Genomic DNA, 110994 nt, shown 5'->3' with positions numbered 1-110994 from the left:
GCACAAGACCCTGGCCGAGCGCCGCGTGCGCCTAGGCCTGCTTCTGGCCGAACTGGGTCAGAAGGCCGAAGTTGAGGTCACCGATGCCGAGATGACGCAGGCGGTCATGACGCAGGCGCGGCAGTACCCGGGCCAGGAGCGCGAGTTCTTCGAGTTTGTGCAAAACAACCCGCAGATGCGCCAACAGCTCCGCGCGCCGATCTTCGAGGAAAAGGTCGTGGATTACGTGGTCGAGCTGGCGAAGGTGACCGAGAAGGAAATCACCAAGGCCAAGCTGGAAAAAGAGATCGAGGCGCTGGAAGACGCCTGAACCGGCACCAGCGACGGAAACAAGTGAAGGGCCGCGCGGGAGAGCGGCCCTTCGTTCATTCTAGCGCGGGATCTGTGTTGAATACTGCAATCACCCCGCCTGCGTCCGCCCCTGGGGGTTTAGGCGTTGCAGGCGCGCGTCGAATGAAACTTGTCAAAGAGGACCCGTTGCAGGGCAAGCGCCGCGCCGCGTTCCGATTCGGTTTGGGCGGCGTTGATCTGCTCCTGGCAGTAGCCGTTGAGGTCGATCAACTGGGTTGAACTGTCGGCGGGCTGCACTTCGGATTGGTAGTTGGCGGCGGCAAGGATCTCATCCTCGGCGACGAAGACGTCATGCTTGATATTCGCGAAGGCCCGGATCCGGCTGATCCGCTCTTCGGTGCAGTCGAGCAGGGCCGCAAGTGCGGGGACCTTGCCCATATCCGTCTGTTTGCCGACATATCCGTAGGGTGTGTTGCCCGACCGTTTCAGGATGCGGTCCATCAGCGGGTCGATCACTGTCACGATGTCGGTGACCCCGGCGTTCCGTGCGGCCTCCAGCGAGGCAATCATCAACTCGCAGGTGGCGTAGGACACGGAGTTCTGCCCCTTGCCGCGCCCAAGCCGCTTGGTGTCGACGCAAAACCGGGTGGATTCCCACAAGGTCGGGCTGCGCAGCGGCGGCTCCCCGCCGAGGATGGCCGAAAACACGTCGGACAACATATGTGGGCCGGTCGTCTGTAGTGCCCGGACACAGGACACGACCCGCCCTTCATGGTCCAAACCCACCGCGTACGAGGGGTCCATGTCATCGAAACTGTCACGCTCCATCCCATCCTTGATCGTGACGTCCCATCCCATACGATCCCCAAAGACGCGTGCGCGAAGTTCGAACATCTCCTTCATAATATTGGGAAATTTGTGCCGATTGAGTGCATCTATAACCAGGATCATCGTGTTACCTCGTGAGTGGTGGTTTAGTCACTTACGAGGTTAAAAATGTATGAACAGCTAATCTATTGGGGAAATCCCGTAGCCCGGTGTCAGGTGACGTCAGGTAATGATGAGCTTAGCCCGGATAGACGATGCCAAGGGCGATGGCCCGACCCACGGCTTGTGTCGTTGTCAGGGCCTGCAGCTTTTGCCGGGACGACCGCAGGTGAACCTCGACCGTGCGATGCGAAATCGACAGGATATCGCCAATGTCCTGCTGCGACTTTCCTGCCGCCGTCCATTGCAGGATTTCAACCTCTCGGGTCGACAGTTGCGGTGCCGACAGGGCACGCATCAACGGATGCGACTGCATGACCAAGTCGTGCACGTTGGCGGCGACCTGTTGCAGATCGGAAATCACGTGCTGCCTGAGCTTGCGCCATTCGACTGGTTTCAGATCGCTGGTAACGCTGAGCCCACCAATGTCGCCGAATGGGCCACGCACCGGGATGGTCAGGCCCGTATCGGTGATGCCGAAATCGTGGGCGTCGCGAAACACGGCCCGGAAGTTCTCGTTATGCTCAAGTCGGGACCAATCGACCGGCGCCACACTGCGACGGGCTTCGTTCAATGTCGGGTCGATCCGATAGAGGCCCTGCTGCGCGTAGTGCTGCGTCCAGTCCTCATCATAGGTGACATGGCCGTGCAACGTACCGCTCATCGGGTTGAAACCGGCATAGGCCACGTGGTCCAACCCGAATTTTTCGCGCATTTTTAGCAAGAGGTCTTTGAAAGGGTCCTCGCGCTCCGGGACAAAACTGAGGTCGAAATGATCCATCAGGTCCGTGTTTACCACTTGGGCCGTGCTCCCCTCAGTTGCCCTCGGGGCCACCGGCCGTGTCGAGAGATTGCAGGAATGAACTCATCGCCATTTTTTGCGCGGGTGGTAACCGGTTGAAAATCTTTATCATTTCCGAGGTTTCGGGTAATGATGGATCGTCATGGTTGGCCTGCACCTTGTCTTCTTCGAAACCTGGCAGCTCCAGGTCTTCGAAAAAATAGGTGATCGGCACCTTCAGGGTTTCAGCAATTTTCCACAAGCGTGATGCCGCAACGCGGTTCACCCCGGTTTCATATTTCTGCACCTGTTGAAATTTGACGCCGACACGTTCGGCCAATTCAGTCTGCGACAGGCCAAGCGATTTGCGACGTTGTCTGATACGCTGACCAACAGAAGTGTCAATTCCGTTCATATCCCCAGTTATCCTTCCTACTCACGGCGACACGATCCATTCACGCGGATTTTCTGTGCCGATTACCGTTATGGTAGAAAGTTAACATGGTCGCGTCAAAGTTGTCGACCCGCAGTTGAAAATTTTGCAGCGGTTGAAAGGGCAGGGCCGTCGTATCGGGCGTGGGCAGAAAAAAACCGCGCGGGAGGTTATCCCGCGCGGTCGTTTGCCAAGCGATCAGCCAGTGGTGATCAGCTATCTTCTTCTGTTTCTTCCGCCTCGGGAAGAACATCCTCGACGGTCTCGGCCAGCTCTTCATCATCAGATGCAGCAGCGCCAATATCGTCAAAAAGCTCAGCGATTTCGAAATCTGCGGCTTCTTCTTCCTCGGCGGCGGCTTCCTGAATGGTCTTGCCGGAGGCTTGAAGTTCGGCTTCTTCCGGCGAACGGGCGACGTTCAGGGTGATGGTCGCGTCGACCTCGGGGTGAAGGGTCACCTCAAGCTCGTGCAGGCCCAGTTCCTTGATTGGCTGACGGATCACGATCTGTTTACGATCCAGCGAGAAGCCTTCGTCGGTGGCAACGGTTGCCGCGTCGCGCGTGCTGACCGAGCCATAGAGGCTGCCACCATCGGACGCCTGACGAATCACGATGAACTGTTGGCCATCGAGACGGCCAGCCAGTTCCTCGGCTTCTTTCTTGCTTTCGAGGTTGCGCGCTTCGAGTTGGGCTTTCTGCCCCTCGAAGGCGGCGATGTTTTCCTTCGACGCGGTCAGCGCCTTGCCTTGAAGCAGAAGGTAGTTGCGCGCATAGCCCGGTTTGACGTCAACGACATCGCCCATCTGGCCGAGTTTGGCCACGCGTTCCAGCAGGATAACTTGCATGTCGCTCTCTCCTTACTTCACGGCGTAGGGCAGCAGCGCCAGGAAGCGGGCACGTTTGATGGCGCGGGCCAGTTCACGTTGCTTCTTGGCCGATACGGCGGTGATACGTGAGGGCACGATCTTGCCACGCTCAGAGATGTAGCGTTGCAGCAGGCGCGTGTCCTTGTAGTCGATCTTGGGTGCATTGTCGCCCGAGAAGGGGCAGACCTTGCGGCGGCGGAAAAATGGTTTTGCAGCCATGGGTTATCGTCCTTTCTTCAAGCGTTGATCAGCGGCGTTCGCGGCGGTCGCCACGTTCTTCGCGTTTCTGCATCTGGACCGAGGGGCCTTCCTCGTGCGCGTCGACCTTGATGGTCAGGACGCGCATCACGTCATCATGCAGGCGCATCAGGCGTTCCATTTCCTGGATCGCGTCCGCCGGAGCGTCGGTCTTCAGGAAGGCATAATGGCCCTTGCGGTTCTTGTTGATCTTGTATGCCATTGTCTTGACACCCCAATACTCGTTCTCAACGAGTTTGCCGCCATTGTCGGACAGCACGGTGCCAAAATGTTCGATCAGCCCTTCGGCCTGCGCGTTGGAAAGGTCCTGACGCGCGATCATTACATGCTCATAAAGCGGCATGTTCACTCCACTTCTATCAAGGCGCATTTCAAAGGCGGGCATTTAAATCCAATCGCTGCCCGTCCACGAGAGACTGCGCGGTTCAGTATTCCTATGCGAAAGGATGGGCGCGTATACGACGCTTTACCCTTATGCGCAAGGCCGAAGAGCCGCGGCGGTGAGATGCAGAGAATTGTCCATATCATGCCGCATTCTTGTCCCTTTTGGTGCCGAAAATGACCGAGACCAGAATGGTGAGGACCCGGATCATGGTAGCATTACCCGACACGCATATGCCGAAGACGCCGATCAAGCGCGCCGGCAAACCCGTTCTTATCGAAGAAACCAGCAGCGCCCCGCCGTTGAAGCGCGCGCTTCTTTCGGGGCTGGGCGTGGCGTCGATGATCGCGGCACTGGGTGTCTGGATCGTGCCGGTCGATGACGGCGACACGGCGATGCAGTTGGTCAAGCTGGTCTTTTCCGTCTCGATGCTGGGTCTGGGCATGCTCTTTATCAGCGCGCTCGACAGCCGTTACGCGCAACCGGAAATTCACCTTGATCCCAAGGCACGGCACCTGCGGATTGTCGAGTTTGACAAGAAAGGCATGGCGCATGTGGCAGGGGACTACAACCTGGACGAGTTGGCGGATATCACGCTGAAGGATTGCCATTTGACGGCGCGAGATACCAATGGCGATCAGATCGTTTCTGTGCCGGTGCGCAACGCGGCGGCGGAACAGGCCATTCGCGAGGCCCTGGGCCAGGTGGCATAGTCATCGGCGACTGTTCGCTTATCCACACGAAGTGTTGAATAACAAGCAGTTGCCTTGCGCCCCATCCACGCCAATTCTCTTACCATTGAAATTTCGACGACCCTCAATGGAGAGACAGATGAAACCCATCCTTTTTGCAGCTGCCCTGGCCCTGGGTGCGACGAGCGCCTTTGCGGCACCTGAAAAGTATACATTGGACCCCAGCCATAGCCAGGTTGTGTTTTCCTATAACCACCTGGGATATTCCACGACTTACGGCATGTTTTCCGGCTTCGAAGGTGAAATCATGTTCGATCAGGACGATCCGGCCAATTCCAGCGTGAATGTGTCGATGCCGGTGATGTCGATGTTCACCGGGTGGGAGAAGCGCGAGGCGCATTTCTTTTCCGATGATTTCTTTGGCGCCGCCGAGGGAGACCTGGTGACATTCACGTCGACCGGGATCGAAGTCACCGGCGACAACACCGCAAAGATCACTGGCGATCTGACCATGAACGGGATGACAAAGTCAGTGGTTCTGGACGCCAAGCTGAACCAGACCATGGGCCACCCGATGAAAGAGGGGCAGCCCTGGGCGGGTTTTGACGCCACGACAACGCTCAAACGGTCCGATTTCGGCGTCGGCAAATTTGCCCCCCATGTAAGCGACGAGGTCGAAGTCATGATTTCGATCGAGGCCGGACTGGCGCAGTAACGACAACGCACCACTCATCGGTAATGGGCCGCCTGCGGGGATGCAGGTGGCCCTTTTTCGTTTCGGCGCTGCGTAGTAGGGGCGGCTGACCCGGAGCCTTTGCGCACCCGGACACGCCCTGACCCGGACCCAATTCTTTACTGTTGGTTAATTCCGGGGCCTCGGCACATACCATTCCATAGCGAATTGGCGGCAGGTTGACCGCGACGTCACACAGGCGGCGTCTGGCTGGCAGTGGGGAACCTACAGGGCAACGCCCGTGTTTCGGTTCGGATTTCCCACTGAGATGCGGAGGGGCAAAGCATCGCAACCCATAAGGCAATGAGAACGTATGACGTTGATAACTCTCGATGAGGCGCCAACAGGGCTCAGTACCTCGATCACGTCGCTTGAGCGGCAGCTCAACGACATGAGAGCCGATCTGGAGCTTCTCCAGGAAAAGATACGTGCTGGTGACCTGGACGAGTTGAAGAACTCGACCCGGGCGATTTCGGACATCCGGCAATGGTTGAAAATAGCAATTGAAGCGGAGGCTAACCTCAATGAACGAAACAAGCGCGACAAGGGCATCGTCCACGACTACGCCCTCGATTTCGATACGGCCCGAGCTTCTATCGGGTGCCGCCTGGATCGTCTCAGAAGGGCCAGATGCCCAGGAAGAGTTTCTCGACAGTCTGGATGACGGAGAACTTCTGGCGCTTCCGTTTTTGTTTGAGTTCTGGGCGATGGACCACCAACTGCCGCCCGAAGGAGACTGGCGGAGTTGGGTCATCATGGGCGGGCGCGGTGCGGGCAAGACGCGCGCCGGTGCCGAATGGGTCCGCACACAGATGGAAGGGGCGCGGCCGCTCGATCCGGGTCCGTGCCGGCGCATGGCGCTGGTGGGTGAGACGATCGACCAGGTGCGCGAGGTCATGATCTTTGGCGAAAGTGGCATCCTGGCCTGTTCGCCGCCCGATCGTCGCCCGGTCTGGCAGGCGACGCGCAAGCGGCTCTTGTGGCCCAACGGTGCGACGGCGCAGGCGTTTTCTGCCCATGACCCCGAGGGCCTGCGTGGCCCGCAATTCGACAGTGCCTGGGTCGATGAGATGGCCAAGTGGAAAAAGGCGCGCGAGACCTGGGACATGTTGCAGTTTGCCCTGCGGCTCGGGGACGATCCACGTGTTTGCGTGACCACGACGCCGCGCAATGTGGGTGTCCTCAAGGAGCTTCTGGCGACAGATACGACCGTTGTGACCAGCGCACCGACCGAGGCCAACCGCGCGTTTCTGGCCGATAGTTTCCTCGATGAAGTGCGGGCGCGGTATGCCGGTACGCGCCTCGGCCGTCAGGAGTTGGACGGTGTGTTGGTGGATGAGGCGGAGGGCGCACTCTGGACCTCGAACCTGATCGAGAAGATCCAGATCACCGAAACCCCCGACATGGACCGGATCGTTGTGGCCGTCGATCCGCCGGTCAGTGGCAAGAGCACATCGGATGAATGCGGGATTGTCGTGGTGGGCGCCAAGACCCAGGGCCCGGTGCAGGATTGGCGGGCCTATGTGCTGGCCGATTGCAGCATCGGGGCGGCGAGCCCCAATAGTTGGGCCAATGCGGCAATCAACGCGATGGTCGAATATGGCGCCGACAGGTTGGTGGCCGAGGTCAATCAGGGGGGAGACCTGGTGTCATCGGTGATCCGGCAGGTGGATCCGATGGTTCCGATCAAGACGGTCCATGCCAGCCGCGGCAAGGTGGCTCGGGCCGAGCCGGTGGCCGCATTGTACGAGCAGGGCCGGATACAGCACCTCAAGGGGTTGGCCGATCTGGAAGACCAGATGTGCGCAATGACGGCCCAGGGGTATGAAGGCAAGGGCAGTCCCGACCGGGTTGATGCGCTTGTCTGGGCGCTCACCGAGCTGATGATCGAACCGGCGGCCAAATGGCGGCGCCCACAGGTGCGCGCGGTTTAGCGCACCGGCTCACGGAACAGGCGAAAGGGCTCTTCGGAGCCCTTTTTCGTGTTGAGATATTCCGGCTGGCTCGCTGCCCGGCACATAGGATTTGAAAATGGCGTTGCCACGCTGTGGCAGTCAATCGAGCTCGACGCCGTATTTTTCGGCGATACGAGCAATTGTGCCATCGGTGCGCATCGTCTCGACAGCGGCACGATAGGCCTCCGCGATGTCTGGCGACAGGTCCGGACTTGAGGCGATGAACGCAGTTAATTCATGCACTGGTTGTCCGACCGCAAGGGTCACACCGGTTTGGTTTTGCGCTACGTATTTCCGGGCAATGGGTTCGCTGGTGAGCCAGGCATCCACGCGCCCGTGCGTCAACATCAAAAACGCGGTTTCCGAACTGCTGACGCGGAAGAGATTGTCGAACCCACGACTGGTCAGAAAGATGTCGGCGACACCCGATTGTGGAACGGCAATCGAATGTAATTTGCGTGCCTGATCCAGTGTTTCGATGGGCGTGTCGCGAGAGACAAATTCGAAGAATTGGGTGCCAATGCGCGCGAGCCACAGGAACTGATTTTCCCGTTCAGGTGTGCGCAAAAGACTGGGAAAGATGATGCTGCCTTCGCTTTGCATGATGGCCAGGCCGCGCCGCAGGGGATAGAACGCAACATCAATCTCGCGGCTGGCGCGTTCCGCGGCAACCTGCAGAATTTCGATGGCATAGCCGGGTCGTGCCTGGTTTCCTTCGATCATGATCGGCGGGAAGTTGGCGGCGACGACGCGGTCTTGTTTGTTCGGATCGCCGAAAGCTGGTTGAGAAATCAGGGCGACGCAGAACAGCGCAGCAAGCCGAAGCATTGTATGGCGTCCGCTTGGGGCCTTGGGCTGCGGCATGTCTCGAAATTCCAATCAATCAATGCATGTAATTCAACCAGCTATTCGCTGGATAAGCAATTGCCAAAGCGTTCCGAGCCTTTGGCGTAGGCGTCATTTGGCCACGATTTTCGGGCCTCCGGTGCCGGCGCGCGGTCTGGTTCACTTTCCTTAAACCTTTGTGGGTCTGATGCGCATCAGACGGGCAGCCCCTGATCTGCGGCATCAGACAGCACGAGATAATACTCAAGGAGCATCACAGGATGATAATGGACTTCTTTCGTCAAAAAGGAGCGGCAGAGGTGCCCGAGCAGAAGGCCAGCGCCACCGGGTCGGTGATGGCGTGGCACGGGGCGGGGCGCGTAGCCTGGAGCCCGCGGGACACGGTGACCCTGACCCGGACGGGGTTCAGTGGCAATCCTGTCGGCTTTCGCTGCGTCAAGATGATCGCCGAGGCCGCTGCCAGCCTGCCGCTGGTGCTGCAGGATGCCACGCAGCGATATGCGGAACATCCTGTCCTTGGCCTCATCAAGAGCCCGAACCCCGTGCAGGGGCGTGCGGAGCTTTTTGAGGCGCTTTTTGGTCAGCTTTTGCTGACCGGAAATGCCTATGTCGAAGCGGTTGGTGGCGACGCGGGCGTGCCGTTGGAGCTTCATATTTTGCGCTCGGATCGGATGAGCGTGGTGCCGGGTGCCGATGGCTGGCCCGTTGCGTTCGAGTACGCGGTGGGTGGGCGCAAGCACCGGTTTGACGTGGCCGAGGGCCATCCGGCGATCTGCCACATGAAGAGTTTCCACCCGCAGGATGACCATTACGGTTTGTCGCCTTTGCAAGCGGCGGCGCAGGCGGTGGATGTCCATAATTCCGCTTCCCGCTGGTCCAAGGCGCTTCTGGACAATGCGGCGCGGCCCTCGGGCGCGATCGTTTATCGCGGGGCCGAAGGGCAGGGCAGCCTGAGCACGGATCAGTATGACCGGTTGGTTAGTGAGATGGAGAGCCATCATCAGGGTGCGCGCAATGCTGGCCGTCCGATGTTGCTTGAAGGCGGGCTCGACTGGAAACCGATGGGCTTTTCCCCCTCGGACATGGAATTCCAGCAGACCAAGGAAAGTGCCGCGCGCGAGATCGCGCTGGCCTTCGGTGTGCCGCCCATGCTCTTGGGGATTCCGGGCGATGCGACCTATTCGAATTACCAGGAGGCCAACCGGGCATTCTACCGCCTGACGGTCCTGCCGTTGGCATCGCGGGTGGCGGCAAGCGTGGCAGATTGGCTGTCAGGTTTCACCGCCGAGACGTTGGAGCTGAAACCCGATCTGGATCAGGTGCCGGCGCTCTCGGCGGAGCGCGATGCCCAGTGGAGCCGCGTGGCCCAGGCGGATTTCCTGACCACGGAAGAAAAGCGCAGCCTTCTGGGCTTGCCGGCTTTGACGCCGGAGGACGCGGAGGATGGCTGATGCGCCCGACAGGTACGGGTTTGAAGCGTTCGACTGCGCGCCGGCGCTGCGGTTGGAGGCGACGGAACGGCTGACGGAATTGCAGTTCAATGTTCAGCGCGAACGGATCGTCCGGCTCGAAGAGATGGTGGAGCGGTTGGAAAAACGGTTGTGGCTGGCGGTTTACGGCGTGGTGGCCGCGATCCTGGCGCAGGCCTTCCAGCCTTTGCTGGCAGTGTTGCCCTGACGGGCATGGGTGAGAAAGAGAAGGATGTTGTAATGCAAGTGGAAAGCGGACTGGAATGCAAATTCGCCCGTTTCGATGATGACGCATTGAGCGTGACCGGCGACAGCGTGATCGAAGGCTATGCCAGCTATTTCGGTGATCCGGACCAGGGCGGCGATATCGTGACGAAGGGCGCCTATGCGGCGTCCCTGAAGCGGCTCGCGGCGGAGAGGCGGCAAGTCAAGATGCTGTGGCAGCACGACCCGGCGCAACCCATCGGGATCTGGGACGAAGTGCGGGAGGATGCGCGCGGCCTTTACGTCAAGGGCCGGCTTCTTGAAAGCGTGGCGCGTGCCCGCGAGGCGGCGGCGCTGATCGAAGCGGGGGCGATTGACGGGCTTTCCATCGGGTACCGGACCGTGAAGGCCACGAAGAACGACAAGGGCCAGCGGCTCTTGACGGAACTGGAGCTGTGGGAGGTGTCGTTGGTGACGTTTCCGATGTTGCCCAGTGCGCGCGTGGGAGCCAAGGGCACCAGCCCGACGGACGACACGTTGCGCGAATTGGCGGCGGCCTTTGAGGACGCGCGTCAGGAGATGGCGCGCATGACCTAACGCGCCGGGACCATAACCTCAGACAAACAGGATCAAGCGATGAGCAAAACCGAGGAGAATTCTCGGACCGGGGAAGATGTGTCTCCGGTGGCCGAGATGAAGACCGCAGTTGCGGGTTTCATGAATGACTTCAAGGGCTTTCGGGCCGACATCACCCAACGACTTCAACAGCAAGAAGAGAAACTGACCATGTATGAACGCAAATCCCTGGCGCCGCAGCGCCCGCACCTGTCGGCCACGTCCGAGGCCGAGGCCCCGCATCAGAAGGCGTTCAATGCCTATCTGCGCAGCGGTGACGATGACGGCCTGCGCGGGCTGGAGCTGGAAGGCAAGGCGTTGAACACGGCGATTGCCGGTGATGGCGGATACCTGGTTGATCCGCAGACCGCGGAGGCGATCAAATCGACACTGAGTTCGACCGCGTCGATCCGGGCGATTGCCAATGTCGTGGGGGTTGAGGCCACCAGCTATGACGTGCTGATCGATCATAGCGATGTGGGTCACGGTTGGGCCACCGAAGCAGGTCCGACAACTGAGACCGGCACACCGGTGATCGACCGTATCACCATCCCGCTGCACGAGTTGAGCGCGCTGCCCAAGGCGTCGCAACGCCTGCTGGACGACAGCGCCTTTGACATCGAAGGCTGGCTGGCTGGTCGCATCGCCGACAAATTCGCTCGCGCCGAAGCGGCCGCCTTTGTCAATGGCGACGGCACAGACAAACCGACCGGGTTCCTGACGCACCCGGCAGTCGACAATGACAGCTGGGCCTGGGACAGCCTGGGGTATGTGGCCACCGGTGCCGATGGCGACATTCCCGGACCCGACCCGATCGTCGACCTGGTCTATGCGCTGGGGGCGGAATACCGGGCCAATGCGACCTTCGTGATGAACTCCAAAACCGCCGGTGTCATCCGCAAGCTCAAGGATGCCGATGGCCGCTTCCTGTGGTCCGACGGTCTGGCTGCCGGAGAGCCAGCGCGCCTGATGGGCTACCCGGTGCTGATCGCCGAGGACATGCCAGATGTGGCGAGCGACGCTTATGCCATTGCATTCGGCGACTTTGCGGCGGGCTATACCGTGGCCGAGCGTCCGGACCTGCGCGTGCTGCGCGATCCGTTCAGCGCCAAGCCGCACGTGTTGTTCTATGCCACCAAGCGCGTGGGCGGGGACGTGAGCGACTTTGCCGCGATCAAACTGCTGAAATTCGCCACCTCGTAAGTGGGGGCGAAAGGGTCGGGGGCCATGTGCTCCCGCCCCGGGGCGCGCGTTGTCGTGTTTTTTCTAGCGTTGTCCAGCTTCTCCCCTCCGTTCGAGCAACGCGGGACAGCGCGCGCCTGAAAATCAGGAGGGTGTGGATATTCTTGGAGGTATTCCATGATGTTAATCGAAGAAACTGCGGTACCCCCGGCCGCTTTGCCACTGGCAGAATTCAAGACGCACCTGCGGCTGGGAACCGGGTTTACGGACGATGATATTCAAGATGCCCTCCTGGAGAGCTTTTTGCGGGCGGCGGTGTCCGCCATCGAAGCGCGAACAGGCAAGATCCTGATCGAGCGGTCCTTTTCCTGGACTTTGACCCTGTGGCGCGATGTCGATGGGCAGACGCTGCCGGTCGCGCCGATCAGGGCGATCACCAGCCTGACTTTGCGCAACCGCGCGGACGAGGAAGAGGTCGTTGATCCGGGACACTATCGCCTGGAGCCCGACACCCAAAGACCGGTGATCCGCCCGTCCGGGGCCGTTTTGCCGGCGATCCCGCTTGGTGGAACAGCCGAAATCGGGTTTGTCGCCGGGATGGCTGCCGATTGGGCCGGTCTGCCCGCAGATCTGGGGCAGGCGGTCTTGCTGCTGGCCACGCATTACTACGAGAACCGGAACGAGACCGCATTAGGCGGCGGGTGCATGCCTTTTGGTGTCACCAGCCTGATCGAGCGATACCGCATCGTGCGTCTCTTCGGGGGAGGCGCCACCCGATGAAACCGATCAACCTCAACCGCCGCATGACATTGGAAAGGCCCGTCCGGGTGCCCGATGGCGCGGGTGGATACACCGAAAGCTGGACCGAACTCGGCGTGCTTTGGGTCGATCTGCGGGCGCGCAGCGGTCGGGCAACCAGCGGCGAAGAGACCAGCCTTTCGCGGACCGGCTTCCGTATCCTCGTACGTGCCGCGCCTTTCGGATCTCCGTCCCGGCCTTCGCCGGAACAGCGGTTTCGCGATGGCGCCCGGGTTTTCCGGATCCGATCGGTGGCCGAATATGATCAAAGCGGCAGGCATCTTGTCTGTCTTGCGGATGAGGAGGTCGTTGCATGAGCTATGCAGCCGCTGCGGCGCTTCAGCATGCCGTTTTTCAGAAACTATCGGGCGACACGACACTCTCGGCACTGGTGAGCGGGGCAATCTATGATGTGCTGCCCTCCGGAACCTTGCCTGCGACCTACGTGACGCTTGGCCCCGAAGATGCACGCGACCGGTCCGACAAATCGGGCGGGGGCGCATGGCACCGTTTCACCGTGTCGATCATCACGGAAAGCGAAGGCTTTTACACCGCGAAACAGGTGGCCGCGGCGATCAATGACGCGCTTGTGGGGGCCGACCTGGCATTGTCACGGGGCCGCCTCGCGGGCCTGTATTTCAACCGGGCGCGGGCGCGCCGGGAAGGCACCGGCAATCTGCGCCGGATCGACCTGACGTTCCGCGCCCGCGTGGATGACACCCCCTAAAACTTCATAACTTTCGGAGACGACAACATGGCAGTTCAAAATGGCAAGGACCTGCTGGTCAAGATCGACCTGACCGGCAGCGGTGATTTTCAGACGGTGGCGGGGCTGCGCGCCACGCGGATCAGCTTAAATGCGGAAAGTGTCGATGTGACCAGCCTTGAGAGTGCTGGTGGCTGGCGCGAGTTGCTGGGTGGTGCAGGTGTCAAATCCGCCTCGATCAGCGGCTCGGGGATTTTCCGCGACGAGGCCAGCGACGAGCGCGCACGGCAGATCTTTTTTGCCGGTGAAACCCCGGCGTTTCAGGTCGTGATCCCCGATTTCGGCATCATTGAGGGACCGTTCCAGGTGACCGCCATCGAATATGCGGGGAGCCATGATGGCGAGGCGACCTATGAGCTGTCGCTGGCCTCGGCGGGGCTGCTGACTTTCACGGCGGCATAAGCCATGGCGAACCCCTGGGCAGGTGAGGTGGCGCTGGTCATTGATGGCGAACGGCAGGTGCTCAAGCTCACGCTGGGGGCGTTGGCCGAGCTTGAGGCGGGTCTGGAGACCGGGACATTGGTCGAAATGGTCGAGCGGTTCGAAGGCGGGGCCTTTTCCACCCGTGACGTGCTGGCGCTGATCGTGGCGGGACTGCGCGGGGGCGGGTGGCAAGGGCGACCGGCCGACCTGATCTCGGCAGAGATCGAAGGCGGGCCGATGGGCGCGGCGAAGGCGGCGGCGGAGCTTCTGGCGCGGGCTTTTGCGCTGCCCGAGCGGTCATGAGTGGCGTGGACTGGCCTGCGTTGATGGAGGCGGGGGTGCGCGGGCTGGGCCTGCGACCCGCGGAATTCTGGACGCTGACGCCAGCCGAGCTGAGCCTGATGTTGGGGCGTGACGGTGGTGGTGCCGCGCCTTTGGCGCGCGAGCGGCTCGATGAGCTTTTGCGCGCCTATCCGGACAAGAATGGAGTGATGGACGATGGGTGATTTGGACCGAATGGAAGAGCTGGACGAGCAGATCGACCAACTTGATCAATCCCTGGGGCAGGCCAGCAGTATGGCCTCGGCCTTCAACTCGGAACTGGAAAGGGTAAAGAGCACTTTCTCCAGTGCGGGACAGGATGTGCTGGCGCTCGACCGGGGGATTAGCCGCGGTCTGCGCGGGGCGATAAAGGGCGCGGTTCTGGACGGTGACAGCCTCTCTGACAGCCTGCGCAGCCTAGCCACGACGATGGTCGATACCGCGTTCAATTCCGCGGTGCGTCCGGTGGCGGATCATGTGGGCGGGTTGCTCTCGGGTGGGGTCAACAACCTGATGGGCGGGCTCTTCCCCTTTGCCAATGGTGCGAGCTTTTCGCAAGGCCGGGTGCAGCCCTTTGCCAGCGGTGGCATCGTTGACGGTCCCGTGACCTTTCCGATGCGGGGCGGCACCGGGTTGATGGGCGAGGCGGGTCCCGAAGCGATCATGCCGCTTAGCCGTGGGGCCGATGGCAAGCTGGGCGTGCGCGGCGGGGGCGGTGGCAATGTCAGCGTGGTGATGAACATCCAGACGCCCGATGTGCAGGGTTTCCGCCGCAGCCAGGCGCAGATCGCGGCGCAGATGGGCCGCGTGATCGGTAACGGCAAACGCAATCGCTAGGACCAAGGGGAGATAAGCGATGGATTTTCACGAGATACGCTTTCCGGCGAACCTGAGCTTTGGCTCCGTGGGCGGCCCGGTGCGGCACACCGATGTGGTGGCGCTGGCCAACGGGTTCGAGGAGCGCAACACGCCCTGGGCGCATTCGCGCCGCCGCTATGACGCGGGGATGGCGATGCGGAACCTTGACGATGTCGAAGCCCTGATCGCCTTTTTCGAGGCAAGGCGCGGGCAGATGTACGGGTTCCGCTGGAAAGACTGGGCGGATTACAAATCCTGCAATGCGTCGGCGGGTCCTCTCTTCGACGATGTGGTGATCGGCACCGGCGATGGCAGCCAGACCGATTTCCAATTGACGCGGCTTTACGAATCCGGCGGCCATACCTATTCACGGCCGATCGCAAAACCGGTCGCGGGAACGGTTCTTGTCGGGCTCGACGGGGTGCCGCAGCAGGATGGCACGGATTTCACCGTTGATGTGACAACCGGGGTCGTGACCTTCGTGACGCCACCGGGCAATGGCCAGAGCGTGACCGCGGGGTTCGAGTTCGATGTGCCGGTGCGGTTCGACACCGACAGGATCAATATCAGCATGGCCAGTTTCCAGGCCGGTGAGGCGCCGGATGTGCCGGTGATCGAGGTGCGGGTATGAGCGATCTGCATCCCGGCCTGAAGGCGCATCTGGAGACTGGTGTGACCACCACCTGCCATTGCTGGGCCTTGACCCGGCGCGACGGCGTTGTGTTGGGGTTCACCGATCATGACGGGCCGCTCAGCTTTGAGGGCATTGATTTCAGCGCGGATTCCGGTCTGAGCGCCGTCGCGTTGCAACAGACCACGGGCCTCTCGGTGGACAATACCGAGGCGATGGGCGCACTCAGCAGCATGTCGATCCGCGAAGAGGATATCGAAGCGGGTCGGTTCGATGGTGCGGAGGTGCGCGCCTGGATCGTCAATTGGGAAAATGTCGAGGAGCGGCAGATGCAGTTCCGCGGCTCCATCGGGGAGTTGCGTCGCAAGGACGGCTCTTTCGAGGCGGAGCTGCGCGGGTTGACCGAGGCGCTCAACACGCCAGTCGGGAATGTCTATCAGGCGCCCTGCGGTGCGGTGCTGGGCGATGGCACGTGCCAGTTCGCCCTCGGAACCGCCGGATTTTTCGAGTTGCGCGTGGTCGAACAGGTCGAAAACCGCCAGGTCTTTCGCTTTACCACGCTGCCGGGCATCCCCGAGGGGTGGTTCAAACACGGCCGGATGACCATGCTCGACGGGGCGGCGCAGGGTTTGATTGGCCTCATCAAGCGGGATGCGATTGAAGAGGGCGAGAGGGTTATCGAACTCTGGCAACCGCTGCGTGCCGATGTGGTGCCGGGCAATCAGCTGCGCCTCGAAGCCGGGTGCGACAAACGAATGGAAACCTGTCGCGTCAAGTTCAACAACCTTCTGAATTTTCAGGGCTTTCCAGATATCCCCGAGGATGATTGGACCATCGCGACACCCCGCAAGACCGGGAACCTGTCGGGCCGGAGCCGTCGCTGATGAGTGCCATCGGAGACAGGGTTGTGGCGTCGGCAAGGGCGTGGATTGGGACGCCTTACCGCCATCAGGCGTCCTGCAAGGACGCGGGGACCGATTGCCTGGGACTTCTGCGGGGGGTCTGGCGCGAGATCTTGGGGGCCGAACCGGAACAGGCGCCGGCCTATTCCAAGGATTGGTCTGAACCTGCGCGCATTGAGACGCTGTGGCAAGCCGCCGAGCGACACCTGATCGCAAAGGATCTGGAGGATGAGGCGCCGGGCGACGTGCTTCTGTTTCGCATGCGTGAAGGGTCCGTTGCTAAGCATCTGGGCGTGGCGGGCGAGATCGGACAGGCCGCGACATTCATCCATGCCTATTCCGGCCACGCGGTCGTTGAGAGCGCGCTGAGCGCACCTTGGCGGCGGCGCATCGTGGCTCGGTTCACATTTCCCGAGGAGATCAAGTAATGGCGACAATTCTTCTTTCGGCAGCAGGATCGGCGCTTGGCAGTTCCATCGGGGGGTCGGTCCTCGGCCTGTCGACGGCGGTGATCGGGCGGTTTGCGGGCGCGGTGATCGGGCGGTCGATCGACCAGCGGCTTCTGGGCGAAGGATCTGAAGCGGTCGAATCCGGCAAGGTCAGCCGGTTGCGCCTCTCGGGCGCGGGCGAGGGCGATGCGATTGCGCAGATCTATGGACGTATGCGTGTTTCGGGGCAGGTGATCTGGGCCACTGAGTTCAAGGAAGATGTCACCATCACCCCGGGCAGCAGCGGCGGCAAGGGCAGCGCGCCCAAACCACCGACGCCCGAGACCCGCGAATACAGTTATTCAGTCAGCATCGCGGTGGCCCTTTGCGAAGGGGTGATCTCGGACATTGGTCGGGTCTGGGCCGATGGCCGCGAAATCCATCGCTCCAGCCTCAACATGCGAATCTACAAGGGAACCCGGGATCAGCTGCCCGACCCGAAGATGGAAGCGATCGAGGGGGCAGGGAAGGTGCCGGCCTATCGTGGCACCGCCTATGTGGTGATCGAGGACCTGGATCTGGGTCGGTTTGGCAACCGCGTGCCGCAGCTCAATTTCGAGGTCAGCCGCCCGTCGCAGGAAGGTCAGCCGGGGGCGGACCTTGATCCGCCCCATGCACTCAAGGGGGTGGCCTTGCTGCCCGGGAGCGGTGAATACGCGCTCGCCACGTCGCGCGTGGTGATGAATTACGGCCCCGGTTCCGGGCAGGTGGCAAACATCAACACGCGGGCGGGGCGCCCCGATTTCAATGCCTCTCTCGGCAATCTCTATGCCGAACTGCCCAATTGCAGGTCGATGTCGCTCATCGTCAGCTGGTTCGGCGATGATTTGCGGTGTGATACCTGCCGCATCCGCCCCAAGGTCGAGCAGGCGGCATTCGATTCCACGAACATGCCCTGGCAAGTCGCAGGATTGACCCGGACAACCGCGCCCCGGGTGGTGCGGGATGCCAACAACAAGAAGCTCTTTGGCGGGACGCCCGCTGATGCCTCGGTGGTCGAAGCGATCCGACGGCTGCGCCAGCAGGGCAACGACGTGATGTATTATCCGTTCATCCTGATGGAGCAGTTGCCGGGCAATGGCCTGCCGGACCCCTACAGCGATGCAGCGGATCAGCCCGAAGTGCCGTGGCGGGGCCGGATCACCACCACCAAGGCCCCGGGCCAGGCGGGCAGCACCGATGGCACCGCCGCTGCCGCCGCCGAAGTATCGGCGTTCTTTGGCAATGCCCGCGCGAGCCATTTTCAGATCAACCCGAACAACGTGCTGCCCCCAACCGTCGGTGGCGCGCAGGGGTTCCTGGGTTTTGCCGGTCCCGTGCAGATCAGCCCGGTGAATTACAGCGGCCCCAGCGAATGGGGATATCGTCGTTTCATTCTCCATCAGGCGGCGTTGTGCAAGGCCGCGGGGGGCGTCGAGAGCTTCTGCATCGGGTCGGAGATGCGGGCGCTGACGCAGATCCGGGGCGCGAATAACAGCTTTCCTGCTGTGGACGAACTTATTGACCTCGCCGCGGAGGTTCGCGCGCTCCTAGGGCCGTCGGTCAAGATCGGTTATGCGGCGGATTGGTCCGAGTATTTCGGGTATCAGCCCAATGATGGCACGGGCGACCGCTTCTTTCACCTCGATCCGCTTTGGGCTGACAGCAACATCGATTTCATCGGCATCGACAATTACATGCCCCTTTCCGATTGGCGCGAGGGGCCGGATCATGCGGATGCCGCGTGGGAATCGATCTATGACCTGGGCTATTTGCAATCCAACATCGAAGGTGGGGAGGGCTATGATTGGTACTATGCCTCGCCCGAGGACGAGAAGGACCAGGTCAGGACGCCGATCACCGATGGCACCCATAACGAGCCATGGATCTGGCGCTACAAGGACATCCGGAACTGGTGGTCGAACCCGCATCATGACCGCGTGGGCGGCGTAAGGCAGGCCACGCCTAGCCCGTGGGTGCCGCAATCGAAACCCGTCCGCTTTACCGAGTTTGGTTGCGCGTCGGTCGATAAGGGCGCGAACCAGCCCAACAAGTTCCTCGACGCCAAGTCATCGGAATCAAGCCTGCCGAAATTCTCGACCGGGCGGCGGGATGAATTGATGCAATTGCAGTACTTGCGGGCAATGATCGGCTATTGGAACGACCCGGCAAACAACCCGGTATCGGCCGAATACGGCGCGCCGATGTTGGATATGGATCACGCTTATGCCTGGGCCTGGGACACGCGGCCGTTCCCCTATTTCCCCAACAACCGAAAGCTGTGGTCAGATGGCGAGAATTACGGCCGGGGACATTGGCTCAACGGGCGGATGTCGTCGCGAACGCTGGCGTCGGTTGTCGAGGAGATCTGCGAGAAAAGCGGGTTGAGCCACCTTGATACCTCCAAGCTGCACGGCCTTGTGCGGGGGTACAGCGTCGATCAGACCGGCGAAGCCCGCGGCGCGTTGCAGCCGCTGATGCTCTGTGCCGGGTTCGACGCGGTGGAGCGGGGCGGGAAGCTGCATTGCCGATTGCGTGACGGCAAGGCAAACGCCACGCTGGTGCGCGATCAGTTGGTGCGTGATCCGGAAAACGACGGTGTGATCGAGGCCGCACGGGGCGGTGTCGCCGAGCTGCCGGGGCGTGTGCGCCTGCGGTTTGTCGGTGCGGACAGTCATTTCGAGGTGCTCTCCGAGGAGGCCGTGCTGCCGGATGAGGACACCAAGGGCATTTCGCAGTCGGAGATGCCCGTCTGCTTGACCCGCGCCGAAGGGCGCCAGACCGTCGAACGCTGGCTTGCGGAGGCGCGGGTGTCCACGGATACCGTGCGGCTGACCCTGCCGCCGTCGCGCATGGACCTTGGTGCGGGGGATGTGGTCAAGCTGGACCCCGCTGATGGGGGCGGGCTCTTTCGCGTGGACCGGGTGGAGCAGATGGGCAATGCCCAACGGGTCGAGGGTGTGCGCATCGAGCCGGAAAGCTATCGCCCGATCGAGATCGAAGACGTCGTGCCAGCGGTCCGTGCGTTCACGCCGCCGGTGCCGGTGACGCCGCTTTTCCTCGATCTGCCGCTTCTGACCGGTGAGGAAGTGCCGCACGCTCCCCATGTGGCGATGATGGCCGATCCTTGGCCCGGTGCGGGGGCGGTCTATTCCTCAGATATCGACGCGGATTATCAACTCAATCAGATCGTGACGGCGCGGGCGCCGATTGGCATCACCGAATCGGATCTGGCGCCTTGCTGTGCCGGTCTGGTGGACAAGGGGCCGGGACTGGTCGTGAAGATGCGGTTTGGCGCGATGGAAAGCGTCGTCGACGATGCCTTCCTTGCCGGGGCCAATCTTTGTGCCATCGGAGACGGGACGCCCGACGGTTGGGAAGTGTTCCAGTTCCGCGATGCCGAGTTGATTGCCGAAGATACCTATGTGCTGCGCCACCGGCTCCGGGGGCAACTTGGCACCGAGTTCATTCGGCCCGATGCCTGGCCGGCGGGGTCTTACGTGGTGCGTCTGGATGGATCGGCCATTCAACTGTCTCTGGCCGAAGCCAAGCGGGGCCTGCCGCGTCACTATCGCGTGGGGCCTGCGGACCGACCGCTCGATGATCCGGCCTATCAGCATGGTGAGTTGTCCTTCACCGGGGTCGGGCTGCGGCCCTATAGCCCGGTGCACCTGCGGGCGACACCGCTGCCGGGGGGCGACCTGAGGTATGACTGGATCCGCCGGACCCGTGTCGGCGGCGATCGGTGGGACACGCCCGAGGTGCCGTTGGGCGAGGAAAGCGAACGCTATCTGGTGCGGGTCATGCAGGGGGCCAACGTGCTGCGTGAAGAGATGCCGGATGTGCCAAGCTGGACCTACACGGCCACGGACCGGGCCGCGGACGGGGTGAGCGGCGCGTTCACCGTCGAGGTCGCGCAGGTCTCGGCCAGCTATGGGGCCGGGCGGTTCGCCACGCTGGCGCAGGGGGGCTGAGCCCTATCCCCGGGCACAACCGATACATTTGGCGGCAGCGGGATCAAGCTCCAGGCGGGCCTTGGCGATCTCGTCGCCGCAATCTTCGCAATATCCGAATTCACCCTCTTCCATACGGCCAAGAGCCGCCGACAACCGGGTCTTTTCGACCTGGCGGCGGCCGGCCTGCGCCTTTGCCATCGCCTGGTTCTGCAGGGCGTCCATGCGGCTGAGACGACCGACGGATTGCTGGTCCAGCTCGACCGTGGCCTGCCCGGCCGCGCCCAGGGCATCCTCCTGTGCAATCTCGGCGAGACGGGCACGGATCAGATCGCGGAAATGCGCCTGCGTTGTCTCATTCATTTTTGTTATCTCCGAAATCACAGCTTTGCATTTTACCATCAGTGCCTATCTGGTATAGTCAAGGCCTGCTGAAGGAGCATGCATATGGTTGAAACACATGCAAAACTGACGTCGCTCGACCCGGTTTGGGCGCGGATCATCACCGAGGCGCAGGAGGCGATCGAATGCGAGCCGCTTCTGGGCGGGTTGGTGCATTCGAGCATTCTGCACCACAAATCCATCGAATCGGCCCTGTCGTACCGGATTTCGCTGAAACTTGCCTCGACCGAGATGTCCGAGCAGATCCTGCGTGAAATCTGCGACGAGGCGATGTCGAAAGACCCGGAAATCGCGCTGTCGTCACGTGCCGATATCGTTGCGGTCAACGATCGCGACCCGGCCTGCGACCGTTTCATCCTGCCGATGCTCTACTTCAAGGGCTTCCAGGCGGTGCAGGCTTACCGCGTGGCCCATTGGCTTTGGAACCAGGGGCGCAAGGATCTGGCGCGGTTCTTCCAGATGCGGGCCTCCGAAGTGTTCGGCGTGGATATCCACCCCGCGGCCCGGATCGGCAAGGGGATCATGATCGACCACGCCCATTCCATAGTGATTGGTGAGACCGCGGTGGTTGGCGATAACGTGTCGATGCTGCATTCCGTCACGCTCGGCGGGACCGGCAAGGAAGAGGAAGACCGCCATCCCAAGATTGGCGACGGTGTCCTGATCGGTGCGGGCGCGAAGGTGCTGGGCAATATCCGCGTGGGCAATTGCAGCCGCGTGGCCGCCGGGTCGGTCGTGTTGCAGGAAGTGCCGCCGTGCAAGACCGTGGCGGGCATTCCCGCGAAGGTCGTGGGCGAGGCGGGTTGCGATCAGCCATCGCTGACCATGGATCAGCTTTTGCAATCGGCCCCGTGCCCGGAAGATCTGGCCTGAGATAGCCCTGGTAGTTTATTCCAAACCCCCGTGATGCCTCGGCGCCACGGGGGTTTTTTGTTGTGTTGTGACGGGGCGCGCGTTGCCGGATCAGTTTTGCAGCACCTGGATGGAGACGGATGGTGCGGCGGTGAAAGGCTGCGTCTGCTGGGCGAGATCTGTTGCGGACAAGAGCGGCAACTGCATGAGCAGGCCGAGGGCGGCGGTGGCGGAGAAAATGACGGTTTTCATATCGTGACCCTCTGCATCTGGTGTGGGCGTGTCTTGTCATCCGATATGGGGCAAAGGGTGGGTGTCATTCAAAAACACCCAGATCGCGGGTGCGTGTTATCGAATAACAAGCGCAGATAAGTCTTTGTAATTCCGGTAAAAAGTAATGTGCCAGTGAAGAGGCTTAGCGCGGGTTTGTTCCGCAGACCAACCCCGAGGGGTGGTGTGAGGCTGACGTGATGTGAGTTGGTAGAGATGCGCCGCCGCGTCCGGGGGACCGGATCGCGGCGGCGGATTTTGCGTCAGGCCAGCATGACCATCGGGTTTTCGAGGTTCTGCAAGATCTGTTCCAGAAGTTCGGCCCCAAGGGCGCCGTCGATGACCCGGTGATCGACGCTGAGCGTGACGGACATGACGGTGGCCACGGTCAGCTCGCCATCATCGCCGACGACGGGTTTCTTCTTGCCGCCACCGACGGCCAGGATCGCGCCGTGGGGCGGGTTGATGACCGCGTCGAAATTGTCGATGCCGAACATGCCGAGGTTGGAGATGGCGAAACTGCCGCCCTGGTATTCTTCGGGGGCGAGTTTGCGGTCGCGGGCGCGCGCAGCGAGGTCTTTCATCTCGGCGGAGAGCGCGGAGAGCGATTTCATCTCCGCGTCCTTGAGTACCGGGGTGAAGAGGCCGCCTTCGATGGCCACGGCGACCGCCACATCCGACGGCTTGAGCTTGAGCACCTTGTCACCGGCCCAGACGGCATTGGCATCGGGCACCGCCTGCAGGGCGAGCGCGCAGGCCTTGATGATGAAATCATTGACGCTGAGTTTGACGCCGCGGGCTTCAAGCTGCTTGTTGAGCTGGCTGCGGAATTTGAGCAGCGCGTCGAGCTTGATGTCGCGGCGCAGGTAGAAATGCGGCACGGTCTGCTTGGCCTCGGTCAGGCGCGCGGCGATGGTCTTGCGCATCCCGTCGAGCTTGACCTCCTCGTAGTCGCGGCCCTGATACATCGCGCTGATCGCGTCACCCGAGGGGCCGAAGGGCGCGGGGGCTGCGGCCGGTGCAGCGGATTTTTCGGCGGGGGCGGATTTCGAGCCGGGCGTTGCGTTTTCCACATCCGCCTTGACGATGCGGCCATGGGGACCCGAGCCCTTGATCTGGCCCAGGTCGAGCCCCTTGTCGGCGGCAATGCGGCGCGCGAGCGGCGAGGCGAAGATGCGGTCGCCACTGGCCGCCTTGGGCGCGGCGGGGGCGGGCTTCTCGGCGGCAGCGGGGGCTGCCTCCTCGGCGCCCGCGTCGGCACTGGCGGCCTCCGGCGCTTGTGTCGACGGGGCCGATGTGTCGCCGATGTCGTCCGCACTTTCGCCGTCTTCGAGGAGGACCGCGATCGGGGTGTTGACCTTGACGCCCTCGGAGCCTTCTTCAACAAGGATCTTGCCGACGGTGCCTTCATCGACCGCTTCGAATTCCATCGTGGCCTTGTCGGTTTCGATTTCGGCCAGGAGGTCGCCGGAGCTGACGGTATCGCCTTCCTTGACCAGCCATTTGGCGAGTGTGCCTTCCTCCATCGTGGGGGACAGGGCGGGCATGAGAATTTCTGTGGGCATTGCCTTGTCTCCTTACCGGTAGGTTACTTGTTTGACGGCCTCGATCACCTCGGCGGTCGAGGTTAGCGCCAGCTTTTCAAGGTTGGCGGCGTAGGGCATCGGGACGTCCTTGCCGGTGCAACTGATGACCGGCGCGTCGAGGTAGTCGAAGGCACGTTCCATCAGGGTGGCCGAAATGTGGTTGCCGATGGAGGCGACGGGCCAACCCTCTTCGACGGTAACGCAGCGGTTGGTTTTCATGACGCTTGCAATCACGGTGTCGTAGTCGAGCGGGCGCAGGGTGCGCAGGTCGATCACCTCGGCCGATACACCGTCTTCGGCCAGCCTTTCGGCGGCGTCGAGGGCGTAGGTCATGCCGATGCCGAAGCTCACGATGGTCACATCCGTGCCTTCACGCCAGACCTTGGCTTTGCCGAAGGGGATGGTGAAATCGTCGAGTTTGGGAACTTCGAAGGACTTGCCATAGAGGATTTCGTTTTCGAGGAACACGACCGGGTTCGGGTCGCGGATCGCGGATTTCAGCAGGCCCTTGGCATCGGCCGCGGAATAGGGCTGCACCACCTTGAGGCCGGGGACCTGCGCGTACCAGGCGGCGTAATCCTGGCTGTGCTGGGCACCCACGCGGGCGGCGGCGCCGTTGGGGCCGCGGAAGACGATCGGGCTGCCCATCTGGCCGCCGGACATATAGAGCGTCTTGGCGGCAGAGTTGATGATCTGGTCGATCGCCTGCATGGCGAAGTTCCAGGTCATGAATTCGACGATGGGCCTGAGACCGCCCCAGGAGGCACCGACGCCGATCCCGGCAAAGCCATGTTCGGTGATCGGCGTGTCGATCACCCGCTTGGCACCGAATTCCTCCAGCAGGTTCTGCGTGATCTTGTAGGCGCCCTGGTACTCGGCAACCTCTTCGCCCATGACAAAGACGCTTTCGTCGGCGCGCATCTCTTCGGCCATGGCGGAGTTCAGCGCCTCGCGCACGGTCATCTTCACCATTTCGGTGCCTTCGGGCCAATCGGGGCTGGTGTCGGGCTGCGGCGCGTCGGGCGCGGATTTGGCCTGCGCCGGGGCGGCGTCAGCAGTGTCTGCGTCGCTGTCGCTCTCTTCCGCCGCTACAGCGGGGGCGGAGGACACATCGCCGATGTCATCGGCGCTTTCGCCTTCTTCCAGAAGCACCGCGATCGGGGTGTTGACCTTGACCCCTTCGCTGCCTTCTTCGACGAGGATCTTGCCGATGGTACCCTCATCGACCGCCTCGAACTCCATCGTGGCCTTGTCGGTTTCGATCTCGGCCATGATGTCGCCAGAGCTGACGGTGTCGCCTTCCTTCACGAGCCATTTGGCAAGCGTGCCTTCTTCCATTGTGGGGGAGAGGGCGGGCATCAGAATTTCGGTAGCCATTGTGTTGTCTCCTCCTCAGGCGTTCTGCGGTGCGATGTCGGTGATGATGTCGGTCCAGAGCTCTTCGACCGCGGGCTCGGGGCTTTCCTTGGCGAAATCGGCCGAGGCGTTGACGACTTTCTTGACCTCCTTGTCGATGGCCTTGAGGTCCTCTTCGCTGGCGTGTTTCCCGGCGAGAAGCAGGTCACGGACATGTTCGATGGCGTCCTTTTCCTCGCGCATCTTCTGGACCTCTTCGCGGGTCCGGTACTTGGCGGGGTCCGACATGGAGTGGCCGCGATAGCGGTAGGTCTTGACCTCAAGGATGTAAGGACCTTTGCCGGCGCGGCAGTGGGCCACGGCCTTTTCGCCGGCCTCTTTCACGGCGAGAACGTCCATGCCGTCGACCGCCTCGCCCTGGATCCCGAAGGCTTCGCCCCGGGTATAGATATCGGGGGTCGAGGTGGAGCGTTTCTGCGAGGTGCCCATCGCATATTGGTTGTTCTCGATCACGAAGATCACCGGTAATTCCCAGAGCGCGGCCATGTTGAACGTCTCGTAAACCTGCCCCTGGTTCGCGGCGCCATCACCGAAATAGGTGAAGGTGACGTTGTCATTGCCCTTGTATTTATCGGAAAAGGCCAGACCGGCGCCGAGGGGGACGTTGGCACCAACGATGCCGTGGCCGCCATAGAAGTGCTTTTCGGTCGAGAACATGTGCATCGAGCCGCCCTTGCCGCGGGAATAGCCGCCCTCGCGCCCGGTGAGTTCTGCCATCACCCCGTCGGGGTTCATCCCGCAAGCGAGCATGTGGCCGTGGTCGCGATAGGTGGTGATCCGCTTGTCGCCTTCCTTGGTCGCGGCCTCAAGCCCAACGACAACCGCTTCCTGGCCGATATAGAGGTGACAGAAACCGCCGATCAAACCCATGCCGTATAACTGACCGGCCTTTTCCTCGAATCGTCGGATCAACAGCATATCGCTGTAGAATTTTTTCAACTCATCCGCGGAAACATTTGATTTTTTTGTGGTTTTCTTGGCGGCCATGGGCGGGCAACTCCTTGTCCGAAATAATAGTTTAGCATTAAACCATTTTAATACACCATATGTCCGCCGGTGACGAGAGTGAATTTACCATGGGTCAGGTAGCGCGTGCGATACGCCGGGTGCCGCTCTTTGGGAAAGCCGTGAAATCAGGTCGTCGCGAGCGGTCTGTCAGGCGTCTCACACCTTAAAGCGCGGAGGGTGGCACCGAGCCCGTCAGATCAGCGAATGACGATTTCATCGCTTCTTAGCAGGCCAAGCACATCGCGGGCCTGCTGATCCAGAAGGTCAAGATCGAGATAGTCGTCGGACAAGCGGTGCGTCAGGTTTTCCATCCGCGAAACCTGCCGGGTCAGATCATTGAGTTTCGTTTGCAGGGCCTTGCTTTCGGCCTCGATCTCCGCGCGGCGGAACAGGCCGAAATCGCCCTGCACGGCGGCAAAGGTGAAGTACACGCAGAGGCCAAAGGACACTGCGAAGAACATCAACGCGCCCATTGCCGGTTTCGTGCGGGTGGTCATTCGTGCTCTGCCTCATGGTGCCGCCTCTGCCGGGCGATCTGGGGGCACTGTCGCACATCTGATTCGCTTTGTGAATCCCCTTTCTTTGTCTGGCGGAACCACGCTAGGAATACACCTGAAGGAGAAATCTGAATGCCGCACTCATCCCCCCGGAGCCACCTGGCGACTCATGAGGTGACCAATCAGCCGACGGCATGGAGGGATCGGGATTTATGGTCGGCGGATCAGGCGCTTATCGACCATGCCGCAACCGCTCGGGCAGACGCGGACCACCTGGCGAGCTATGGCGCAAAATTGGGCCGGCAGGCAGTGGCCGAAGCCGCGATTGCGGCCCACCGACAGGCGCCGGAACTCGTCTCTTTCGATGCCGGGGGACGGCGGCTGGATGAGGTCCGGTTTTCGCCCGCCTATCACGAGTTGATGCAGACGGGTATCGGGGCCGGATATGCCGCCATTGCGTGGGAGGGGCGCCGGGGTGGCCATGCGACCCATGCGGCGATGGTCTATCTCACCAGTCAGGTGGAGCCGGGCGTGTGTTGCCCGATGACGATGACCTATGCCGCGGTCCCGGCGTTGCAGGCCGAGAGGGCGCTCTTCGATGCCTGGGTGCCGAAGCTCACCGCGCGCATTTACGACGGGGCTGCCAAGCCCCTGGCGCGCAAACCCGGTGCGACTTTGGGCATGGCGATGACCGAGAAGCAGGGCGGGTCCGACATTCGCATGACCATGACCCGCGCGGAACGGGATGGCAGCGATTACCGCCTGACCGGGCATAAGTGGTTCTGCTCCGCGCCGATGTCGGACGGGTTTCTGACCCTGGCGCAGGCGCCGGAGGGCTTGACCTGTTTCCTCGTGCCGCGCTGGCCCGAGGGGACGCGCAACGCGATTCACATCCAGCGGCTCAAGGACAAGCTCGGTAACCGCTCGAATGCCTCGGCGGAGATCGAGTATCATGGCGCATTGGCGCATCGGCTTGGGGCCGAAGGGGACGGGGTGCGGACGATCCTTGCCATGGTGCATCACACCCGGCTCGACACGGCGCTGGCCCCGGCGGGCCTGATGCGGGCCGCGTTGGACCGGGCCGGTCACTGGGTACGGCACCGCACGGTGTTTCAGCGCAAGCTGGTCGATCAGCCGCTGATGCGCAGCGTGTTGGCGGATCTGACGCTGGATTGGGAGGGGACACTGGCGCTTGGGCTCCACGTGGCACGCGCCTTTGATGGCACGTCCGAGCGTGACCGGGCCTATGCGCGCCTCGCCGTGGCGCTGGCCAAGTACCTGGGCAACAAGCTCTGTCCCGGATTGGTGTATGAGGCGATGGAGATCATGGGCGGCGCGGGATATGTCGAAGAGACCGGCCTGCCGATGCTTTACCGCGAGGCGCCTTTGAATTCGATCTGGGAAGGGTCCGGCAATGTGATCTGCCTCGACGTGCTGCGCACGCTCAAGCGCGAACCGCTGGCCGGGGAGGTGTTGAGCGAAGAACTGGGGCAGGCGGCAGGGCAGAACCACCGCTACGACATGGCGGTCAAGGCCCATATGCAGCGGTTTCCCAAGCTGCCCGACGAGGGGCAGGCGCGCTGGTATGTCGAAAGCCTGGCGACGTTGCTGACGGCCTCAGTCCTGATCCGGCAGGCCCCAGCGGCGGTATCGGACGGCTATGTCGCCACGCGCCTGGCCGGAGAGCGGGGCCGGACCGCGGGGGCCATTGGCAATGTCGACCTTGCGGGGATCATCACGCGGCTCGGCGGTTAGGCCCGGCGTCTATCCGGTCAGCAGGCCGAACCGGGCGATTTCCGCGTCAGTCATGATGTGAATGCCATCCGCCGGGGCTGCGAGGATCGTGAACCAGTAGAAGGCGTCACTGCCCAGCATCTCCTCGATGTAGCGGCGGTTCTGTTCATGTTCGGGCGCGCCCATCGGGTATTCATGCGCCTCGCGGTTGCCATCCGACCAGGCATGAACGCCGATCTTCGCCTCGGGCGCCATTGTCCGCCGGACGCCAGCGAGAAAGAGGTCGACACCGCCGGAATACACCTCGCTGCGCGCGGTGAGGTGGGTGTTGAGACCGAGTTCCCGCACCCGGTAGGCCAGCGCGATCATCGTGTCATCGTCAACCGACCCCGGCACATCGAGTTCGACCAGCGTGTCGATCTGCGGGTTGGCGGCATAGACCGCCTCGAACTGATCGAACGTCTTGGCGTTGATCTCGCCGCTCATGTAGAGGCGGGTACCTTCGACGGTGAAACTGGTGGTCGTGACGGTGTTCAGCGCCAGGACGGCGACCTGCGTACAGGCCGCCAAACCGGACATGATGACGAGCGTCACGGCCGTGGGCAGCCGTAATGTGACGCCCGTGCTGCCGAACCTAACCGACGACATTGTGGCCGCGCCCGCGCATGCAGTTGAAGACAATCCGGTCCCGGGCATCGTCGATCTCAGCGTTTTCCTCGGCCGATCCGATCAGGCCGCCCACGGCCGCCCCAACAACGGCGCCGCCGACGGATTCGTCCTCAAGACCGCCGATCACGCCGCCGATGACCGCGCCCGCGGTGGCGCCATTTCCGGTGCTCTGTTTCTGGGTCGAGATCTGCCGGCAGGCATTCAGATCCGCGTGGTAATTCCGCGATACCTGGCCATCGACAATCGGCTCATAGGGGGTTTCGGCGCAGGCAGCGAGGGAAAGGCCCAGGCCAAGGAGAAGGGGAGTGTTGATTGAAATACGCATGGTGTCCTCATTCGTAACAGGCCCGGAACGTCCGGGATGAGAGGCATATAGGCAGAGTGTTTTCGATTCGCAACAAAGATTTTAAATAAAACATAAAGTATGCAAAATATTGCTACAAACATATTATGATATGCACTAAGTGATACCGCAGACGGTGACCAACGATGAGACCAGCCCGATGAATTTCCTTGCAAAAACAGCCATGTCGATCAGCCTGCTCTACTATGTGCTTGTTCTGGGCACGCTCTGGATCGGGCAGATGGCCGGCCTGCATAACGACATCTGGGAGCTTTACGACTTCCCGGTGCAACCGGCATCGCCGCCATTCTGGGCGCTGCTGATCGGGCTTCTCGTCACGGCGGTGGCGCTTGCCTGCCTTGCGATGGCCTATGCCGCGGTCTGGCGCATCCTGAGCGGCGGGCGCGGCCAAGACTTTCGCGATCTGTCGCGGCGCTTGCGGACCGTCGGGTTGGGCCTGATCGGGTTCTGGCTCGGCTACAACATTCTGGCGGGCGGGGTGCAGCACCTCATCGTGATCGGGACCGAGGTCACTGACGAGTTCGACTTTTCCTGGGATCCGCTGGATCTCGATATTGTTTTCTTCATCATCGGGATCGCGATGATGGCCATTTCGCAGACGCTTGAACGCGCCTGGCTGGCCGAAGAAGAAAACCAGCATTTCCTTTAGGGGCAGGGCGATGGCTATCACCGTTTCCCTCGACCTGATGCTGGTCAAGCGCAAGGTGTCTTCGCGCGAGTTGGCGGCGGCAATCGACCTGTCCGAGACCAACCTGTCGCTCATCAAGTCCGGCAAGATCAAAGGTGTGCGGTTCAGTACGCTGAACGCGATCTGCGAGTACCTCGAGTGTCAGCCGGGCGATATCCTGAGCTATGAGCCGGACTGAGCGTCGCGGCATCCGACTTTCGCCGAATGATCTAGCCGATCACGTTATGACCCCGGCCGCGCATGCAGTGAAAGACCAGGCGGTCTCGTGCAGACCGGGCCTTGGCCTTTTCCTTGGCAGACCCGACAAGGCCGCCAAGCGCGATACTGGCCGCCACGTCGCCGGTTGATCCACCATAGGCGCCCGCCGTGATGCCGCCGGTAAAGGCCCCGGTCGCCGCACCGGCGCCTGTTGCTTTCTTGGTTTTCGAGATGTCACGGCAATCGGCAAGGTCGCTGTCATATCCCGCGCACTTGGGGCCATCGACGATCGGCTCATAGGGCTTCTTGGGGGCGCAGGCCATGAGCGACAGCCCCATTGCGATCAAAGCTGCGTATTTTGTAAATGACCTCATACCAATCCCCCTCGTTCCAACGCGGAAATCGTAGCCGCCCTGCGCCGTATCTGGCAACAGGCGTTTCAGATGGATCACGTGGGCGCCGGTTGGGGCAGGGGGAGGTCAGCCTGCGACGGATGCCTGATAGATGCTCTCGATCGTGTCGGCCAGCATGGCGTCGAACGCGGCGTCCGACTGATCCGCCGAGAGCCCTTCGCTGAGCGCGCGGGAGAAACTGGCGATCATGCCGGTATTCTGGCTCAGGCGAGTGTTGGCTTCATCACGGGAATATCCGCCCGAAAGCGCCACGACGCGCATCACGCGCGGGTGGTTGATCAGCGGCTTATAAAGATTGGCCGTCTCGGGCAGGGTCAGTTTCAGCATCACCTGCTTGTCGTCGGACATCGCATCCAGATGCCGGGTCAGTTCTGCCAGCAGCATCTCCTCGGCCTCGGCCTTGTCACCGATCGAAATCGTCACCTCGGGTTCGATGATCGGCACCAGGCCATGGCCCAGGATCTGATGACCCACTTCGAATTGCTGTGCCACGTTGGCGGCGATGCCACGGGGTGAGGCGGCGTCGATGACCGAGCGCATCTTGGTGCCGAAAATCCCCGCCGCATTGGCGCGTTCCAGCAGCGCGTCGAGGTCCGGCATCGGCTTCATCAGCCGCACCCCATTGGCCTCATCGTCGAGCCCCTTGTCCACCTTGAGGAAAGGGACCACGCCGCGGTCCTCCCACAGATAGGTGGCCGAGGGTTTGCCGCCCATCTGCCGGTCCATGGTCATCTCGAACAGGATCGCGCCCACGACCTTGTCGCCGGTAAAGGCCGGGGAGCCGGCGATGCGCGAACGCATGGCGTGCATCAGGTCGAACATCTCGGCGTCGTTGCCATAGGCATCTTCGTTCACACCGTAGAGCGCCAGCGCCTTGGGGGTCGAGCCGCCGGATTGGTCCAGTGCCGCCACAAACCCATTCCCCGAACTCATTTGCTGACGCTGTGCTTCTTTCGACATGACGATCCCTGACTGTTGTGACCCTGAATAAATCTTCCTGCGGCTCTTAGGCGAGACCGGCGCGTGTTGCAATTATGATGGCGCTAACAGATGGGCAAAGCCGGAGAAAGGCGGCGCTACCGGCCTTTCCCCATGATCTTGCCCGCAACGAAGGTGGTCATGAAGCGGGGCGTGATCCTCGGCAGGATGGCAAAGACCTTGTTCATGATACCGGTCACGATGACCGTCTTGCCGCCGATCATCGCCTGCCAGCCTGCCTGTGCGACCTCGGCGGCGGTCATCGGTTTGCGCATCTTCAGCAGGCGCACGCCATCCATGTCGGCGGCATCGAAAAACCCGGTTTCCGTGGCGCCGGGACAGAGCGCCGTTACCGTCACATTGGTGCCGCGCAGCTCCTCGGCGACGGCCTCGGACAGGTGGAGCGCATAGGCCTTGGTGGCGTGATAGACGGCCATGTTGGGCCCGGGGGTAAAGCCTGCGACGGAGGCCACGTTCAGGATACGCCCGGCCTTGTGGCCCTTCATATGGGCAACCGCGCGGTTCATCAGGAACGTGTAGGCGAGGATATTGACGTTGATCGAGGTCAGTTCCGTGGGCCAGGTCTCCGGCGCGCCGAAGGCCCCGTGAGAGCCCAGCCCGGCATTGTTCACAAGGACGTCGATGCGGCGGTCCGCGGAGGCCTCGGTCCAGAGCCGTTCCGCCTCGGCCAGGTCATTGAGGTCGGCGGGGATGACAACAACCTCCCCGGCGGTGCCGGAGAGTTCCTGGGCCAGCGCGTGGAGCTTGTCCTCGGAGCGCGCCGTCAGGATCAGGTTGCGCCCGGCCTTGGCCGCGATCCGTGCGAACTCCTTGCCGAGCCCCTCGGACGCGCCGGTTATCAGTGTCCAGTTCTGCAAAGCAATCCTCCCGCGTCATCTGAGCGCAGGATAAGGTGATGCCGGGGAGCGAGACAAGTTCTGTTCGTTATGGGCCTTTTGCGGGTTAAGTCGCTTTTCGAAAAAAGCTGTGCGATGGCCAGACCGCTGGATGGCGATCGCGCGGCGGCCTTCGGCCTTGATTCCGCGCGGGGCGTTGAAGTCGAGCTACGGTTAAGTCTACTAACCCATCGTTGCAGATCAGTCCTTGAGCGCCGCCACCCCCGGCAGGTCCTTGCCTTCCATCCATTCGAGGAACGCACCACCTGCGGTGGAGATATAGGTGAAATCATCTGCCGCTCCGGCCTGGTTCAGGGCGGCGACCGTATCGCCGCCACCGGCCACGGAAATGAGCTGGCCCGCGCGGGTCCGTTCGGCCGCGTGACGGGCGGCGGCATTGGTGGCGGCGTCGAAGGGTTCGATTTCGAACGCACCTAAGGGACCGTTCCAGATCAGCGTCTTGGCGTTGTCCAAGGCGGCGGCGACACGGGCGACGGATTGTGGCCCCGCGTCGAGGATCATCGCGTCTTCGGGGCAGAGGTGTACCGCGAAGGTGGCATTTTCGGCGCATGCTGCGAATTCGCGGGCAACGACGATATCGGCGGGCAGGATGATCTCGCACCCGGTCGCGGCGGCCTTCGACATGATCGCGCGGGCGGTGTCGGCCATCTCGTGTTCGCAAAGCGATTTGCCCACCTTCAACCCCTGTGCCGCGAGGAAGGTGTTGGCCATGCCGCCCCCGATCACCAGGTGATCGACCTTGTCCACGAGATTGCTCAAGAGTTCGAGCTTGGTCGAAACCTTCGCGCCGCCGACCACAGCCACAACGGGGCGTTGCGGCGCGCTCAAAGCGGCCTCGAGCGCCTCAAGCTCGGCCTGCATCAGGCGACCGGCGCAGGAGGGCAGGTGATGGGCCATGCCTTCGGTGCTGGCATGGGCGCGGTGCGCGGCGGAGAAGGCATCGTTGCAGAAGACATCGCCGAGACCCGCCAGGCGTTTGGCAAAATCAGGATCGTTGGCCTCTTCGCCCGGATGAAAGCGGATGTTCTCGAGCAGCAGCACATCGGCGGCCTGCGCCTCGCTGGTCAGCGCCTCGGCCCCTTCGAGCGTTTCGATGAGGGTGACCGACCGCCCGAGCGCGGCCTCCAGCGCGGGCAGGACGACGCGCAGGGACATGTCGAGCACAACCTTGCCCTTGGGCCGTCCGAAATGCGCAATCAGCATCGGCTTGCCGCCCTTCGACAGGATGTCATGGATGGTCGGCACGATCCGGTCGATGCGGGTGGTATCGGTGACCATGCCGTTTTCCACCGGCACGTTGATATCCACGCGGGTCAGGACGCGCTTGCCGTCCAGTTCCATGTCATCCAGCGTTTTCCAGCTCATGCCCGTGGCCTCCATACCGTAATTCGCGCCCCTATTGGCGTGAAGCCTTCCAAGGGTCAAGCTCTGCGCTTGGCAATTGCGGTGATAGGGCCTAGGTATCGGAGCAACCACGTTACGAAGGAGAGCCCGATGGCCGAGATCAAAGACCCCGAAAACACAATCCTTATGGAGCTGAAGGATGGTACCGTCACCATCGAGCTGCTGCCCGATGTGGCCCCGGGCCATTGCGAGCGGATGAAGGAACTGGCCCGCTCCGGCGCCTATGACAACGTAGCGTTCCACCGGGTGATCGACGGGTTCATGGCGCAGACGGGTGATGTGGCCAATGGCAACATGGAAAAGGACTTCAACCTGCGCGCGGCGGGGACCGGCGGCAGCGATCTGCCGAACCTCAAGGCAGAGTTCTCCAAACTGCCGCATGACCGCGGTACCCTGGGCGCGGCGCGCAGCCAGAACCCCGACAGCGCCAACAGCCAGTTCTTCATCAATTTCAGCGACAACCATTTCCTCAACGGTCAATACACGGTCTATGGCCGGGTCACGTCGGGCATGGAACATGTGGACGCCATCATGCGGGGCGAGCCACCGATGAACCCGGACCGGATGGTCAGCGTCAAGGTGGCCGCCGATGCGTAAACTCGCCATCCTGATGTCGCTCCTGGCCAGCCCGGCGCTGGCCACCGGCCTTGAGATCCAGATCGAGGGCGAGGCCAATGGCACCGTCGTCATCGACCTCTTCGAGGATGTGGCCCCAGCCCATGTGGCGCAGATCACGCAGCTTGCCGATGATGGCGCCTATGACAACGTGGTGTTTCACCGGGTGATCGAGGGCTTCATGGCCCAGACCGGCGATGTGCAATACGGCAAGATGGGCGACGACATGCGCCGCGCGGGCACTGGCGGCAGCGATCTGCCGGACCTGGCGGCGGAGTTTTCCGATGTGCCGTATGATCGCGGTGTCGTCGGCATGGCCCGCGCGCAGAACCCCGACAGCGCCAACAGCCAGTTCTTCATCATGTTCGCCCCGGGGCATTTCCTGAACGGTCAATACACCGTTGTCGGCCAGGTCACCGAAGGCATGGAGGTGGTTGACGCCATCAAGCGCGGTCAAGGGCAATCGGGTGCAGTGGTCGGCAAGCCGGACGTGATGACGTCGGTTTCCGTCATCAAGTGATCGAGAGACAGCGATGACGACCTATCCCCCCCTCGGCACGCTCAAGCCGGTCGATGAGGGGATATGGATCGTGGACGGCCCGGCGGTGATCTGCCGCCGGATGCCCATTTCGACCCGGGCCAGCGTGGTGCAGCTTGCCGATGGCGGGCTCTGGGTACATTCCCCGACCGGGCTTTGCGAAGGTTTGATCGCCGAGCTCAATGCGCTTGGAGAGGTTCAACACCTCGTTCTACCCAATTGGGATCATACGGTTTTCCTTGAGGGTTGGCGGGAGGTGTTCCCGGCCGCCAGGGTCTGGGCCGTCCCGCCCGAGGGCGCGCGTGGTGTGGGGGTCGCGTATGATTTCGAGCTGGGCGGCGAAACGCCGTGGAGCCATGAGATTGCCCATCTGATTGTTGGTGGCAGCAAGCGATACCGCGAGGCGGTGTTTCATCACCGCGCCTCCTCAACCTTGATCGTCGCCGACCTGATCCAGAATTTCGACACCGCGCGCCTGCCGGTCTGGATGCGGCCCCTGATCTGGCTGGCGGGGACCGATGACAGCGCCGGTGGCATGCCCTACCTGATGCGCCGCCGTTACAGAAATGCGGGCCTGGCACCTTCGGTTGAGCACATGATCGACTGGCGCCCGCGCCGGATCATCCTGTCCCATGGCGGGTGCTTTGAGACGGGCGCGGTGCGGGAATTGGAGCGCATCTTCAAGAAACTCCTGCATGAACGGCAATGGAGCCGTGCCATGGAGGAGATGGACCGCAAACCCTGAGCCTGAGGTGGGCGGTTGCGCAGGTGGCTTGACCGATTTGTCATTCCATGTCCCATATCGGCCATGATGCTGCGTGTCTTTGCCCTGATCCTGACCGTTCTTGCCGGGTCGGCCGGCTTGGCCCAATCACGGATCCCGGTGGGGGTTGAACTGGTCCTGGCGGTCGATACGTCGATCAGTGTCAGCCGCGAGGAATATCACCTTCAGATGCAGGGGATCGCCGAGGCGCTGCGCCATCCCGATGTCCTGAGCGCGGTCGAAGAGCATCCGGGCGGTGTCGCGGTGACCTTGGTGCATTGGAGCCTCGGGAGCCTGAACCGGCAGGCGGTCAGCTGGCACCGGCTGCGCGATGCGGCGGATGTGTTCGGCTTTGCCAGCAAGGTCGAAGAGGCGCCGCGACAAGGGGCGGGCCGAGGTACGTCGATCAGCGATGCGATCGTCTTTTCGACAGAACTTCTGTTGGAAAACGGGTTTGCAGGCCAGCGCCTCAAGATCGACATATCGGGGGATTCGCGGCACAATTCCGGCCCTTCGCCGGAGGCCGCGCGTGATCTGGCGGTGCTGGCGGGGGTCACGATCAACGGGCTTGTAATCGAAGACGGCGACCGGAACCTTGCGGGCTACTACCGCGCGCGGGTGATCGGCGGCGAAGGGGCGTTTGTGATGAGTGTGGCGCGCCGCGGGGATTTCGCCCAGGCGATGCGGCGCAAACTGGCCCGGGAGCTTGCGCCGGTGGCGGCCAGCCAACCCAAGGGGGTCGGCCAGCCGCAGAACTATGCCCGTCAGGCGGGCAGGTGGATGTTGAACGCCTTGCGCAGTTCCGCATCGAGCATCGGATCGAACCGTGCGGCGGAAGGTTCCGACAGAATGCGTTCCTTGCGCGCGATGGCGTTTTCGATCAGGTCCGGTTTCTCGTTTTCGTTCCATTCCTTGGGGCTCATCCGGTTGCCAAGCGCCGGATAGACATAATCCGACTGCATCCGAAGCAGCGTTTGATCCGTGCCAAGGTAGTGTCCCGGGCCGCCCATGCAGACCTCGGCGATCTGATCGAGGGCGAGGGTCACGTCATTGACCTCGATGCCGCGCACGCAGCGCATGGCGTGGCCGATGAGGTCGTCACCCAGGATGAGCGACTCGTGACAGAAACCCAGAAGCGACGCATGCATGCCCGCCGCCTCATAGACCATGTTGAGGCCCGACAGGCCCGCCATGACGTTGGAGCACATCGCCTCCCACCCGGCCTGCATGTCGGGCAGTTTGGCGTCGGTGATCCCGCCCACGGCGCCGCCGGGCAGGCCGTAATGCTTGTGCATCTGGGCGCAACCGGCACTCAGAAGGGCCTGTTCACCCGAACCGCCGGTCATCGCCCCGCTGCGCAGGTCGAGGCCGAAGGGCCAGGTGCCGAAGATCGCCGGATGCCCCGGGGCGACGGCGTTGACGTAAACCAGACCGGCGAGGCATTCCGCCGTGGCTTGCACGATGGCCCCCGCGATGGTCGAGGGTGCGGTGGCCCCGGCCATGCCTGCGCTGAGCAGCAGGACCGGCATGCCGCCTTCGATGCAGCGTTCCATCACTTCGCAGGCCTCGGTCGCGAATTTCATCGGCGGGACCACGAAGCAGTTCGAGTTCGACAGGAAGGGCCGCGCGCGCCAGGCCTCTTCGCCGCCCGCGATCATGTGCAGCATCTCAAGGGCAGGGGCCACAAAGTCCGGCTCGGTAAAGGAGGTGCCGATATGTTTCGTGGTGCCCGAGCAGCAGGCGTAGATCGTGTTGAGGTCCATCTCGCGGTTATCGGCGATATCGCGGCAGACCATCGGGCGCTGCACGAAGTGAATATTGTCAAGCTGATCGCATATCCGCGCGGCGTCATGCAGGTCCTGCACCGTGCTGTCGCGGTATTCGCGGCCGTTTACATCGACCATGTGCACGGCGGCCCCGGCGGTGCCGTAATGCACCCGCGCGCCCCAAAGCTGCATGTCATGGCGCGGGTCGCGGCCGCAGAGGGTGATCTTCTTGCAGGCCTTGGCAAGCGCCTCCTCGACCACGGCGCGGGGGAAGCGGATGCGGCCATCGTCGCCCTGGATGCCGCCCGCCCCGGTCAGGTAGGCGACCCCGCTTTCGGGCGCATCGGCCAGGCCGATGGTTTCCAGCGCCTGCAGCGCGGCTTCGTGGATCTGGTCGATCTGTTCGGGGCTGAGCGGCTTGTAGGTGCCGCCCTCCATGCCCGGCTGGATCGGGCGTTCGGCGTCGGAGAGGGGGGCTTCGCGGCTGGCTTTACGGGCGGCGCGACCGCCGGAGCGGCGGGAAACGGGGGCTGTCATGATGTCGGGGTCCTGGTGGCAAGAATTTGGAGAAGGGGTGAAGGTTCAGCCCTTGGACGGTCTGCCACGCGCCGCACGTCCCCGGTTTGCCCCGATGGTGCGGATGATCACTGCAATCTTGCAGCATGGGTTCATCGTCAGATCCTCCCTCAGTCCTGACGCGCGCAAATCGGCACGATTCCCTGCGGTTAGTCTATTCCAATAGCGACCGATGTCGCAAACGGACCTCGAAAACCGTTTTTGGGCCGAAGAGTGTGGCGATGGGCGGCGTCTGCCCCTAATCCATCTCGACCGGATCACCCATGAGATAGCGCGGACCCGCCCCGCGCCGGGCCACCCGGTCGCGTTTGTTGTAAAGCGCGCAGGTCTTGAGCGAGAGGCAGCCGCAGCCGATACACCCGTCGAGCCGCGCGCGCAGCGCCTGCATCTGCGCGATCCGGTCGTCCAGCACCGCGCCGAATTTGCGGGAAATCCGCGCCCAGTCGGCTTTGCTGGGTGTGCGGTTTTCGGGCAGGGTCGAGAGAGCTTCGCGGATCTCGGCGATGGAAAACCCGAGCCCTTGCGAGATCATCACGAAGCTCAGCCGCCGTATGTCGGCGCGGGCGTACCTTCGGTGGCCGCTATCGTTGCGGTCCGGGGTCACGAGGCCCTCGTCCTCGTAATAGCGGATTGCCGATTGAGGGAGCCCGGTGCGGTCGGAGACATAACCGATGCTCAGACCTCTTTTAGCCAAGTATCTGTCTTGCATGGATATTTTTCCTATTGAGTTAAAGTTAACTTGAGGAATTACGTTGGAAATCAAATGGAATCAATATTGAAAGGAACCTGTTATGAAACTGGAACATGTGAACGTCACCGTCCCGGACCCCAAGGCAAGTGCCGCGATCCTGTGCGAGATCTTCGGCTGGCATGTCCGCTGGGAAGGGGCGGCCAAGGACAATGGCTTTACCGTGCATGTGGGCGACGAGGGCAGTTATCTTGCGCTTTATGCCCCGGCCAAGGAGCTGTCGGCGATGGGGGACACCTATTCCCGCGTGGGCGGGATCAATCATGTCGGCGTGGTGGTGGATGACATCGACGCGACCGAGGCGCGGGTCAAGGCGGCGGGGTATGTGCCGCATAACCATGGCGATTACGAGCCCGGGCTGCGGTTCTATTTCGACGGGCCGGACGGGATCGAGTTTGAGGTGGTGCATTATGACTGAGGCGGGATCGAACCGGCAGGGCGTCCTGTTGCTGCTCTATACCGGCGGGCTCTTCGGGTTGAACTTCCCGCTGGGCAAGCTGGCGGCGGGGGCAGGGGTGTCGCCACTGGTCTGGGCGATGGTGGTCTCGGCCGGTGCGGCGGGGTTGCTGTTGCCCGGGCTGATCCTGCAGGGGCGGTTGCGCCTGCCGCGGGGGCAGATGCTGCGCTACACGGTGATTTCGGGGCTGATGTCTTTCGCCTTGGTCAATGCGCTGGTGTTTTTTCTGATCCCGCGGGTTGGGGCGGGCTATGCCGGGTTGATGTTTGCCTTGTCGCCGGTGGTCACGCTGGCGCTGACGGCGCTGGCAGGGCTGAAAGTGCCCGGACGGCTGGGCGTCTACGGGATTGGCGTGGGGATGATCGGCGCGGCACTGGTCGCCCTGGGCCGGGGCAGCGTCGAGGGGGCGGCGTTCTGGGCGTTTCTGGCCTTCGGTATCCCCGTGGCCCTGGCGTTGGGGAATATCTACCGGACGCTTGACTGGCCCGAGGCGGCGCATCCCGCGGCGCTGGCGTTTTGGAGCCACTTCTGGGCGATATTGGCCTATGTCCTGCTGCAATTGTCACTGACCGGTGATCTGCCGTTGGCGCCGCTGCGCGAGGTGCCATTGGCCACGATGGTGCAGGCAGTGGCCGCAGGGCTGATGTTCCCGGCCTATTTCCGGCTGCAGAAGCTCGGCGGGCCGGTTTTACTCAGCCAGATCGGCTATGTTGCGGCAGCCGTTGGGCTGGGCGCGGGGACGCTATTCCTGGGTGAGGCCTATGGGCCAGCGACCTGGGGCGGCGCGGCCATCATCGCCGTTGGCATTGCGCTGACGGTGCGGGCGCAACTGGTGGTCGAAAGACCCGCAGGCTGCGCTGCGTGAGCGCATGTCGGATCGCCGCCCTCATGCGCCCCGCCCACCCTCCCTGGCGCACTCGGGCGGCGATTTGGGTGCTGCCGGGCAGGGGCGGCGCGCAACTCCGGTCTTGCCAGGCGGTTGGCGCATCGGTTATGCAAGCTGCCATGACACGGACCATTTGCATCATTTGCTGCATTACCTGCTGAGATAACTCAGGCGGGCCGTTCTTTCTCATTCAAATCAGTGATCGAAGTTGGTAAGCCCGCCGCAACCGCCTGCGTGTGAGGAAACCATGACGACGATCAAGCTGCACAACACCAAGACCCGCAAGAAAGAGGAGTTTACCCCTCTGGATGAGAAGAATGTGCGGATGTATGTTTGCGGGCCGACGGTCTATGACCGCGCGCATCTGGGCAATGCGCGGCCCGTGGTGGTGTTTGATGTCCTCTACCGGCTTTTGCGGCACATCTATGGCGTGGATCATGTGACCTATGCGCGGAATTTCACGGATGTGGATGACAAGATCAACGCGCGCGCGGCCGAGAGCGGGCGGCCTATTGGCGACATAACCGCCGAGACGACGCAGTGGTTTCTGGATGATATGGGGGCGCTTGGGGCGTTGGAGCCGGATGCGATGCCACGGGCGACCGAGTTCATTCCGCAGATGGTCGCGATGATCGAGAAGCTGATTGCCGATTGTCATGCCTATGTTGCGGAGGGTCATGTGCTTTTCCGGGTGCGGTCCTACAAGGACTACGGCGCGCTGTCGGGGCGGTCGGTCGATGACATGATCGCGGGGGCGCGGGTCGAGGTGGCGCCCTACAAGGAAGACCCGATGGATTTCGTTTTGTGGAAGCCGTCTTCGGAGGAACTGCCGGGGTGGGAGAGCCCCTGGGGTCGGGGGCGGCCCGGCTGGCATATCGAATGCTCGGCCATGGCCTACGAGCTTTTGGGCGAGAGTTTCGACATTCACGGCGGCGGCAACGACCTGATGTTCCCGCACCACGAAAACGAGATTGCGCAGTCATGCTGCGCCCATCCCGAGGGTGGTTTCGCACAGGTCTGGATGCATAACGAGATGTTGCAGGTCGAGGGCAAGAAGATGTCCAAGAGCCTGGGCAATTTCTTTACTGTACGGGATTTGCTGGATCAGGGGATACCGGGTGAGGTGATCCGGTTCGTCTTCCTGAGTACGCATTACCGCAAGCCGATGGATTGGACAGCGGAGAAGGCAAAGGAGGCCGAGAAGACGCTACGGAAGTGGCGTGAGTTGACGAAGGACGTGGACGCTGGAGCAGTATCCTCTGCTTTTCTGGAACTCCTGGCTGACGACTTGAATACGCCGGGTGCAATTGGTGAGCTCCACAAGCTAGCGTCTCGACCGTTTAGTTCAGCGTTCAGCGCAGGCTTTGACAAATCGAAACAAGATTTGCCTTCGCTCAAAGCTTCGGCGCAAATGCTAGGTTTGCTGGATGATGAGTTAGGTGGTTGGGAGGAGGCCAGATACGTCAAGTCCGGCGATTTGGCTTTCGGTACAAACGAAGAGGTGGCGAGTCAGATCGACGAACTGGTTTCTGAAAGAGCGAGTGCGAAAGCGAGTAAGGACTTTGCCCGCGCTGATGCAATACGCGATGCGCTCAAAGAAGCCGGGATCATAATCGAAGACAAGAAAAGTGGATCAGAGTGGAAATTCGGTTCATCAGTCGATTTGGAAAAGCTGAGGTCACTGAAATGAGTACCTCCAATCAGACCTTGTTGCCCGGCACCGCCGGGCCGCGCCCGACCCTCCCCACGGGAGGGCGCCTAGATGAGGTTTCGCACCGAAGAGGTGTTTTGCAGAGTGACGCCGACAGTCCCCCCTTCTACTGTTGCTTGCGCCCCCCCAGGTTCGGGCGCGGCCCTACTGTCATGGCGACTTCCGCTGTATCCGTGGGGCTCTATCGGTGCGGCGATGAATCTGTCGAACAGCTTGTTCCCAACGCAGACTTCGCTACAGGGCCGAGCGGGGCGGGCGCATGACCATGGAACGCCTCTACATCTATGACACCACCCTGCGTGACGGGCAGCAGACGCAAGGCGTGCAGTTTTCGACCCCTGAGAAACATCAGATCGCGGCCGCACTTGACCAGTTGGGCGTGGACTATATCGAAGGCGGCTGGCCCGGGGCGAACCCGACCGATAGCGAGTTCTTTGACGCGGCCCCCGAGACCCGCGCGCGGCTGACCGCCTTTGGCATGACCAAGCGCGCCGGGCGCAGTGCCGCCAATGACGAGGTGCTCGCCGCGGTGATGAATGCCGGGACGCAGGCGGTTTGCCTCGTGGGCAAGACCCATGATTTCCATGTCGAGACCGCGCTGGGCATCACGCTTGAGGAAAACACCGACAACATCGCGCAATCCGTGGCGCATATCGTGGCGCAGGGGCGCGAGGCGCTGTTTGACGCGGAACACTTCTTTGACGGCTACAAATCCAACCCGGACTACGCGATCACGGCAGTGAAGGCTGCCTATGATGCCGGTGCGCGCTGGGTCGTGCTCTGCGATACGAATGGCGGTACGCTGCCCGGCGACATTCATGCCATCACCCGCGCGGTGATCGAAGCGGGCATCCCCGGGGATTGCCTTGGCATCCACACCCATAACGACACGGAAAACGCCGTGGCGGGAAGCCTTGCCGCGATTGATGCGGGCGCGCGGCAGGTGCAGGGGACGTTGAACGGGCTGGGTGAACGCTGCGGCAATGCGAACCTCACGGCGCTCATTCCCACGCTTCTGCTCAAAGAGCCCTATGCCAGCCGGTATGAGACCGGGATCAGCCGCGAGGCGCTTGGTGGCCTGACGCAGGCCAGTCGGCAGCTTGACGATATCCTCAACCGCGTGCCGCTCAGGCAGGCGGCTTATGTCGGCGCGTCGGCCTTTGCCCATAAGGCGGGGCTGCATGCCAGCGCGATCCTCAAGGATCCGACCACTTATGAGCATATCGACCCCGAAACCGTGGGCAATGCACGGATCATCCCGATGTCGAACCAGGCGGGGCAGTCGAACCTGCGTCGGCGTCTGGCCGAGGCTGGGTTGGAGGTCGAAAAGGACAGCCCGGCGCTGCCGCGCATCCTTGATGAGATCAAGACGCGCGAGGCCAAGGGATATACCTATGACAGCGCGCAGGCGTCGTTCGAGCTGCTGGCGCGGGCCGAGTTGGGCATCCTGCCGGAGTTCTTCGAGGTCAAACGCTACAAGGTCACGGTGGAGCGGCGAAAGAACAAGTATAACAACATGATATCGCTTTCCGAGGCCGTCGTGGTGGTCAAGGTCGATGGCGAGAAAAAGCTGTCGGTCTCCGAATCCATGGACGAGGCCGGAAGCGATCGCGGCCCGGTGAACGCGCTTGCCAAGGCGCTGGCCAAGGATCTGGGCCGCTACCAGGATCAGATTGCCGATATGCGGTTGGTGGACTTCAAGGTGCGTATCACCCAGGGCGGTACCGAGGCCGTGACCCGCGTCATCATCGACAGCGAGGATGGCCAGGGGCGGCGCTGGTCCACCGTGGGGGTCAGCCCGAACATCGTCGATGCCTCCTTCGAGGCGCTGCTTGACGCGATCAACTGGAAGCTCCTGCGTGGAGACGGCTGACCTCAACGCCTGCGCCGACCTGGTGCGCCGGGCCGATCCCGACCGGTTCATGGCCGCGATGGCCGCACCGGTGGCCGCGCGCCGGGTGCTGTTTCCGATCTATGCGTTCAATGTCGAGGTGGCGCGGGCGCCCTGGGTTACGCAGGAAAGCATGATCGCCGAGATGCGCCTGCAATGGTGGCGTGATGCGCTGGACGAAATCCGCGCGGGCGGCAAGGTGCGGCGGCACGAGGTGGTCACACCGCTGGCGGAGGTGCTGGATGCCGACGGGGCCGAGCTGTTGGACCAGTTGGTGGCGGCACGACGGTGGGATATCTATCGCGACCCGTTCGAGGACGCAGCGCATTTTCACGACTATCTCGACAAGACCGCCGGGCACCTGATGCTGGCCGCGGGGCGGGCGCTTGGGACCCCGCCCGAAGATGTCCTTCGCGATGCAGGATTTGCCCAAGGCCTCGCCAATTGGATGCGGGCCATCCCCGCGTTGGAGCAATCCGGGCGGATCCCCTTGCCGGATGGCCGCCCGGAGGCCGTCGGTGCGCTTGCGGCGGAGGGGCTACGCCGCCTCGCGCGTGCCCGTGCGGCGCGGTCCGGTGTCCCACGTGACGTGCGCCCCGCGTTGTTGCCGGCCTGGCAGAGCGGCATGATCCTGAGGCGGACGCGGAAGGTTCCAGCGCGGGTGGCGGCGGGAGAAGTATCACCGGCGCCGATCCTGTCGCGCGCGGTTTTGATGGCGCGCGCCTTGTCGGGACGCTGGTAGAGGCAATTTGCGGTCCCTATGCGGCACGAAAAAGGCGACCCCAGGGGGGCCGCCTTCGATAGACTGGAGAGTGAAAGCGCGTTAGCTGCGGCGCTTGCGGCGCAGACCGGCAAGACCGGCAAGACCACCCACCAGCAGCAAGCCGGACGCCGGCAGCGGAATCTGTCCGCCGATCGGGCCGCCTTCGAGGTCGACATTAACGTCGCCCTGGGACTTGTTCAGCGCCCTGGCCGTCGCCTTGGTGCAAACTTTGCAGTTGTTCTTCAGCACCCTCATGTCGAACCAATGGGCCATACCATAGTTCTTGTTCTTATTGTTGGCGCCGTTGTTCACCCCGTTGCTCGGCCCGATCTGGGTCGCGTAAGGACCCTTGTTCGGCATCCGTGACACCTTCATGACCAGACCCGCCAGGGCGCCATAACCGGTCAGCGTTCCCGATTGCAGATCACGGAAGAAGGTTTGCCCCGGAACGGCTTTCGATCCGTTCTCGGATTTGAATTGCGGCGTGAACTTGAACTTGCTGTCATAGTTGAACGACACCTTGAAGCCTGAACCGGCCGTGTTTTGCGACTCGACCGAACCGGTCAAGGTTGCGGTGCCATTGTCATACATCGAAAACTGGCCAGCCGGCTTGAAGTCGAAGTCCGAACCGATACTGCCGATGCCGGATTTGATCCAGATGCTGTGATCTGATCCCGATCCGACCGCTGATGTCACATCATACTGATGCGTCAGCGTTGCGGCCATCGAAGTCCCCGCGGCGGCGGTTGCAACCGCTGCTGCCAGGAGCATCGTCTTGATACGCATAGAGTGGTCCCCCTTAGTTAACCCACGCAAAGCAATTGTTAGAAATTATTGCGCCGTTACCTTATCATAATCCCGGGGTTTGAGCAGGTTTTTGCCCAATTTTCGCCATATTTCCGCCACATTTCAGATTGGCCGGAAAACACGTTGAAAAGTCACCGAAAAATCCACTCAACCTATGGTAAAATATTGAAATATATGAAGGAATCTTCACCCATGACGTGTGCGGGCTTGGCAGAGTACGGTGCTGGTTGTGTTCCGATCCTGTGCCACGACCTATGATTCGGCCGGTCTGAGCACCAGCCAGATCAGCGCGCCGCCGGCCAGGACCAGGAATGGCGCCATGGCGAGGTTGACCGACATCCAGCCGGTCTGCGCATCCCCGCCGGAGCAGTTCATAAGCCCCCCGGAAGAGAGCGAGGCGAGGGTGACGCCGCCGAAGACCAGCAGGTCGTTCAGCCCCTGCATCCGTCCGCGTTCATGGGGCTCATGGGCGGCAGCCAGCATCGAGGTGGCGCCGATGAAGCCGAAGTTCCAGCCGAGGCCAAGCAGGATCAGCGCGATGAAGAAATTCTCCAGTTCGACCCCCTGCAGGGCGACAACGCCCGCACCCGCGAGGATCACGAGACCAAGCCCGACGATCTTTTCCACGCCGAAGCGGGCGATCAGGTGACCGGTGAAGAAGGAGGGCGCGAACATCGCGAGGACATGACCGGTGACGATATCGGCGGCGTTGCCTTCGGTGAAGCCGCAGCCCACGACCGCCAGCGGCGTCGAGGTCATGACGAGGTTCATCAACGCATAGGAGACGGTCGCGCAAATCACCGCGACGGCAATGCGCGGGGTTTTCAGAAGCTCAAGCCGGGTGCGGCCCCGCGGCGTGTCCTCGGCGGGGGGTGCGGGTTTCGGGATGTCGAGGAAAAGAAAGAGAAGTGAGCCGAGGATATTGAGCGCGACGATGGCGATGTAGGTGCCCATGAAGGGGATCACCATCGCCTGCGACGTGACCTTGACCAGTTGCGGGCCAATGACCGCGCTCGCCAGCCCGCCGGCCATCACGTAGGAAATCGCCTTGGGGCGGAACGTGTCGCTGGCGGTATCTGCGGCGGCGAAGCGATAGAAAGCCTGCGCCGACATGTAGATCCCGCTGATGAAACTGCCCAGAAGGAAGATCGGGAAGGAGGCGAGGTAAAGCCCGTAGGCGCCGATCGCCCCGCCGAGCGCACCGGCACCCGCGCCGATGAAAAAGCCCGCCTTGCGGCCCCATTTCTGCATGATCGACGAAAGCGGCGTGGCCGCGACCATCGAGCCCAGCACGATCAGCGAAATCGGCAGGGTTGCGAAGCAGATATTGCTGGCCAGGGTCTGACCGGCCAGGCCGCCCACCACAAACATCATCGCCATCTGCGCGCCCAGGATCGCCTGCGCCAGCACCAGCACCCGCACATTGCGCCAGGCACGCTGATCGTCGCTCCGGGTCGCGCGGGTCCGTCCGGCAAGCGGGGAGGGCGACTCGATCGGTGTCTGGGTGGGTTTGGTCATGCGCCCAGAGCTATTCCGATGGCAGGGGGGCTGCAAGCGCAATCGGAGCGGCGTGGACCTCGCACGATGGCTTGCGATTCAGCGCCTTAGCGGACATGAAGGGGCATGACGTTACTCTTGCTTGCCGGGACCGGATTGGCGCAGGACATTGCCCGCCGGTTGGATGACCGAAAGACCGACGTGATTGTCTCGCTGGCCGGTGGGTCACGGACGGCTGCGGCGGCGGGCGGCCATGAGGTGCGGATCGGCGGGTTTGGCGGCGACGCGGGGTTTTGCGCCTATCTGGCGGAGCGGGGCGTGAGCGCGGTTCTCGATGCGACCCATCCCTTTGCCGCGCGCATCTCGGACCGCTCCGCCCGGATCTGCGCCGAGTTGGGCCTGCCCTATGCCCTGGCGCAACGACCGCCATGGGTCCCGCAGGCGGGTGACCTGTGGCAGATGGTCGAGCGCGAAGAGGAGGCGGCGCGACACATTGCGCCGGGCAGCACTGTTTTTCTGGCCACGGGGCGGCAGACGCTGGAGCGGTTTGCCAATCTGGGGGCATGTCAGTTGATCTGTCGGCAGATTGACCCGCCTGACCGGGCGTTTCCGTTTGAAAATGGGCGTTTCCTGGTGGGGACGCCGCCGTTTTCCGTGACGCAGGAGCGGGAGTTGTTTGCCGAGCTGAAGGTCGATTGGCTGGTGGTCAAGAACGCCGGGGGCGCGGCGTCGGCGACGAAACTGACCGCGGCGCGGGAATTGGGGGTGCAGGTGGCGATGATCGAACGGCCCGCGCTGCCCGATGCCCCGGTGATGCGGAGTGCCGAGGAGGCGCTGGACTGGGTGGCGGTGCTGTGACGGGGCGGATCATCGAAACCGATGCCTGCGTGGCCGAAGGGGCCGAGGCGTTGCGGGAAATCTGCCCGCGGCTGTCAGAGGCTTATGACCTGACCGGGAAATTGCCGCTTCGGCGAAAACCAGACGGGTTTGCCGAGCTTTTGAGCGCGATCGTGAGCCAACAGGTCAGTGTCGCCTCGGCGCAGGCGATCTGGGGCCGGATGAAGGAGGCCCGCTTGACCGGGCCGAGACAGATCGCGCGGGCGAGCGACGAGGATTTGCGCGCGGTGGGGTTGAGCCGTCAGAAGATGCGCTATGCGCGTGAGTTGGCAGGCGCTGGTATTGATTTCAAGGGGTTGCGGGGCGCTCCTGATGCGGATGTGATTGCAACGCTCACCCGCGTGCCGGGCATCGGGGTCTGGACCGCGGAGATTTATGCAATGTTCTCGCTTGGCCGGGCGGATGTATTTGCGCCGGGCGATCTGGCGCTGCAGGAGGCCGCGCGGGTGCTTTATGATCTGCCGAAACGGCCGACGGAGAAAGAACTCAGGCAGATGGCCGAGGCGTGGTCCCCGTGGAGATCGGTTGCCGCGCGGATACTTTGGGCCTACTACCGGGTGGCGAAGGACAGGGAAGGGATCAGATGACGCGCGTTTTGCAATCGGAGCGGCGGGAGCCGGTATCGGGGACGGTGAGGTCCATCGTCGTGTTCCTGCATGGCTATGGCGCCAACGGGGCGGACCTTCTGGGGCTGGCCGATCCCCTAGGAGAGCATATGCCGGACACGCTGTTCGTGGCGCCCGATGCGCCCGAGACGATCCCGGGCATGCCGTTTGGCCTGCAGTGGTTTCCGATCCCGTGGATTGACGGGTCGTCAGAGGAAGAGGCAGAGCGGGGATTGGTCGCGGCGGCGGAAGATCTGAATGCCTATCTCGATGCGCTGATGGTCGATGAGGATGTGCTGCCGGAACAGGTGGTGCTATTCGGGTTCAGCCAGGGCACGATGATGGCGCTGCATGTGGCACCGCGGCGCGAGGATGAGATTGCCGGGATTGTCGCCTTCTCGGGGCGGCTCTTGTCGCCGGAACTCTTGAAGGACGAAACGCAGAGCCGTCCGCCGGTCCTGCTGGCCCATGGCGATGCCGATGATGTGGTTCCGCCGCAATCGCTGCCGCAGGCGGCGGAGGCGTTGCAGGAGGCGGGTTGGCAGGATGTCTATGCGCATATCATGAAGGGTACGGCCCATGGGATTGCGCCCGATGGGTTGCAGGTGGCTTTGGCCTTCATGACCGACAAGCTCGGGCTCTGATCCTGCTGTTGCCAAATTGAGTGCGCGTGCCGCGCACGCCTGGTATCTCGTTGTCGATCTGCGATCTCCGCCTCGGGGGCGTGTGGCGGGCGTGACGCTTTGCAATGGGGTTGCAGTGCGGTGTCAGCCGTCCCAAAGGCGCGGCTCGGCAAACTCGAGGCTGTTGCCCGCGGGGTCGCGGAAATAGATCGAGCGGGCACCGTTAGGCCAGTGGAAGTCCGCTTCGATGGGAATTTCCGCGGTTTCGAGCCAGTCCCGCCAGGCGGTGATTTCAGCGGCCTCGGCGGCGAAGCAGAAATGGCCTTGCCCCATGGCGCCGTGTCCAGGAACGGGCAGTTGTGCGTTGTCGGAGCCGATCCGTGTTGCGGCGGGGTCAAAGATCAGCAGGATGGTGTCGCCGACACGGTAGAAGACATGCCGGCCCTCGACGCGGGCCACCGTATCGAGACCCAGAATGGTGCCGTAGAAATGCTCGGCGGCGGGCAGATCGTCCACGTAAAGCGCCGCTTCGAGTGCGGCGCCCGGCGGGTTGGGGCGAGAGGGATGCGGCATGGTCATGGGGGCAGTTTAGGACCGGAGGGCCGGCGCTGTCATCCCTTGCGGATAACTGTCACGAAATCCTCACAAATGGCTCATAACAGTTCGGCCATATCAATCGCTTATCTTGGGGTTGTCAGAGCGAAAACACGAGATATAGTGGTCCCAATATCGGTACGGAGCGGTCAATGGACGGTGAATTCAGAACCGAATTTGTAAGAGAGCCAGCGGCGTTGAAACAGCATCCCGCGCTTGTGTTGAACGCGGATTACAGGCCGCTTTCCTATTACCCCCTGTCGCTCTGGACCTGGCAGGAGGCGGTCAAGGCGGCCTATCTCGACCGGGTGGATATCGTTGCGGAGTATGACCACTGTGTCCACAGCCCAAGCACGGTGATCCGAATACCGTCGGTGATCGTCCTCAAAGATTACGTCAAACCCCAAAAGCGCGTGGCCTTCACGCGCTTTAATTTATTTCTGCGGGACGAGTTCCAGTGTCAGTATTGCGGGGCGAAGGGAGAGTTGACCTTTGACCATGTGGTGCCGCGCGCCGATGGGGGCGTGACCAGTTGGGAGAACGTCGTGGCAGCCTGCAGCCCGTGCAACCTGCGCAAAGGGGCCAAGAGCCTGCGCCGGGCGGGGATGAGCCTGCGCAAGCCGCCGCGGGCGCCGGGGGCCGAACAATTACGAAATCAGGGGCGTAAATTCCCGCCCAACCACCTGCACGAAAGCTGGGTCGACTTCCTTTATTGGGATGCGGAACTGCAGGCCTAATTGCGCTCATGGTCCCGAGATGGGCTCAAGCGGACGGCTGAGATACCTTTCGACGATCTCGAAAAGCACGACGTCATAGGTGCCGGGTGTGATTTTGCTTAGATCCGGTGCGCCAGCGGCATTGTCGATGATATCGACTTTTTCAAACGTCCCTTCGAAGTACTTTGCGATCTGGGTGATGAACGAATCCCCGATGAGGAGGATCGACCCGGCCTTTGCGCCGCGGGCATGGGGCGGGCGGACCGCGGTGATACTCTCGGGCGGGCCGTTTTCCTCGCCGAGCAGACCGTATAGATCGCCCTGGAAATCGGTCACCTCCCGCAGGCGGAGCGCATCGCGGGGAATGTCGGGTACGTCGATACCGCGTTCCACCAGGGCGCGGCGCAGGTCGACAAACCCGGTATAGGCGCCCAGATCGGTCCAATGGCTGTCGGTTTGGTAATACACCTTCGTGTCGGATTTCGCCGCACGCAGGGCCGGACGCAGGTCGATCAGCGGCAGGTCACGATCCCGGGCACGGCGCTGCACCTCGTCGAGGCGGGTCTCACCAGCGACTTGCCGGGGGTAGTTGCTCAGGTATTCCGGATAGATCGAATGTTTGTTCGGGGCGACGGCGGCGATGAAGACGGCCCCGGAGGCCTCCGCCCGAGCCTCGATCAGCTCCAGACCATCGAGCCAGGCGTCGGCTTCGCCTGCCGAGAAGGGCAAAAGGCCGCGATGCAGCGCCAACGCCGCGTTAAGCGTGTTGAAGATCCAGCCGTCATCGCCACGCACCGCTTTGAAATCGGCGGAGGAGGGCAGCACCTTTTCCAACTCGAAACCGATCTTGAGATAGCTGCGGCGCAGGCCGAAATGGTCGCGCATCCAGGCATTGACCGTCTCGGGGAAGGCGGTCCAGTCGGCGCGTATCCCGGCAAGGCTGGGCGTGGCGGCGAGGCTGCGGTTTTCGGCCCCGGCATCCACGGGGGCCTGCCGTGCCAGGTGGATCAGCATCGGGACAGCGATCAGCATCAGGAAGGTGAGGGCGGTCAGCAGGTTTCTTACGCGATCGGCCATGGCGGTCAGAACCTGAAATAGATGAACGGGTTATAGGACCCGGTGGCGAGATCGGCGGCGCAGAGCACCAGAAGCGCGCCGACCCAGACCGGTTCCATAAGGGTACGCGGTGCCGGGTGCGCGAGGGCTGCGGTGCGGCCGGCCACCCATTGGGCCGGGCGGCTTTCGGCGATGAGTGGCCAGACGGCGATGACCGCGCCCAGGGGCAAAAGGATGGCGAGCTGCGGCGCGTAGATCTGATCCAGGGTGACCGCGCCGCTGCCTTGTCCGGCCAGTGCCGCGAAGTAAATCAGCGCCTCGCCCCAATCCTCGGTCCGGAACGGCACCCAGGCCAGCATCACGACGAGGAGCAGGTAGGCGTGGCGCAGCACCAGCGGCATCGCGGTGATGGCGCGACCCAAGGGGCTGCGCTCCAGCACGAGGAAGGCGCCGTGCCACGCGCCCCAGATGATAAAGGCCCATTCCGCCCCGTGCCAGAAGCCGCAGAGCAGGAAAACGATGGAGAGGTTCAGGTAGGTGCGCAGCGCGCCATGGCGATTGCCGCCAAGCGGGATGTAGAGATATTCGCGGAACCAGCGCGACAGCGACATGTGCCAGCGCCGCCAGAATTCGGTGATGGAGCGTGACATGTAGGGGAAGTTGAAGTTCTCGGGGAAATCGAACCCCATCATCCGGCCGAGCCCGAGCGCCATGTTGGAATAGCCCGCGAAGTCGAAATAGATCTGCAGCGTGTAGCAGACGAGGCCAAGCCAGGCCGCCCCGGGGCCAAGCGTGGCCAGATCGGCGCCGAATGCCGCATCCGCCGTCTGGCCGAAGGCGTTGGCCAACAGGATCTTCTGCGCTAGCCCGCGGGTGAATTGCCGCGCGCCCGAGGCGAAGCGATCAAGGCTGTGGCCGCGGTTGGTAATCTGCTCGGCGACGGTGTGGAAGCGGACGATGGGGCCGGCGATGAGCTGCGGGAACATCGAGATGAATAGTGCGGTATCGAGCCATTTTTGCGGCGCTTCGGCCTCGCGCCGGTAGATGTCGACGAGAAAGCTGATGGCCTGGAAGGTGTAGAAGGAGATGCCGAGGGGCAAGTGCAGATCGAGCGGTTCGGCGGAACTGCCCAAAGCGTCGAGCAATACCTCGGAAAAGAACCCCGCGTATTTGAACACCCCAAGCGCCAGCAGGTTCGCCCCCACGCCGATGGCCAGCACCCGCATCGTCCGGTTCCCGGCAAGGATTCGGGCCATCACATGGTTCATCGTGATCGAGGCCAGCAGCAGGAGGATGAAGACCGGCTCGCCCCAGGCATAGAAGACCAGAGAGCCGAGCAGAAACACGAGGTTGCGAAAGGGCAGCAGGAAGTAGAGCGCGAGGAACGTCGGCAGGAAATAGAACAGGAAAGGGATGGAGGCGAATGTCACGTCAGGAAATGCCGGTTTGATCTGTGGCGTTGATCTGTCTTATCCGCGGTGATGTGGAACGACAACCGCCTGCTACACTTCTATCCTGACCCCGTCATTGCCGATGGTCAGTGGCCCCTCCCATGTAGCGCGAATGGCGGCTTCCCAATCTTCGGGTCCATAGGTGGGGTCGGCTCCGGGCACGAAATGATGCAAGGCGAGGTGCCTGACGCCCGCGTCGCGCGCGATCCGGCCCACATCCGGCGCGCTTGTATGGCTGCGCATCAGGTGGCGTTTCAGCCGGTCATCCGGCATATCAAGGCTGGCGCAAAGCGCATCGACACCTGCCTCCAATAGCACCTCATGCACCAACAGGTCGGCATCTTGGGCAAATGCGGCCATGCCATCGAAATAGGTGGTATCGCCCGAAAGCACGATCTTCTTGTCGTGTGTTTCGAAACTGAGCGCGTAGCTTTCGGTAATGGGCGGATGCTGGTTGCGCAGGGCGCGGATAACGAGGCCGGATTGCTCTTCGATCACGCCGTCCGCGATCTCGCGGATTTCTGCCAGCGGCGCCAGGGCGCAGCGGCCTTCGTCTTCGATCCGGAGCGAGATGTCGAAATCCATCGCGGCGAGAAACCCGCTCCAATAGGCGCCAAGGCCCGCGGGGCCGATGATGGGGATCGGACGGCGCAATCCCGCCACCCAGGCGGTGTGAAGGAGCGGCCCGAGTTCCAGGTAGTGATCGGAATGAAGGTGGGTCACCACGATCAGGTCCAGATCGGTCAGTGCCACCCCCTGGTCGCAGATGCCGCGCGCCGCACCAAGACCCGCATCGACCAGGATCACCTTGCCCCCGACCCGCAGCAGCGTCGAGGTGGGCATGTTCGATCCGGGCTTGATCGCGGGGCCACCCTTGACGCCCATCAGGGCGACCCAGGTCTCGTCGGTTGCTGTCACGTGGCTCTCCTGCGCATCGTCGCACGAAAAAGGCGCCGCTGCGGGGCAGGGCGCCTTTTAGTTCCGAATCCGCGTGGGATCAGTTTTTCTGCGGGGCGCTTGCCGCCTGCTGTGGCTTGGAGGGGGCACCGCCGCCGGCCTTGGCGTTGAGCGGATCGTCCTGACGTTGCACCGAGCCTTCGAAATGGGCGCCGGATTCGATCGCGATAGTCTTGTGGATGATGTCGCCTTCGACACGCGCGGTCGAGGTCAGGCGGACCTTGAGGCCACGCACGCGGCCCACGATGCGGCCGTTGATGACGACGTCATCGGCGATCACTTCGCCCTTGATGGTGGCACCTTCGCCGATGGTCAGCAGATGCGCGCGGATGTCGCCCTCGACCGTGCCTTCAACCTGGACGTCACCGGTGGTCTTGATGTTGCCGGTCATATGCAGGTCGGTCGACAGGACCGATGCGGGCGGTTTCGCCTTGGGGGCGCTGGCCTTGAAGTCGCCGCCCGCGGGGGCGTCGGACTTGAAGGTGTCGGGCTTGCGTTCCGGAGCAGCAGGTTTGCTGGTTTCGTCAGCCTTGGCGCCGGGTTCGTTGATTTTGCTTTTAGAAAACATCTCTTGCAGCCTTGATATAGATCATGGGGTTGACGGCCTTGCCGCCGACACGGACTTCGTAGTGTAGATGTGTGCCGGTCGAACGTCCAGTGTTCCCCATAGCAGCAATCTTGTCCCCGCGCGAGACCCTTTGGCCCTTCTTCACGAATATCTTGGAGTTGTGCGCATAGCGCGTCTCGATGCCGAATTCATGCTGGATCTTGACCATCAGCCCATAGCCCGATTGCCAGGTCGCGTGGGTCACGACCCCATCGGCGGTAGCATGGATCGGCGTGCCATGGGGGGCGGCGAAATCGGTACCTTTGTGCATTCGGCCCCACCGCATCCCGAATCCCGAAGTGAAGCGGAACGCATTCTTGACGGGCAGGGCAAAGGGTGCTTTCTGCGCGGCGATCCGGTAAAGGTTCAGCTCGTCCATCTGGTTGAGCAGGCGGTTGGCCCGCAGCGTATCATGCGAAAGCTCCTCGCCGCGGGTCGAGAAGGTCAGCGGCGTGAGCGGCCCGCCTTGCCCGGAATAGCCGCGGCGCACCTGCGCCAGAAGGTTGTCGGTATCCATGCCCGCCGCGCGGAACATCTTGTCCAGCGGCTCGACCGAGATCGTCATCGCCTCTTCAAGCTGGCGGAAGATCTGATCGTTCTTGTCGCGCATCAGGGCGATTTCCTCGGCCATGCGGTCGGCCTGGATCAATGCCTCCTGCGCATCGGCGATAACCTTGTCGCGTTCCTGCGCGGTTTCGGCCAGGGCGGCGGTGAGGAAATCGAGCGCGCCGCTGCTATCCTCGTCCAGGGCACCATTCGCGGCACCGGTCGCGCTCTCGTCGCTCATCGCCTTGGCCAGCTCGGTGGCCTCCTGGCGGGCAACCTCACGCTCCTTCATGGTGCGGCGCAGGGTGGATTGGATGACGTCGATCCCGGTCTCAAGCTCCGTGCGGCGAATTTCGGAGGCGAGCAGTTCCGACTGCATCACCGAGATCTGCTCCAGCGCAGAGTTGAACCGTTCCTGCGCGGCCAATGCCTCTTCGGCGCGCTTGTCGCGCTCGGATGACAGCGCGTTCAGGCGGGCCTCATAAGTGCGTTGGTCGCGTTTGGCCTGCTCGCGGAAATTGCCCGAACCGATACTGTCCATGAGAAGGATGGCCGTGGCGATGATGGCCCAGGAGACGATGGCCGAGGCGCCGACAAAAGCGAGAAGCTGGGATTCAGGTCTGAGCCGGATGAATCTGGTGTCGGTGTCCGAGCGCAGGAAAACGCGGCGCTCAGGAAAGTGGCGCTCTAGCAGCGCATGGAATTTGATCGCGATCCTTGTCCGCAAGAAACTGTCCCTTTAGTGTCCCAACCCTTTGACGGCGCATTCTTTGAACGGTCGAGCGCCTTGGCGAAGTGCTTAACCAGAGCTTTCCCGTTGGGCAAGATTTTTGACCAAGAGTGCGGCAAAATTGGGCCGAATGTTGCTTTGACGGCAAAAAGTTGCCGATTAGCAAGGGCTTGGGTGCGGCAACCTGTCCGTTCCTGATCCGACTTCGCGGGGAAATTGCGGGGTGCAACCGGGCGTTGTGGTGTCCCGGAGGCGTGGCGACGCGGTCAGTCGCGGACCGATGATGTCGCCGCGAGGGGCCAATAGAAGTCCGGCGGCAACCCGGCCTCGGCCCGCTTCTCTTCGTTGAAGGGCGGCTTGAGGGGGCCGTGAAAGTAGCGCTGCACCAGGTCGTGAAAGGCGTCCTTCGGGTCGATATCATGGCGCCCGCAGAGGAAGTGAAACCACTTGGAACCATAGGCGACATGACCGACCTCTTCGGCATAGATCACCTTCATGGCGGCCACGGACTTTTCGTCGCCCGCCCGTTCGAAAATCTCGATCATGCCCGGGGTCACATCGAGGCCGCGCGCCTCGAGCACCATGGGAACGACGGCGAGGCGGCCCATGAAATCTTCGGCCGTATCTTCGGCAGCGCGCCACATGCCCGCATGGGCGGGAAGCGCGCCGTAGTGACTTCCAAGAGCTTCAAGGCAGTCGCATATCAGGTTGAAATGTTTTGATTCTTCGTCCGCGGCCTTCACCCAGTCGTCGAAATACCCGATGGGCATTTTAACGTCCGCAAAGCGCGCGATGATGTCCCAATGCAGGTCGACGGCATTCAATTCGATATGTGCCACCGCATGCAGGATCGCGATGCGGCCCTTTTCGCTGCCGGGGCGGCGGCGCGGCACGTCGCGCGGGTCCAGAAGCTCGGGTTTGTCGGGCCGGGCCGGGCGCAGGGGTGGCGATGTCCGGCCGATGGCGATCTCTTCACCGGCCTTGCGCGCGGCAAACCACGTCGCCGCATGGGCGCGTGACAGGGCCGTCTTGGCGCGGCCGTCGGCGGTGCCCAGCACGTCGACGGCCATCTCGCTCAGGGTCTTGGCGCTCATAGCGCCTTCGCCGCTTCCAACACCGCCTCGGCATGGCCCGGCACTTTGACCTTGCGCCAGACCTGCGCGACCTTGCCGTCCCCGTCGATCAGGAATGTGGAGCGTTCGATTCCCATGAACTTCTTGCCGTACATGCTCTTTTCCTTCCAGACGCCGTATTGTTCGCACACATCGCCCTCGGCATCCGACAGAAGCGCCACGCCAAGCCCGTGCTTGTCGCGGAACTTGTCATGTTTGGCGATCGTGTCCTTGGAGATGCCCATGATGGTGACGCCCGCCTTGGCAAAGTCATCGACCATCCCGGTAAAGGCAATCGCTTCCTTGGTGCAGCCGGACGTGTCGTCGCGCGGATAAAAGAACAGAACCGCCTTGCCGGGGCGCAAGGCCGACAGCGTCACATCGCCGCCGCCATCGCGGGGCAGGGTGAAATCCGGGGCGGTATCTTGGGGCTCGGGCATGGTGTCTCCTTTAGGGGTGCAAAAAAGTGAGTTTCATATTAGGTCGCAAGCAGCAAGAATAAAGCCAAGAGGCAGCAAAGACCGGCATCGCGTCCGGTGATCCGAAAAAGATGAGCGACAAGAGCGATCAGATCAGACCCAAGGGGCGTAAGCGGCGTCTGTTGGCCCGGCTCATGCTGGCGCTGGTGGTGGTGCTTGTTGTCGGTGGGATCTACGCGACGACGCTGGTGGGCACGCAACTGACCGCCCCGGAATGGGTGCGGGCGCGCCTGGTGGAGCGGCTCAATACGCAGCAGTCGGATTTCAATGTCGAGGTCGGCGAGGTCGGCTTTGTCATGCAGGAAGGCTGGAAGCCCCGCATCCTGCTGCGTGATCTGCAGGTGGACGACACCGCCGGCACGCCCTTGGTGAACCTATCGGACATCGCTGGAACCGTGGCGCTCAGGCCGCTGATGCAAGGGCGGCTGCAACCCGCGTCGATCCAGCTTTCGGGCGCGCGGATGACCCTGCGCCGTGCGGCGGATGGCAGCATCGACTTTTCGCTGGGCGACACCGGGTCGACCGTGGACCGGGCCGCCAACATCGCCGCGTTGATCGACGATCTCGACAAGCTCCTGATGCGGCCCAATTTCCGCGCGCTGAAAAGGATCAGTGCGGAAAACCTGACCGTGCAATATACCGACCTGCGCGCCAAACGGGCGTGGACGGTGGATGGCGGTCGGGTTCAGTTGACCCGTGATGGCGACGACCTGACCATTCGCGGTGACTTTGCGCTTCTGGGCGGGCGGGCCACGGCGACCACGCTTGCGGTTAGCTACAGCGGTCGGATTGGCGATACTGCGGCCGAGCTGGGGTTGAGTTTCCAGGATATGGCGACGGACGACATTGCCGGGCAATCACCGGCGCTGGCGTGGCTCGGGGCGCTTGATGCACCGATATCCGGCGCGCTCAGGGCGGGCGTGGACAGTGCCGGTGCGCTTGGTCCGCTGAACGCCACGCTGCAGATCGGCGAGGGGGCGTTGCAACCGACCGAGGCCACCGATCCGATCGCGTTCAAATCGGCGCGCAGCTATTTCACCTATGACCCCGTGACCCAGGTGATGCAGTTCGACGAACTGTCGGTTGAGAGCAACTGGGTCAGTGCGAGCGCCTCGGGCCGCGCCAGCCTTGTCGGGATCGAAAACGGCCTGCCGCGCGAGATTCTTGGGCAGATGCAGGTCAGCCGGATCAGCGCAAACCCGAATGGAACCTATCCCGAGCCTATCGAGCTTGAGGGTGCGAGCCTCGACGTGCGCCTCCAGATCGAACCGTTCCTCTTGTCGCTTGGCCAACTTACGCTGAGCGATCAGGGCGGTACTTTCGTGGCCTCCGGAAACCTCCGGGCGGCGCCGGACGGGTGGGATTTTGCCCTCGACGGGCGGCTGGACGCGCTGACGCCGGAACGGCTTGTGGCGCTCTGGCCACCTGGTCTGGCCCATGGCACACGCCGATGGATCGACGAGAACGTGTCGAAGGCGGATCTGAGCGATATTCAGGTGGCCCTGCGCCTGCATCCAAAAACCAATCTCGACTATTTCCTGGCCTTTGATTTCGCCGGGCTGACGACACGGTTCGTCAAGAAACTGCCCCCCATCGAGGACGCGAAAGGGCATGCGTCGCTGATCGACAACCGCTTTGTCATCACCGCAGACAGCGGCTACGTGACCCCGCCCCAGGGCGGCAAGATCGACGTATCCGGCACCAGCTTCATTGTAACCGATGTGCGGCCCAAGAGGACGCCCGCACAGGTCAGGTTGCGCACCTCGTCCACGTTTACTGCGGCGCTGTCGCTTCTCGACGAGGAACCGTTTCGCTTCCTGACCAAGGCGGATCAGCCGGTGACGCTGGCCGACGGGCGGGCGGACCTTGCGGGGCAGTTGGACCTTCTGCTGATCAAGAAGCTCAAGACGTCGGACGTGTCCTTCGACGTGACCGGCACGCTCAGCAATCTGCGCAGCGAGAAGCTGGTCGAGGGGCGGATCCTCGATGCGGCCGAACTGACGGTGCAGGCCAATAACGACGACCTCAGGATCGGCGGCAATGGACAGATCAGCAATGTGCCTTTCAGCGGCGAATGGCAGACCGGGCTTGGCCCCGGCGGAGATGACAAGAGCCGATTTACCGGACAGATCGAACTCTCCGAGCGTTTCGCGGATGCGTTTCGCATCGGGTTGCCGCCGGGCAGTATCTCGGGCGCGGGGCAGGCCGACATCACCATCGAACTGGCCCGTGACGCGCCGGGGCGTTTTTCGCTGTCGTCCAACCTTGCCGGTGTTGGCCTGGCGCTTCGACAGTTGGGCTGGGCCTTGCCGCAATCTGCAACCGGGGCGCTGATCGTCGCGGGTCAGCTCGGGTCGCCCCCGCGGATCGAGACGGTCAGCCTGGAAGGGGGCGGGTTGAGCGCGCAAGGGTCGGTCAACCTCTATGAAAGCGGGGCGTTGGAACGCGCCTCCTTTTCGCGGGTCCGGATGGGCCGATGGCTTGATGCGCCGGTGGACCTGATCGGCCGGGGGGCAGGGGCCGCGCCCGCGGTACGGGTCCGGGGCGGGCGGATCGACATGCGCCACACCACCCTTACCGGAAGCGGCGAGGGAAACAGGCGCGCGCGGGGCGGTCCGGTCTCGCTGGTACTCGATCGCTTGCAGATCTCGGACGGGATCGCGCTGCTCGATTTCCGGGCCGAGCTTGATACGTCGCGGGGGGCCGACGGCAATTTCACCGGCAAGATCAACGGTGGTGCGGTCATCAACGGCCGGGTGGTGCCGCAGGGCGGACGCAGCGCCTTTCGCATCCAGTCCGAGAATGCGGGCGCCGTGATGGTGTCGGCGGGCCTATTGAACAATGCCCGCGACGGAAAGATGGATCTTGTCCTGACCCCGGCACCGGAAAAGGGCAGCTACAACGGGCAATTGGGCATCGACGATTTCCGTATTCGCGACATTCCGTCTATGGCGGCACTGCTGAACGCGGTCAGTGTGATCGGTATCCTGGAGCAGTTGCAAAGTGACGGGCTGCATTTCAACCGTGTCGATGCCAGGTTCCACCTCAGCCCGGATCGCGTGACCCTGATCGAAAGCAGCGCCACCGGTGCGTCGCTGGGGATTTCGATGGACGGCTATTATTACATGGCCAGCAAACGCATGGATATGCAGGGTGTGTTCTCTCCGATTTACCTGGTGAATGCCTTGGGGGGGATCTTTACCCGCCGCGGAGAGGGGCTCTTTGGCTTTACCTACACGATCAAGGGGCCAGCGGCGTCACCGCAGGTGTCGGTCAATCCGCTCTCGGCGCTGACGCCAGGGATGTTCCGGGAGTTCTTCCGCCGGGAGCCGCCAAAGATCAGGCGTGATCCCGCGCCGCAGGGTGGCACATCGTCCGGCAACGTCACTGCGCCCGAAACCCGCGAACCCGCGCCGCAACCCTCAGAAGCCGGCCGGGACCGGTAGGACATCTTCCATGAAACTCAGCGATTTCGATTTTGATCTGCCCGAGGGGCTGATTGCCACGCGGCCGGCCAAACCCCGCAGCGCCGCGCGTATGCTCGTGGCCGCGGATGCGCGCATCACCGATGCCCATGTTGGCGACCTGGTGGACTGGCTGCGCCCTGGTGATCGGCTGGTGCTGAACGACACCAAGGTGATTCCCGCGCGCCTGACCGGGACGCGCCGGCGCAGCGGACCGCAGGGCGACAGCACGGCCCGGATCGAGGTCACGTTGCTGGAGCCGAAAGCCGATGGGAACTGGACCGCCCTGATGAAGCCGCTGAAAAAGGTGCGCGCGGGTGAAGAGATACGGTTCAGCGCCGATCTGTCCGCCACTCTGGCCGATAAGGTCGACGGCACGGCGCTGCTGCACTTCAACCTGACCGGTGACGATTTCGACGCGGCCCTGGCCGAAGCCGGCGCCATGCCGCTGCCGCCATATATCGCGGCCAAACGCCCAGCCGATGCGCAGGACAAGACGGATTACCAAACCGTATTCGCCCGCAATGCGGGGGCCGTCGCGGCGCCGACGGCCTCGCTGCATTTCGATCAACCGCTGCTGGCGGCGCTGGCGGCGCGGGGGGTGCAATTTACCCATGTCACGCTGCATGTCGGGGCGGGCACGTTCCTGCCGGTCAAGGTCGAGGATGTGACCACTCACAAAATGCACGCGGAATGGGGCCAGGTAAGCGCCGAGGCTGCCGCCGAGATCGCTGCGACAAAGTCCGCGGGTCACCGGGTGATTCCCGTCGGCACAACCGCTCTGCGCCTGATCGAAAGTGCCGCCGCGGCCACGGGCGAGATCGCCCCCTGGGAGGGGGAGACAGACATCTTCATCTATCCCGGCTTTAGGTTCCAGGTCACCGACGCGCTGATGACCAATTTTCACCTGCCGCGTTCGACCCTGATGATGCTTGTCTCGGCACTCATGGGGCAGGAGGTCATCCGGCAGGTTTACGCCCATGCGGTGGCTCAGGGTTACCGGTTTTTTTCCTACGGTGACGCTTCGTTATTGATCCCGGATTAAAACACTGTCACGGGGGCGAAAAGCGACATTGGCTGAGTCGCTCTCAATGCGGACACCGCGGCCCGGCGCCTTACACTAACCGGGATTTTTGGAGTTTTTGGTGATGATCAAGGTGCTGTCCAACTCCTGGGCGTTGCTGCTTGGCATGATGATGCTGCAGCTTGGCAATGGTATCCAGGGGACGCTTCTGGGTGTGCGGGGTGAGATCGAAGGGTTTTCGACATTTTCCATGTCACTGGTGATGTCGGGCTATTTCGTGGGTTTCCTCTTTGGCTCCAAGATGGCGCCTGAACTCATTCACCGGGTCGGCCATGTGCGGGTCTTCGCGGCCCTTGGCTCGCTCATCTCCGCGGTCCTGATCCTCTATCCCGCGCTGACGGACCCCTATGCCTGGGCGCTTGGGCGTATCCTGATCGGGTTCTGTTTCTCGGGCGTCTACGTGACCGCCGAAAGCTGGCTCAACAACTCGTCGTCCAATGAGACCCGCGGGCAGGCGCTATCGCTCTACATGATCATGCAGATGGTCGGCATCGTCTCGGCGCAGGGTGTCATGGTGATGGCTGACGCCTCGGGCTATGTGCTCTTCGTCATCGCTTCGGTCTGCGTCTCGGTGGCTTTCGCGCCGATCCTTCTGTCGGTCAGCCCGACGCCAGCCTATGACACGACCAAACCGATGAGCCTTCGGGAAATCCTGCGGATCTCGCCCCTGGGCTGTGTCGGCATGTTGCTTCTGGGGGGGGCATTTTCGGCGCAGTTCGGCATGGCGGCGGTCTATGGCGCCGAGGCGGGGTTGAGCATCGGGCAATTATCTACCTTCGTTGCGACCTTCTATATCGGCGCGCTCATCGTGCAATATCCGTTGGGGTATCTGTCCGATAGGATGGACCGCCGGGTTCTCATCATGGGCGCGGCGCTGACCGCGGGGGCAGGGGCGCTGCTTGCGATGATCTTCGGCGACAACTTCACCATGTTGCTGATCGGGGCGTTCCTGATCGGTGGGACGACAAACCCGCTCTATTCGCTGCTGATCGCCTACACCAATGACTTTCTCGAGGCCGACGATATGGCCGCCGCCGCAGGCGGTATGGTCTTCATCAACGGGCTTGGGGCGGTGGCGGGGCCGGTTGTCACCGCCTGGGTGATGGGCGCCATCGGCGCTTCGGGGTTCTTCCTTTTCATCGCGGTGTTGATGTTCGTGATGGCGGCCTATGCGGCTTACCGGATGACGCAACGGGCGGCGCCCTCGGTCGAGGAAACGGACAGCTTTACCTGGGTTGTGCCCTCCGCGTCGCCGATGGCCGTGGCCTTTGCGCAGGAGTATGACATCGAAACCGCGGAAGCTGAGGCAGAGGCCGACGCCGATGACCAAGAGGCATAAGTGTAACACTCACCTCTATATGTCGTTTCGTAGCATTTCTTTACTACCCGGTTTGGTAACAGTTCGGTAACGTAAATTCGTAAAATCATAGGATACCCAAGGAGACACCTATGGTCACCCCGGAAGATGTATTGAGTTTTTGGTTGGATGATGTGGGGCCGGCGGGCTGGTATGAAACCTCGCCCGAATTGGACCAGACGATCCGGGATCGTTTTCACGACGCATGGCACGAAGCACGCGACGGGCGGTATGGCCTCTGGCTGACATACCCGTCCGGTACGCTGGCCTATATCATCCTGATGGATCAGTTCCCCCGGAACATGTTCCGCGAGGATGAGCAGGCCTTTGCCACGGATCGCCATGCGCTGGCCGCGGCCAAGGCGGCCATTCACCGCAAGTGGGATATGCGCATCGACGAGCCTGCGCGGCAGTTCTTCTACCTGCCGCTGATGCATTCGGAAAACCTCTGCGATCAGGACCGTTGTATCCGGCTGATCTGCGAGCGGATGCCGCAGCATGGCCCGAGCAACCTGCTGCATGCCCGCGCGCATCGCGAGGTCATCCGCATGTTCGGCCGCTTCCCATATCGCAACAAGGCGCTTGGACGCGAATGCACCGCTGTCGAACGCGGCTATATCGACGATGGCGGCTATGGCAGCACCGTGCGCAGCCTGCAGGCGGATGATGACGCTGCCGCCTAGGTAAGCCACTGAAAAATACCGAGGATTTGGTCGCGCGCGGCAATATGCTGCGGTCGCGAATTGCTGCGTTGCTGCGGTTGCAAAGATAGTTTAATATCAAACTAATTTCAGAAAACCGGAGGACTCAGTGGTGTCCAAATCTTTTGACATGATTGTAATCGGGGCGGGCCCCGGCGGGTATGTGTCGGCCATTCGCGGGGCGCAGAACGGGCTGGGTGTCGCGATTGTCGAGCGGGAACATATGGGCGGCATCTGTCTCAATTGGGGCTGCATCCCGACCAAGGCGCTCCTGCGGTCGTCCGAAGTTTTTCACCTGATGCACCGCGCCAAGGAGTTCGGCCTGAAAGCAGAGGGGATCGATTACGATCTGGACGCGGTGGTCAAACGCTCGCGCGGCGTGGCCAAGCAGCTCAATGGCGGTGTCGGCCACCTGCTGAAGAAGAACAAGGTGACCGCGCTGATGGGCGAGGCCAGGTTGACCGGCAAAGGCAAGGTCAGCGTCAAAACCGAGAAGGGCACCGAAGAGCTGACGGCCAAGAACATCGTGCTGGCCACCGGGGCGCGCGCGCGGGAATTGCCGGGGCTCGAGGCCGACGGTGATCTGGTCTGGACCTACAAACACGCGCTTCTGCCGCCGCGGATGCCCAAGAAACTGCTGGTGATCGGTTCGGGCGCCATCGGCATCGAATTCGCCAGCTTCTACAACACGCTCGGCGCCGACACGACCGTCGTTGAGGTGATGGACCGCGTGCTGCCCGTCGAGGATGCCGAAATCAGCGCCTTTGCCAAGAAGGCGTTCGAAAAGCAGGGCATGAAGATCATGCAAAAGGCGATGGTCAAGCAGCTTGATCGTGGCAAGGGCAAGGTGACCGCCCATATCGAGGTCGGCGGCAAGGTCGAGAAACATGATTTCGACACGGTGATTTCCGCCGTGGGGATCGTCGGCAATGTCGAGGGGCTGGGCCTTGAGGATGTGGGCGTCAAGGTGGACCGCACCCATGTCATTACTGATGAGTTCTGCCGCACCGGCGTGGACGGGCTTTACGCGATCGGGGACGTGGCGGGCGCGCCTTGGCTGGCGCACAAGGCCAGCCACGAGGGTGTGATGGTGGCCGATCTGGTGGCCGGTAAACACGCCCATCCGGTCAAGCCCGAAAGCATCGCGGGCTGCACCTATTGCCATCCGCAGGTCGCATCTGTCGGCCTGACCGAAGCCAAGGCCAAGGAGGCCGGGTATGATGTCAAGGTGGGTCGTTTCCCCTTCATCGGCAACGGCAAGGCGATTGCCCTGGGCGAACCCGAAGGCATGGTCAAAACCGTTTTCGACAAGAAAACCGGCGAACTTCTGGGCGCGCATATGGTGGGCGCGGAGGTGACCGAGCTGATCCAGGGCTATGTCGTCGGGCGGCAGTTGGAAACCACCGAAGAAGACCTCATGAACACTGTCTTCCCGCATCCGACGCTTTCGGAGATGATGCATGAAAGCGTGCTCGATGCCTATGGCAAGGTGATTCACATCTAGGCCGTTGCGCCCATTCCCTCGCGGATTTCCGGACCTCGCAGTGCCAGCAGCCTGCGGGGTCTTTGCCTTATTATCGCCAAACCTCTTTTATTGTCTGGTTCCCGCAGGACTGGCTGACCGGTTAAGCGGATGGAAACCAATATTTTACTTGTTTCGGTCATTCTGAGGATCGGTCGATGGTGATCGATTCCCTTCGGAGGGACCGATGTCAGCACAAGCAATGAAATGGTTTCTTATCATCCTGCTGGTCGCGGGATCGCCGGTTCTCGCCGACGGATGGCGCGGGCCTTATGTGGGATTCCACCTTGGTGGCGCGGCGGCGGATTTTTCCGGGCAGAACGTGGCGACCCTCGGTGCCTCGGGCGATGCACGTGGCGCGGTTGGTGGCGTTCAGGTCGGATATAACTGGCAACGCGGCAGTTCGGTGCTGGGTGCCGAAGCGGATTTATCCTTCGCCGATCTCGGTGATCGCTTCCCCGGCGGGCGTTTTGAAGAGGATGTTATGACGTCGCTGCGGATCCGCGCCGGTGTGACCCGTGGGGACACGCTTCTTTTCGGCTCGCTCGGCGTCGCCTGGACGGAGCATGAAACAACCCTGACCGGGGTTGGCCACGCGTCAGACTTCGAGCCTGGGCTTGTGATGGGCGGCGGTGCCGAAAGGTTTATCTGGGATAATATCTCGGGCCGTGTCGAAGCCTATTTTGTCGACGCACCCGCCGACACGCAGGTCATCGGCGGGACACCCACCGCGAACGGATCGCAGAATGTGGTCTTTCGCGCGGGGCTCAGCCTGCATTTCTGACCGGTTGCGGTTCCCAAGAAAACGCTTGGTCCACCATTTCTGAAACCCTACACTCCACCCTGTTTCGAGGTGGAGATTGCATGCAACATTTGAAGGGTGTTTTGGGTTTCATCGCCGTGGTTTGCAGTAGTGGTGCGGCGTGGGCTACGCCGGTCTATCTCAACAAGGACAATATTTCGGTCACCGTCGGCGAGCGTACGGCGCCGGGCACGTTCAACAACACATTCAATAACAGCCAGACCATCGAAAAGGTCATCGACGCCCCAAGCGCGGATGCCGAGGAGTTTCACAATCAGACCACGCATATCTGGTTCAAGGCTGCGGAAGGCGGGGGGCTGGAACTCGTCTTTGATTTCAGGATTTCCTACAACATCACCACGCTCCATTTCTGGAATTATACCGGCGAGGGGTATGACGTGGATGAGATCGAGTTCACCTTCTACGATGCTGCCGACAAGGTCATCGGCATGGTCACGGTCGCGCCTGCAACGGGATCGTCGCCCGGGATCAGGGCCGAGGATATCCCCCTGGTGTCGCCTCTCAACACCCGGTGGGTCCGCGCCTACCTGACCAGCAATAACGGCCAGATTGATTTTCAGAACATGGGATTTTCCGCCGAGGTCGCCGACCCCGCTCTGGACCCGGACGGTGGCAGCGGGACAATCACGCTGCCGGCGAACGGTTTGGGTCGTTGACGGGGGGCGCCGTTGGCCGCGCGCCGGACGATGCCCAACTCGAGACAAACACCTTCGGGACATCGCATCGAAAGCGACACTGCTGACACAAATTGGCAAGAAGGGAACGCGGCGCCCGGTCGCGCCCGGGCCAACCTCCTGTTTTTAACGTGTTCTCGCGGCCTGTGGATAAGTGTTCGCGCTATGTTCGCTTTTTTGGGTTGGAAGATCAGCGATGGTCAACTATCTCTGTTCCACCGACACCCCGGGGGACCTGATGGCCGATCTCAAGAAAATCGAAGTGCGTGGCGCACGCGAGCACAACCTGGCATCCATCGACGTGGATATCCCGCGCGATGAGCTGGTCGTGATCACCGGTCTTTCGGGGTCCGGAAAGTCGAGCCTGGCGTTTGACACGATCTATGCCGAAGGGCAGCGGCGCTATGTGGAATCGCTCAGCGCCTATGCCCGGCAGTTCCTCAACATGATGGAAAAGCCGGATGTGGATCACATCAGCGGCCTCAGCCCGGCAATTTCCATCGAGCAGAAGACCACCTCCAAGAACCCGCGCTCGACCGTTGGCACGGTGACCGAGATTTACGACTACATGCGGCTTTTGTTTGCCCGGGTCGGCACGCCTTATTCGCCCGCAACGGGCAAGCCCATTGAGGCGCAACAGGTGCAAGACATGGTCGACCGGGTGATGGCGATGGAGGAGGGGCTGCGCGCCTATCTGCTGGCCCCCATCGTGCGTGACCGCAAGGGCGAATATCGCAAGGAATTCCTGGAGTTGCGCAAGCAGGGCTTTCAGCGGGTCAAGGTCGACGGGCAGTTCCATGATCTTGATGAACCGCCCACGCTCGACAAGAAGTTCCGCCACAATATCGACGTGGTGGTGGACCGGATTGTTGTCAAACCGGGGCTGGAGACGCGGCTCGCCGACAGTTTCCGCACCGCGCTCGACCTGGCAGATGGCATCGCCGTGCTGGAGACCGCCCCGAAAGAAGGCGAGCCCGAGCGGGTGACGTTCAGCGAGAATTTTGCCTGCCCGGTCAGTGGTTTCACCATCCCCGAGATCGAGCCGCGCCTGTTTTCCTTCAACGCGCCTTTCGGGGCGTGTCCTGAATGCGATGGCCTAGGGGCCGAGCTGTTTTTCGACGAACGCCTCGTGGTGCCGGATCAGAACCTGAAAATCTATGACGGCGCGCTGGCGCCCTGGCGCAAGGGCAAGTCACCCTATTTCCTGCAGACCATCGAGGCCATCGCCAAACATTACGAGTTCGATAAAAACACGCGGTGGAAGGACCTGCCGGCCCATGTGCAGCAGGTTTTCCTCCATGGCTCCGGCGATGAGGAAATCCAGTTCCGCTACGATGAGGGCGGCCGTGTGTACCAGGTGTCCCGCGTGTTCGAGGGTGTGATCCCGAATATGGAACGCCGCTATCGCGAGACCGACAGCAATTGGATCCGCGAGGAGTTTGAACGCTATCAGAACAACCGCCCTTGTGGTGCCTGCGGCGGGTATCGCCTGCGCGAAGAGGCGTTGGCGGTGAAAATCGCCGGGCTGCATGTGGGCGAAGTGGTGCAGATGTCGATCCGCGAGGCGTATGACTGGTGTCAGACGGTGCCGGAAAGCCTCACCAAGCAGAAGAACGAGATTGCCCATGCGATCCTCAAGGAAATCCGCGAGCGCCTAGGGTTTTTGAACAATGTGGGCCTCGAATACCTGACGCTTTCCCGCAATGCCGGAACGCTCAGCGGCGGCGAAAGCCAGCGTATCAGGTTGGCGAGCCAGATCGGTTCGGGGCTTACGGGCGTGCTTTATGTGCTTGATGAGCCCTCCATCGGGCTGCATCAGCGCGACAATGGCCGCTTGCTTGAAACTCTGAAAAACCTGCGCGATCAGGGGAATACGGTTATCGTGGTCGAGCACGATGAAGAGGCAATCCGCACCGCCGATTACGTCTTTGACATCGGTCCCGGGGCCGGTGTGCATGGCGGTCGCGTGGTCAGTCACGGGACGCCGGAGCATGTGGCTGGTGATCCGGGGTCGATCACCGGGCAATATCTCTGCGGTCAGCGTCAGATCGAGTTTTCCGCGAAACGGCGCAAAGGCAATGGCAAGAAGATCAAGGTGGTCAAGGCGACCGGCAACAACCTCAAGGAGGTCACGGCGGAGTTTCCCCTGGGCAAATTCGTCTGTGTGACGGGCGTGTCGGGGGGCGGGAAATCGACCCTAACGATCGAGACGCTGTTCAAGACGGCATCGATGCGCCTCAACGGGGCGCGCCAGACGCCTGCGCCCTGCGAGACGATCAAGGGGTTGGAGCATCTCGACAAGGTGATCGATATCGACCAGCGGCCCATCGGACGCACGCCGCGGTCAAACCCGGCCACTTATACCGGGGCCTTTACGCCTATTCGCGACTGGTTCGCCGGTCTGCCCGAGGCGAAAGCGCGGGGCTACAAACCGGGCCGGTTCAGCTTCAACGTCAAGGGCGGGCGCTGCGAGGCGTGTCAGGGTGACGGGCTTATCAAGATCGAAATGCACTTCCTGCCGGATGTGTATGTGACCTGCGAGACCTGCCAGGGCAAACGCTACAACCGCGAGACGCTGGAGATCATGTTCAAGGGCAAATCTATCGCCGATGTGCTCGATATGACCGTCGAAGATGCGCAGGAGTTCTTCAAGGCGGTCCCGTCGATCCGCGAGAAGATGGATGCGTTGGTGCGGGTTGGCCTTGGGTATATCAAAGTCGGGCAGCAGGCGACGACCCTGTCGGGCGGCGAGGCGCAGCGGGTGAAGCTATCGAAGGAGTTGGCGAAACGCTCGACGGGGCGGACGCTTTATATTCTCGACGAGCCGACGACGGGTTTGCATTTCGAGGACGTCAAGAAACTCCTGCAAGTGCTTCATGAACTTGTGGAATCCGGCAATACAGTGATCGTCATCGAACATAATCTCGACGTGGTCAAAACCGCCGACTGGATCATTGATATCGGCCCCGAAGGCGGCGATGGCGGTGGTCAGATCGTGGCGAAGGGCACGCCAGAAGCTGTCTCCGAGGTGCCGGAGAGCCATACGGGGCGGTACCTCAAGGATATGCTGGTCGACCGCAAGGTCGCTGCCGAGTAGGGCTGTTCCCGAAAGGCGCGCCTTTGGCGCAAGACGTCAGATTGCGTTCAGGCCACGCAGGCCTTGGGGGCAAGCCCCCAAACCCCCCGGCGCTGAGACGGCGCGCGGTCCTAGTTCTTTACCGGGCCGATCACCATGATCATCTGACGCCCTTCCATCTTGGGCATGTTTTCGACCTTGCCGATTTCCTTTGTGTCTTCGGCGACACGTTCCAGAAGGTCGCGACCCAGTTCCTGGTGCGCCATTTCACGGCCACGGAACCGCAAGGTCACCTTTACCTTGTCCCCGTTTTCCAGGAACTTGGTCACATTGCGCATCTTGACGTCGTAGTCATGGGTGTCCGTATTGGGGCGGAACTTGACCTCTTTGACCTCGATGACCTTCTGCTTCTTGCGGGCCTCGGATTCGCGTTTTTGCTGTTCGTACTTGTATTTGCCATAATCCATGATCTTGGCGACCGGTGGATTGGCATTGGGTGAAATCTCGACCAGGTCAAGCCCGGCTTCCTCAGCCATATCAAGGGCTTGCTCGGGTGACACCACTCCGACATTTTCTCCATCTGCGCCGATGAGGCGGATTTCTGAAGCGCGGATATTTTCGTTGACGCGGGGGCCGGTGTCGCGCGTTGGCGGCGCGTTGTGGGGTCTGCGAGCTATGGTTTCGATCCTTCGATAGCGTTCGTTATGAGGTTGCAAACTATCCCTGCACGGGCGGTGATTCAAGCGCCAAAATAGGCTGATCTGAGCCGAAATCGGCCAGTTTCCCCCTTGTGCCTTTCCTTTTGTGACGGCATCTGATGAGTCACACATGATGAGGCTCGCACTTTTGCGAAGAGCCTGAAAATAAAGGGGAACCTTGATGAGAAACCTTCTTTGGATCGTTGTTGCCGCGGTCGTGCTGATTGGCGGTTACATGCTGTTCACGGGCAAATCCGTGGAAGAGGTCACCGATTCTGTCAGCGGCGGCGTCGAAGCGCCCGAGGCATTGGAAAATGCAGCGGATGCGGCGGGCGAAGCTGTGGATAATGCGGCCGATGCGGTCGGTGAAGCCGCCGATGCAGCCGCAGACGCGGCCCAGGATGCGGTCGATACCGCAACCGAAGCCGCCGGCGAAGCAGCGGATGCTGCAAGTGACGTTGTCGATGGCGCAGCGGATGCGGCGAGCGATGCGGCTGATGCGGTGACAGAAACCGCCGAGGATGCCATTGATTCGGTGACCGGTGCTGCGGATGACGCCGCCAATGCGGCTGCTGAGACAGCGGAAGAAGCGACCGACGCTGCCGCAGACACCGCGACGGAAGCGGCTGATGCGGCTGAAGACACTGCAACTGAGGCTGCCGACACTGCGGCGGATGCGGCTGAAGACACGGCGACAGAGGCTGCTGAAGCGGCTGAAGGCGCGGCTACTGAGGCTGCCGACACTGCGAACGAGGCTGCCGATGCGGCCGAAGATACGGCGGCCGAAGCGGCGGATGCCGCATCGGATGCTGCCGGTGACGCCGCGGATGCACTGACCGTGGAGAATTTCAGCATCGATAAAGTGCGCGAGATGATTGCCAATTCCGACATCGGCGAGCTTCAGAAAAACGTGTTGCAGAAATCCGTCGAAGCGGCGCAGGACAGCCCCGAGGCGCTGAAGGCCGCTTTGGAAACCGTTCGCGAGGCGCTTGGCCTCTGAGCCGACGGGGATAAGGCAAAAAGAAACCCGCGCTGACGAACCGGCGCGGGTTTTTTCGTACAAAGCGTTCTGATCTAGTCCAGGAAGGCCTTCTCGACCACATATTCCTTGGGATCGGAATTGGCGCCTTCGCGCAGCCCGTAGCCTTCGAGCATCTCCTTGAGTTCCAGGTTGAAAGCCATGTTGCCGCAGACCATCGCCCGGTCGGTTTCGGGCGAGAGCGGCGCAACACCCAGATCGGCAAATGCCTCGCCCGAGCGCATGAGATCGGTGATCCGGCCCATCTTGGGGCTCTCTTCGCGGGTCGTGGTGGGGTAGTAGCGCAGCTTAGCGAGGTTCTCTGCGCCAATCAGTTCCTGCAACATCTCGTCGTTGCGGATGTTTTCGATCAGTTCGGCGCCGTAGGTCAATTCGCCCACTTCGCGGCAGGTATGGGTGATGATGACCTCGTCGTAATCTTCATAGGTCTGCGGGTCGCGCAGAAGCGAGGCGAAGGGCGCAAACCCGGTGCCGGTGGCGAAGAACCAGATGCGTTTGCCAGGCAGAAGCGCGTCATGCACCAGCGTGCCCACGGGTTTCGGCCGCAGGATGATTTCATCCCCGGGCTGGATATGTTGCAGGCGCGAGGTCAGCGGGCCATCCTGTACCTTGATCGAGTAAAACTCCAACTCGTCATCCCAGGACGGCGAGGCGATGGAATAGGCCCGCAGGAGCGGCTTTTGCTTGCCGGTCTTGGGATCCGGGTCGCCCATCAGGCCGATCATCACGAACTCGCCCGAGCGGAACCGCAAGGATGCAGGCCGGGTCACCCGGAAGGAAAACAACCGATCTGTCCAGTGCTTGACCTCTGTGACGGTCTGCGCATCGGGCAGGGTGGGAACTTTGACGGCCTTGGCTTCGGTCACGGTGGTTATCTCATTCATTACTCTTTGCCCGCCTTTTCAGCCGGCACCTCTCATTAGTCTTTGATCCAGGTCAGGGGAAGGGGTCAATCAGCCGCGCATGCGTGCCTGATAGTCATGCTTTTGCCAGTCGGCACGGAAAAGCCATTGATCCTCGGGCTGGCGGGCGGCCAACTCGTCGCTGATCTCGACCTCATCGAACCCGGCGCGGCGCGCCATAGCGTATTGGTCGGCAATCACATGACCCTTGGCGCGCAGGCGGCCCTTGAAACCCATGAGCCGCAATTGCCGCGCGATGGTGAAGCCGCGGCCATCGGCGAAGCTCGGGAAATCCACGCGGATCATCTCGATCTCGGGCAGGCGGCCCAGCAATTCGTTGGGATCGGCACTTGATGGCAGGTCGACGCCATGGCCATCGCGCAGGTAGTCGAACGCGGTGATCGGGGCGGTCCAGGTATCGGGGCCAAAGCCCTCGTCGGTTACGATGACACTCATGCGTGTTCTCCTTTTCGGATCAGTTTGCCATTTGCAAAGTGGATGCCACATTCGGTCTTCTCGGAATTGCGCCAGCGGCCGGCGCGGGGATCTTCGCCTGCTGCCACCGGGGATGTGCAGGGCATGCAGCCGATCGAGGGATAACCCTTGGCCACCAGCGGATGGCGCGGCAGGTTATTTTCCTCGAGATAGGTGCGGATATCTTCGCGTGTCCAATGGGCCAGTGGGTTGACCTTGATGCGGTGCGTGCCGTCTTCGACCTCGAAAAACTCCAGGCTCGCACGGGTTGCCCCTTGGTAGCGTTTGCGCCCGGTGATCCATCCGTCGAAGCTGTGCAGCGCGGCCTGCAAAGGCAGCGTCTTGCGCAGAGTGCAGCAGGCATCGGGGTCGGTCTCGTGCAGGTCGTTCTGCGGGTCCTTCAGCCAGAGGCTGTTCTGCGAGGCATGCAGAATGCGCAGGTCCGTGAGGCCCAGACGCTCGGCCACCTCCTGCTGATAGACCAGCGTTTCGGTAAAGAGCATCTCGGTGTCGATGAAGATGACCGGCGTGTCCCGCCGCAGGACCGAGACCATGTGCAAGAGCACAACGGATTCGGCCCCGAAGCTGGAGACCAATGCCAGTTTCCCGGCATAGGGGTCCTTGAGCGCCTGATGCAGAACGGCAGCGGCCGAGTGATGGCGGTACCGTTCGTTGAGCGCCCTGACCCGTGCGGTCAGGTCATTCTGCGGCATAGGCCTTGTCCTGTTCGTAGAGTGCTACCTTGAACGGGTCGAGGCCGACGCGGGCATAGGTCTGGGCAAATGTCTCCTCGGCATCGCTGCGCAGGTCGAGATAGGCGTAAACGATCCGCTCGATGGCGGGCAGAATGTCATCAGCCGAGAAACCCGGGCCGGTGCGGTCGCCCACGCGCGCGTTTTCCGTGGCATCGCCGCCCAGGGTGATCTGATAGTTCTCCACCCCCGCACGATCCAAACCAAGGATACCGATATGGCCCACATGGTGGTGCCCGCAGGCGTTGATGCAGCCTGAGATCTTGATCTTCAGGTCACCCACCTCATGCTCCAGCTTCAGCTCGTCAAACCGCGTGGCAATCTCCTGCGCAATCGGGATCGACCGGGCAGTCGCCAGGGCGCAGTAGTCCATGCCGGGGCAGGCGATGATATCGCTGATAAGCCCAATATTGGCGGTGGCGAGACCGTGTTTCTTGAGCATCGCATGGATGACGGGCAGGTCGGATTTATGCACATGGGGCAGGATCACGTTCTGCTCATGGCTGATCCGGATCTGATCGTGGCCGTACTTCTCGGCCAGGTCGGCCATCACGCGCATCTGCTCAGACGAGGCATCGCCCGGGGTTGCGCCATGCGCCTTGAGGCTGATCTGCACGATGGCATAGCCGGGCGCGCGGTGCTCGGCCAGGTTGGTATCGGCCCAGGAGCGGAAGATCGGATCGTGCTTATACGCGGTCTCATACTCCGCGACGGGCGCTTCGCGATACTCAGGCGCGGCGAAGGCCTCCTTGATCTCGGCAAAGAGCTTGAGGTCCACGCCGCCAAAGCTCGGGCGGATCACGGCGAACCGCTCCTCGACCCGCGCACGGATGTCGTCGATGCCATGCTCATGCACGGTGATCTTGATGCGCGCCTTGTACTTGTTGTCGCGACGGCCCAGCAGGTTCCAGACGCTGACCGTGGCCTCGAGATAGGGCAGCAGGTCTTCCTGGCTTACGAAGTCGCGCAGCACCTTGCCGATCATCGGCGTCCGGCCAAGACCACCGCCGACAATGATGCGATAGCCGATTTCGCCCGCCTCTTCGACGATCTGGATGCCAATGTCATGGGCCTTGATCACCGCGCGGTCATTCGGGCTGCCGGTCACGGCGATCTTGAACTTGCGCGGCAGGAACTGGAATTCCGGGTGGTCGGTGGACCATTGCCGAATGAGCTCCGCCACCGGGCGCGGATCGGCGATCTCATCGGCTGCCGCGCCCGCAAAATGGTCGGCGGTCACGTTGCGGATGGTGTTGCCGCTGGTTTGAATGGCGTGCATCTCGACCTCGGCCAGCGCGTCGAGCATATCCGGCACATCGCTTAGCTTGGGCCAGTTATACTGGATGTTCTGGCGGGTGGTGAAATGGCCATAACCTTTGTCCCACCGGTCCGCGATATCGGCCAGTTTGCGCATCTTGGCGCTGTCGAGCGTGCCATAGGGGATCGCCACGCGCAGCATGTAGGCGTGCAGTTGCAGGTAAAGCCCGTTCATCAGGCGCAGCGGCTTGAACTCATCCTCGGTCAGGGCGCCCGCGATGCGGCGCTCCACCTGGGCGCGGAACTGCTTGTTGCGCTCTGCCACGAAGGCCGTGTCGAATTCGTTGTAGTTATACATCTGCTAGCTCCGCTTGCTTGCCGTGGTTGTAGTTCGAGGGGCCGGTGCGGCGGAAATCCTCGCGGAAATGGGTGGGTTCGGGGCCGTTTTCACCGGCGATCACATCGGCCAGATAGGCGCCGACAACGAGTTCGGGTTGCCCCTCGGCCTGCAGCAGGCGCAGTTGCGCGTAATCTTCCTCGGTGATGATCTCGGCCTCGGAAAGGCGGCGGGTCCAACTGTCATCGGCGGTCAGGTAAACGACATCGCCTTCGATCAGGGCATTTGCGGTCACGACTTTGGGTGTGAATTCACGGGCCATATCAGGCAAACTCCTGTTCAGTCAGATGGGGCAGGGTGGCGCGCGCCGCACGCGGGGCGAGGCCAAAGAGGGTCAGCGCCGGGCCGTTCATTCCGGCATCGGCCAGATCGGCGGGCAGGGTGCCAAGGGTGCTGGCCAGGATGCGTTCATCCGGGCGGCTCGCGTTTTCCACGACGGTGACCGGTGTTGTGCTATCCGCGCCATGCATCAGGAGGCGCCCCTGGATGAAACGGGCGGATTTCTTGCCCATATAGATCGCGGCAACCTCGCCGGGCCGGGCAAGTGCGGCCCAGTCGTGATCGGCAAAGCCCTTCATGTCGTGCCCGGTCAGCAGGCGCACAGACGTGTTGCGCCCGCGCTTGGTGAGGCTCTGACCAATGGCGGCGACACTGGCAGAGGCCGCGGTGATGCCAGGGATGACGGACCAGTCGAGGCCCGTGGCCTCCACCGCTTCGATCTCTTCGTCGAGACGTCCGAAGACGGTGGCGTCTCCGCCCTTGAGGCGCACGACCTGCACCCCGCGCAGCCCAAAGGCCACGATGAGCGCGGTGATCTCGACCTGTGGCGTCGAGGGGCCGAAACCCTCTTTGCCGACATTGATCAATTCAGTCCCTGGGTTGGCCAGTGCCAGGATGTCGGGGGTGACCAACCGGTCATGGATGATGACCTCGGCCGCTTCGATGGCCCGGAGCGCCCGAAGCGTGAGCAGGTCCGGGTTGCCCGGGCCAGCGCCGACAAAGGCCACATGACCGCGCGCGGGATCGGCGGCATGCGGGGTGTTTGCGGCACCTGTTTCGGTATTTGCGTTCATCGAACTGTTCCGGAAGCGATTGACTTAGGCATATATAGGAAATATTCCCGCCCTAGCGCCATATGGCGCGGTGAATAAGAACATATGTTCCAAACGGCGTTACTTGGGGCGGTTTTGTTCCAGAGAGAGAAGGAATGTGGAATGTCTGTCCGAATGGATGAACTCGATCGAAAAATCCTCGTGCAGCTACAACAGGACGGGGGGCAATCGCTGGACGATATTGCCAAGATTGTCGGCAGTTCCAAGACGCCCGTGTGGAACCGGATTCGCAAAATGCGCGAGGCCGGGGTCATCAAGCAGCAGACCTTCCTGCTCGACGCCGAAGCCCTTGGTTTCGAAGCCTGTTTCTTTGTTCTAATCCGCACGTCCGAGCATGACGCCGGGTGGCAAAAGGCCTTTCTCAAGGCGCTGCGCGACCGGCCAGAGGTGCAGGAGGCGCACCGGCTTGCGGGCGATATCGACTATATCCTCAAGGTCCGGGTCGCCAATGCGCGGGCCTACGACGTCTTCTACCAGGCGCTGATTTCCGAGGTGAAGGTCCATAACGTCACCGCGCTTCTGTCGATGGAAGAGATCAAATCGACCACGATGCTGCCGTTATGACGAAACATCACCACCTCTGGTCAAGACCCGCGCTTGAAGGGTAAATTGCCGTCATGACAGGTGAATTCCGATCTCGGCTGCTGATTGTCGCGGGGTTTCTCGCGCTGGTGCTGCTGTGTTCGCTCGGGATCTGGCGATATGGCTACCAGCAGGCGTTGAACCAGCTTGAGCGGCAGGGAAGGGCGGACCTGACCCTCGCCGCGGACCGTTTTGCGGGGCAGTTGCGCCGCTACCGCGAATTGGCGGTTTTCATGGCGGAACATCCGGTGCTGACCCGCCTGTCGGATGACGAGGATGCCGAGGCCGCAGAGCGCGTGATGCGCGAGGCCGCGGACAAGACCGGCGCTTTTGCGCTCTTCTACTCGGACCCTGCGGGCAATCTCCTGGCCCAGACCGGGGAGGCGCCGATGCCCTTTGCGGGCAGCGGTTTTTTCACCCGTGCCCTGAACGGTGCGCTTGGGGCTGCGCATCTGACCTATGGGGAAGAGCGGCGGCGGGTCTATATCGTGGCGGCCCCGGCCTTTGACGCGCGCGCCGAGGTGGTCGGCGTGCTCACGGTCCTCGTCGATGTGGCCGAGTTGGAATGGGATTGGATCGGCGGGCGGCCGGTGGTGTTCTTCTCGGATCCTGATGGTGAGGTGTTCCTGTCCAACCGGTCCGAGCTTTTGTTCTGGCGCTCCGGCCCCGGTGATCTGGGCCTGCAGCCAGAGGGCGGGCTGGAACGGGACTTCAGCAAGTCCTGGGTTGGGCGGCATGAAATCTGGTCAATGAACTGGGGCGCGTACCTGCCGGCGAAGGCGTTACACCTGACGCAGGAGGTGCCGGTGATCGACATGACCGGCCATGCGCTTCTGGAAATCGGAACGGCGCAGCGGCTGGCCTGGTTGCAGGCATCGGTGTTGGCGTTGATCTGCTGCGTGTTCGGTGCGGTTCTTTTGCAGACGACCGAACGCCGACGGACCCTGGCGCGGGCCAATGCCGAGTTGGAGGCGCGCGTGGCGGAGCGCACGGCGGCGCTTTCGGGGACAAACCGGGCCTTGCGCCACGAGGTCTCGGAAAGGCAGGAGGCCGAAGCCGCTTTGAAAAAGGCGCAGTCTGAGTTGGTGCAGGCGGGCAAGCTCAACGCCCTCGGGCAGATGAGCGCCGGGATCAGCCATGAATTGAACCAACCCCTTATGGCCATTCAGCAATTTGCCGATAATGGTGCGGCGTTCCTTGCCAAGGGGAAAACCGAGGTGGCGGGCGAGAACCTGTCGCGGATTTCGCAGCTTGCGATGCGGGCGGCGCGGATCATCCGCAACCTGCGGGCCTTTTCGCGCAACGAAAGCGAACCGATGGGCAAGGTCGATCTTGTAAAGGTCATCAACAGCGCGGTCGAGTTGACCGAAGCGCGTTTGCGCAAGGATGCGGTCGATCTGATCTGGCGCGCGGACGGTTTTGCGGCGCCGGTTTTCGCCTGGGGCGGCGAGGTGCGCCTGGCGCAGGTCTTCGTCAACCTCATCAACAACGCGGCGGATGCCATGGCCGGGCAGGCGGAGAAGCAGATCACGATCGAGATCAACACCGGCGCGCGGCTCAGCGCCACGGTGCGCGACACCGGGCCGGGCATCGCCGATCCCGACAAGATTTTCGAGCCGTTCTATTCGACCAAGGAGGTCACCGGCGAGGAGGGGATGGGCTTGGGCCTCTCGATCTCCTACGGGTTGGTGCAGAGTTTCGGCGGCGTGATCCAGGGGGCGAATTGCCCAGATGGCGGCGCGGTCTTTACGGTCGAGCTGGAACATTGGCGCGAGGAGCAGGCCGCATGACCGATACGGTCCTGGTGGTGGATGACGACCGCGAAATTCGCGAGGCGCTGGCCCAGACACTGGACCTGCATGATTTCTCGCCCCTGGCGGTGGGATCATTCATCGAGGCCAAGGATCACATTTCGTCCGGCTTCGATGGTGTTATCCTGTCGGATATCCGCATGCCCGGGCGGGACGGGTTCCACCTTCTGGCGTATGCCCATGAGGTCGATCCGGACCTGCCGGTGATCCTGCTGACCGGTGAGGGGGACGTGCCGATGGCGGTGAACGCCATGTCGCAAGGTGCGTTCGATTTCCTTGAGAAGCCCTGCGCGCCAGCGGCGCTGGTGCCGGTGTTGCAGCGGGCGTTGGGGGCGCGGCGCCTGGTGCTTGAAAACCGCCGCCTGAAGAAACAGCTGGAGACCGGCGATCCTGCCGCGCGGATGCTCTTTGGCACATCGGATCACGCGCGTGAGCTGCGCCAGAAAGTGCGTGTTGCCGCAGGCAGCCGGACCGAAGTCCTGGTGACCGGACCGCCGGGGGCGGGGGTGTCGAAGGTGGCCGAGGTGGTGCATCTCATGTCCGATGCCGCCACGGGACCCTTCGTCAAGAAACCCGGCGGTGCGCTTGACCCGACCGGGTTTCGCAATGCCTGCGAGGCGGCGCTGGGCGGCAGTCTTTTCATCGACGAGATCCAGATGTTGCCCGTTGAGACGCAGTTCGAGGCATTGGAGCAGATCGAAAGAGGCACCGATTTCCGCGTCATCGCCGGGTCAACAGCCGACATGCGCGCGCTTGCCGGGGCAGGGCAGTTCAACGCCGATCTCTTCTATCGGCTGGAGGGGGTGACCGTGCGCATACCGGCCCTGTCCGAGCGCCCCGAGGATATCCCCGTGCTTTTCCGTCACTACGTGGCACAGGCGGCGGAGCAGGCGGGCTTGCCTGCCCCCGAGATTACGCCGGATCACCAGGCCGGGCTGATGGCGCAGGATTGGCCCGGCAACGCGCGGTCGCTGATGAGTGCCGCGATGCGGTTCGTCCTGGGACTGGCCGACGATGCGACCGACCCGGCGGAGATGGGCCTTGCGGATCAGATGGCGCGGGTCGAACGCGCGCTGCTTATCTCAGCGCTGCAGCGCCATGCGGGCAACGCCACGGATACCGCCAAGGCGCTGCGCCTGCCGCGCAAGACCTTTTACGACAAGCTGTCCCGTCACCAGATCCGCGCCGAAGAATATCGCCGTTGATCCCTTGGCCAGGGGTGGCGAATAGGCGACGGGCGGCTGAAAACGGCATTGATCCGAAAATTGCCCGTTTTTGGCACCGAAATCGCCATGCTAGGCTTGCCTGATAACCGCAGACAGCACCTTTCCTGGTGCAATGATAAAGAGCGAGCAGGACGCCATGAGTGACACGACCTCCCCCGACACCATGCCCAAGGGTATGTTTGCCGCCGCCAGATGGGCCGCCGAACGCACGCCCGAAAATCGCAATCGCGCTGTCGATTTCTATCGCGCCGTGGCGATCATGTTCGTGGTGCTCGGCCATTGGTTGCTGGTCGCAGCGGTGATCCGCGGGGGCGAGGTCGAACTGGCCATCCTTCTGGCCGAACAACCCTGGACCCAATACGCGACCTGGCTGTTCCAGGTCATGCCGGTCTTCTTCTTTGTCGGCGGGTTTTCCAATAGCCTGTCATGGAGTTCGGCCCGCAAGGATCCGGAAAAGGCGCGCATATGGGCCTCGACCCGGCTGGCGCGACTTTTGAAACCGACGGTGCCGTTGGTGCTGGTCTGGGCGGTGCTGGCCTTTATCGCGGGGAAGATGGGCGTGTCACCCGACCTGATCGGTGCTGCGTCGCAGGCGGCCCTGGTGCCGATCTGGTTCCTTGCCGTGTACATTGTCATTACCGTCGCGGTGCCGGTGACGATGGCCGTCTGGGACCGGATCGGGTTCCTGTCGGTCATCCTGCTGGCCCTTGGCGCGATTGCCGTCGATACCATCGCCTTCAGTATGGATCAGCAGTGGCTGCGCTGGTCGAACTATGGCTTTGTATGGCTGGCCGTGCATCAGCTCGGATATTGGTGGCGCGGCAATGACCGGCCGACCATCTATGCGCTGGCGCTGATCGCGCTTGGGGTGGCCTGGCTTTATGTGCTGATCGCGCAGCTTGGCTTTCCGGTCGGCATGGTCAGTGTTCCGGGTGAGGAGATTTCCAACACCCGCCCGCCCACGACTGCGATGCTTGCCATCGGCTGCGTGCAGATCGGCACGATCCTCCTGGTCAGCGGGCCAGTCTCTGCCTGGCTGCGCAATACACGCCCCTGGGCCTGGGTCATTCTGCTCAACCAGATGATCATGTCGGTCTACCTGTGGCACATCACGGCCATGATCGGGATCATCGGGTTTGCGGTCCTGCTGGGCGGTATCGGTCTTGAAATGGCACCGGGCAGTGGGCTTTGGTGGGCGCTCCGTCCGGTCTGGGTCGGGCTTTATGTCCTGTTCCTGATCCCGCTCGTGCTCATCTTCCTGCGCTTCGAATCCGGCAGCCGCGCCGCGCGCGAGGCGCAGCCCGGCCCGTCGCAATCCATCGCCGGCGCGTTGGTGACCTGCGGGGGCCTTGTGATGATGGCGTTGAACGGGATCGGCGCGGCCAATGCGATTGGCGTCAACTGGATCGCGGTCCTGCTTGTGCTGGCCGGTGTCGGGCTCGCGACCAAGCGCGTCTGGTAACGGGCGGGGGCCTGCCACGAGGCCCGCCGGAAGCCGCGCCCAATCCGTGCGGAATTTCACACAGGCGATTTGAAACATGTGCGGATTTCCGCACATGCCCCTGCCGTCGGATCGTTGGTTTTGGCCGGTAATTTCGCCAAAACACTGAATTAAATGGCAAAATTCACGGCACTTACCAAATCCCAACTCATCCTTGTGTCGTTCCCGGGAGTGGGGAAACATACGCAGGCACCTCCCCGGCCCACCGGGGATTTTGGCAATGTCTCAATTATGGGAGGAGACACCTCATGAAATTTCTGACTGCTGCTGCAACGGCCATGGCGCTGACGGTGACTGCAAACGCGGCGACTGCGGCCTGCGATGATGGCGAAGTTGTCGTCAAGTTCAGCCATGTGACCAATACCGACAAACACCCCAAGGGGATCGCGGCCTCGCTGCTTGAACAGCGGGTGAACGAAGAGATGAACGGCAAGATGTGCATGGAGGTCTATCCGAACTCCACGCTCTATAACGACAACAAGGTTCTCGAAGCGATGCTTCAGGGCGATGTGCAACTGGCCGCGCCCAGCCTGTCGAAATTCGAGAAATTCACCAAGCAATTCCGCATCTTCGACCTGCCTTTCATGTTCAAGGACATCAACGCCGTCGAAGCCTTCCAGGCCTCGGATAACGGTCAGGCGCTTTTGGACAGCATGCAGCGCCGTGGTCTGCAGGGGCTGGCCTATTGGCACAATGGCATGAAGCAGATGTCGGCCAACAAGCCGCTGATTGATCCGTCGGATGCCAATGGCCTCAAGTTCCGCGTCCAATCCTCGGATGTGCTTGTGGCCCAGATGGAAGCCATCGGCGGCAACCCTCAGAAAATGGCCTTTTCCGAAGTCTATGGCGGCCTGCAACAGGGCACCGTGGACGGGCAGGAGAACACCTGGTCCAACATCTTTGGCAAGAAGTTCTTCGAAGTGCAGGACGGCGTGACCGAGACCAACCACGGCATCATCGACTACCTGGTGGTGACCAATGTCGATTGGCTCAACAGCCTGGAGCCGGATGTGCGTGAGCAGTTCTTGACCATCCTCGCCGAGGTGACCGAGACCCGGAACAAGGAAAGCACCTCGGTCAACAACGACGCCAAGCAGTCGATCATCGACGCGGGCGGTGTTGTGCGCCAACTGACGCCTGAACAGCGCGAAGCCTGGGTCGAGGCGATGAAGCCCGTCTGGGAGCAGTTCAAGGACGATGTGGGCCAGGAAAACATCGACGCGGCGCAGGCGATCAACGCCAGCATGTAAGGCACCGGCGCTGAAGCGCAGCCTGATACCGGGTGGGCCGAGATCTATTGGCCCGCCCGACATTTACGACGCATCTGCAGGAGGGGACCATGCAGACCAGCCAGTCATTTTCCGACAGGATCGAAGAGACCATCATCGCCGCGCTGATCGGCCTGATGACCGTGATCACCTTTGCCAATGTGATTGTGCGCTATGTCTTCAGCTCGAATATTCTGTGGGCAGTCGAGTTGACCGTTTTCTTGTTTGCTTGGCTGGTGCTCTTGGGCGCTTCCTATGCGGTCAAGAAACACGCCCATCTGGGGGTCGACGCGATCATCAACATGGTCTCGCCCGCCACGGCGCGGGTCATGGCGCTGATTTCGGTGGCGTGTTGCTTGGTGTTTTCCCTGCTTTTGCTGAAAGGAACCTATGATTACTGGGCGGTCTTTGCCGATCTGCCGCCCACCTCGGGGCGCTGGTTCCCGACCGGTTTCGACACCACCGCCCGCAGTCAAAGTTTCTACGAGGTAGAGGATGTGCCGATGATCGGCCTCTTCGCCTTTCTTGAGGACCTGATCAATTACGGCGAAAGCTACGAGAAACTGCCCAAGGTGATCCCTTATATTGTTCTGCCGCTGTCGATGCTGCTGCTTGTCATCCGGTTTGCGCAGATGGCGGTACAGATTTGGCGCGGGGAGGTCGACCGCCTTGTGGCCAGCCACGAGGTCGAGGACGAGCTTGAAGAAGCGCGCGCCAAGCAGGAGGGAGATGTCTGATGGAAGTTGTCATCCTCTTTGGCATGGTGATTGGCCTTTTGCTGATCGGTGTGCCGATTGCCGTTTCCCTGGGCCTGTCCTCGACGATCTTCCTGCTGATCTATTCCGAAAGCACGCTGGCCTCGGTCGCCAATACTTTGTTCGAAGCATTCCATGGACATTTTACCCTGCTGGCCATCCCGTTCTTCATCCTCGCCTCCAGTTTCATGACCACGGGCGGCGTGGCGCAGCGGATCATCCGGTTTTCCATCGCCTGCGTCGGGCATCTGCCCGGTGGTCTGGCGATCGCGGGTGTGTTCGCTTGCATGCTTTTCGCCGCGCTTTCGGGGTCGTCCCCGGCCACGGTGGTCGCCATCGGGACGATCGTCATCGCGGGGATGCGGCAGGTAGGATACACCAAGGAATTTGCCGCCGGCGTGATCTGTAACGCGGGCACACTGGGCATCCTGATCCCGCCGTCGATCGTCATGGTGGTCTATGCCGCCGCGGTCGAGGTGTCGGTGGGGCGGATGTTCCTTGCGGGCGTCATCCCGGGGCTACTGGCGGGGTTCATGCTGATGGTTACGATCTACGTGATGGCCAAGGTCAAGAACCTGCCCAAGGGCGATTGGCTTGGCTGGGGCGAGATATTCGCGTCCGGGCGTGATGCGGCATGGGGTCTGTTCCTGATCGTGATTATCCTCGGGGGAATTTACGGCGGTATCTTCACCCCGACCGAGGCCGCGGCGGTGGCGGCGGTTTACGCCTTCCTCATCGCGAGCTTTGTCTACAAGGATATGGGGCCGCTCGCGGATGACGGGCAGGGCGGCAAGATCAGCCTTTTCCGCAAGCCGCAGGCGCTGGTTACGGCGCTGTTTCACGGCGACACCAAGCGCACGCTTTTCGAGGCCGGGAAGCTGACAGTGACGCTTCTCTTTGTGATCGCCAATGCGTTGATCCTGAAGCATGTGCTGACCGACGAGCAGGTGCCGCAGACGATCGCCAACGCGATGCTGGATGCGGGCTTTGGTCCGGTCATGTTCCTGATCGTGGTGAACGTGATCCTGCTGATCGGTGGGCAGTTCATGGAGCCGTCGGGGCTTCTGGTGATCGTCGCGCCGCTGGTCTTTCCGATTGCCATCGAGCTGGGCATCGACCCGATTCACCTCGGGATCATCATGGTGGTCAACATGGAGATCGGGATGATCACGCCGCCCGTGGGCCTCAACCTCTTCGTGACTTCGGGCGTGGCGGGGATGCCGATGATGAGCGTGGTGCGTGCCGCGCTGCCGTTCCTGGCGGTGCTCTTCGTCTTCCTCATCATGGTGACCTATATCCCATGGCTCTCGACCTTCCTGCCCAATACGTTCATGGGGCCGGAGATCGTTGTGAAGTAGGGTAATCCAAATGTGCGCTTCCGCGCGCTCTATCCGCAAGTGTGAAGGCGACGCATCATGTCAGATGTGTCGCCTTTGTGCAGGTTTCCCTCCCTGCAAGGTCAGAAGCTGGCTTCGAGCGCCGTGATGATCGGTGAGAAATCTGCCGCCTTGAGGCTGGCACCGCCGACGAGCGCGCCATCGACATTGTCGGTGGCGAAGATTTCGGCGGCATTCCCCGGCTTGACCGACCCGCCATAGAGCAGACGGATGCCATCACCGATCTCGGGGCCGAAGCGTGCAACCAGGCGGGTGCGGATGAAATCATGCACTTCGTCGATCTGTTCGACCGAGGGCGTGAGGCCGGTGCCGATGGCCCAGATCGGCTCGTAGGCGATGACCGTGTTTTCCGCCGTGCTGGCGTCGGGGACGGAGAGTGAAAGCTGTCCCGCGATGATGTCGAGGGTGTTCTTCGCCTCCCGTTGGGCCAGGCTTTCGCCGAGGCAGATGATCGTGGTAAGGCCCGCGGCTTGGGCGGTTTTTGCCTTTTCGCGGGTCAGTTCGCTTGTTTCGTCATGGTTTTCACGGCGTTCCGAATGGCCGAGGATGACGTGGGTCGCACCGGCATCGGTCAGCATCGGCGCGGAAACGTCGCCCGTATGGGCACCACTTGCGTCGACGTGGCAATCCTGTCCGCCGATATGGAGCGGGCTCTGTGCCGCGATCTGCGCGGCCTGATGCAGGAGCGTCGCGGGCGGGCAGATCAGGATATCGACCGCAGGGTCGGAATGAGCGGTAATGAGGGAATGGAGTTCGGAAAGGGCGGCGCTTGTGCCGTTCATCTTCCAGTTGCCGGCGGCAAGTCTGCGTCTGCTCACGTTATTTTCTTTCTTGATTACAGCGCCTTGCGGTCCGGCTTACATGCCTTCGAACTTGATCGATTCACCGCAGCCGCAAGCCTCGGTCACATTGGGATTGTTGAACTGGAAACCCGATTCCAACAATGAGACCTTATAATCTATTTCGGTGCCAAAGAGGAACATCTGCGCCATGGGGGCGATCATGACCCGCGCGCCATCCTGCTCCACGACCTCATCGTTTGGGTCGACTTCGGTAACGTAATCCATCGTGTATTCCATGCCCGCGCAGCCGCCTTTCTTGACGCCGATGCGCAACCCCTCATGACCGTCCTTGGCCATGAGTTTCGCGATTTGCGTCGCGGCGGCGTCGGTCATGGTGACGGCCTGTTTTCCGGGAATGCCAAACATCAGCTTCGCCTTGCAATCCTTTGGTTCATCTACATGAAACCCAGTTCGAGACGGGCTTCGTCGCTCATCATGTCCATCCCCCAGGGCGGCTCCCAGGTGAGCTGCACATCGACCTGTTTCACGCCCGGCAGCGGCTCAATCGCCTCGGCCACCCAGCCGGGCATTTCACCGGCCACGGGGCAGCCTGGGGCGGTCAGGCTCATGATGACATTGACGGCATTTTCACCGTCGATCTCAATGGTGTAGATCAGGCCGAGATCATAGATGTTCACCGGGATCTCGGGGTCGTACACGGACCGACAGGCCTCGACGATCTGATCGTAGAGCGGGTGATCGGTGCTGGACGGCGCAATCAGCGGCGCGCCTTCGAGGGGTTCGGGGCTGTGGGTCATCACGAGGTCCTGCAAGTATCCTGACCAAACATATAAGAATTATCGGGCGCCGCGTCCAGAGGGCTGCGTGCTTTGTCATCCATGAAATCCGCCGGGACAGGGTGGTGATTTCATGCAGTGTGCGGGCGCTTGGTGGAGACACACCGACAGGTATGTGTTGACCTGTTTTCCGGGACGCGTGAAGGGCGGTGCTTCGAAGCGCGCGACAGACGCGATTTTTTCGGGACCATGTCACCTGCCGCGTTCTTCGCACCTAAAATCAACTGCGTTCCACGAGCGGCACACGTTCCAGACGGTTTTGGAACATCTCCAGCATCGCTTGTTCAGCCCGGTTCAACCGGGCGTTCTTGTGGTGAACCAGGTGGATATCTATGGCGAGCGTGTTCTCATAGGGCGGCAGGCGCCACAGTTTGCCGCGTTCGACAAACCTTTCGGCCACATGAACCGGCAGGGGCCCGAAGCCGAGCCCGGCGCCGATCATGCGTTGAGCTTCTCCCAGATCGGAGGTGTAGCCGATCACTTTGTCGTCGAGCTTGTGTTGCGCGCGCAGCAGGGCCACCGGGCGCAGCGCATCCCAAAGCTGGTCCGTTCGGAAGGACACCGAGGAATGGCCGCGCAGGTCGTCAAGCGTCAGGTTGCGTTTACCGAACAAGGGATGGCTTGGGCCGCAATAGAAACCGAAATAGGACCGGTAGAGAACCGCGTGGTGCAGGTTTGGATGGGCGTCATGTACAAGGCAAACCCCGAGGGATGCGGATTTCTCCAAAACGGCTTGCCTGACGGCCTGGCTCGACATTACTTCGAGATCAAAGCTGACTTCGGGGAACTGGCGGTGGAAATCTGAGAGGATCGTATCGAAAAAGGCGTTCTCTATCCGGCTGAGAAGGGCCAGCTTCACGTTTCCCGTCACCACATCTTGGGTGCCTTGGGTGTTCTGGATGGTGCGCACCAGGTTGCCGAACATGTCGAGACATTCCTGATAGAGCGTTTGCCCGGCGGGTGTTACGCGGAAATGCGTGGGGCTGCGGTCGATGAGCTGCGTCCCTAACCGTGTCTCCAACCGTTTGAGGGCCTGGCTGACCGAGGGTTGTCGCCGCATCAGCCGGTTTGCGGCAAGGGTGATGCTGCCCTCCTGGACGATGAACACGAAGGTGCGCAGGAGGTTCCAATCCAATTCCCGGATCAGCTTTTCCTGGTCAGTGTCGTCGCGCATTGGTCAAATCAATAACGTCCATTATCCCTATCTATTTGCCCTATGTTGAGAACAGGCGCAAGGTGCGGAAGAACCCCTGTACTGCCTGATACATCAAGGAAAGAAGCGCCCCCGTGAAGACGTCGAACCTGTTTTACCAGAGCCGGACGCGCCGCCCCGAAGTCGACCGTGCCGAGGGGATTTATATCTGGGGCAAGGACGGCGCGCGGTATATTGACGGCTCCTCCGGTGCGATGGTCAGCAATATCGGCCATTCGAACCCCAATGTCTTGGCTGCGATGAAGGCGCAGATGGACAGCGCGACCTTTGCCTACCGCCTGCATTTCGAAAATGCCCCGGCGGAGGACCTGGCCACCGCCATCGCCGAACGCGCGCCGGAGGGATTGACCAAGGTGTTTTTCGTGTCTGGCGGGTCAGAGGCGGTGGAATCCTGTGTAAAGTTTGCCCGCCAATGGGCCGTTGCCGCGGGGCAGGGCGACCGGTGGAAGGTGATCTCACGCTTTCCGTCTTATCATGGCTCTACCCTGGGTGCGCTGGCCATCACCGGCTATGGGCCGCTGACCAACGCTTTCGGGCCGCTTTACAAGGACATGCCGAAGATCCCCGCGCCTACCTGCTACCTGGATCGCGACAACCTGTCGGATCATGACCGCGGGTTGAAATACGCCGAGATGCTGCGTGATGAGATCATTGCCCAGGGGCCGGATACGGTTCTGGCCTTTGCGATGGAGCCGGTTGGCGGCGCGTCCACCGGGGCGTTGGTGGCGCCGGACAGCTACTATGGGCGGGTGCGTGAGATCTGCGACGAGTTCGGTGTCCTGCTCATCATGGATGAGGTCATGTCGGGCGTCGGGCGCACCGGCGCGTTTCTGGCGTCCGAGCATTGGAACATCCGTCCGGACCTGGTGGCCGTCTCCAAGGGTTTTGGCGCGGGCTACGCCCCCTTGGGCGCGATGATCGCCGATAAAGGCATGGTTGATACCGTGCTGGATGCGGGCGGGTTTGCCCACGGGCATACCTATGCGGGCAATCCGCTGGCCTGCAGCGCCGGGCTGGCGGTCTTGACCGAGATTGACCGGCTTGATCTGATGGCCAATGCGCGGGCGATGGGCGACGTGCTGATGGCTGGGCTTCGGGAACTGATGGACCGCTACCGGTTTATCGGCGATGTGCGCGGCAAGGGGTTGTTGACGGCGTTCGAACTGGTATCAGACCGGGACACGATGGCACCCTTGCCCAAGGCGTTGAACGCCTATGAGCGTTTCGTTGAGATCTGTTACGCGCGCAACCTCATCACCTATTCGCGCCGGACCCGTGGCGGGGTGGAGGGCGATCATTTCCTGATCTGCCCGCCGATGATCGTGACCGAAGAACAGATCCATGACATCTTGAATATCCTTGATGACAGCCTTGGTGCATTCGCCCGGGAAACCGGGTTGGAGGTCTGACAGATGGCGCGCAAGATCATCCTGACCTGTGCCGTGACCGGCTCGATCCACACGCCAAGCATGAGCCCGCATTTGCCTGTGACACCAGACGAAATCGCCACCTCGGCGATTGAGGCGGCAGAGGCGGGCGCGTCGGTTCTGCACCTGCATGCGCGTGACCCGGAAACCGGGCGTCCGAGCGCGGATATCAACGTCTTTCGCCAGTTCCTGCCGCGGATCAAGGACGCCACGGATGCGGTCATTAACCTGACCACCGGGGGCAGCTCCCAGATGAGTGTCGAGCAGCGCCTGTCGGCTCCGGCCGAGCTTGCGCCCGAGATGTGTTCGCTCAACATGGGGTCGGTCAATTTCGGGCTTTTTCCGATGAAGGACCGCTATTCCGACTGGACCCATGATTGGGAGGAGCAATTCCTGGAAAACACCCGCGACACCGTCTTCAAGAACACGTTTCGGGATATCGAAACCGTGTTCCGCCTGCTGGGCGATGCCGGTGGCGCGCGGTTCGAATGCGAATGTTATGACGTGGGGCATATCCAGACGGTGGCCTTTTACCTCAGGCAAAAACGCATCGAGGTGCCTGTGTTCCTTCAGTTTGTCATGGGCGTTCTGGGCGGGATCGACGCCAGCCCGCACAGCCTGATGTATATGAAGGACACGGCCGATCGGCTTTTGGGTGATGCTTACGAATTTTCGGCACTGGCCGCGGGGCGGCAGCAGATGACGCTGGGTACGGTGAGCGCGATCCTGGGCGGGCATGTGCGCGTGGGGCTTGAAGACAGCCTGATGATTGGACGCGGGCAGTTGGCCACCAGCAATGCCCAGCAGGTCACCAAGATCCGGAGAGTTCTGGAAGAGCTGGGACATGAAATCGCGACGCCGGACGAGACACGCAAGATGCTGGGTCTCAAGGGCGCGGACAAGGTGGGATTCTGACAGATGAAGGTGTTTTCCGATCAGGACCGGCAAGCCCGGCACAATCCCAGTGGGTTTCTGGTCAACGGCGTCATGCAGCCCAACCCCGAAAAGCCCGAGCGGTTGGCGCGCCTGCTGTCGGGTGTGGCGGCGGGCGGTCACGAGGTGATTGCGCCGGAGGATCACGGGCTCGCGCCCATTGCGGCGGTGCACACCCCGGCCTATCTGAAATTCCTCTCCACGGTCTATGAACGCTGGGCGCGCATCCCCGATGCCACGCCCGAGATTTTCCCCAACGTCCACCCAGATCGCCGCACGGCCAGCTATCCATTGTCGGCGGTCGGGCAGGCGGGGTTTCACATCACCGACATGTCCTGCCCCATCGGCGCCGAGACGTGGGACGCGGCAAGGTGGTCAGCCAATTGCGCCGTGTCCGCGACGCAGGCCGTGCTGGAGGGCGATCACATGGCCTACGCGCTCTGCCGCCCGCCGGGGCATCACTGCTTCAGCGATCTTGCGGGCGGGTTCTGTTATCTCAACAACAGCGCCATTGCCGCGCAATACCTGCGGCAATCCCATGACAGGGTTGCGGTGATCGACGTCGATCTGCACCACGGCAACGGGACGCAAGGCATCTTCTACGAACGCAATGACGTGTTCACCCTGTCGATCCATGCGGACCCGGCGCGGTTTTACCCGTTCTTCTGGGGGCACGCCCATGAGGTGGGCGAAGGCGCGGGCCATGGATACAACCTCAATATCCCGCTGCCGCGTGGCACCGGGGATGCGGGTTTCATGTCGGGGCTTTCCGATGGCCTGGCCCATGTTCGGAGTTTCGCTCCCGGCGCCATTGTCATCGCCCTTGGCCTTGATGCTTTCGAAGGCGATCCGTTTGGCGGCCTCGCCGTGTCCACCGCGGGCTTTGCGGAGATGGCCAGGATGCTGGCGGCGCTGAACCTGCCCACGGTGATCGTGCAGGAAGGCGGGTATCTCTGTGATGAGCTGGGGGCGAACCTGCAATCCTTCCTCGGCGGGTTCGAGGGTGGTGTGGCATGAGCCACGGGATCACATCGGACACCCGGCGCGTGCCGGAGGCGTGGATCGACTATAACGGCCACATGAACCTTGCCTATTACGTGATGGCTTTTGACGAGGCGCTGGATGCTATCCTGGATGACGAATTGGGGGTTGGGCCAAGCTATGTGAAATCCAGCAATGCCGGGCCTTTCGCGCTGCAGAACCACGTGCATTACTTGGGTGAACTGTTGGCCGGGGATGCGTTCTTCTGCCGTTTCCTCCTGCTCGACGCAGATGCCAAGCGCCTGCATGTAGCGGGGTCGATGATCCGCGCCGAGGATGATGCGACCGTTTGCGTGATGGAACAGGTTCTGATCAACGTGAACCATGCTACGCGCCGCTCGGCACCCTATCCCCCCGAGATAGAGGCGCGCATCACCGCCCTGGCGGCAGCGCATGCACATATCGCCCGCCCGGCCCAGATTGGCCGACCGATCGGACTCAGGCACCGATAGGGACGCGCCTTGCAATTTCACTTGTCAGAAGATGACGGGGCGAATTCCTGAACGAAACAATCGGGGGAGACACGAAAAGGATCTACACACGCACGACCACCGCGAATCAAATTGCGCTGCGTAATTTGTTCGCCTAATCTGACCGGACGCCAGAATAGGCTGCGGTCAAAAAGATTAAGAACCAATCGAAATACCGTATAACAGGGAGAGTATTCTATGAACTTCACGAAATTAACCAAAGGCTTGATGGTTGGCGCGATGAGCGCCCTGATGTCGACCGCTGCATTTGCGGACGACATGACGCTGCGTTTTGCCGGCGTGTTTCCCATCGATCACCAAGGCACAAAGATGATGGAACAGGTCGCCGCGGATGTTGCTGCGGCAGGTGTCGGTCTCAAGATCGACGTGTTCCCGGCGAACCAGCTTGGCTCGGGTGAGGCGCTGTTCGAAGACGTTGCCCGTGGCAATATCGATCTGGCGGCGGCCTTTATCTATGCCGATACCGACCCGCGCCTGGAATTCCTGTCCATGCCGTTCCTTGTGGGTGGCTGGGACGACATGAACAACATCATGCGCAACATGGATTCCGAATATAACAAGATCCTTCAGGAGATCACCGACGAGTACGGCGTGCGCGTCATGGCCCAGAACCCCGAGGGTTTTGTTGGCATCGTGGCCACGCAGGAGCCGACCAACTGGAACACCTTTGACGACAAGGGCATGAATATCCGCGTCTGGTCGTCGCCGGCGGTGAAATCCATGGTTGAGGCACTGGGATACCAGGCCACGACGATGGCCTGGGGTGATATCTTCCCGGCGATCCAGTCCGGCATCGTTGATGGCGCAATCTGCTGCACCAAGACGGCGACATACTCGATCTTTGCGCAGTCGGACGTTGGCACGCACTTTGTCGAGTATAACTCGATCTCGGAACTGACCACGTTCTACGCCTCGCAGCGCACGCTGGACAAGCTGAGCGAAGAGCAGGTTGCAGCACTTCAGGCAGCCATGACCAAAGCGTCGGACGACTTCTTCCAGTATAACCGCGACAATGACGCAGCCTTTGGTCAGAAGCTGATCGACAGCGGTTACACCATCCTGAGCCTGAGCGACGAAGACCAAGCCGCCATGGCCGCGCATATTCAGGAAAAGATCTGGCCGATGATGGCCAACAGCGTTGGTCAGGATGTGATTGACCGTTTGCTGTCGGCCAAGAACTGACAACCAGAGAAATAAGAGGGTCGGCAAAAACTGCCGGCCCTTTTACTTCCTGGCAATAAAAACAAACACGCGGGGGGACAGATATGTCGAATGGCGAAGAGAACCTGCCAAAATTTGTCGACGACGAAGATAGTGATAAACCGCAGAAAATAACGGACGAACTTCCACCGATCATCGGCTATCCGATGAAATTGGTCGCGCTTATCTGCCGACAGCTTGTGATGTTCTGCGGCTTCCTGATGGCCTTCACATTCGGCGCCGTCGTCGTGATCCGATATGGGTTTGGTGGCGACCTTTTTGCCTATGAGGAATGGCTTCTGGCCTTTAGCATCGTGGGCTTCTTTGCCGGTGCCGTGCTGGCCTCGGCGCGCAATCTGCACATCAACGCGGATATCCTTGGCATCGTGATCCAGGATCCCAAGCTGATCTGGTGGCGTGGCTTTTTTGTCTTGCTGGTCGAGCTGATCGTGATCCTCTTTCTGGTTTACGCCTGCTACGTCTCGCTGCTGGATGACTTCTCGTTCCCGCGGCTGCGCTCAACGCCTGTTCTGCGTATCCCGTTTGTCTCTTGGCGTATCGCGATCATGTGTGCCTTCTGCTTCATGGCGATGTTCACCGCCGCGTATCTCTACGTGCATATCCGAAAGGGGCTTGGGCTCCCTCTACGGTCCGAGACCGTTAAAGGAGCTGCAAAATGATCATTACCGGAAGCCTTATTATTGTCTGTTTCATGCTGCTTCTGGGCGTCAGCGTCTATGTGGCGTTCGGAGCGGTCTTGATCTTCATCGCGCTGGTGGGCGATCAGTCCATCACCGGCTATCTGCCCACGGGGGCGACAGGCATCCGCTCGCTGGTGCTTTTGGCGATCCCGCTCTTCATGATCGCCGGTGGCATCATGGAAAAGGGCCGGATCGCGGCGCCTCTGGTGGCGCTGGCGGAGATGTTCATCGGTCACATCAAGGGTGGCCTGAACGCCGCGTCGGTTCTGGCATGTGGCGTCTTCGGCTCGATCTCGGGCAGTGCGAACGCGACGCTGACCTGCATTGGCGGCATCATGATGCCCCATCTGAAAAAGTCGAACTACCCGAGTGGTCAGTCGGCCGCGCTGATCGTGTCTGCGGCGCCCTTGGGCCTGTTGATCCCGCCCAGTTCGTCACACATCCTTTATGGCTGGATCGCGCAGCAACACGTGCTGAAGTGCTTCCTGTCGACGGTTATCCCGGCGATCATCCTGATCACGCTTCTCATCATCACCAACCAGTTCATGCTGCGGAAGTATGATGACATCAAGCTGAAGGAACGCCCCAACCCGTTCATGTCATCGCTGATGGGGCAGGGGCGGCTGGCGGGGCCTGCGCTGCTGATGCCGGTCATCATCCTGGGTGGTATCTACGGCGGGATCATGACTCCGACCGAGGCCGCGGGCATCGCGGTGTGCTATGCGATCCCGGTGGCAATCTACTTCTACCGTGGCCTGACCTGGAAAACGCTCGCACAGACCATCCAGACCTCCGGTGTGACCATCGGTGTGGTCATGGTGATGATCTTCATGGTGTTGATCGTCTCGGACAACCTGATCTCGCAAGGCGCGCCGCAACTGGCCAAGGACATGGTCTATTCGGTGTCGGACAACCCGATCGTGATCCTCTTGATGATCAACGTGGTGATGATCCTGATCGGCATGCTGATGGACGATATCTCGGGCCTGCTTCTGGCCACGCCGATCCTGCTGCCGATTGCCCAAAGTGTCGGCGTTGATCCGATCCACTTTGCCGCGATCATCGGTGTCAATCTTGGCATGGCGAATATCACGCCCCCAACTGCGCCGCTGCTCTATCTGGGCGCTCAGGTGTGCGATACCCCGGTGTCCAAGATGCTGTGGCCAACCCTGATCTTCATCATCTTCGCTTGGCTGCCGACGCTGATGTTGACGACGTTCGTTCCGGAACTGGCATTGTGGCTGCCCGAATTGCTGCTCAGCCGGTAAGCGGATCGGTCTGAAACAACAAAGGCGCCCGGGGGTTCGGGCGCCTTTTTTTGTCTTCGAGATGTATCTGGTCCCGATAAGGGGGCGGGTTCTCCGGCCTTCGGGCGGCGCAACTACATCGTCTATTGGTCCATTAGAGGATATACATCCAGGAATGCAGACCAATAAAGGCGCCGGTTACCGCGACCACAGTTGCGATGCCGAGGGTGTCTTTCACGACTTGCTTCATTGTCCTGATCCTTCACAGGAGTTGCCATTACCCTCAGCAGATAGGCAAAAGACAGGTGTCTGAGTACCATCGTTCTGCGCATACGCGCTCTGCGAAATCTGCATGGCAACAGATCCGCTATTTGGGCGACTGTCCCGGCCCGGTGCTATGCCTTGGCGGCAGATTTGCGGCGGCGGATGGGGGTGGGGCGGACACGGGCTTCGATCATCTCGTAGAGGCTGCCCACAATGTTCTTGCCGGTGGAGGTTTCGATCCCCTCAAAACCCGGGGACGAGTTGACCTCAAGCACCTTCGGTCCGGCCTCAGACCGCAGGAGGTCGACCCCCGCCTTGTTGAGGTCAAAGACCTTGGCGGCGCGGATCGCGGTCTCGCGTTCGATCTTGGAGATCTTGACCGATTTGGCCGACCCGCCGCGATGCAGGTTGGAGCGGAAATCACCTTCGGCCCCGGTGCGTTTCATCGAGGCCACGACCTTACCTCCGATCACCAGGCAGCGGATGTCCTCGCCCGCCGCTTCCTTGACGAAATCCTGCACGAGGAAGTTCGCCTTCAGCCCCCGGAAGGCGTCGATGACCGACTCGGCCGCCTTCTTGGTCTCGGCCAGCACGACACCCTTGCCTTGGGTTGATTCCAGGAGTTTCACGATAAGCGGCGCGGTCCCCACCAGACCGATGATATTGCCGGTATCGCGGGGCGAGGCGGCGAAGGCCGTATTGGGCATCCCGATCTTGGCGCGCGCCATGAGCTGATGCGCATAGAGCTTGTCGCGGCTGGCGGTGATCCCCGCAGAGCCGTTGACGCAATAGGTGCCGATGGTCTCGAACTGCCGGATGATCGCGGCGCCATAGGGCGTGATCGACGCGCCGATCCGAGGGATCACGGCGTCGAACCGGGGCAGGCGTTTGCCGTCATAATGGACCTCTGGCGCGAGCGCATTGATCGCCATGTAGCAGCGCGTCGTGTTGATGACCTCGACCGAATGACCGCGTTTTTCGCCTTCTTCGACAAGGCGGCGGGTGGAGTAGTTGTCTTCGCGCGACAAAACCGCGATGCGCAGGGCGCGTTTCGGGGCGGCCTGGCGCATCTTGGCGGTGTGATAGACGTCGTAGCTCAGTTCCGGTTGCTGGAACCGCTCGGTGGCGACAATCGAGATATTGTCCTTGAGCGCGGTGCGGCCCAGAAGCATCCGGTTGGTCATGTTCGCGCGGTTGGTCAGGGTGATTTCAATGGGCCAGCTCTGACCGCTGACCTCCAGCGTGGAAGAGATGACATAACGCATCTCCTTGTCGCCATTGGACGAGGTCACCTCGCGCCGGTCAACGATAGTGGCGGAACAGGGAATGACAAGGTCGTCGCGCCCCGGGATCGGATGCACGGTAAAGCGCACCTTGGGTTTGGCGTTGGGGCCGAAGGTCTCGATATCGAACGCATGCAGGGCCGATGTCCGCGCGCCGGTATCGACCTTGGCGCGCAACGCAGGCACACCAAGATCGGGTAATCCGATCCACTCCTCCCAACCAAATTGCAGGTCAGGTTGAGTGTCGGATTGGGTCATGAAGTGTCCTTTCTGATCGGTATGGTGATCCCGCGCGTTCGGGGTATCATCGTCGTTGGCGGGCCAAGGTTCAAGTGGCGCGCTATTCGCCGGCGGTCCCGGTCGTTGCCGCGGGCTTGCTGGCCATCTTGTCCGTCTGCCAGGTGCATCCTGCGAGGCCGTGTTTTTCGAGCTGGGCATCAGTTGGCAGGGCCACGTCTTCCCATCCTTGCGGTGCCACAAACTCGTGCCACATCTGGTCGTTGAACGCGGTGCTGTAGGACGGGTTCTGTAGGATCCACCAGCGCCAGATCGAGAAGAAATCCGGATCACTGAGCGTCGCGCTGACCCATTGGCAGGGCCGGGCAAGGGGGCGGCCCATCTGCGCTGCGAAATCCTCGGGGACGGTGACCGATCCGTCGAGAAAGACATTGCGGAAATCGGTGAGGCGGCTGAACTTGGCACCTTGCAGGCTCATGGCACGCAAGGCACCGCCTTCATTGATGGTCGCGCTCAGATTGGCGTCGATCATGTTGGCGAAATGGCCCTCGGGGCTCGACAGGTAGGAATAGCTGAGATTGGCCCGTTCCAGGTAGGTGTTGGTAAGCTTTGTGCCGGCCATCTTGGCAAAGTTGAGCGCGGTCGATTCCATCTGGGCGTGGTCCAGCGTGGCACCGTCCAGCCGGGCATGCCAGAGGCTGACACCGGCAAGGAAGGTTGAATAGAGTTTGGCCTTGCGCAGGTCGGGCTTGTCCCGGCCGATCTTGTGCCAGGAGGGGAAGTGCAGCGCCGCGAGCTTGGCATGACGGCGCGACATCCATTCCTGGCCGAACCGCTGCTCATGGTCGGCAAATTCCGAGCATTTGACACCCTCGCGGCGGCACCATGCGGCGCGAAACTCGGCGCGGGCGAACTCGTAATGCAACCAGTCACCAGGGCGCGCGACGATTTCCTCGTCGATCATGTCAAGCGAGGCCAGGCGTTTCGGGGGGCCCTCGGTGCGCAGGTAGCTTTCGACAAAAAGCGCGGAAGATCCGAAGGCGAGAAAGGCGTAGATCGCATACCGGACAAACCATCGTGGCGGGCGGATGTCTTCGGGCGGTCTCATGCGCCGCACCATCATCGTGATGCTCGTGGTCCCGACAACAAGCGAGACGATGAAGGAGATGCAGGCGATGGACGACATCCAGAACGTGCGCGCCGGCATGGATTGGCGCCACTGGAAATAGAGGATGATGAGGCCAAAGAGCCAGGCAAGCAGGAAGTTCAGAAACATCGCGCCGCCTTCGAGGGCGCGGGGCGTGGCGCAGAAATCCTCGCGTTTGCTGTGGCGGTAATGAAGTGCTGCGTCCGATACCAGCCAGGGCGCGATCACGTCGCCCACGGGCATGTCGTCCACCCGCGCCGGTGCTTCGCCCAAGGCATCCCAGAGGCGTATCAGGTAGAGGTGAAAATAGCCATAGATTGCCGCGGTTAGGATCGGGGCGGCCACAAAGAAGTAGAAAGTCGGCACCTCGACATTCACCAGGGGCAGTTTGGTGGCGCGATTGACCCCGTAGAAGTCGATATGTTCGACCCCCATCAGGGTGATGCCGACGAAGACCAGGACACCCAGGAGGGCAAACCACGTCTTGCGGGCGTTGCTGGTCAGCGCGTTGATGCGGTCAATCTCGTTCGGCAAATCGCTCATGCGGGGAAAGGCCTTGGGTGAATAATCCCGCGCAGCTTGCCCGCAATGCGTGTAAAAATCAAATACGGCCCCGGTTCGCGGCCGGGGCCGGTGGTGTCATCCGGAATGCGCCGCGTCAGGTGGGCGCGGGTTCAGTCGTTGATGTCGTGGTTGAACGTCCGCGCGGCGCTGTCGGCACGGCTGAAGAGTTTGCGCAGCACACCCCAGGCGATGAGCGACAGGATGGCAAAGATCGCCAGCAGCGCAGGGAGCCCCGGGGCGATCGGCGTGAGCAGGAGAAGCCCCACGACTGCCGCGCCGATGGCAAAGCCCAGAAAGATGAACCCGGGCGCCAGGACTTCGAGGATCGCCAGGACCAGCGCCGCGGCGAGCCAGACCCACCAGAGCGACCACAGAGCCATGTCAGCCATCACGCTTTTCCTTTCAGCATGTTGAAGGCGTTGCCGAAGGCCTCAAGCGCATTGGCAGGCACGACGATGGTCGATGAGGACGGGCTGTTGCCCATGGCGTTGAGCGCCTCGACCTGTTTAAGCGCGACCTGGTACTGCGCGGCCTCAAGCCCGTTCTCGGCGATGGCGGCGGCCACGACGGAGGTCGCATAGGCCTCGGCATCGGCCTGGACCCGGCGCGCCTTGGCGGATTGTTCGGCGGCATAGAGCTCGGCATCGGCGTTAAGCTCGACGGCGCGTTTCTGACCTTCGGCCTCGGTCACCTGCGCACGGCGGGCGCGTTCGGCGTTCAGCTGTTGCAGCATGGCGTCGCGGGTGGCCTGGTCGAGATTGACATCGAGGATCTCGGCACGGGTCACTTCGATGCCCCAGTTATCCACCGCATCCTCGACCAGCATCTTGATGGTCGAGATCAGCTCGTTGCGGTTCGATTGCACTTCGTCGAGGTCCATCTTGCCGATTTCCGCCCGGACGATCCCCGCGACGGTGGTGGCAATCGCGGCATCGACATCGCGGATACGGTAGACGGTCTTTTCGGGCTGGGTGATCCGGTAGAAGACCGAGGTTTCGACCTGCACCAGCACGTTATCCTTTGTGATCGCGTCCTGGCTGGCATTGGGCAATTGCCGTTCGAGGATCGAAATCCGGTGCGCGGCCTTGTCGAGGAAGGGTACGATCATGTTGATCCCGGGCTTGAGCACCGCATGCAGGCGGCCGAAGCGTTCGACCACGTATTGCTCGGATTGCGGCACGATCTTCACCGCGCGCAGGATCACAATCACCACCAGCACTGCCAGCAGGAGATAAAGGATATTGGAAGAAAGCAGGTTCAAAATCTGGTCTTCGGTCATTCAGGTCCCTCGTCGTTATTTCCATATATAGTATACCGTAGTATACATATGGGGTCTGACCATCTGTTTTACAAGATATGGTAACTGGGATTAAGGAGGGACAAAAGAGAATAAGGCCCGGTCACATGTCCGAAAAATTCGAGTTTGAGCTTAAGGCAACAGATGGTGCGGCGCGCACGGGCGTTATCTCGACACCGCGCGGGGAGATCCGCACACCGGCCTTCATGCCCGTGGGAACGGCGGCGACCGTGAAGGCGATGATGCCCGAAAGCGTGCGTGAGACCGGGGCGGATATCCTGCTGGGTAATACCTATCACCTGATGCTGCGGCCGGGGGCGGAGCGGGTGGACCGCCTTGGTGGTCTGCATCGCTTCATGAACTGGGAGCGGCCCATCCTGACCGATAGTGGCGGGTTCCAGGTGATGAGCCTTGCGGGTCTGCGCAAGCTCACCGAGAAGGGCGTGACCTTCAAATCCCATATCGACGGATCCAAGCATGAACTGACCCCGGAGAGGTCGATGGAGATCCAGCGGCTTCTGGGCAGCGATATCGTCATGTGTTTCGACGAATGCCCAGCCTTGCCCGCGACGGATGAGGCGGTGGCAGAGAGCATGCGCTTGTCGATGCGGTGGGCGGCGCGGTCGAAAGAGGCGTTTGGCGACCGGCCCGGGCACGCGCTTTTCGGGATCATGCAGGGGGGCGTGACGCCCGATCTGCGCGAGGAGAGCGCCGCGGCGCTGCGCGAGATTGGCTTTGACGGCTATGCCATTGGTGGTCTGGCCGTGGGCGAGGGGCAGGAGGCGATGTTTGGCGTCCTGGATTATGCGCCGGGGTTCCTGCCCGAGGACAAGCCACGATATCTGATGGGGGTGGGTAAGCCCGACGATATCGTCGGCGCCGTGAAGCGCGGTGTCGATATGATGGATTGCGTATTGCCGTCGCGGTCGGGCCGTACCGGTCAGGCGTTCACCCGGCGCGGTGTGGTCAACATCAAGAACGCGCGTCACGCGGACGATCCCCGGCCGTTGGACGAGAATTGCGGCTGCCCCGCCTGCCGGAGCTATTCCCGCGCCTACCTGCACCATGTGTTTCGAGCGCAGGAGATGATCTCGGGCATGTTGCTGACCTGGCATAATCTGCATTACTATCAAGATCTTATGGCGGGAATGCGTGGGGCGATTGTGGCGGGGCGGTTTGCCGATTGGGAAGCAGAGTTTCAGGCGAAGAGGGCGCAGGGCGACATAGATCCCTTGTAGGTGTGGGATGCCGCTGCGCCGCTCCCTCGCGATGCTCGGATCGCCCCGCCCGCCATCCCGTGATTTTCTTGTGGTTTTTCAACGGGGAAACAGTCTGTTTTCAACTTAATGTTTCGCATTTTGGCCAAAATCGTGTGAAATACGGTGTCTTGACGCCGGTCTTTTCATCAAAGGTCAGGAAAACCGGCATAGGTGATGACGGGTGGGCATTGTAGTGTAACTGAGTGAGTAACGTGGTGACTGGTATGTTGAAGTTCATTGTTTTCTTTTGTGGTTGGTTTTCTGTCGCGACCGTGGCTGCGGCGACCCTGGCCTGAGTACGGGCCGATCCACTAAATTTTCGGTATTTCACTGGGATTTGCCGCTTGCCCCTGCCGGGTGCGCAAGGCATTGTCGTTTTACGCCGTTGAAATCAGGGGGCGACAAGCCCAGATTAACGATGTGAAACGGAGAAAGCCGGGGCTGCTGACTGATCGGGGCCGGAGCTTTCTTGCCAAGAACAGGAAAACCGAGCATGCAAGATCCATTAAACGCCTCCTACCCGGTGCTGCCGCTGCGCGATATCGTGGTATTTCCCCATATGATCGTCCCGCTTTTCGTGGGGCGCGAGAAATCGGTGCGGGCGCTGGAAGAGGTGATGCAGGACGACAAGCAGATCCTGCTTTCGAGCCAGATCGACCCGAGCGTTGATGACCCGGATACCGCGGGTATCTACAAGGCCGGTGTGCTGGCCAATGTGCTGCAACTGCTGAAGCTGCCTGACGGCACCGTCAAGGTGCTGGTCGAGGGTGTCGCGCGGGTGCGGATCACCGAATACCTTGAAAACGATAGCTTTTTCGAAGCGCGCGCCGAGTATCTGACCGAGATGCCGGGCGACACGACCACGATCGAGGCGCTGCTCAGGACCGTGACCAACGAGTTCGAGCGGTATGCCAAGGTCAAGAAGAACATCCCCGAAGAGGCGTTGACTGCGGTAAGTGAATCCGATGAGCCGGCGAAGCTCGCCGACCTGGTTGCGGGTCATCTGGGCATTGAAGTGGGTCAGAAGCAGGAGCTTCTGGAGACGCTTTCGGTGAGCGAACGGCTTGAGAAGGTCTATGGCCTTATGCAGGGCGAAATGAGCGTGTTGAAGGTCGAGAAGAAGATCAAGACACGGGTCAAGTCGCAGATGGAGCGGACCCAACGGGAATATTACCTGAATGAGCAGATGAAGGCCATTCAGAAGGAATTGGGCGACGGCGAAGAGGGTGAAGGCGAAGTGGCCGAGCTTGAGGCCAAGATCGCCGAGACCAAGCTGAGCAAAGAGGCCAAGGAAAAGGTCGACGCGGAACTCAAGAAGCTCAAGAACATGAGCCCGATGAGCGCCGAGGCGACCGTGGTGCGCAACTATCTCGACTGGATGCTGTCGATCCCGTGGGGTGTGAAATCCCGCGTGAAGAAGGACCTGCACCGGGCGCAGGACGTGCTTGATGCCGATCACTACGGGCTTGAGAAGGTCAAGGAGCGGATTGTCGAGTACCTCGCGGTGCAGCAACGCTCCAAAAAGCTCAAAGGCCCGATCATGTGCCTTGTCGGCCCGCCGGGCGTGGGTAAGACATCGCTTGGCAAATCGGTCGCCAAGGCCACGGGGCGCGAATTCATTCGCATCTCGCTGGGCGGCGTGCGTGACGAGAGCGAAATTCGCGGCCACCGCCGGACGTATATTGGCTCGATGCCGGGCAAAATCATCCAGGCGCTGAAGAAGGCCAAGACGACCAATCCGCTGATCTTGCTCGATGAGATCGACAAGATGGGGCAGGACTTCCGCGGCGATCCGGCCTCGGCCATGCTAGAGGTGCTTGACCCTGAGCAGAACAGCACGTTCATCGACCACTATATGGAGGTCGAGTATGACCTCTCGAACGTGATGTTCCTGACCACGGCGAACTCCTACAACATGCCCGGGCCGCTTCTGGACCGGATGGAGATCATTCCGCTGGCGGGCTACACCGAGGACGAAAAGCGCGAGATCGCCAAGCAGCACCTTCTGTCCAAGCAGATCAAGAACCATGGTCTGAAGGAGAAGGAATTCGAGCTGACCGATGAGGCGCTCACCGACATGATCCGCTATTTTACCCGCGAGGCCGGGGTGCGGAACCTGGAGCGTGAGATCGCCAAGGTGGCCCGGAAGGCCGTGACCCAGATCGTCAAGAAAGAGGCTGAAACCATCAAGGTGACGCCGGATAACCTCAACGACTTCCTGGGGGTGCGCAAACACAAGTTCGGCCTGGCCGAAGATGCCGATCAGGTCGGGGTTGTCACCGGGCTGGCCTATACCTCCGTGGGCGGTGAGCTTCTGAACATCGAGGCGCTGCGCCTGCCGGGCAAGGGTCGGATGAAGACCACCGGCAAGCTGGGCGACGTGATGAAGGAATCCATCGACGCGGCCTCGAGCTATGTCCGTTCGATCGCCCCGGCCATCGGGGTGAAGCCGCCCAAGTTCGAGAAGTGGGATATCCACGTGCACGTCCCCGAAGGCGCCACGCCCAAGGACGGGCCCAGTGCCGGTCTGGCGATGGTGACGTCGATTGTGTCGGTCCTGACCGGTATTCCCGTGCGCAAGGACATCGCCATGACGGGCGAGGTCACGCTGCGCGGCAATGCGCTGCCGATCGGCGGGCTCAAGGAGAAACTGCTGGCCGCACTGCGCGGCGGGATCAAGCGTGTCCTGATCCCGGTCGACAATGAAAAGGACCTGGCCGAGATCCCCGATAACGTCAAAGAGGGGCTGGAAATCATCCCGGTCGAACATGTTCGCGACGTGTTGAAGCACGCGCTGGTGGAAACGCCGACACCGGTGGAATGGGACGAGGCCGCCGAAGAGGCCGCCGCCGCCGAAGCGGCGCTCAAGAAGGACGGCGATGCGCCGGGCGCCACTGCGCATTAACCGCCAGCATCCAACAAGTGACATGAGGGGCATGCCAATTAGGTGTGCCCCTTTTTGATGATGCGCCCTGACTTGGCCAAACCGCGCCGAAACTCTTTCGTTGGCAAGACGGCCCCGATCCGCGTAGGTTGTCGGCAAAGCAAAGATCAAGAGGCCCGCCATGAGCACGCGACCGACATCGAGCAAATCGAAGAGCAGCGGCAAAACTGCTGCGAAGAAACCCGCCAAAACGGCTACCAAGCTGGCCAACGCGCCGAAGTCCCGTCTGGCAGGGCCAAAGCCACCGAAGTCCCGGGTGAGCGCGTCGGCGGCGAAACGTGTCTCGGCCGCGAGCGTCGCGGCGGCACGCGACACGAAGGAAAGCACCAGCAAGATCCCCGCACCGCCGCCTCCGGCCAAGACGGGCGCGCAAAAACCCGTTACGACCATGGCGCCGACGCCTGCGGCCGAGCTTAAGAAACAGGAATTGATCGACTTGGTGGTCAGCAAGTCGGACATCAAGAAGAAATATGCCAAACCGGTCGTCGAGGCGATGCTCGAAGTTCTGGGCGAGACCCTGGCCAAGGGACGCGAGATGAACCTGCAACCTTTCGGCAAGGTGAAGTACAACCGCACGAAAGAGACGACATCGGCCCGCGTGGTGGTCACGAAAATCCGCCAAAGCAAGCCCGCGAAAACAAGGGCCGCGTCGCCGAAAAGCAAGGTTGCGGACGCCGCCGAGTAGCGGTAAAACGCAGCCCGGCGGGTGATTAGCTCAGTGGTAGAGCGCTTCGTTCACATCGAAGATGTCAGGAGTTCAAATCTCTTATCACCCACCATTCTTCTTCTCTTTGGCGGGGCCGCGCGATGGATAATTTGCCTAAAATCTGGTTCCTGCGTCATGGTCAGACCGAGTGGAATGCCGAAGGGCGCATCCAGGGGCGTTTGAATTCCGACCTGACCGCGCAGGGCCGTGCGGATGCCGGGAAGCAGGCCGCCTTGATTGCCCCATTCGTGGCGGAGGTGCGCGCCGGGGCAGGGGGCATCTATGTCTCGCCGCAGGGCCGCGCGCAGGAGACTGCGCGGATTGCCCTCTCCGGGCAGGATTATGCGGTCGATGAGCGTTTGGCCGAGATCAATACCGGCGATTGGGAAGGCAAGCTGCGCTCTGAAATTCCACGGGCCGATACGGATATCGACACCTACACGGCGGCGCCCGGGGGCGAGGGGCTTGCGGGGCTTGCAGGTCGGGTTGAGGCCTTCCTGGCCGCGCTGACGGGGCCAAGCATCATCGTCTCGCACGGTATCTTGGGCAAGGTGCTGCGCGCGCGAGCCTGCGGGCTCGACGATGCCGAGATGAAGGCGCTCTGCAACCGGCAGGGGGTTGTCTACGTGCTGGAAAACGGCACCGAAAAAATTCTCGCCTGAGAGGGCGCGAGAGGGGGTTGCACCGCCCCGCATTCTGGGGCAATAAGCGCCGGTCGGGTGATTAGCTCAGTTGGTAGAGCGCTTCGTTTACACCGAAGATGTCGGGAGTTCGAGTCTCTCATCACCCACCATTGCACGACGAGTTACATTTGCGGCTCAGCGCGAACGGTGCTGCTACAACGGGGTGATCTGACCGATGGTTGCAAGACGTTCATGGTTGTTGGGTGCATTGGCCGCAACGGCGGGCGCAGTTGGGCTTGGCGCAGGCTTCTGGCAGCGGAGCAGTCGGCAACGTTGGGATGCGGCTGATCTCAGGATCTGGCTTTGCGGTGATGCGCATCTGAAGCAATCCGTTGACGTGCTCAATTATAATTGCCTCGAAACCGCCATCCGCGACATGGATACGATCGGTTTCGATTACGACCTGGTCCTCAATGTGGGTGATTTCGACAGTGCCCATTTGCCGCCCACGAAGGACGGCAATGACGAGGAAGGCAAGCTGGTCGTTGATGCCCTGACCTCCAGCCCGAACCATGATCGGGCAGAATTCTATTGCATCAACGGCAATCATGACGCCGGCGACGGCGAGATGGATTGGTTCGAGAAGTACATTGATGTGCTGGGCGAGAACCCCGAGTTTTCGAAACATGACCTGTCCAAACGCCCTTATCCGATTACCCTGATCGAAGACGGGGCCTGGCATTCCTACTATGTCGAGATCGGCAATCTCATGGTGTTCATGTTGAGCGATCGCAATTCGGGTCCGGCGCCGTACGGGCGTGAAGGGCTGGTGGATGGGTCGGGTGGTTATCCGTCCGGCGCGATTTCCAAGAAGACCTGGGAATGGTTCAAGGCGCAGGTGCTGGCCAATCAGGACAAGAATATCTTTGTCTGCACCCATCAGGGTGTCCGCAACACGGTCATTGCCACTGGCGACAATGAAGGCGAAGGATTTCACGGCGGCACCTCGGGGATCCCCGAAGGACGTGGGTGCGTCTATACGATCCTCGACGAGGATAACCCGGACCAATCCATATCCGGCACGGACATCATCAAGGATTTCTTTGCCGAACACCCGGAGCATACGGTGCGCCTTTGGATGAACGGTCATACCCATTCTCCAGTCGGCTCGACCCGGAACGGACGCGGGATCACCCACCAGGAACACGGGGTTCAATTCCTCAATATCTGTTCGCTGACCAGTACCTGGATCGGCCCGATGATCGGCCCAATCGAGTCGCGGAGCTGGACCTGCGCGATTTCCGGTCAGGATGTGAACCTGCGCTGTTTCGTGCATCTTCCCATTCAGGAGCATATTTCGAAGGGTTTCCAGGATGAGCTGGAACTGACCGTCAAGCTGGCGCATCCCTTCAAGGCCGGTTGATCCGGGGTAATCGCCGCAGGAAATCCCACCTCTTTGCCTTTTCCGCGCAGGGTGCGCGAGCCACGCCCCCCGTGTCTTGGGGGCAGGGATCGACATCGCCCCGACCTCCGCCATCCCCACCGGCAGCGCAGGTCCCTATAGACATAGCGTTGCCGTTCTTTACTATGCGTCGATTATCGGCATCCGTTTCTTGGATGGAGTTTGGGCCGTAAAAAATTGAAAATATTGGGGAATATTGTTGGCCGGGGGGACGGAACGACAATTTACGGACGGGAGCCTGATGCGCCATGTCGCGGTGATGTCTTTGACATCGAGCGTCGGCATCATGGCGATCTATATCGTCGATCTTTTCGATATCCTCTTCATCTCGATGCTGGGCCACAAGGAAATGGCTGCGGCGGCGGGGTATGGCAGTACGATGCTGTTCTTTGTCAGCACGATCAACCTTGGCCTGTCGATTGCCTCGGGTGCGCTGGTGGCGCAGGCCATCGGGGAACGGCACAAACACCGGGCGCGGCAGATCGCGATGACGGCGGCCCTGATTGCCATTGGGGTGGGGATCGTCGTGCCGATCCTGATGATCCCCTACCTGCCGCTCCTGCTTGGGCTCATTGGTGCGGAGGGCGATGTGCTCGACATGGCGATGAGCTATCTGGTCATCATCCTGCCGGCGACCTGTTTTTCCGGCGTTTCCATGACGGCCATCGCGGTGCTGCGCTCGCGTGGGGTGGCGAAATGGTCGATGTACCCCTCGCTTTTCGGGGCGCTGGTCAATTTTGTCATGGACCCGATCCTGATCTTCGGGTTCGGACTGGGGCTGGAGGGCGCGGCAGCGGCCACGGTGATGGCCCGGGCCGCTACGCTTGCCTTGGCGATCTATGCCTCGGCCTATCGGCGGCGCGGTTTCGTGCGTATCCGCTGGAAGCATTTCCGCCGCGATGCACCTTCCATCGGGCGCTACGCAGTGCCCGCCGTGGTGTCGTCCATCGCGGCCCCGGTGGGGCAGGCGATCATCATGCGCTACATCGCGAAATTCGGGCCCGAGGCGGTGGCGGGCCTTGCGGTGATCGGACGGCTGGCCCCGGTGGTCTTCTCCGTCGTCAACGCGCTCTGCGGGTCGATCGGGCCGATCATCGGGCAGAATTTCGGTGCGGGCAAAACCGACCGGGCGCGCTCGGCCTATTTTGATGCGCTCAAGTTCCTCGGGGCTTACGTGGTGCTGGTTGTGCTGGTGCTCTACCTCTTCCGCGTTCCCATCGCCAACGCCTTCGGCGCGCAGGGTCTGACCCGGGAGATCCTGTTCTTCTACTGCGGGCCGCTGGCCACGATCTCTTTCTTCAACGGCACGATCTTCATCTCCAACGCGGCCTTCAACAATCTTGGCTATCCCGGCTATTCACCGATCCTGAACTGGGCGCGGAATACGTTGGGCATCCTGCCTTTCGTGGCGGTAGGCGAATACGTGATGGGGGTCTGGGGCGTGGCCTACGGGTTCCTGCTGGGGGCGGTTGTCTTCTCGATCATCTCGATCTGGCTGACGCTCCGGTTGAAGCCCTTCGCCGAAGAGGCGCAGCTCAAAAGGCAGCAACGGCTCTATAAACGTCAGCAGGAACACGAAATGGTGCACCAGGGCGATTCAATGCATTTGTAGGCGAATTAGCCGATCGCCCATGCACCTGCCGTAAGGGCACCCGTTTGCGAAAATCCAGTGCATTCGGGCCGATTTATCCCAATAACTGTCGCGAAATCGGGGAAATACACCCTTAGCGTGTGCGTGGGGTCGAAAAACCCGAGGAAATTTGAATTGAGGCTTGCCCCAAGTGGGGTGGGCGTGGTTTCAAAGATCAGGCATGGCACATTTCGCGTGTGCCCAACAAAAAAACACAAGACTGCGCCCCGAGACCTAATCATCCGGGGGGTGGCGAGCAGGCAGAGTACACGGGTGGGCGATGAAGAACGCGTTGGACTTGATCACGGTCGGCGGAGAGTGTCTGGGTGCACTCGCCGAGATCGGTGTCACGGTCGAGATGATAACGGATTTCAACTACGCCAAGGAGTTGACCGAGGACATGGGCAAGCCCGGCCTGACGCCGAAGCTGTCCAGTGACTTCAACGATTTCACCGAGGAAAGCGGGTTCTGGCTCTTCATGCGCGAGGATGGAGAGTATTCCGCCTCCGTTTCCGTGCGCTATGACAATATCGGGCGCGAGAAGATGGGCGATTACATGATCCGCACCATGTCACGCCATTACCCGCAGCAGCGGACCGATACGCTTTTGCATTTCACCGATGCGATGCCACCCAATTTCCATGGGCGCATGGCGTATATCGGCGAGTTGTTCATGCGTCCCGGCTTCCGCGGCTCCCGTCAGAAGCTGCGCTATTTCATGATCCTCTTGCACACGACGATCGCCACGAAATGGCCGATTGACTGGACCTATGCGATGATGCGCGACCGCGACGTCAAACTGGGCTTTGCCACGAATTACGGCTTTTCGATCCAGATCCCGGGCGTGGCCCGATGGGCGCAACCGGCGCCACCGGGCAGGGGGGATGCGGAATGGCTCGTGGCGATCCCGGCCGAGAGCCTCAGCCACATGATGGCCTATTACGCCGGATCACTCGAGAGCTTGTGAATAGTTCAGGATGTAGCGGTTGCCCTGCATGTCGCGGACCGGCAGCAGCAGACGCTTGTAGTTGAACCGAAGCGGAAAGCTGTGATTGGGCAGGTTGACCTCGATCTCCTGGATCGACAGCTGCGGATCGCCCTTGGTGGCCTCCACATGGGCCATGCGCACCTGTTCGGTCAGGTTGTGATCGAAGGTGGTGAAGAGGTATCCCAGATGCTCGGCGGACTTGATGCCAAAGGACACGCGCGCCAGGCTCTGTTCGCCGACCATGAAGGGCTGCGGCAGTTGGTGGTCATCATCGGGCGCGTGGTAGAGGTCCACATGTTCCGAGAGGCGGTCGAAGTTACTGAGCACGCCGTGCTGCTGGTGCCACCAGGTCAGTACATCGTCAATCAGGGGGCCGGTGCCGCGCGCCGACAGCTTGCGGTGCGCCTCGCGGGTGACCGAGGTCAGGATCCGTTCCGCATGGGCCGAGACAATGCGGTTGTCGATGTCGTCATTGACCAGCCGCAACTGGTCATTCAGGCCGGCGATCTGGTTCGGCGTGACCCCGAGCGAGGCACAGATCTTGATCACGCTGGTGAAGCCGGGGTCGCTCTTGGTGGACAGCAGGTTCGAGATGTATCTCTCGCCCTGGCCAATCTCGAGAGAGAGGCTTTTGTAGTCGTAATCCGAGTTCTTGATCAGCGTCTTGAGCCGTTCGTGAAAGTCCATTCCGCGCCTGTAGTCCTAAATACCGGATAGTTAGTAACTTATATTGACAACCACACGAATAAGTCAATTACATGGCACAACGCGCAAGTTTACGTGGAGTGATAATGGCGAGTGCATTAGCGCGCGGGGGCGGAGAGAGGCAGGCACTTCTCTCCGCCATTCGACAAAAGATGGACAGTGACGCAAACGCGACACTGCGCCCGAAAGAAGCGGTGATGGTCCTTGAGTGGGCCATCGACTGCGATGACAGGGATCAAAAGGCCGATCTGCTCAGTATTTTCGCCGAGATGGGCGGGATGAAGCTGATGCGGGCGGCCTTTGGCTGTACGGACTAGGGGTGGAATCACGGCGCAAGGCGATGTTCCGCGCCAGAAAGTCCAAATTTCATCTTTACCCTGCTTGACGGGGCCGATGCCCCGGCATATGAGACGGATCACGCCTGATGGATCGGGCGGGCAGTGAGCGGTTGTAGCTCAGTTGGTTAGAGTACCGGCCTGTCACGCCGGGGGTCGCGGGTTCGAGCCCCGTCAACCGCGCCA

113 protein-coding genes, 3 tRNA genes and 1 pseudogene (1 of these 117 only partly in view) are annotated in these 110994 nt (G+C 61.7%); 70 read left to right on the top strand and 47 right to left on the bottom strand.

Annotation, left to right across the window (positions count from 1 at the left end; all coding sequences use genetic code 11):
- Nucleotides 1-310, top strand: the 3' end of a protein-coding gene (gene tig / locus RBB29_RS12015; RefSeq protein ID WP_306115258.1) for a trigger factor. It extends 1022 nt beyond the left edge of the window; the window shows 310 of its 1332 coding nt (coding positions 1023-1332); the start codon falls outside the window, past its left edge; the stop codon is at nt 308-310.
- A gap of 119 nt (nt 311-429) precedes the next feature.
- Here the strand turns inward: tig and RBB29_RS12010 are convergent, their stop codons facing one another.
- The 6 genes from RBB29_RS12010 to rpsF all read right to left on the bottom strand — a co-directional run bounded on the left by RBB29_RS12010 (nt 430) and on the right by rpsF (nt 3959).
- Nucleotides 430-1149 (bottom strand): acyl-homoserine-lactone synthase, encoded by a 720-nt coding sequence (locus RBB29_RS12010; RefSeq protein WP_371931490.1) that lies wholly within the window; start codon nt 1147-1149, stop codon nt 430-432.
- Between the two features lie 208 nt (nt 1150-1357).
- Complete coding sequence (locus RBB29_RS12005) at nt 1358-2059, bottom strand: LuxR family transcriptional regulator (RefSeq protein ID WP_306115257.1); 702 nt, start codon at nt 2057-2059, stop codon at nt 1358-1360.
- A 34-nt stretch (nt 2060-2093) separates the two neighbouring features.
- A complete protein-coding gene (locus tag RBB29_RS12000) occupies nt 2094-2474 on the bottom strand; it encodes a helix-turn-helix domain-containing protein (RefSeq protein WP_306115146.1) in 381 nt (126 codons plus the stop codon).
- Between the two features lie 230 nt (nt 2475-2704).
- Nucleotides 2705-3337 (bottom strand): 50S ribosomal protein L9, encoded by a 633-nt coding sequence (rplI, locus tag RBB29_RS11995; RefSeq protein WP_306115145.1) that lies wholly within the window; start codon nt 3335-3337, stop codon nt 2705-2707.
- Between the two features lie 12 nt (nt 3338-3349).
- Complete coding sequence (rpsR, locus tag RBB29_RS11990; protein ID WP_005982441.1) at nt 3350-3577, bottom strand: 30S ribosomal protein S18; 228 nt, start codon at nt 3575-3577, stop codon at nt 3350-3352.
- Between the two features lie 28 nt (nt 3578-3605).
- Nucleotides 3606-3959, bottom strand: coding sequence for a 30S ribosomal protein S6 (gene rpsF, locus RBB29_RS11985; protein WP_306115144.1), 354 nt, complete (start codon nt 3957-3959; stop codon nt 3606-3608).
- Between the two features lie 248 nt (nt 3960-4207).
- Here rpsF and RBB29_RS11980 point away from each other — a divergent pair, with 248 nt between their 5' ends.
- The 3 genes from RBB29_RS11980 (at nt 4208) to RBB29_RS11970 (ending at nt 7357) form a co-directional block, all read left to right on the top strand.
- Entirely contained in the window at nt 4208-4711 is a 504-nt protein-coding gene (locus tag RBB29_RS11980) for a hypothetical protein (RefSeq protein ID WP_306115143.1), read from the top strand.
- Nucleotides 4712-4829: 118 nt separating this feature from the next.
- The gene (locus tag RBB29_RS11975; RefSeq protein WP_306115142.1) at nt 4830-5405 is read left to right on the top strand and encodes a YceI family protein; all 576 of its coding nucleotides are present in this window, start codon (nt 4830-4832) and stop codon (nt 5403-5405) included.
- Between the two features lie 692 nt (nt 5406-6097).
- Complete coding sequence (locus RBB29_RS11970) at nt 6098-7357, top strand: DNA-packaging protein (RefSeq protein WP_306115256.1); 1260 nt, start codon at nt 6098-6100, stop codon at nt 7355-7357.
- Nucleotides 7358-7477: 120 nt separating this feature from the next.
- On the opposite strand, the gene RBB29_RS11965 is transcribed toward RBB29_RS11970, so the two are convergent.
- The gene (locus RBB29_RS11965) at nt 7478-8242 is read right to left on the bottom strand and encodes an ABC transporter substrate-binding protein (protein ID WP_306121155.1); all 765 of its coding nucleotides are present in this window, start codon (nt 8240-8242) and stop codon (nt 7478-7480) included.
- A 242-nt stretch (nt 8243-8484) separates the two neighbouring features.
- On the opposite strand from RBB29_RS11965, the gene RBB29_RS11960 reads away from it, so the two are divergent.
- The 15 genes from RBB29_RS11960 (at nt 8485) to RBB29_RS11890 (ending at nt 20834) form a co-directional block, all read left to right on the top strand.
- Nucleotides 8485-9675 carry a phage portal protein gene (locus tag RBB29_RS11960; RefSeq protein ID WP_306115140.1) on the top strand — a complete coding sequence of 397 codons (1191 nt, stop codon included), beginning with the start codon at nt 8485-8487 and terminating at the stop codon, nt 9673-9675.
- On the top strand, nt 9668-9901 hold the full coding sequence (locus tag RBB29_RS11955) for a hypothetical protein (protein ID WP_306115139.1): 234 nt from the start codon (nt 9668-9670) through the stop codon (nt 9899-9901). Before RBB29_RS11960 ends, RBB29_RS11955 begins: the two co-directional genes overlap by 8 nt.
- 32 nt (nt 9902-9933) lie before the next feature.
- A complete protein-coding gene (locus RBB29_RS11950; RefSeq protein ID WP_306115138.1) occupies nt 9934-10494 on the top strand; it encodes an HK97 family phage prohead protease in 561 nt (186 codons plus the stop codon).
- A 39-nt stretch (nt 10495-10533) separates the two neighbouring features.
- A complete protein-coding gene (locus tag RBB29_RS11945) occupies nt 10534-11715 on the top strand; it encodes a phage major capsid protein (protein ID WP_306115137.1) in 1182 nt (393 codons plus the stop codon).
- 156 nt (nt 11716-11871) lie between these two features.
- On the top strand, nt 11872-12474 hold the full coding sequence (locus RBB29_RS11940; protein WP_306115136.1) for a head-tail connector protein: 603 nt from the start codon (nt 11872-11874) through the stop codon (nt 12472-12474).
- The gene (locus RBB29_RS11935) at nt 12471-12809 is read left to right on the top strand and encodes a head-tail adaptor protein (RefSeq protein WP_306115135.1); all 339 of its coding nucleotides are present in this window, start codon (nt 12471-12473) and stop codon (nt 12807-12809) included. The genes RBB29_RS11940 and RBB29_RS11935 overlap by 4 nt, the downstream gene beginning before the upstream one ends.
- Nucleotides 12806-13219 carry a DUF3168 domain-containing protein gene (locus RBB29_RS11930; protein ID WP_306115134.1) on the top strand — a complete coding sequence of 138 codons (414 nt, stop codon included), beginning with the start codon at nt 12806-12808 and terminating at the stop codon, nt 13217-13219. Before RBB29_RS11935 ends, RBB29_RS11930 begins: the two co-directional genes overlap by 4 nt.
- A 27-nt stretch (nt 13220-13246) precedes the next feature.
- Nucleotides 13247-13660 (top strand): phage major tail protein, TP901-1 family, encoded by a 414-nt coding sequence (locus tag RBB29_RS11925; protein ID WP_306115133.1) that lies wholly within the window; start codon nt 13247-13249, stop codon nt 13658-13660.
- 3 nt (nt 13661-13663) lie between these two features.
- On the top strand, nt 13664-13984 hold the full coding sequence (locus RBB29_RS11920; RefSeq protein ID WP_306115132.1) for a gene transfer agent family protein: 321 nt from the start codon (nt 13664-13666) through the stop codon (nt 13982-13984).
- Nucleotides 13981-14187 carry a rcc01693 family protein gene (locus tag RBB29_RS11915; protein WP_306115131.1) on the top strand — a complete coding sequence of 69 codons (207 nt, stop codon included), beginning with the start codon at nt 13981-13983 and terminating at the stop codon, nt 14185-14187. Before RBB29_RS11920 ends, RBB29_RS11915 begins: the two co-directional genes overlap by 4 nt.
- Nucleotides 14180-14839 carry a phage tail tape measure protein gene (locus RBB29_RS11910; protein ID WP_306115130.1) on the top strand — a complete coding sequence of 220 codons (660 nt, stop codon included), beginning with the start codon at nt 14180-14182 and terminating at the stop codon, nt 14837-14839. The genes RBB29_RS11915 and RBB29_RS11910 overlap by 8 nt, the downstream gene beginning before the upstream one ends.
- Before the next feature lie 19 nt (nt 14840-14858).
- Nucleotides 14859-15491, top strand: coding sequence for a DUF2460 domain-containing protein (locus RBB29_RS11905; RefSeq protein WP_306115129.1), 633 nt, complete (start codon nt 14859-14861; stop codon nt 15489-15491).
- Complete coding sequence (locus RBB29_RS11900) at nt 15488-16375, top strand: DUF2163 domain-containing protein (RefSeq protein WP_306115128.1); 888 nt, start codon at nt 15488-15490, stop codon at nt 16373-16375. The genes RBB29_RS11905 and RBB29_RS11900 overlap by 4 nt, the downstream gene beginning before the upstream one ends.
- The gene (locus tag RBB29_RS11895) at nt 16375-16821 is read left to right on the top strand and encodes a peptidase (RefSeq protein ID WP_306115127.1); all 447 of its coding nucleotides are present in this window, start codon (nt 16375-16377) and stop codon (nt 16819-16821) included. The genes RBB29_RS11900 and RBB29_RS11895 overlap by 1 nt, the downstream gene beginning before the upstream one ends.
- Complete coding sequence (locus RBB29_RS11890) at nt 16821-20834, top strand: glycoside hydrolase/phage tail family protein (RefSeq protein WP_306115126.1); 4014 nt, start codon at nt 16821-16823, stop codon at nt 20832-20834. Before RBB29_RS11895 ends, RBB29_RS11890 begins: the two co-directional genes overlap by 1 nt.
- Nucleotides 20835-20837: 3 nt before the next feature.
- Here the strand turns inward: RBB29_RS11890 and RBB29_RS11885 are convergent, their stop codons facing one another.
- On the bottom strand, nt 20838-21176 hold the full coding sequence (locus RBB29_RS11885; protein WP_306115125.1) for a TraR/DksA C4-type zinc finger protein: 339 nt from the start codon (nt 21174-21176) through the stop codon (nt 20838-20840).
- 84 nt (nt 21177-21260) lie between these two features.
- Between RBB29_RS11885 and cysE the strand changes: the two genes are divergently transcribed.
- Nucleotides 21261-22088 (top strand): serine O-acetyltransferase, encoded by an 828-nt coding sequence (cysE, locus tag RBB29_RS11880; protein WP_306115124.1) that lies wholly within the window; start codon nt 21261-21263, stop codon nt 22086-22088.
- A gap of 90 nt (nt 22089-22178) precedes the next feature.
- Here cysE and RBB29_RS11875 read toward each other — a convergent pair whose 3' ends face one another.
- From RBB29_RS11875 to RBB29_RS11855, 5 genes are all read right to left on the bottom strand, one after another.
- A complete protein-coding gene (locus RBB29_RS11875) occupies nt 22179-22319 on the bottom strand; it encodes a hypothetical protein (protein WP_306115123.1) in 141 nt (46 codons plus the stop codon).
- Between the two features lie 281 nt (nt 22320-22600).
- Nucleotides 22601-23902, bottom strand: coding sequence for a pyruvate dehydrogenase complex dihydrolipoamide acetyltransferase (locus RBB29_RS11870; RefSeq protein WP_306115122.1), 1302 nt, complete (start codon nt 23900-23902; stop codon nt 22601-22603).
- Nucleotides 23903-23914: 12 nt separating this feature from the next.
- Entirely contained in the window at nt 23915-25300 is a 1386-nt protein-coding gene (locus RBB29_RS11865) for a pyruvate dehydrogenase complex E1 component subunit beta (protein ID WP_306115121.1), read from the bottom strand.
- A gap of 15 nt (nt 25301-25315) precedes the next feature.
- Entirely contained in the window at nt 25316-26326 is a 1011-nt protein-coding gene (gene pdhA, locus RBB29_RS11860) for a pyruvate dehydrogenase (acetyl-transferring) E1 component subunit alpha (protein WP_306115120.1), read from the bottom strand.
- A gap of 218 nt (nt 26327-26544) precedes the next feature.
- The gene (locus tag RBB29_RS11855; protein ID WP_306115119.1) at nt 26545-26844 is read right to left on the bottom strand and encodes a septum formation initiator family protein; all 300 of its coding nucleotides are present in this window, start codon (nt 26842-26844) and stop codon (nt 26545-26547) included.
- Nucleotides 26845-26976: 132 nt separating this feature from the next.
- Here RBB29_RS11855 and RBB29_RS11850 point away from each other — a divergent pair, with 132 nt between their 5' ends.
- On the top strand, nt 26977-28599 hold the full coding sequence (locus tag RBB29_RS11850) for an acyl-CoA dehydrogenase family protein (RefSeq protein ID WP_306115118.1): 1623 nt from the start codon (nt 26977-26979) through the stop codon (nt 28597-28599).
- 9 nt (nt 28600-28608) lie between these two features.
- Here RBB29_RS11850 and RBB29_RS11845 read toward each other — a convergent pair whose 3' ends face one another.
- Together RBB29_RS11845 and RBB29_RS11840 are read right to left on the bottom strand one after the other, a co-directional pair.
- Nucleotides 28609-29226: an alpha/beta hydrolase gene (locus RBB29_RS11845; protein WP_306115117.1), complete on the bottom strand. Its 618-nt coding sequence runs from the start codon at nt 29224-29226 to the stop codon at nt 28609-28611.
- Complete coding sequence (locus tag RBB29_RS11840) at nt 29213-29572, bottom strand: glycine zipper domain-containing protein (RefSeq protein ID WP_306115116.1); 360 nt, start codon at nt 29570-29572, stop codon at nt 29213-29215. Before RBB29_RS11840 ends, RBB29_RS11845 begins: the two co-directional genes overlap by 14 nt.
- 139 nt (nt 29573-29711) lie before the next feature.
- Between RBB29_RS11840 and RBB29_RS11835 the strand changes: the two genes are divergently transcribed.
- Nucleotides 29712-30260, top strand: a complete 549-nt coding sequence (locus tag RBB29_RS11835; RefSeq protein ID WP_306115115.1) for a hypothetical protein — start codon at nt 29712-29714, stop codon at nt 30258-30260.
- Nucleotides 30261-30270: 10 nt separating this feature from the next.
- Complete coding sequence (locus tag RBB29_RS11830; RefSeq protein WP_306115114.1) at nt 30271-30477, top strand: helix-turn-helix transcriptional regulator; 207 nt, start codon at nt 30271-30273, stop codon at nt 30475-30477.
- Nucleotides 30478-30508: 31 nt separating this feature from the next.
- Here the strand turns inward: RBB29_RS11830 and RBB29_RS11825 are convergent, their stop codons facing one another.
- The 4 genes from RBB29_RS11825 to pgk form a co-directional block, all read right to left on the bottom strand.
- Complete coding sequence (locus RBB29_RS11825) at nt 30509-30871, bottom strand: hypothetical protein (RefSeq protein ID WP_306115113.1); 363 nt, start codon at nt 30869-30871, stop codon at nt 30509-30511.
- 105 nt (nt 30872-30976) lie between these two features.
- The gene (locus RBB29_RS11820) at nt 30977-31870 is read right to left on the bottom strand and encodes a fructose bisphosphate aldolase (RefSeq protein WP_306115112.1); all 894 of its coding nucleotides are present in this window, start codon (nt 31868-31870) and stop codon (nt 30977-30979) included.
- Between the two features lie 116 nt (nt 31871-31986).
- Complete coding sequence (locus RBB29_RS11815; RefSeq protein ID WP_306115111.1) at nt 31987-32766, bottom strand: SDR family oxidoreductase; 780 nt, start codon at nt 32764-32766, stop codon at nt 31987-31989.
- A 219-nt stretch (nt 32767-32985) separates the two neighbouring features.
- On the bottom strand, nt 32986-34170 hold the full coding sequence (gene pgk, locus RBB29_RS11810; protein ID WP_306115110.1) for a phosphoglycerate kinase: 1185 nt from the start codon (nt 34168-34170) through the stop codon (nt 32986-32988).
- Between the two features lie 129 nt (nt 34171-34299).
- On the opposite strand from pgk, the gene RBB29_RS11805 reads away from it, so the two are divergent.
- The 4 genes and pseudogenes from RBB29_RS11805 to RBB29_RS11790 form a co-directional block, all read left to right on the top strand.
- Nucleotides 34300-34806 carry a peptidylprolyl isomerase gene (locus RBB29_RS11805; protein ID WP_306115109.1) on the top strand — a complete coding sequence of 169 codons (507 nt, stop codon included), beginning with the start codon at nt 34300-34302 and terminating at the stop codon, nt 34804-34806.
- The gene (locus tag RBB29_RS11800) at nt 34799-35344 is read left to right on the top strand and encodes a peptidylprolyl isomerase (protein ID WP_306115108.1); all 546 of its coding nucleotides are present in this window, start codon (nt 34799-34801) and stop codon (nt 35342-35344) included. The genes RBB29_RS11805 and RBB29_RS11800 overlap by 8 nt, the downstream gene beginning before the upstream one ends.
- Before the next feature lie 13 nt (nt 35345-35357).
- A complete protein-coding gene (locus tag RBB29_RS11795; protein ID WP_306115107.1) occupies nt 35358-36107 on the top strand; it encodes a DUF4336 domain-containing protein in 750 nt (249 codons plus the stop codon).
- A gap of 63 nt (nt 36108-36170) precedes the next feature.
- Nucleotides 36171-36827 (top strand): annotated as a pseudogene (locus tag RBB29_RS11790) (DUF1194 domain-containing protein); the annotation flags it as partial.
- Nucleotides 36828-36889: 62 nt separating this feature from the next.
- On the opposite strand, the gene RBB29_RS11785 reads toward RBB29_RS11790, so the two are convergent.
- Together RBB29_RS11785 and soxR are read right to left on the bottom strand one after the other, a co-directional pair.
- Complete coding sequence (locus RBB29_RS11785; protein ID WP_306115106.1) at nt 36890-38428, bottom strand: trimethylamine methyltransferase family protein; 1539 nt, start codon at nt 38426-38428, stop codon at nt 36890-36892.
- 277 nt (nt 38429-38705) lie between these two features.
- A complete protein-coding gene (gene soxR / locus RBB29_RS11780; protein ID WP_306115105.1) occupies nt 38706-39176 on the bottom strand; it encodes a redox-sensitive transcriptional activator SoxR in 471 nt (156 codons plus the stop codon).
- Between the two features lie 82 nt (nt 39177-39258).
- Here soxR and RBB29_RS11775 point away from each other — a divergent pair, with 82 nt between their 5' ends.
- From RBB29_RS11775 to RBB29_RS11755, 5 genes are all read left to right on the top strand, one after another.
- Nucleotides 39259-39633 (top strand): VOC family protein, encoded by a 375-nt coding sequence (locus tag RBB29_RS11775; RefSeq protein WP_306115104.1) that lies wholly within the window; start codon nt 39259-39261, stop codon nt 39631-39633.
- Nucleotides 39626-40537 (top strand): DMT family transporter, encoded by a 912-nt coding sequence (locus tag RBB29_RS11770; RefSeq protein WP_306115103.1) that lies wholly within the window; start codon nt 39626-39628, stop codon nt 40535-40537. Before RBB29_RS11775 ends, RBB29_RS11770 begins: the two co-directional genes overlap by 8 nt.
- A 268-nt stretch (nt 40538-40805) precedes the next feature.
- Complete coding sequence (gene cysS, locus RBB29_RS11765; RefSeq protein ID WP_306116612.1) at nt 40806-42248, top strand: cysteine--tRNA ligase; 1443 nt, start codon at nt 40806-40808, stop codon at nt 42246-42248.
- Nucleotides 42249-42528: 280 nt separating this feature from the next.
- Nucleotides 42529-44142: a citramalate synthase gene (gene cimA / locus RBB29_RS11760; protein WP_306116611.1), complete on the top strand. Its 1614-nt coding sequence runs from the start codon at nt 42529-42531 to the stop codon at nt 44140-44142.
- On the top strand, nt 44129-44902 hold the full coding sequence (locus RBB29_RS11755; protein WP_306116610.1) for a squalene/phytoene synthase family protein: 774 nt from the start codon (nt 44129-44131) through the stop codon (nt 44900-44902). Before cimA ends, RBB29_RS11755 begins: the two co-directional genes overlap by 14 nt.
- An 81-nt stretch (nt 44903-44983) precedes the next feature.
- Here the strand turns inward: RBB29_RS11755 and RBB29_RS11750 are convergent, their stop codons facing one another.
- Together RBB29_RS11750 and RBB29_RS11745 are read right to left on the bottom strand one after the other, a co-directional pair.
- Nucleotides 44984-45649: a VPLPA-CTERM sorting domain-containing protein gene (locus RBB29_RS11750; protein ID WP_306116609.1), complete on the bottom strand. Its 666-nt coding sequence runs from the start codon at nt 45647-45649 to the stop codon at nt 44984-44986.
- A 333-nt stretch (nt 45650-45982) separates the two neighbouring features.
- Nucleotides 45983-47248 (bottom strand): MFS transporter, encoded by a 1266-nt coding sequence (locus tag RBB29_RS11745; RefSeq protein ID WP_306116608.1) that lies wholly within the window; start codon nt 47246-47248, stop codon nt 45983-45985.
- A 105-nt stretch (nt 47249-47353) separates the two neighbouring features.
- Between RBB29_RS11745 and RBB29_RS11740 the strand changes: the two genes are divergently transcribed.
- Genes RBB29_RS11740 through RBB29_RS11730 form a run of 3 tightly spaced genes read left to right on the top strand, consistent with a single transcriptional unit; the run spans nt 47354 to nt 49373 of the window.
- Nucleotides 47354-48085, top strand: a complete 732-nt coding sequence (locus tag RBB29_RS11740) for a cobalt-precorrin-6A reductase (protein ID WP_306116607.1) — start codon at nt 47354-47356, stop codon at nt 48083-48085.
- Complete coding sequence (locus RBB29_RS11735) at nt 48082-48711, top strand: DNA-3-methyladenine glycosylase (protein ID WP_306116606.1); 630 nt, start codon at nt 48082-48084, stop codon at nt 48709-48711. The genes RBB29_RS11740 and RBB29_RS11735 overlap by 4 nt, the downstream gene beginning before the upstream one ends.
- The gene (locus tag RBB29_RS11730) at nt 48708-49373 is read left to right on the top strand and encodes an alpha/beta hydrolase (protein WP_306116605.1); all 666 of its coding nucleotides are present in this window, start codon (nt 48708-48710) and stop codon (nt 49371-49373) included. Before RBB29_RS11735 ends, RBB29_RS11730 begins: the two co-directional genes overlap by 4 nt.
- 123 nt (nt 49374-49496) lie before the next feature.
- On the opposite strand, the gene RBB29_RS11725 is transcribed toward RBB29_RS11730, so the two are convergent.
- Nucleotides 49497-49925: a VOC family protein gene (locus tag RBB29_RS11725; protein WP_371931496.1), complete on the bottom strand. Its 429-nt coding sequence runs from the start codon at nt 49923-49925 to the stop codon at nt 49497-49499.
- Nucleotides 49926-50098: 173 nt separating this feature from the next.
- Here RBB29_RS11725 and RBB29_RS11720 point away from each other — a divergent pair, with 173 nt between their 5' ends.
- Nucleotides 50099-50683 (top strand): HNH endonuclease, encoded by a 585-nt coding sequence (locus tag RBB29_RS11720; RefSeq protein WP_306116603.1) that lies wholly within the window; start codon nt 50099-50101, stop codon nt 50681-50683.
- Between the two features lie 6 nt (nt 50684-50689).
- On the opposite strand, the gene RBB29_RS11715 is transcribed toward RBB29_RS11720, so the two are convergent.
- The 7 genes from RBB29_RS11715 to RBB29_RS11685 form a co-directional block, all read right to left on the bottom strand.
- A complete protein-coding gene (locus RBB29_RS11715) occupies nt 50690-51739 on the bottom strand; it encodes a hypothetical protein (protein ID WP_306116602.1) in 1050 nt (349 codons plus the stop codon).
- A 5-nt stretch (nt 51740-51744) separates the two neighbouring features.
- A complete protein-coding gene (locus RBB29_RS11710; protein ID WP_306116601.1) occupies nt 51745-53148 on the bottom strand; it encodes an MBOAT family protein in 1404 nt (467 codons plus the stop codon).
- Between the two features lie 72 nt (nt 53149-53220).
- On the bottom strand, nt 53221-54087 hold the full coding sequence (locus RBB29_RS11705; protein WP_306116600.1) for an MBL fold metallo-hydrolase: 867 nt from the start codon (nt 54085-54087) through the stop codon (nt 53221-53223).
- A 79-nt stretch (nt 54088-54166) separates the two neighbouring features.
- A complete protein-coding gene (locus RBB29_RS11700; protein ID WP_306116599.1) occupies nt 54167-54694 on the bottom strand; it encodes a polymer-forming cytoskeletal protein in 528 nt (175 codons plus the stop codon).
- The gene (locus RBB29_RS11695) at nt 54684-56006 is read right to left on the bottom strand and encodes a M23 family metallopeptidase (protein ID WP_306116598.1); all 1323 of its coding nucleotides are present in this window, start codon (nt 56004-56006) and stop codon (nt 54684-54686) included. The genes RBB29_RS11700 and RBB29_RS11695 overlap by 11 nt, the downstream gene beginning before the upstream one ends.
- Before the next feature lie 269 nt (nt 56007-56275).
- Nucleotides 56276-57103 (bottom strand): ferritin-like domain-containing protein, encoded by an 828-nt coding sequence (locus tag RBB29_RS11690; protein ID WP_306116597.1) that lies wholly within the window; start codon nt 57101-57103, stop codon nt 56276-56278.
- Nucleotides 57100-57561 (bottom strand): peroxiredoxin, encoded by a 462-nt coding sequence (locus RBB29_RS11685; protein WP_306116596.1) that lies wholly within the window; start codon nt 57559-57561, stop codon nt 57100-57102. The genes RBB29_RS11690 and RBB29_RS11685 overlap by 4 nt, the downstream gene beginning before the upstream one ends.
- A 110-nt stretch (nt 57562-57671) precedes the next feature.
- Between RBB29_RS11685 and RBB29_RS11680 the strand changes: the two genes are divergently transcribed.
- The 8 genes from RBB29_RS11680 to uvrA all read left to right on the top strand — a co-directional run bounded on the left by RBB29_RS11680 (nt 57672) and on the right by uvrA (nt 70322).
- Nucleotides 57672-61046, top strand: coding sequence for an AsmA-like C-terminal region-containing protein (locus tag RBB29_RS11680; protein WP_306116595.1), 3375 nt, complete (start codon nt 57672-57674; stop codon nt 61044-61046).
- A gap of 10 nt (nt 61047-61056) precedes the next feature.
- Nucleotides 61057-62109: a tRNA preQ1(34) S-adenosylmethionine ribosyltransferase-isomerase QueA gene (gene queA / locus RBB29_RS11675; RefSeq protein ID WP_306116594.1), complete on the top strand. Its 1053-nt coding sequence runs from the start codon at nt 61057-61059 to the stop codon at nt 62107-62109.
- 103 nt (nt 62110-62212) lie between these two features.
- Nucleotides 62213-63487: an MFS transporter gene (locus tag RBB29_RS11670; protein WP_306116593.1), complete on the top strand. Its 1275-nt coding sequence runs from the start codon at nt 62213-62215 to the stop codon at nt 63485-63487.
- A gap of 110 nt (nt 63488-63597) precedes the next feature.
- Nucleotides 63598-64188 carry a DUF924 family protein gene (locus RBB29_RS11665; protein ID WP_306116592.1) on the top strand — a complete coding sequence of 197 codons (591 nt, stop codon included), beginning with the start codon at nt 63598-63600 and terminating at the stop codon, nt 64186-64188.
- A 148-nt stretch (nt 64189-64336) separates the two neighbouring features.
- Nucleotides 64337-65710, top strand: coding sequence for a dihydrolipoyl dehydrogenase (gene lpdA, locus RBB29_RS11660; RefSeq protein ID WP_371931495.1), 1374 nt, complete (start codon nt 64337-64339; stop codon nt 65708-65710).
- 205 nt (nt 65711-65915) lie between these two features.
- Nucleotides 65916-66512, top strand: a complete 597-nt coding sequence (locus tag RBB29_RS11655) for an outer membrane protein (protein WP_306116590.1) — start codon at nt 65916-65918, stop codon at nt 66510-66512.
- A gap of 80 nt (nt 66513-66592) precedes the next feature.
- Complete coding sequence (locus tag RBB29_RS11650) at nt 66593-67207, top strand: hypothetical protein (protein WP_306116589.1); 615 nt, start codon at nt 66593-66595, stop codon at nt 67205-67207.
- Between the two features lie 256 nt (nt 67208-67463).
- Nucleotides 67464-70322: an excinuclease ABC subunit UvrA gene (uvrA, locus tag RBB29_RS11645; RefSeq protein WP_306116614.1), complete on the top strand. Its 2859-nt coding sequence runs from the start codon at nt 67464-67466 to the stop codon at nt 70320-70322.
- A gap of 110 nt (nt 70323-70432) precedes the next feature.
- Here the strand turns inward: uvrA and infC are convergent, their stop codons facing one another.
- Entirely contained in the window at nt 70433-70978 is a 546-nt protein-coding gene (infC, locus tag RBB29_RS11640; RefSeq protein ID WP_306116613.1) for a translation initiation factor IF-3, read from the bottom strand.
- Nucleotides 70979-71180: 202 nt separating this feature from the next.
- Between infC and RBB29_RS11635 the strand changes: the two genes are divergently transcribed.
- A complete protein-coding gene (locus tag RBB29_RS11635) occupies nt 71181-71999 on the top strand; it encodes a translation initiation factor 3 (protein WP_306116588.1) in 819 nt (272 codons plus the stop codon).
- A gap of 74 nt (nt 72000-72073) precedes the next feature.
- Here RBB29_RS11635 and RBB29_RS11630 read toward each other — a convergent pair whose 3' ends face one another.
- From RBB29_RS11630 to cobA, 6 genes are all read right to left on the bottom strand, one after another.
- Complete coding sequence (locus RBB29_RS11630) at nt 72074-72922, bottom strand: ferredoxin--NADP reductase (RefSeq protein ID WP_306116587.1); 849 nt, start codon at nt 72920-72922, stop codon at nt 72074-72076.
- A 69-nt stretch (nt 72923-72991) separates the two neighbouring features.
- On the bottom strand, nt 72992-73396 hold the full coding sequence (locus tag RBB29_RS11625; RefSeq protein ID WP_306116586.1) for a DUF934 domain-containing protein: 405 nt from the start codon (nt 73394-73396) through the stop codon (nt 72992-72994).
- Nucleotides 73393-74127, bottom strand: a complete 735-nt coding sequence (locus RBB29_RS11620; RefSeq protein WP_306116585.1) for a phosphoadenylyl-sulfate reductase — start codon at nt 74125-74127, stop codon at nt 73393-73395. Before RBB29_RS11620 ends, RBB29_RS11625 begins: the two co-directional genes overlap by 4 nt.
- A complete protein-coding gene (locus RBB29_RS11615) occupies nt 74114-75781 on the bottom strand; it encodes a nitrite/sulfite reductase (RefSeq protein WP_306116584.1) in 1668 nt (555 codons plus the stop codon). The genes RBB29_RS11620 and RBB29_RS11615 overlap by 14 nt, the downstream gene beginning before the upstream one ends.
- Nucleotides 75774-76082 (bottom strand): DUF2849 domain-containing protein, encoded by a 309-nt coding sequence (locus RBB29_RS11610; protein ID WP_306116583.1) that lies wholly within the window; start codon nt 76080-76082, stop codon nt 75774-75776. The genes RBB29_RS11615 and RBB29_RS11610 overlap by 8 nt, the downstream gene beginning before the upstream one ends.
- A gap of 1 nt (nt 76083) precedes the next feature.
- Nucleotides 76084-76893, bottom strand: a complete 810-nt coding sequence (cobA, locus tag RBB29_RS11605; RefSeq protein WP_306116582.1) for a uroporphyrinogen-III C-methyltransferase — start codon at nt 76891-76893, stop codon at nt 76084-76086.
- Nucleotides 76894-77034: 141 nt separating this feature from the next.
- On the opposite strand from cobA, the gene RBB29_RS11600 reads away from it, so the two are divergent.
- The 7 genes from RBB29_RS11600 (at nt 77035) to RBB29_RS11570 (ending at nt 85433) form a co-directional block, all read left to right on the top strand.
- A complete protein-coding gene (locus tag RBB29_RS11600; RefSeq protein ID WP_306116581.1) occupies nt 77035-77496 on the top strand; it encodes an Lrp/AsnC family transcriptional regulator in 462 nt (153 codons plus the stop codon).
- A 53-nt stretch (nt 77497-77549) separates the two neighbouring features.
- Nucleotides 77550-79304 (top strand): ATP-binding protein, encoded by a 1755-nt coding sequence (locus RBB29_RS11595; RefSeq protein ID WP_306116580.1) that lies wholly within the window; start codon nt 77550-77552, stop codon nt 79302-79304.
- A complete protein-coding gene (locus RBB29_RS11590; protein WP_306116579.1) occupies nt 79301-80530 on the top strand; it encodes a sigma-54 dependent transcriptional regulator in 1230 nt (409 codons plus the stop codon). Before RBB29_RS11595 ends, RBB29_RS11590 begins: the two co-directional genes overlap by 4 nt.
- Nucleotides 80531-80687: 157 nt before the next feature.
- Entirely contained in the window at nt 80688-82013 is a 1326-nt protein-coding gene (locus RBB29_RS11585) for an acyltransferase (RefSeq protein ID WP_306121154.1), read from the top strand.
- Between the two features lie 287 nt (nt 82014-82300).
- Nucleotides 82301-83302, top strand: a complete 1002-nt coding sequence (locus tag RBB29_RS11580; RefSeq protein WP_306116577.1) for a DctP family TRAP transporter solute-binding subunit — start codon at nt 82301-82303, stop codon at nt 83300-83302.
- Between the two features lie 89 nt (nt 83303-83391).
- Nucleotides 83392-84057 (top strand): TRAP transporter small permease, encoded by a 666-nt coding sequence (locus tag RBB29_RS11575; RefSeq protein ID WP_306116576.1) that lies wholly within the window; start codon nt 83392-83394, stop codon nt 84055-84057.
- The gene (locus RBB29_RS11570) at nt 84057-85433 is read left to right on the top strand and encodes a TRAP transporter large permease (RefSeq protein ID WP_306116575.1); all 1377 of its coding nucleotides are present in this window, start codon (nt 84057-84059) and stop codon (nt 85431-85433) included. Before RBB29_RS11575 ends, RBB29_RS11570 begins: the two co-directional genes overlap by 1 nt.
- A gap of 101 nt (nt 85434-85534) precedes the next feature.
- On the opposite strand, the gene tpiA is transcribed toward RBB29_RS11570, so the two are convergent.
- The 4 genes from tpiA to RBB29_RS11550 form a co-directional block, all read right to left on the bottom strand.
- Complete coding sequence (tpiA, locus tag RBB29_RS11565; RefSeq protein ID WP_306116574.1) at nt 85535-86290, bottom strand: triose-phosphate isomerase; 756 nt, start codon at nt 86288-86290, stop codon at nt 85535-85537.
- Between the two features lie 39 nt (nt 86291-86329).
- Nucleotides 86330-86680, bottom strand: coding sequence for an iron-sulfur cluster assembly accessory protein (locus tag RBB29_RS11560; protein WP_306116573.1), 351 nt, complete (start codon nt 86678-86680; stop codon nt 86330-86332).
- Nucleotides 86681-86709: 29 nt separating this feature from the next.
- Nucleotides 86710-87072, bottom strand: coding sequence for an SUF system Fe-S cluster assembly protein (locus RBB29_RS11555; RefSeq protein WP_306116572.1), 363 nt, complete (start codon nt 87070-87072; stop codon nt 86710-86712).
- Between the two features lie 259 nt (nt 87073-87331).
- On the bottom strand, nt 87332-88285 hold the full coding sequence (locus RBB29_RS11550; protein WP_306116571.1) for a LysR family transcriptional regulator: 954 nt from the start codon (nt 88283-88285) through the stop codon (nt 87332-87334).
- A 113-nt stretch (nt 88286-88398) separates the two neighbouring features.
- Here RBB29_RS11550 and RBB29_RS11545 point away from each other — a divergent pair, with 113 nt between their 5' ends.
- From RBB29_RS11545 to RBB29_RS11515, 7 genes are all read left to right on the top strand, one after another.
- Nucleotides 88399-89733: an aspartate aminotransferase family protein gene (locus RBB29_RS11545; protein ID WP_306116570.1), complete on the top strand. Its 1335-nt coding sequence runs from the start codon at nt 88399-88401 to the stop codon at nt 89731-89733.
- Between the two features lie 3 nt (nt 89734-89736).
- The gene (locus tag RBB29_RS11540) at nt 89737-90666 is read left to right on the top strand and encodes a 3-keto-5-aminohexanoate cleavage protein (RefSeq protein WP_306116569.1); all 930 of its coding nucleotides are present in this window, start codon (nt 89737-89739) and stop codon (nt 90664-90666) included.
- 3 nt (nt 90667-90669) lie between these two features.
- On the top strand, nt 90670-91701 hold the full coding sequence (locus tag RBB29_RS11535; RefSeq protein WP_306116568.1) for a histone deacetylase family protein: 1032 nt from the start codon (nt 90670-90672) through the stop codon (nt 91699-91701).
- On the top strand, nt 91698-92177 hold the full coding sequence (locus tag RBB29_RS11530) for a thioesterase family protein (RefSeq protein ID WP_306116567.1): 480 nt from the start codon (nt 91698-91700) through the stop codon (nt 92175-92177). Before RBB29_RS11535 ends, RBB29_RS11530 begins: the two co-directional genes overlap by 4 nt.
- Nucleotides 92178-92393: 216 nt before the next feature.
- Complete coding sequence (dctP, locus tag RBB29_RS11525) at nt 92394-93398, top strand: TRAP transporter substrate-binding protein DctP (RefSeq protein ID WP_306116566.1); 1005 nt, start codon at nt 92394-92396, stop codon at nt 93396-93398.
- An 83-nt stretch (nt 93399-93481) separates the two neighbouring features.
- Nucleotides 93482-94096, top strand: a complete 615-nt coding sequence (locus RBB29_RS11520; protein WP_306116565.1) for a TRAP transporter small permease — start codon at nt 93482-93484, stop codon at nt 94094-94096.
- Nucleotides 94093-95385, top strand: a complete 1293-nt coding sequence (locus tag RBB29_RS11515) for a TRAP transporter large permease (protein WP_306116564.1) — start codon at nt 94093-94095, stop codon at nt 95383-95385. Before RBB29_RS11520 ends, RBB29_RS11515 begins: the two co-directional genes overlap by 4 nt.
- Nucleotides 95386-95759: 374 nt before the next feature.
- Here the strand turns inward: RBB29_RS11515 and rimK are convergent, their stop codons facing one another.
- The 4 genes from rimK to RBB29_RS11495 all read right to left on the bottom strand — a co-directional run bounded on the left by rimK (nt 95760) and on the right by RBB29_RS11495 (nt 100138).
- Nucleotides 95760-97169, bottom strand: a complete 1410-nt coding sequence (rimK, locus tag RBB29_RS11510; protein WP_306116563.1) for a 30S ribosomal protein S6--L-glutamate ligase — start codon at nt 97167-97169, stop codon at nt 95760-95762.
- Between the two features lie 82 nt (nt 97170-97251).
- The gene (locus RBB29_RS11505; protein ID WP_306116562.1) at nt 97252-98838 is read right to left on the bottom strand and encodes a pentapeptide repeat-containing protein; all 1587 of its coding nucleotides are present in this window, start codon (nt 98836-98838) and stop codon (nt 97252-97254) included.
- A gap of 131 nt (nt 98839-98969) precedes the next feature.
- On the bottom strand, nt 98970-99248 hold the full coding sequence (locus RBB29_RS11500) for an NfeD family protein (RefSeq protein ID WP_306116561.1): 279 nt from the start codon (nt 99246-99248) through the stop codon (nt 98970-98972).
- Nucleotides 99248-100138, bottom strand: coding sequence for an SPFH domain-containing protein (locus RBB29_RS11495; protein ID WP_306116560.1), 891 nt, complete (start codon nt 100136-100138; stop codon nt 99248-99250). The genes RBB29_RS11500 and RBB29_RS11495 overlap by 1 nt, the downstream gene beginning before the upstream one ends.
- A 125-nt stretch (nt 100139-100263) precedes the next feature.
- On the opposite strand from RBB29_RS11495, the gene tgt reads away from it, so the two are divergent.
- The 9 genes from tgt to RBB29_RS11450 all read left to right on the top strand — a co-directional run bounded on the left by tgt (nt 100264) and on the right by RBB29_RS11450 (nt 109747).
- Nucleotides 100264-101394, top strand: coding sequence for a tRNA guanosine(34) transglycosylase Tgt (tgt, locus tag RBB29_RS11490; RefSeq protein WP_306116559.1), 1131 nt, complete (start codon nt 100264-100266; stop codon nt 101392-101394).
- A gap of 514 nt (nt 101395-101908) precedes the next feature.
- Nucleotides 101909-104320 carry an endopeptidase La gene (gene lon / locus RBB29_RS11485; protein ID WP_306116558.1) on the top strand — a complete coding sequence of 804 codons (2412 nt, stop codon included), beginning with the start codon at nt 101909-101911 and terminating at the stop codon, nt 104318-104320.
- 160 nt (nt 104321-104480) lie between these two features.
- A complete protein-coding gene (locus RBB29_RS11480; RefSeq protein WP_306116557.1) occupies nt 104481-105044 on the top strand; it encodes an HU family DNA-binding protein in 564 nt (187 codons plus the stop codon).
- Between the two features lie 19 nt (nt 105045-105063).
- Nucleotides 105064-105138, top strand: a tRNA-Val gene (locus tag RBB29_RS11475).
- A 28-nt stretch (nt 105139-105166) separates the two neighbouring features.
- Nucleotides 105167-105727 (top strand): histidine phosphatase family protein, encoded by a 561-nt coding sequence (locus RBB29_RS11470; protein ID WP_306116556.1) that lies wholly within the window; start codon nt 105167-105169, stop codon nt 105725-105727.
- A gap of 55 nt (nt 105728-105782) precedes the next feature.
- Nucleotides 105783-105858 (top strand) — tRNA-Val (locus RBB29_RS11465).
- A 65-nt stretch (nt 105859-105923) separates the two neighbouring features.
- The gene (locus RBB29_RS11460; protein WP_306121153.1) at nt 105924-107111 is read left to right on the top strand and encodes a metallophosphoesterase; all 1188 of its coding nucleotides are present in this window, start codon (nt 105924-105926) and stop codon (nt 107109-107111) included.
- A gap of 280 nt (nt 107112-107391) precedes the next feature.
- On the top strand, nt 107392-108762 hold the full coding sequence (locus RBB29_RS11455; RefSeq protein WP_306121152.1) for an MATE family efflux transporter: 1371 nt from the start codon (nt 107392-107394) through the stop codon (nt 108760-108762).
- A gap of 310 nt (nt 108763-109072) precedes the next feature.
- Complete coding sequence (locus RBB29_RS11450) at nt 109073-109747, top strand: hypothetical protein (RefSeq protein ID WP_306121151.1); 675 nt, start codon at nt 109073-109075, stop codon at nt 109745-109747.
- Here RBB29_RS11450 and RBB29_RS11445 read toward each other — a convergent pair.
- Nucleotides 109730-110455 carry a helix-turn-helix transcriptional regulator gene (locus RBB29_RS11445; RefSeq protein WP_306116552.1) on the bottom strand — a complete coding sequence of 242 codons (726 nt, stop codon included), beginning with the start codon at nt 110453-110455 and terminating at the stop codon, nt 109730-109732. The two genes, RBB29_RS11450 and RBB29_RS11445, sit on opposite strands and share 18 nt — an antisense overlap.
- Before the next feature lie 170 nt (nt 110456-110625).
- Here RBB29_RS11445 and RBB29_RS11440 point away from each other — a divergent pair, with 170 nt between their 5' ends.
- Together RBB29_RS11440 and RBB29_RS11435 are read left to right on the top strand one after the other, a co-directional pair.
- A complete protein-coding gene (locus RBB29_RS11440; RefSeq protein ID WP_306116551.1) occupies nt 110626-110790 on the top strand; it encodes a hypothetical protein in 165 nt (54 codons plus the stop codon).
- 127 nt (nt 110791-110917) lie between these two features.
- Nucleotides 110918-110994, top strand: a tRNA-Asp gene (locus RBB29_RS11435).

The organism is Roseovarius sp. MMSF_3359, assembly GCF_030733385.1.
Classification (GTDB): domain Bacteria; phylum Pseudomonadota; class Alphaproteobacteria; order Rhodobacterales; family Rhodobacteraceae; genus Roseovarius.
Note: the sequence above shows the minus strand (reverse complement) of the source record. Positions and strands in the feature narration are given on the sequence as shown.

What these genes read in the sequence shown, in the direction of transcription:
- RBB29_RS12010 (WP_371931490.1), bottom strand. Translation starts at nt 1,149, where the DNA reads ATGGGATGGGACGTCACGATCAAGGATGGGATGGAGCGTGACAGTTTC.
- RBB29_RS12005 (WP_306115257.1), bottom strand. Translation starts at nt 2,059, where the DNA reads ATGGATCATTTCGACCTCAGTTTTGTCCCGGAGCGCGAGGACCCTTTC.
- RBB29_RS12000 (WP_306115146.1), bottom strand. Translation starts at nt 2,474, where the DNA reads ATGAACGGAATTGACACTTCTGTTGGTCAGCGTATCAGACAACGTCGC.
- rplI (WP_306115145.1), bottom strand. Translation starts at nt 3,337, where the DNA reads ATGCAAGTTATCCTGCTGGAACGCGTGGCCAAACTCGGCCAGATGGGC.
- rpsR (WP_005982441.1), bottom strand. Translation starts at nt 3,577, where the DNA reads ATGGCTGCAAAACCATTTTTCCGCCGCCGCAAGGTCTGCCCCTTCTCG.
- rpsF (WP_306115144.1), bottom strand. Translation starts at nt 3,959, where the DNA reads ATGCCGCTTTATGAGCATGTAATGATCGCGCGTCAGGACCTTTCCAAC.
- RBB29_RS11980 (WP_306115143.1), top strand. Translation starts at nt 4,208, where the DNA reads ATGGTAGCATTACCCGACACGCATATGCCGAAGACGCCGATCAAGCGC.
- RBB29_RS11975 (WP_306115142.1), top strand. Translation starts at nt 4,830, where the DNA reads ATGAAACCCATCCTTTTTGCAGCTGCCCTGGCCCTGGGTGCGACGAGC.
- RBB29_RS11965 (WP_306121155.1), bottom strand. Translation starts at nt 8,242, where the DNA reads ATGCCGCAGCCCAAGGCCCCAAGCGGACGCCATACAATGCTTCGGCTT.
- RBB29_RS11960 (WP_306115140.1), top strand. Translation starts at nt 8,485, where the DNA reads ATGATAATGGACTTCTTTCGTCAAAAAGGAGCGGCAGAGGTGCCCGAG.
- RBB29_RS11955 (WP_306115139.1), top strand. Translation starts at nt 9,668, where the DNA reads ATGGCTGATGCGCCCGACAGGTACGGGTTTGAAGCGTTCGACTGCGCG.
- RBB29_RS11950 (WP_306115138.1), top strand. Translation starts at nt 9,934, where the DNA reads ATGCAAGTGGAAAGCGGACTGGAATGCAAATTCGCCCGTTTCGATGAT.
- RBB29_RS11945 (WP_306115137.1), top strand. Translation starts at nt 10,534, where the DNA reads ATGAGCAAAACCGAGGAGAATTCTCGGACCGGGGAAGATGTGTCTCCG.
- RBB29_RS11940 (WP_306115136.1), top strand. Translation starts at nt 11,872, where the DNA reads ATGATGTTAATCGAAGAAACTGCGGTACCCCCGGCCGCTTTGCCACTG.
- RBB29_RS11935 (WP_306115135.1), top strand. Translation starts at nt 12,471, where the DNA reads ATGAAACCGATCAACCTCAACCGCCGCATGACATTGGAAAGGCCCGTC.
- RBB29_RS11930 (WP_306115134.1), top strand. Translation starts at nt 12,806, where the DNA reads ATGAGCTATGCAGCCGCTGCGGCGCTTCAGCATGCCGTTTTTCAGAAA.
- RBB29_RS11925 (WP_306115133.1), top strand. Translation starts at nt 13,247, where the DNA reads ATGGCAGTTCAAAATGGCAAGGACCTGCTGGTCAAGATCGACCTGACC.
- RBB29_RS11920 (WP_306115132.1), top strand. Translation starts at nt 13,664, where the DNA reads ATGGCGAACCCCTGGGCAGGTGAGGTGGCGCTGGTCATTGATGGCGAA.
- RBB29_RS11915 (WP_306115131.1), top strand. Translation starts at nt 13,981, where the DNA reads ATGAGTGGCGTGGACTGGCCTGCGTTGATGGAGGCGGGGGTGCGCGGG.
- RBB29_RS11910 (WP_306115130.1), top strand. Translation starts at nt 14,180, where the DNA reads ATGGGTGATTTGGACCGAATGGAAGAGCTGGACGAGCAGATCGACCAA.
- RBB29_RS11905 (WP_306115129.1), top strand. Translation starts at nt 14,859, where the DNA reads ATGGATTTTCACGAGATACGCTTTCCGGCGAACCTGAGCTTTGGCTCC.
- RBB29_RS11900 (WP_306115128.1), top strand. Translation starts at nt 15,488, where the DNA reads ATGAGCGATCTGCATCCCGGCCTGAAGGCGCATCTGGAGACTGGTGTG.
- RBB29_RS11895 (WP_306115127.1), top strand. Translation starts at nt 16,375, where the DNA reads ATGAGTGCCATCGGAGACAGGGTTGTGGCGTCGGCAAGGGCGTGGATT.
- RBB29_RS11890 (WP_306115126.1), top strand. Translation starts at nt 16,821, where the DNA reads ATGGCGACAATTCTTCTTTCGGCAGCAGGATCGGCGCTTGGCAGTTCC.
- RBB29_RS11885 (WP_306115125.1), bottom strand. Translation starts at nt 21,176, where the DNA reads ATGAATGAGACAACGCAGGCGCATTTCCGCGATCTGATCCGTGCCCGT.
- cysE (WP_306115124.1), top strand. Translation starts at nt 21,261, where the DNA reads ATGGTTGAAACACATGCAAAACTGACGTCGCTCGACCCGGTTTGGGCG.
- RBB29_RS11875 (WP_306115123.1), bottom strand. Translation starts at nt 22,319, where the DNA reads ATGAAAACCGTCATTTTCTCCGCCACCGCCGCCCTCGGCCTGCTCATG.
- RBB29_RS11870 (WP_306115122.1), bottom strand. Translation starts at nt 23,902, where the DNA reads ATGCCCACAGAAATTCTCATGCCCGCCCTGTCCCCCACGATGGAGGAA.
- RBB29_RS11865 (WP_306115121.1), bottom strand. Translation starts at nt 25,300, where the DNA reads ATGGCTACCGAAATTCTGATGCCCGCCCTCTCCCCCACAATGGAAGAA.
- pdhA (WP_306115120.1), bottom strand. Translation starts at nt 26,326, where the DNA reads ATGGCCGCCAAGAAAACCACAAAAAAATCAAATGTTTCCGCGGATGAG.
- RBB29_RS11855 (WP_306115119.1), bottom strand. Translation starts at nt 26,844, where the DNA reads ATGACCACCCGCACGAAACCGGCAATGGGCGCGTTGATGTTCTTCGCA.
- RBB29_RS11850 (WP_306115118.1), top strand. Translation starts at nt 26,977, where the DNA reads ATGCCGCACTCATCCCCCCGGAGCCACCTGGCGACTCATGAGGTGACC.
- RBB29_RS11845 (WP_306115117.1), bottom strand. Translation starts at nt 29,226, where the DNA reads ATGTCGTCGGTTAGGTTCGGCAGCACGGGCGTCACATTACGGCTGCCC.
- RBB29_RS11840 (WP_306115116.1), bottom strand. Translation starts at nt 29,572, where the DNA reads ATGCGTATTTCAATCAACACTCCCCTTCTCCTTGGCCTGGGCCTTTCC.
- RBB29_RS11830 (WP_306115114.1), top strand. Translation starts at nt 30,271, where the DNA reads ATGGCTATCACCGTTTCCCTCGACCTGATGCTGGTCAAGCGCAAGGTG.
- RBB29_RS11825 (WP_306115113.1), bottom strand. Translation starts at nt 30,871, where the DNA reads ATGAGGTCATTTACAAAATACGCAGCTTTGATCGCAATGGGGCTGTCG.
- RBB29_RS11820 (WP_306115112.1), bottom strand. Translation starts at nt 31,870, where the DNA reads ATGTCGAAAGAAGCACAGCGTCAGCAAATGAGTTCGGGGAATGGGTTT.
- pgk (WP_306115110.1), bottom strand. Translation starts at nt 34,170, where the DNA reads ATGAGCTGGAAAACGCTGGATGACATGGAACTGGACGGCAAGCGCGTC.
- RBB29_RS11805 (WP_306115109.1), top strand. Translation starts at nt 34,300, where the DNA reads ATGGCCGAGATCAAAGACCCCGAAAACACAATCCTTATGGAGCTGAAG.
- RBB29_RS11800 (WP_306115108.1), top strand. Translation starts at nt 34,799, where the DNA reads ATGCGTAAACTCGCCATCCTGATGTCGCTCCTGGCCAGCCCGGCGCTG.
- RBB29_RS11795 (WP_306115107.1), top strand. Translation starts at nt 35,358, where the DNA reads ATGACGACCTATCCCCCCCTCGGCACGCTCAAGCCGGTCGATGAGGGG.
- RBB29_RS11785 (WP_306115106.1), bottom strand. Translation starts at nt 38,428, where the DNA reads ATGACAGCCCCCGTTTCCCGCCGCTCCGGCGGTCGCGCCGCCCGTAAA.
- soxR (WP_306115105.1), bottom strand. Translation starts at nt 39,176, where the DNA reads ATGCAAGACAGATACTTGGCTAAAAGAGGTCTGAGCATCGGTTATGTC.
- RBB29_RS11775 (WP_306115104.1), top strand. Translation starts at nt 39,259, where the DNA reads ATGAAACTGGAACATGTGAACGTCACCGTCCCGGACCCCAAGGCAAGT.
- RBB29_RS11770 (WP_306115103.1), top strand. Translation starts at nt 39,626, where the DNA reads ATGACTGAGGCGGGATCGAACCGGCAGGGCGTCCTGTTGCTGCTCTAT.
- cysS (WP_306116612.1), top strand. Translation starts at nt 40,806, where the DNA reads ATGACGACGATCAAGCTGCACAACACCAAGACCCGCAAGAAAGAGGAG.
- cimA (WP_306116611.1), top strand. Translation starts at nt 42,529, where the DNA reads ATGACCATGGAACGCCTCTACATCTATGACACCACCCTGCGTGACGGG.
- RBB29_RS11750 (WP_306116609.1), bottom strand. Translation starts at nt 45,649, where the DNA reads ATGGCCGCAACGCTGACGCATCAGTATGATGTGACATCAGCGGTCGGA.
- RBB29_RS11745 (WP_306116608.1), bottom strand. Translation starts at nt 47,248, where the DNA reads ATGACCAAACCCACCCAGACACCGATCGAGTCGCCCTCCCCGCTTGCC.
- RBB29_RS11740 (WP_306116607.1), top strand. Translation starts at nt 47,354, where the DNA reads ATGACGTTACTCTTGCTTGCCGGGACCGGATTGGCGCAGGACATTGCC.
- RBB29_RS11730 (WP_306116605.1), top strand. Translation starts at nt 48,708, where the DNA reads ATGACGCGCGTTTTGCAATCGGAGCGGCGGGAGCCGGTATCGGGGACG.
- RBB29_RS11725 (WP_371931496.1), bottom strand. Translation starts at nt 49,925, where the DNA reads ATGCCGCATCCCTCTCGCCCCAACCCGCCGGGCGCCGCACTCGAAGCG.
- RBB29_RS11720 (WP_306116603.1), top strand. Translation starts at nt 50,099, where the DNA reads ATGGACGGTGAATTCAGAACCGAATTTGTAAGAGAGCCAGCGGCGTTG.
- RBB29_RS11715 (WP_306116602.1), bottom strand. Translation starts at nt 51,739, where the DNA reads ATGGCCGATCGCGTAAGAAACCTGCTGACCGCCCTCACCTTCCTGATG.
- RBB29_RS11700 (WP_306116599.1), bottom strand. Translation starts at nt 54,694, where the DNA reads ATGTTTTCTAAAAGCAAAATCAACGAACCCGGCGCCAAGGCTGACGAA.
- RBB29_RS11690 (WP_306116597.1), bottom strand. Translation starts at nt 57,103, where the DNA reads ATGAGCGCCAAGACCCTGAGCGAGATGGCCGTCGACGTGCTGGGCACC.
- RBB29_RS11685 (WP_306116596.1), bottom strand. Translation starts at nt 57,561, where the DNA reads ATGCCCGAGCCCCAAGATACCGCCCCGGATTTCACCCTGCCCCGCGAT.
- RBB29_RS11680 (WP_306116595.1), top strand. Translation starts at nt 57,672, where the DNA reads ATGAGCGACAAGAGCGATCAGATCAGACCCAAGGGGCGTAAGCGGCGT.
- queA (WP_306116594.1), top strand. Translation starts at nt 61,057, where the DNA reads ATGAAACTCAGCGATTTCGATTTTGATCTGCCCGAGGGGCTGATTGCC.
- RBB29_RS11670 (WP_306116593.1), top strand. Translation starts at nt 62,213, where the DNA reads ATGATCAAGGTGCTGTCCAACTCCTGGGCGTTGCTGCTTGGCATGATG.
- RBB29_RS11665 (WP_306116592.1), top strand. Translation starts at nt 63,598, where the DNA reads ATGGTCACCCCGGAAGATGTATTGAGTTTTTGGTTGGATGATGTGGGG.
- lpdA (WP_371931495.1), top strand. Translation starts at nt 64,337, where the DNA reads ATGATTGTAATCGGGGCGGGCCCCGGCGGGTATGTGTCGGCCATTCGC.
- RBB29_RS11655 (WP_306116590.1), top strand. Translation starts at nt 65,916, where the DNA reads ATGTCAGCACAAGCAATGAAATGGTTTCTTATCATCCTGCTGGTCGCG.
- RBB29_RS11650 (WP_306116589.1), top strand. Translation starts at nt 66,593, where the DNA reads ATGCAACATTTGAAGGGTGTTTTGGGTTTCATCGCCGTGGTTTGCAGT.
- uvrA (WP_306116614.1), top strand. Translation starts at nt 67,464, where the DNA reads ATGGCCGATCTCAAGAAAATCGAAGTGCGTGGCGCACGCGAGCACAAC.
- RBB29_RS11635 (WP_306116588.1), top strand. Translation starts at nt 71,181, where the DNA reads ATGAGAAACCTTCTTTGGATCGTTGTTGCCGCGGTCGTGCTGATTGGC.
- RBB29_RS11630 (WP_306116587.1), bottom strand. Translation starts at nt 72,922, where the DNA reads ATGAATGAGATAACCACCGTGACCGAAGCCAAGGCCGTCAAAGTTCCC.
- RBB29_RS11625 (WP_306116586.1), bottom strand. Translation starts at nt 73,396, where the DNA reads ATGAGTGTCATCGTAACCGACGAGGGCTTTGGCCCCGATACCTGGACC.
- RBB29_RS11620 (WP_306116585.1), bottom strand. Translation starts at nt 74,127, where the DNA reads ATGCCGCAGAATGACCTGACCGCACGGGTCAGGGCGCTCAACGAACGG.
- RBB29_RS11615 (WP_306116584.1), bottom strand. Translation starts at nt 75,781, where the DNA reads ATGTATAACTACAACGAATTCGACACGGCCTTCGTGGCAGAGCGCAAC.
- RBB29_RS11610 (WP_306116583.1), bottom strand. Translation starts at nt 76,082, where the DNA reads ATGGCCCGTGAATTCACACCCAAAGTCGTGACCGCAAATGCCCTGATC.
- cobA (WP_306116582.1), bottom strand. Translation starts at nt 76,893, where the DNA reads ATGAACGCAAATACCGAAACAGGTGCCGCAAACACCCCGCATGCCGCC.
- RBB29_RS11600 (WP_306116581.1), top strand. Translation starts at nt 77,035, where the DNA reads ATGTCTGTCCGAATGGATGAACTCGATCGAAAAATCCTCGTGCAGCTA.
- RBB29_RS11595 (WP_306116580.1), top strand. Translation starts at nt 77,550, where the DNA reads ATGACAGGTGAATTCCGATCTCGGCTGCTGATTGTCGCGGGGTTTCTC.
- RBB29_RS11590 (WP_306116579.1), top strand. Translation starts at nt 79,301, where the DNA reads ATGACCGATACGGTCCTGGTGGTGGATGACGACCGCGAAATTCGCGAG.
- RBB29_RS11585 (WP_306121154.1), top strand. Translation starts at nt 80,688, where the DNA reads ATGAGTGACACGACCTCCCCCGACACCATGCCCAAGGGTATGTTTGCC.
- RBB29_RS11580 (WP_306116577.1), top strand. Translation starts at nt 82,301, where the DNA reads ATGAAATTTCTGACTGCTGCTGCAACGGCCATGGCGCTGACGGTGACT.
- RBB29_RS11575 (WP_306116576.1), top strand. Translation starts at nt 83,392, where the DNA reads ATGCAGACCAGCCAGTCATTTTCCGACAGGATCGAAGAGACCATCATC.
- RBB29_RS11570 (WP_306116575.1), top strand. Translation starts at nt 84,057, where the DNA reads ATGGAAGTTGTCATCCTCTTTGGCATGGTGATTGGCCTTTTGCTGATC.
- RBB29_RS11560 (WP_306116573.1), bottom strand. Translation starts at nt 86,680, where the DNA reads ATGTTTGGCATTCCCGGAAAACAGGCCGTCACCATGACCGACGCCGCC.
- RBB29_RS11555 (WP_306116572.1), bottom strand. Translation starts at nt 87,072, where the DNA reads ATGACCCACAGCCCCGAACCCCTCGAAGGCGCGCCGCTGATTGCGCCG.
- RBB29_RS11550 (WP_306116571.1), bottom strand. Translation starts at nt 88,285, where the DNA reads ATGCGCGACGACACTGACCAGGAAAAGCTGATCCGGGAATTGGATTGG.
- RBB29_RS11540 (WP_306116569.1), top strand. Translation starts at nt 89,737, where the DNA reads ATGGCGCGCAAGATCATCCTGACCTGTGCCGTGACCGGCTCGATCCAC.
- RBB29_RS11535 (WP_306116568.1), top strand. Translation starts at nt 90,670, where the DNA reads ATGAAGGTGTTTTCCGATCAGGACCGGCAAGCCCGGCACAATCCCAGT.
- RBB29_RS11530 (WP_306116567.1), top strand. Translation starts at nt 91,698, where the DNA reads ATGAGCCACGGGATCACATCGGACACCCGGCGCGTGCCGGAGGCGTGG.
- dctP (WP_306116566.1), top strand. Translation starts at nt 92,394, where the DNA reads ATGAACTTCACGAAATTAACCAAAGGCTTGATGGTTGGCGCGATGAGC.
- RBB29_RS11520 (WP_306116565.1), top strand. Translation starts at nt 93,482, where the DNA reads ATGTCGAATGGCGAAGAGAACCTGCCAAAATTTGTCGACGACGAAGAT.
- RBB29_RS11515 (WP_306116564.1), top strand. Translation starts at nt 94,093, where the DNA reads ATGATCATTACCGGAAGCCTTATTATTGTCTGTTTCATGCTGCTTCTG.
- rimK (WP_306116563.1), bottom strand. Translation starts at nt 97,169, where the DNA reads ATGACCCAATCCGACACTCAACCTGACCTGCAATTTGGTTGGGAGGAG.
- RBB29_RS11505 (WP_306116562.1), bottom strand. Translation starts at nt 98,838, where the DNA reads ATGAGCGATTTGCCGAACGAGATTGACCGCATCAACGCGCTGACCAGC.
- RBB29_RS11500 (WP_306116561.1), bottom strand. Translation starts at nt 99,248, where the DNA reads ATGGCTGACATGGCTCTGTGGTCGCTCTGGTGGGTCTGGCTCGCCGCG.
- RBB29_RS11495 (WP_306116560.1), bottom strand. Translation starts at nt 100,138, where the DNA reads ATGACCGAAGACCAGATTTTGAACCTGCTTTCTTCCAATATCCTTTAT.
- tgt (WP_306116559.1), top strand. Translation starts at nt 100,264, where the DNA reads ATGTCCGAAAAATTCGAGTTTGAGCTTAAGGCAACAGATGGTGCGGCG.
- lon (WP_306116558.1), top strand. Translation starts at nt 101,909, where the DNA reads ATGCAAGATCCATTAAACGCCTCCTACCCGGTGCTGCCGCTGCGCGAT.
- RBB29_RS11480 (WP_306116557.1), top strand. Translation starts at nt 104,481, where the DNA reads ATGAGCACGCGACCGACATCGAGCAAATCGAAGAGCAGCGGCAAAACT.
- RBB29_RS11470 (WP_306116556.1), top strand. Translation starts at nt 105,167, where the DNA reads ATGGATAATTTGCCTAAAATCTGGTTCCTGCGTCATGGTCAGACCGAG.
- RBB29_RS11460 (WP_306121153.1), top strand. Translation starts at nt 105,924, where the DNA reads ATGGTTGCAAGACGTTCATGGTTGTTGGGTGCATTGGCCGCAACGGCG.
- RBB29_RS11455 (WP_306121152.1), top strand. Translation starts at nt 107,392, where the DNA reads ATGCGCCATGTCGCGGTGATGTCTTTGACATCGAGCGTCGGCATCATG.
- RBB29_RS11445 (WP_306116552.1), bottom strand. Translation starts at nt 110,455, where the DNA reads ATGGACTTTCACGAACGGCTCAAGACGCTGATCAAGAACTCGGATTAC.
- RBB29_RS11440 (WP_306116551.1), top strand. Translation starts at nt 110,626, where the DNA reads ATGGACAGTGACGCAAACGCGACACTGCGCCCGAAAGAAGCGGTGATG.